Annotated in this window: 108 protein-coding genes and 1 riboswitch (2 of these 109 only partly in view); of the genes, 55 read left to right on the forward strand and 53 right to left on the reverse strand. The window is 69.9% G+C overall.

The genetic code is table 11. The annotated features are described in order from the left end of the window. Nucleotides 1–108, reverse strand: the 5' portion of a protein-coding gene (locus MME74_RS00300) for a ribokinase (protein ID WP_267416631.1). 741 nt of this gene lie to the left of the window's left edge; 108 of the gene's 849 nt are visible here — the first part of the coding sequence; it begins with the start codon at nt 106–108; its stop codon lies beyond the left edge, outside the window. Between the two features lie 114 nt (nt 109–222). On the opposite strand from MME74_RS00300, the gene MME74_RS00305 reads away from it, so the two are divergent. After that, entirely contained in the window at nt 223–1,155 is a 933-nt protein-coding gene (locus MME74_RS00305) for a nucleoside hydrolase (protein ID WP_267416632.1), read from the forward strand. A gap of 3 nt (nt 1,156–1,158) precedes the next feature. Here the strand turns inward: MME74_RS00305 and MME74_RS00310 are convergent, their stop codons facing one another. Continuing rightward, nucleotides 1,159–2,169, reverse strand: a complete 1,011-nt coding sequence (locus tag MME74_RS00310) for a LacI family DNA-binding transcriptional regulator (RefSeq protein ID WP_267416633.1) — start codon at nt 2,167–2,169, stop codon at nt 1,159–1,161. Nucleotides 2,170–2,280: 111 nt separating this feature from the next. Between MME74_RS00310 and MME74_RS00315 the strand changes: the two genes are divergently transcribed. The 3 genes from MME74_RS00315 (at nt 2,281) to MME74_RS00325 (ending at nt 6,438) form a co-directional block, all read left to right on the forward strand. Continuing rightward, the gene (locus MME74_RS00315) at nt 2,281–3,699 is read left to right on the forward strand and encodes an MFS transporter (RefSeq protein ID WP_267416634.1); all 1,419 of its coding nucleotides are present in this window, start codon (nt 2,281–2,283) and stop codon (nt 3,697–3,699) included. Between the two features lie 158 nt (nt 3,700–3,857). Beyond that, nucleotides 3,858–5,402, forward strand: a complete 1,545-nt coding sequence (locus MME74_RS00320) for an FGGY-family carbohydrate kinase (RefSeq protein WP_267416635.1) — start codon at nt 3,858–3,860, stop codon at nt 5,400–5,402. Between the two features lie 25 nt (nt 5,403–5,427). Then, the gene (locus MME74_RS00325) at nt 5,428–6,438 is read left to right on the forward strand and encodes an NAD(P)-dependent oxidoreductase (protein WP_267416636.1); all 1,011 of its coding nucleotides are present in this window, start codon (nt 5,428–5,430) and stop codon (nt 6,436–6,438) included. Between the two features lie 57 nt (nt 6,439–6,495). Here MME74_RS00325 and MME74_RS00330 read toward each other — a convergent pair whose 3' ends face one another. After that, nucleotides 6,496–7,407 carry a sugar-binding transcriptional regulator gene (locus MME74_RS00330; protein ID WP_267416637.1) on the reverse strand — a complete coding sequence of 304 codons (912 nt, stop codon included), beginning with the start codon at nt 7,405–7,407 and terminating at the stop codon, nt 6,496–6,498. Nucleotides 7,408–7,564: 157 nt separating this feature from the next. Between MME74_RS00330 and MME74_RS00335 the strand changes: the two genes are divergently transcribed. The 4 genes from MME74_RS00335 to MME74_RS00350 all read left to right on the forward strand — a co-directional run bounded on the left by MME74_RS00335 (nt 7,565) and on the right by MME74_RS00350 (nt 11,828). Beyond that, on the forward strand, nt 7,565–8,860 hold the full coding sequence (locus MME74_RS00335) for an MFS transporter (protein ID WP_267416638.1): 1,296 nt from the start codon (nt 7,565–7,567) through the stop codon (nt 8,858–8,860). A 33-nt stretch (nt 8,861–8,893) separates the two neighbouring features. Continuing rightward, a complete protein-coding gene (locus MME74_RS00340; RefSeq protein WP_267416639.1) occupies nt 8,894–9,520 on the forward strand; it encodes a class II aldolase/adducin family protein in 627 nt (208 codons plus the stop codon). Nucleotides 9,521–9,533: 13 nt separating this feature from the next. Next, nucleotides 9,534–11,057 (forward strand): aldehyde dehydrogenase family protein, encoded by a 1,524-nt coding sequence (locus MME74_RS00345; protein ID WP_267416640.1) that lies wholly within the window; start codon nt 9,534–9,536, stop codon nt 11,055–11,057. A gap of 132 nt (nt 11,058–11,189) precedes the next feature. Next, the gene (locus MME74_RS00350; protein ID WP_267416641.1) at nt 11,190–11,828 is read left to right on the forward strand and encodes a hypothetical protein; all 639 of its coding nucleotides are present in this window, start codon (nt 11,190–11,192) and stop codon (nt 11,826–11,828) included. Nucleotides 11,829–11,852: 24 nt separating this feature from the next. On the opposite strand, the gene MME74_RS00355 is transcribed toward MME74_RS00350, so the two are convergent. The 3 genes from MME74_RS00355 to MME74_RS00365 all read right to left on the reverse strand — a co-directional run bounded on the left by MME74_RS00355 (nt 11,853) and on the right by MME74_RS00365 (nt 13,304). After that, the gene (locus MME74_RS00355) at nt 11,853–12,155 is read right to left on the reverse strand and encodes a hypothetical protein (RefSeq protein ID WP_267416642.1); all 303 of its coding nucleotides are present in this window, start codon (nt 12,153–12,155) and stop codon (nt 11,853–11,855) included. Further along, nucleotides 12,152–12,418: a hypothetical protein gene (locus tag MME74_RS00360; protein WP_267416643.1), complete on the reverse strand. Its 267-nt coding sequence runs from the start codon at nt 12,416–12,418 to the stop codon at nt 12,152–12,154. The genes MME74_RS00355 and MME74_RS00360 overlap by 4 nt, the downstream gene beginning before the upstream one ends. A 292-nt stretch (nt 12,419–12,710) precedes the next feature. Then, nucleotides 12,711–13,304 (reverse strand): isochorismatase family protein, encoded by a 594-nt coding sequence (locus MME74_RS00365; RefSeq protein WP_267416644.1) that lies wholly within the window; start codon nt 13,302–13,304, stop codon nt 12,711–12,713. A gap of 116 nt (nt 13,305–13,420) precedes the next feature. On the opposite strand from MME74_RS00365, the gene MME74_RS00370 reads away from it, so the two are divergent. Next, nucleotides 13,421–14,374, forward strand: a complete 954-nt coding sequence (locus tag MME74_RS00370) for a GlxA family transcriptional regulator (protein ID WP_267416646.1) — start codon at nt 13,421–13,423, stop codon at nt 14,372–14,374. A gap of 16 nt (nt 14,375–14,390) precedes the next feature. Here MME74_RS00370 and MME74_RS00375 read toward each other — a convergent pair whose 3' ends face one another. Both MME74_RS00375 and MME74_RS00380 read right to left on the reverse strand, forming a co-directional pair. Continuing rightward, the gene (locus tag MME74_RS00375; RefSeq protein WP_267416647.1) at nt 14,391–15,632 is read right to left on the reverse strand and encodes a Bcr/CflA family efflux MFS transporter; all 1,242 of its coding nucleotides are present in this window, start codon (nt 15,630–15,632) and stop codon (nt 14,391–14,393) included. Next, on the reverse strand, nt 15,629–16,876 hold the full coding sequence (locus MME74_RS00380) for an ROK family protein (RefSeq protein ID WP_267416648.1): 1,248 nt from the start codon (nt 16,874–16,876) through the stop codon (nt 15,629–15,631). The genes MME74_RS00375 and MME74_RS00380 overlap by 4 nt, the downstream gene beginning before the upstream one ends. 97 nt (nt 16,877–16,973) lie before the next feature. On the opposite strand from MME74_RS00380, the gene MME74_RS00385 reads away from it, so the two are divergent. The 5 genes from MME74_RS00385 to MME74_RS00405 are packed head-to-tail and all read left to right on the forward strand — an operon-like array spanning nt 16,974 to nt 21,898. Continuing rightward, entirely contained in the window at nt 16,974–17,648 is a 675-nt protein-coding gene (locus tag MME74_RS00385; protein ID WP_267416649.1) for a ThuA domain-containing protein, read from the forward strand. Nucleotides 17,649–17,703: 55 nt separating this feature from the next. After that, a complete protein-coding gene (locus tag MME74_RS00390; RefSeq protein WP_267416650.1) occupies nt 17,704–19,014 on the forward strand; it encodes an ABC transporter substrate-binding protein in 1,311 nt (436 codons plus the stop codon). Nucleotides 19,015–19,065: 51 nt separating this feature from the next. Beyond that, nucleotides 19,066–20,031: a carbohydrate ABC transporter permease gene (locus tag MME74_RS00395; protein WP_267416651.1), complete on the forward strand. Its 966-nt coding sequence runs from the start codon at nt 19,066–19,068 to the stop codon at nt 20,029–20,031. Beyond that, nucleotides 20,028–20,930 carry a carbohydrate ABC transporter permease gene (locus MME74_RS00400; RefSeq protein ID WP_267416652.1) on the forward strand — a complete coding sequence of 301 codons (903 nt, stop codon included), beginning with the start codon at nt 20,028–20,030 and terminating at the stop codon, nt 20,928–20,930. The genes MME74_RS00395 and MME74_RS00400 overlap by 4 nt, the downstream gene beginning before the upstream one ends. Then, on the forward strand, nt 20,927–21,898 hold the full coding sequence (locus tag MME74_RS00405; RefSeq protein WP_267416653.1) for an aldo/keto reductase: 972 nt from the start codon (nt 20,927–20,929) through the stop codon (nt 21,896–21,898). The genes MME74_RS00400 and MME74_RS00405 overlap by 4 nt, the downstream gene beginning before the upstream one ends. A gap of 62 nt (nt 21,899–21,960) precedes the next feature. On the opposite strand, the gene MME74_RS00410 is transcribed toward MME74_RS00405, so the two are convergent. The 5 genes from MME74_RS00410 to MME74_RS00430 form a co-directional block, all read right to left on the reverse strand. Continuing rightward, on the reverse strand, nt 21,961–22,764 hold the full coding sequence (locus MME74_RS00410) for an SDR family oxidoreductase (protein ID WP_267416654.1): 804 nt from the start codon (nt 22,762–22,764) through the stop codon (nt 21,961–21,963). After that, nucleotides 22,761–23,258 (reverse strand): MarR family winged helix-turn-helix transcriptional regulator, encoded by a 498-nt coding sequence (locus tag MME74_RS00415; protein WP_267416656.1) that lies wholly within the window; start codon nt 23,256–23,258, stop codon nt 22,761–22,763. Before MME74_RS00415 ends, MME74_RS00410 begins: the two co-directional genes overlap by 4 nt. A gap of 17 nt (nt 23,259–23,275) precedes the next feature. Further along, nucleotides 23,276–24,271: a methyltransferase family protein gene (locus MME74_RS00420; protein ID WP_267416657.1), complete on the reverse strand. Its 996-nt coding sequence runs from the start codon at nt 24,269–24,271 to the stop codon at nt 23,276–23,278. Nucleotides 24,272–24,321: 50 nt separating this feature from the next. Beyond that, nucleotides 24,322–25,473 carry a calcium:proton antiporter gene (locus tag MME74_RS00425; protein ID WP_267416658.1) on the reverse strand — a complete coding sequence of 384 codons (1,152 nt, stop codon included), beginning with the start codon at nt 25,471–25,473 and terminating at the stop codon, nt 24,322–24,324. 141 nt (nt 25,474–25,614) lie between these two features. After that, a complete protein-coding gene (locus MME74_RS00430; protein ID WP_267416659.1) occupies nt 25,615–25,899 on the reverse strand; it encodes a hypothetical protein in 285 nt (94 codons plus the stop codon). Nucleotides 25,900–26,048: 149 nt separating this feature from the next. Beyond that, nucleotides 26,049–26,114: riboswitch (guanidine-III (ykkC-III) riboswitch) on the forward strand. Between the two features lie 179 nt (nt 26,115–26,293). On the opposite strand from MME74_RS00430, the gene MME74_RS00435 reads away from it, so the two are divergent. From MME74_RS00435 to MME74_RS00445, 3 genes are all read left to right on the forward strand, one after another. Further along, nucleotides 26,294–28,006 carry a cytochrome b gene (locus tag MME74_RS00435; protein WP_267416660.1) on the forward strand — a complete coding sequence of 571 codons (1,713 nt, stop codon included), beginning with the start codon at nt 26,294–26,296 and terminating at the stop codon, nt 28,004–28,006. Nucleotides 28,007–28,040: 34 nt separating this feature from the next. After that, the gene (locus tag MME74_RS00440; protein WP_267416661.1) at nt 28,041–28,559 is read left to right on the forward strand and encodes a hypothetical protein; all 519 of its coding nucleotides are present in this window, start codon (nt 28,041–28,043) and stop codon (nt 28,557–28,559) included. A 167-nt stretch (nt 28,560–28,726) separates the two neighbouring features. Then, nucleotides 28,727–28,861, forward strand: coding sequence for a hypothetical protein (locus MME74_RS00445; RefSeq protein ID WP_267416662.1), 135 nt, complete (start codon nt 28,727–28,729; stop codon nt 28,859–28,861). Between the two features lie 61 nt (nt 28,862–28,922). Here MME74_RS00445 and MME74_RS00450 read toward each other — a convergent pair whose 3' ends face one another. From MME74_RS00450 to MME74_RS00460, 3 genes are all read right to left on the reverse strand, one after another. Then, on the reverse strand, nt 28,923–29,903 hold the full coding sequence (locus MME74_RS00450) for a Clp protease N-terminal domain-containing protein (protein WP_267416663.1): 981 nt from the start codon (nt 29,901–29,903) through the stop codon (nt 28,923–28,925). Beyond that, on the reverse strand, nt 29,900–30,145 hold the full coding sequence (locus MME74_RS00455; RefSeq protein ID WP_267416664.1) for a hypothetical protein: 246 nt from the start codon (nt 30,143–30,145) through the stop codon (nt 29,900–29,902). Before MME74_RS00455 ends, MME74_RS00450 begins: the two co-directional genes overlap by 4 nt. 86 nt (nt 30,146–30,231) lie before the next feature. Beyond that, nucleotides 30,232–31,056 (reverse strand): shikimate 5-dehydrogenase, encoded by an 825-nt coding sequence (locus tag MME74_RS00460; protein ID WP_267416665.1) that lies wholly within the window; start codon nt 31,054–31,056, stop codon nt 30,232–30,234. 127 nt (nt 31,057–31,183) lie between these two features. On the opposite strand from MME74_RS00460, the gene MME74_RS00465 reads away from it, so the two are divergent. After that, entirely contained in the window at nt 31,184–32,098 is a 915-nt protein-coding gene (locus MME74_RS00465; protein ID WP_267416667.1) for a DMT family transporter, read from the forward strand. Between the two features lie 631 nt (nt 32,099–32,729). Then, nucleotides 32,730–32,936: a cold-shock protein gene (locus tag MME74_RS00470; RefSeq protein ID WP_017203899.1), complete on the forward strand. Its 207-nt coding sequence runs from the start codon at nt 32,730–32,732 to the stop codon at nt 32,934–32,936. 143 nt (nt 32,937–33,079) lie between these two features. On the opposite strand, the gene MME74_RS00475 is transcribed toward MME74_RS00470, so the two are convergent. After that, nucleotides 33,080–33,745, reverse strand: coding sequence for an HAD hydrolase-like protein (locus tag MME74_RS00475; RefSeq protein ID WP_267416668.1), 666 nt, complete (start codon nt 33,743–33,745; stop codon nt 33,080–33,082). Nucleotides 33,746–33,943: 198 nt separating this feature from the next. Between MME74_RS00475 and MME74_RS00480 the strand changes: the two genes are divergently transcribed. Continuing rightward, complete coding sequence (locus MME74_RS00480; RefSeq protein ID WP_267416669.1) at nt 33,944–34,306, forward strand: response regulator; 363 nt, start codon at nt 33,944–33,946, stop codon at nt 34,304–34,306. Nucleotides 34,307–34,334: 28 nt separating this feature from the next. Here MME74_RS00480 and nucS read toward each other — a convergent pair whose 3' ends face one another. Together nucS and MME74_RS00490 are read right to left on the reverse strand one after the other, a co-directional pair. Further along, a complete protein-coding gene (nucS, locus tag MME74_RS00485) occupies nt 34,335–35,030 on the reverse strand; it encodes an endonuclease NucS (protein WP_267416670.1) in 696 nt (231 codons plus the stop codon). 124 nt (nt 35,031–35,154) lie between these two features. Further along, on the reverse strand, nt 35,155–36,393 hold the full coding sequence (locus MME74_RS00490; RefSeq protein WP_267416671.1) for an MFS transporter: 1,239 nt from the start codon (nt 36,391–36,393) through the stop codon (nt 35,155–35,157). A gap of 60 nt (nt 36,394–36,453) precedes the next feature. Between MME74_RS00490 and MME74_RS00495 the strand changes: the two genes are divergently transcribed. Then, entirely contained in the window at nt 36,454–37,515 is a 1,062-nt protein-coding gene (locus tag MME74_RS00495; protein WP_267416672.1) for a LacI family DNA-binding transcriptional regulator, read from the forward strand. Nucleotides 37,516–37,533: 18 nt separating this feature from the next. On the opposite strand, the gene MME74_RS00500 is transcribed toward MME74_RS00495, so the two are convergent. Next, a complete protein-coding gene (locus MME74_RS00500; protein WP_267416673.1) occupies nt 37,534–39,027 on the reverse strand; it encodes a hypothetical protein in 1,494 nt (497 codons plus the stop codon). Between the two features lie 120 nt (nt 39,028–39,147). Here MME74_RS00500 and MME74_RS00505 point away from each other — a divergent pair, with 120 nt between their 5' ends. From MME74_RS00505 to mnhG, 6 genes are read left to right on the forward strand one after another with little or no spacing between them, the layout of a single operon-like run. Beyond that, nucleotides 39,148–42,117 carry a Na+/H+ antiporter subunit A gene (locus MME74_RS00505; RefSeq protein ID WP_267416674.1) on the forward strand — a complete coding sequence of 990 codons (2,970 nt, stop codon included), beginning with the start codon at nt 39,148–39,150 and terminating at the stop codon, nt 42,115–42,117. Beyond that, nucleotides 42,117–42,713, forward strand: coding sequence for a Na(+)/H(+) antiporter subunit C (locus tag MME74_RS00510; RefSeq protein ID WP_267416675.1), 597 nt, complete (start codon nt 42,117–42,119; stop codon nt 42,711–42,713). Before MME74_RS00505 ends, MME74_RS00510 begins: the two co-directional genes overlap by 1 nt. Then, nucleotides 42,710–44,260: a Na+/H+ antiporter subunit D gene (locus tag MME74_RS00515; RefSeq protein WP_267416676.1), complete on the forward strand. Its 1,551-nt coding sequence runs from the start codon at nt 42,710–42,712 to the stop codon at nt 44,258–44,260. Before MME74_RS00510 ends, MME74_RS00515 begins: the two co-directional genes overlap by 4 nt. After that, on the forward strand, nt 44,260–44,850 hold the full coding sequence (locus MME74_RS00520; RefSeq protein ID WP_267416677.1) for a Na+/H+ antiporter subunit E: 591 nt from the start codon (nt 44,260–44,262) through the stop codon (nt 44,848–44,850). The genes MME74_RS00515 and MME74_RS00520 overlap by 1 nt, the downstream gene beginning before the upstream one ends. Next, the gene (locus MME74_RS00525) at nt 44,847–45,116 is read left to right on the forward strand and encodes a monovalent cation/H+ antiporter complex subunit F (RefSeq protein WP_267416678.1); all 270 of its coding nucleotides are present in this window, start codon (nt 44,847–44,849) and stop codon (nt 45,114–45,116) included. Before MME74_RS00520 ends, MME74_RS00525 begins: the two co-directional genes overlap by 4 nt. Next, on the forward strand, nt 45,113–45,502 hold the full coding sequence (mnhG, locus tag MME74_RS00530) for a monovalent cation/H(+) antiporter subunit G (protein ID WP_267416679.1): 390 nt from the start codon (nt 45,113–45,115) through the stop codon (nt 45,500–45,502). The genes MME74_RS00525 and mnhG overlap by 4 nt, the downstream gene beginning before the upstream one ends. 28 nt (nt 45,503–45,530) lie before the next feature. Here mnhG and MME74_RS00535 read toward each other — a convergent pair whose 3' ends face one another. From MME74_RS00535 to MME74_RS00555, 5 genes are all read right to left on the reverse strand, one after another. After that, nucleotides 45,531–46,292 (reverse strand): alpha/beta fold hydrolase, encoded by a 762-nt coding sequence (locus tag MME74_RS00535; protein ID WP_267416680.1) that lies wholly within the window; start codon nt 46,290–46,292, stop codon nt 45,531–45,533. Between the two features lie 52 nt (nt 46,293–46,344). After that, complete coding sequence (locus MME74_RS00540) at nt 46,345–48,996, reverse strand: penicillin acylase family protein (protein WP_267416681.1); 2,652 nt, start codon at nt 48,994–48,996, stop codon at nt 46,345–46,347. A 116-nt stretch (nt 48,997–49,112) separates the two neighbouring features. After that, complete coding sequence (locus MME74_RS00545; RefSeq protein ID WP_267416682.1) at nt 49,113–50,948, reverse strand: YhgE/Pip domain-containing protein; 1,836 nt, start codon at nt 50,946–50,948, stop codon at nt 49,113–49,115. Continuing rightward, nucleotides 50,945–51,823: a hypothetical protein gene (locus MME74_RS00550; RefSeq protein WP_267416683.1), complete on the reverse strand. Its 879-nt coding sequence runs from the start codon at nt 51,821–51,823 to the stop codon at nt 50,945–50,947. Before MME74_RS00550 ends, MME74_RS00545 begins: the two co-directional genes overlap by 4 nt. After that, nucleotides 51,820–52,473 carry a TetR/AcrR family transcriptional regulator gene (locus tag MME74_RS00555; protein WP_267416684.1) on the reverse strand — a complete coding sequence of 218 codons (654 nt, stop codon included), beginning with the start codon at nt 52,471–52,473 and terminating at the stop codon, nt 51,820–51,822. The genes MME74_RS00550 and MME74_RS00555 overlap by 4 nt, the downstream gene beginning before the upstream one ends. A gap of 222 nt (nt 52,474–52,695) precedes the next feature. On the opposite strand from MME74_RS00555, the gene MME74_RS00560 reads away from it, so the two are divergent. Beyond that, a complete protein-coding gene (locus MME74_RS00560; RefSeq protein ID WP_267416685.1) occupies nt 52,696–53,376 on the forward strand; it encodes a GntR family transcriptional regulator in 681 nt (226 codons plus the stop codon). Between the two features lie 63 nt (nt 53,377–53,439). Here the strand turns inward: MME74_RS00560 and argG are convergent, their stop codons facing one another. After that, the gene (gene argG / locus MME74_RS00565; protein ID WP_267416686.1) at nt 53,440–54,885 is read right to left on the reverse strand and encodes an argininosuccinate synthase; all 1,446 of its coding nucleotides are present in this window, start codon (nt 54,883–54,885) and stop codon (nt 53,440–53,442) included. Between the two features lie 308 nt (nt 54,886–55,193). Here argG and MME74_RS00570 point away from each other — a divergent pair, with 308 nt between their 5' ends. Then, complete coding sequence (locus MME74_RS00570; protein WP_267416687.1) at nt 55,194–55,679, forward strand: hypothetical protein; 486 nt, start codon at nt 55,194–55,196, stop codon at nt 55,677–55,679. Here the strand turns inward: MME74_RS00570 and MME74_RS00575 are convergent. Beyond that, the gene (locus MME74_RS00575; protein WP_267416688.1) at nt 55,667–56,932 is read right to left on the reverse strand and encodes an MFS transporter; all 1,266 of its coding nucleotides are present in this window, start codon (nt 56,930–56,932) and stop codon (nt 55,667–55,669) included. The genes MME74_RS00570 and MME74_RS00575 overlap by 13 nt on opposite strands. Nucleotides 56,933–57,053: 121 nt before the next feature. Between MME74_RS00575 and MME74_RS00580 the strand changes: the two genes are divergently transcribed. Then, nucleotides 57,054–57,761, forward strand: coding sequence for a ZIP family metal transporter (locus MME74_RS00580; protein WP_267416689.1), 708 nt, complete (start codon nt 57,054–57,056; stop codon nt 57,759–57,761). 38 nt (nt 57,762–57,799) lie between these two features. On the opposite strand, the gene MME74_RS00585 is transcribed toward MME74_RS00580, so the two are convergent. Then, nucleotides 57,800–58,207 carry a pyridoxamine 5'-phosphate oxidase family protein gene (locus MME74_RS00585; RefSeq protein ID WP_267416691.1) on the reverse strand — a complete coding sequence of 136 codons (408 nt, stop codon included), beginning with the start codon at nt 58,205–58,207 and terminating at the stop codon, nt 57,800–57,802. Between the two features lie 212 nt (nt 58,208–58,419). Here MME74_RS00585 and MME74_RS00590 point away from each other — a divergent pair, with 212 nt between their 5' ends. Both MME74_RS00590 and MME74_RS00595 read left to right on the forward strand, forming a co-directional pair. Next, entirely contained in the window at nt 58,420–59,391 is a 972-nt protein-coding gene (locus MME74_RS00590) for an alpha/beta hydrolase (RefSeq protein ID WP_267416692.1), read from the forward strand. Between the two features lie 68 nt (nt 59,392–59,459). After that, the gene (locus MME74_RS00595; RefSeq protein WP_267416693.1) at nt 59,460–60,455 is read left to right on the forward strand and encodes a hypothetical protein; all 996 of its coding nucleotides are present in this window, start codon (nt 59,460–59,462) and stop codon (nt 60,453–60,455) included. A 147-nt stretch (nt 60,456–60,602) separates the two neighbouring features. Here the strand turns inward: MME74_RS00595 and MME74_RS00600 are convergent, their stop codons facing one another. The 8 genes from MME74_RS00600 to MME74_RS00635 form a co-directional block, all read right to left on the reverse strand. Next, the gene (locus MME74_RS00600) at nt 60,603–61,703 is read right to left on the reverse strand and encodes a hypothetical protein (protein ID WP_267416694.1); all 1,101 of its coding nucleotides are present in this window, start codon (nt 61,701–61,703) and stop codon (nt 60,603–60,605) included. Further along, nucleotides 61,703–62,500 (reverse strand): hypothetical protein, encoded by a 798-nt coding sequence (locus MME74_RS00605; RefSeq protein ID WP_267416695.1) that lies wholly within the window; start codon nt 62,498–62,500, stop codon nt 61,703–61,705. The genes MME74_RS00600 and MME74_RS00605 overlap by 1 nt, the downstream gene beginning before the upstream one ends. Nucleotides 62,501–62,653: 153 nt before the next feature. Continuing rightward, nucleotides 62,654–65,197 carry an RICIN domain-containing protein gene (locus MME74_RS00610; RefSeq protein ID WP_267416696.1) on the reverse strand — a complete coding sequence of 848 codons (2,544 nt, stop codon included), beginning with the start codon at nt 65,195–65,197 and terminating at the stop codon, nt 62,654–62,656. 196 nt (nt 65,198–65,393) lie between these two features. Then, nucleotides 65,394–66,443 (reverse strand): vWA domain-containing protein, encoded by a 1,050-nt coding sequence (locus tag MME74_RS00615; protein WP_267416698.1) that lies wholly within the window; start codon nt 66,441–66,443, stop codon nt 65,394–65,396. After that, the gene (locus MME74_RS00620) at nt 66,440–67,426 is read right to left on the reverse strand and encodes a VWA domain-containing protein (protein WP_267416700.1); all 987 of its coding nucleotides are present in this window, start codon (nt 67,424–67,426) and stop codon (nt 66,440–66,442) included. The genes MME74_RS00615 and MME74_RS00620 overlap by 4 nt, the downstream gene beginning before the upstream one ends. Beyond that, a complete protein-coding gene (locus tag MME74_RS00625; RefSeq protein ID WP_267416701.1) occupies nt 67,417–67,908 on the reverse strand; it encodes a hypothetical protein in 492 nt (163 codons plus the stop codon). The genes MME74_RS00620 and MME74_RS00625 overlap by 10 nt, the downstream gene beginning before the upstream one ends. After that, a complete protein-coding gene (locus MME74_RS00630) occupies nt 67,895–68,782 on the reverse strand; it encodes a DUF58 domain-containing protein (protein ID WP_267416702.1) in 888 nt (295 codons plus the stop codon). Before MME74_RS00630 ends, MME74_RS00625 begins: the two co-directional genes overlap by 14 nt. 7 nt (nt 68,783–68,789) lie before the next feature. Further along, nucleotides 68,790–69,857: an AAA family ATPase gene (locus MME74_RS00635; protein ID WP_416383328.1), complete on the reverse strand. Its 1,068-nt coding sequence runs from the start codon at nt 69,855–69,857 to the stop codon at nt 68,790–68,792. A 201-nt stretch (nt 69,858–70,058) separates the two neighbouring features. Here MME74_RS00635 and MME74_RS00640 point away from each other — a divergent pair, with 201 nt between their 5' ends. Further along, entirely contained in the window at nt 70,059–71,483 is a 1,425-nt protein-coding gene (locus tag MME74_RS00640; RefSeq protein ID WP_267416703.1) for an NAD(P)-binding domain-containing protein, read from the forward strand. Nucleotides 71,484–71,548: 65 nt separating this feature from the next. Here MME74_RS00640 and MME74_RS00645 read toward each other — a convergent pair whose 3' ends face one another. Then, a complete protein-coding gene (locus MME74_RS00645) occupies nt 71,549–72,250 on the reverse strand; it encodes a Pr6Pr family membrane protein (protein ID WP_267416705.1) in 702 nt (233 codons plus the stop codon). A 104-nt stretch (nt 72,251–72,354) separates the two neighbouring features. On the opposite strand from MME74_RS00645, the gene MME74_RS00650 reads away from it, so the two are divergent. Together MME74_RS00650 and MME74_RS00655 are read left to right on the forward strand one after the other, a co-directional pair. Continuing rightward, the gene (locus tag MME74_RS00650) at nt 72,355–74,514 is read left to right on the forward strand and encodes an adenylate/guanylate cyclase domain-containing protein (RefSeq protein ID WP_267416706.1); all 2,160 of its coding nucleotides are present in this window, start codon (nt 72,355–72,357) and stop codon (nt 74,512–74,514) included. A 2-nt stretch (nt 74,515–74,516) separates the two neighbouring features. Continuing rightward, on the forward strand, nt 74,517–75,941 hold the full coding sequence (locus MME74_RS00655; RefSeq protein ID WP_267416707.1) for a mechanosensitive ion channel family protein: 1,425 nt from the start codon (nt 74,517–74,519) through the stop codon (nt 75,939–75,941). A 12-nt stretch (nt 75,942–75,953) separates the two neighbouring features. On the opposite strand, the gene MME74_RS00660 is transcribed toward MME74_RS00655, so the two are convergent. Next, nucleotides 75,954–76,904, reverse strand: coding sequence for a DMT family transporter (locus MME74_RS00660; protein WP_267416709.1), 951 nt, complete (start codon nt 76,902–76,904; stop codon nt 75,954–75,956). A gap of 184 nt (nt 76,905–77,088) precedes the next feature. On the opposite strand from MME74_RS00660, the gene MME74_RS00665 reads away from it, so the two are divergent. The 10 genes from MME74_RS00665 to MME74_RS00710 all read left to right on the forward strand — a co-directional run bounded on the left by MME74_RS00665 (nt 77,089) and on the right by MME74_RS00710 (nt 86,985). Continuing rightward, entirely contained in the window at nt 77,089–78,375 is a 1,287-nt protein-coding gene (locus MME74_RS00665; protein ID WP_267416710.1) for an adenylosuccinate synthase, read from the forward strand. A gap of 11 nt (nt 78,376–78,386) precedes the next feature. Further along, a complete protein-coding gene (locus tag MME74_RS00670; RefSeq protein WP_267416711.1) occupies nt 78,387–79,496 on the forward strand; it encodes a lactonase family protein in 1,110 nt (369 codons plus the stop codon). Nucleotides 79,497–79,597: 101 nt separating this feature from the next. Next, nucleotides 79,598–80,995, forward strand: a complete 1,398-nt coding sequence (locus MME74_RS00675; protein WP_267416712.1) for an MFS transporter — start codon at nt 79,598–79,600, stop codon at nt 80,993–80,995. Nucleotides 80,996–81,082: 87 nt separating this feature from the next. Next, on the forward strand, nt 81,083–81,676 hold the full coding sequence (locus MME74_RS00680) for a biotin transporter BioY (RefSeq protein ID WP_267416713.1): 594 nt from the start codon (nt 81,083–81,085) through the stop codon (nt 81,674–81,676). Nucleotides 81,677–81,805: 129 nt separating this feature from the next. Next, entirely contained in the window at nt 81,806–83,242 is a 1,437-nt protein-coding gene (locus MME74_RS00685) for a dihydrolipoyl dehydrogenase family protein (protein ID WP_267416714.1), read from the forward strand. A gap of 142 nt (nt 83,243–83,384) precedes the next feature. Beyond that, a complete protein-coding gene (locus MME74_RS00690; protein WP_267416715.1) occupies nt 83,385–83,687 on the forward strand; it encodes a DUF427 domain-containing protein in 303 nt (100 codons plus the stop codon). 60 nt (nt 83,688–83,747) lie between these two features. Next, nucleotides 83,748–84,620 (forward strand): ABC transporter ATP-binding protein, encoded by an 873-nt coding sequence (locus MME74_RS00695; RefSeq protein ID WP_267416716.1) that lies wholly within the window; start codon nt 83,748–83,750, stop codon nt 84,618–84,620. Next, entirely contained in the window at nt 84,617–85,300 is a 684-nt protein-coding gene (locus tag MME74_RS00700; RefSeq protein WP_267416717.1) for an ABC transporter permease, read from the forward strand. The genes MME74_RS00695 and MME74_RS00700 overlap by 4 nt, the downstream gene beginning before the upstream one ends. Then, the gene (locus tag MME74_RS00705) at nt 85,297–86,022 is read left to right on the forward strand and encodes an ABC transporter permease (RefSeq protein WP_267416718.1); all 726 of its coding nucleotides are present in this window, start codon (nt 85,297–85,299) and stop codon (nt 86,020–86,022) included. Before MME74_RS00700 ends, MME74_RS00705 begins: the two co-directional genes overlap by 4 nt. 48 nt (nt 86,023–86,070) lie before the next feature. Continuing rightward, complete coding sequence (locus MME74_RS00710; RefSeq protein ID WP_267416720.1) at nt 86,071–86,985, forward strand: ABC transporter substrate-binding protein; 915 nt, start codon at nt 86,071–86,073, stop codon at nt 86,983–86,985. Nucleotides 86,986–87,046: 61 nt separating this feature from the next. Here the strand turns inward: MME74_RS00710 and MME74_RS00715 are convergent, their stop codons facing one another. Continuing rightward, a complete protein-coding gene (locus MME74_RS00715) occupies nt 87,047–88,315 on the reverse strand; it encodes an AI-2E family transporter (protein ID WP_267416721.1) in 1,269 nt (422 codons plus the stop codon). 62 nt (nt 88,316–88,377) lie between these two features. On the opposite strand from MME74_RS00715, the gene MME74_RS00720 reads away from it, so the two are divergent. Next, a complete protein-coding gene (locus MME74_RS00720; RefSeq protein WP_124894490.1) occupies nt 88,378–88,677 on the forward strand; it encodes a chorismate mutase in 300 nt (99 codons plus the stop codon). A gap of 162 nt (nt 88,678–88,839) precedes the next feature. Continuing rightward, a complete protein-coding gene (locus MME74_RS00725; RefSeq protein ID WP_267416722.1) occupies nt 88,840–90,006 on the forward strand; it encodes an ROK family protein in 1,167 nt (388 codons plus the stop codon). Between the two features lie 90 nt (nt 90,007–90,096). Here MME74_RS00725 and MME74_RS00730 read toward each other — a convergent pair whose 3' ends face one another. From MME74_RS00730 to MME74_RS00740, 3 genes are read right to left on the reverse strand one after another with little or no spacing between them, the layout of a single operon-like run. Next, nucleotides 90,097–91,023 carry a carbohydrate ABC transporter permease gene (locus MME74_RS00730; RefSeq protein ID WP_267416723.1) on the reverse strand — a complete coding sequence of 309 codons (927 nt, stop codon included), beginning with the start codon at nt 91,021–91,023 and terminating at the stop codon, nt 90,097–90,099. 2 nt (nt 91,024–91,025) lie between these two features. Then, nucleotides 91,026–91,997 (reverse strand): carbohydrate ABC transporter permease, encoded by a 972-nt coding sequence (locus MME74_RS00735; RefSeq protein ID WP_267416724.1) that lies wholly within the window; start codon nt 91,995–91,997, stop codon nt 91,026–91,028. A 31-nt stretch (nt 91,998–92,028) separates the two neighbouring features. Beyond that, nucleotides 92,029–93,273 carry an extracellular solute-binding protein gene (locus tag MME74_RS00740; protein ID WP_267416725.1) on the reverse strand — a complete coding sequence of 415 codons (1,245 nt, stop codon included), beginning with the start codon at nt 93,271–93,273 and terminating at the stop codon, nt 92,029–92,031. A 324-nt stretch (nt 93,274–93,597) separates the two neighbouring features. On the opposite strand from MME74_RS00740, the gene MME74_RS00745 reads away from it, so the two are divergent. From MME74_RS00745 to MME74_RS00770, 6 genes are all read left to right on the forward strand, one after another. Continuing rightward, a complete protein-coding gene (locus tag MME74_RS00745; RefSeq protein ID WP_267416726.1) occupies nt 93,598–94,494 on the forward strand; it encodes an SIS domain-containing protein in 897 nt (298 codons plus the stop codon). A 24-nt stretch (nt 94,495–94,518) separates the two neighbouring features. Beyond that, the gene (locus MME74_RS00750; protein ID WP_267416727.1) at nt 94,519–95,511 is read left to right on the forward strand and encodes an ROK family protein; all 993 of its coding nucleotides are present in this window, start codon (nt 94,519–94,521) and stop codon (nt 95,509–95,511) included. Beyond that, nucleotides 95,508–96,452: a 1-phosphofructokinase family hexose kinase gene (locus tag MME74_RS00755; protein WP_267416728.1), complete on the forward strand. Its 945-nt coding sequence runs from the start codon at nt 95,508–95,510 to the stop codon at nt 96,450–96,452. Before MME74_RS00750 ends, MME74_RS00755 begins: the two co-directional genes overlap by 4 nt. Further along, nucleotides 96,449–97,303: a class II fructose-bisphosphate aldolase gene (locus MME74_RS00760; RefSeq protein ID WP_267416729.1), complete on the forward strand. Its 855-nt coding sequence runs from the start codon at nt 96,449–96,451 to the stop codon at nt 97,301–97,303. Before MME74_RS00755 ends, MME74_RS00760 begins: the two co-directional genes overlap by 4 nt. Beyond that, a complete protein-coding gene (locus MME74_RS00765) occupies nt 97,303–98,079 on the forward strand; it encodes a DeoR/GlpR family DNA-binding transcription regulator (RefSeq protein ID WP_267416730.1) in 777 nt (258 codons plus the stop codon). The genes MME74_RS00760 and MME74_RS00765 overlap by 1 nt, the downstream gene beginning before the upstream one ends. A gap of 63 nt (nt 98,080–98,142) precedes the next feature. After that, the gene (locus tag MME74_RS00770; RefSeq protein WP_267416731.1) at nt 98,143–98,928 is read left to right on the forward strand and encodes a nucleotidyltransferase domain-containing protein; all 786 of its coding nucleotides are present in this window, start codon (nt 98,143–98,145) and stop codon (nt 98,926–98,928) included. 256 nt (nt 98,929–99,184) lie between these two features. Here the strand turns inward: MME74_RS00770 and MME74_RS00775 are convergent, their stop codons facing one another. The 4 genes from MME74_RS00775 to MME74_RS00790 form a co-directional block, all read right to left on the reverse strand. Then, nucleotides 99,185–101,650: a CHAT domain-containing protein gene (locus MME74_RS00775; RefSeq protein ID WP_267416732.1), complete on the reverse strand. Its 2,466-nt coding sequence runs from the start codon at nt 101,648–101,650 to the stop codon at nt 99,185–99,187. Between the two features lie 111 nt (nt 101,651–101,761). After that, complete coding sequence (locus tag MME74_RS00780) at nt 101,762–103,333, reverse strand: S8 family peptidase (RefSeq protein WP_267416733.1); 1,572 nt, start codon at nt 103,331–103,333, stop codon at nt 101,762–101,764. Nucleotides 103,334–103,390: 57 nt separating this feature from the next. Next, complete coding sequence (locus MME74_RS00785; RefSeq protein WP_267416734.1) at nt 103,391–103,846, reverse strand: hypothetical protein; 456 nt, start codon at nt 103,844–103,846, stop codon at nt 103,391–103,393. Next, nucleotides 103,843–104,469: an RNA polymerase sigma factor gene (locus MME74_RS00790; protein ID WP_267416735.1), complete on the reverse strand. Its 627-nt coding sequence runs from the start codon at nt 104,467–104,469 to the stop codon at nt 103,843–103,845. The genes MME74_RS00785 and MME74_RS00790 overlap by 4 nt, the downstream gene beginning before the upstream one ends. Before the next feature lie 122 nt (nt 104,470–104,591). Between MME74_RS00790 and MME74_RS00795 the strand changes: the two genes are divergently transcribed. Then, nucleotides 104,592–104,810, forward strand: a complete 219-nt coding sequence (locus tag MME74_RS00795) for an SCO4848 family membrane protein (protein ID WP_267416736.1) — start codon at nt 104,592–104,594, stop codon at nt 104,808–104,810. 24 nt (nt 104,811–104,834) lie between these two features. On the opposite strand, the gene MME74_RS00800 is transcribed toward MME74_RS00795, so the two are convergent. Beyond that, nucleotides 104,835–106,208: an MFS transporter gene (locus MME74_RS00800; protein ID WP_267416737.1), complete on the reverse strand. Its 1,374-nt coding sequence runs from the start codon at nt 106,206–106,208 to the stop codon at nt 104,835–104,837. 74 nt (nt 106,209–106,282) lie between these two features. Between MME74_RS00800 and MME74_RS00805 the strand changes: the two genes are divergently transcribed. Further along, on the forward strand, nt 106,283–106,873 hold the full coding sequence (locus tag MME74_RS00805) for a winged helix-turn-helix domain-containing protein (RefSeq protein ID WP_267416738.1): 591 nt from the start codon (nt 106,283–106,285) through the stop codon (nt 106,871–106,873). Nucleotides 106,874–106,877: 4 nt separating this feature from the next. Here MME74_RS00805 and MME74_RS00810 read toward each other — a convergent pair whose 3' ends face one another. The 6 genes from MME74_RS00810 to MME74_RS00835 all read right to left on the reverse strand — a co-directional run. Beyond that, complete coding sequence (locus tag MME74_RS00810) at nt 106,878–107,987, reverse strand: FUSC family protein (RefSeq protein ID WP_267416739.1); 1,110 nt, start codon at nt 107,985–107,987, stop codon at nt 106,878–106,880. A 166-nt stretch (nt 107,988–108,153) separates the two neighbouring features. Then, complete coding sequence (locus tag MME74_RS00815) at nt 108,154–108,840, reverse strand: hypothetical protein (protein ID WP_267416740.1); 687 nt, start codon at nt 108,838–108,840, stop codon at nt 108,154–108,156. Then, nucleotides 108,840–109,754 carry an ABC transporter ATP-binding protein gene (locus MME74_RS00820; protein WP_267416741.1) on the reverse strand — a complete coding sequence of 305 codons (915 nt, stop codon included), beginning with the start codon at nt 109,752–109,754 and terminating at the stop codon, nt 108,840–108,842. Before MME74_RS00820 ends, MME74_RS00815 begins: the two co-directional genes overlap by 1 nt. After that, nucleotides 109,751–110,140 (reverse strand): GntR family transcriptional regulator, encoded by a 390-nt coding sequence (locus MME74_RS00825; protein ID WP_267416742.1) that lies wholly within the window; start codon nt 110,138–110,140, stop codon nt 109,751–109,753. Before MME74_RS00825 ends, MME74_RS00820 begins: the two co-directional genes overlap by 4 nt. A 177-nt stretch (nt 110,141–110,317) precedes the next feature. Next, nucleotides 110,318–110,827: a GbsR/MarR family transcriptional regulator gene (locus tag MME74_RS00830; protein WP_267416743.1), complete on the reverse strand. Its 510-nt coding sequence runs from the start codon at nt 110,825–110,827 to the stop codon at nt 110,318–110,320. 10 nt (nt 110,828–110,837) lie between these two features. Beyond that, a protein-coding gene (locus MME74_RS00835) for an ABC transporter permease (protein WP_267416744.1) crosses the window boundary here: on the reverse strand, nt 110,838–112,450 show its 3' portion. Its footprint extends 13 nt past the window's final position; 1,613 of the gene's 1,626 nt are visible here — the last part of the coding sequence; its start codon lies off the right edge, out of view — the gene reads right to left on this strand; its stop codon occupies nt 110,838–110,840.

The following is a 112,450-nucleotide window of genomic DNA, read 5'->3' on the forward strand; positions in this document are numbered from 1 at the left end:
TCCACCCGCCACGGTCTCGCCGGCGGTGGGGAGGCGATCGACGAACGCCGTGATGTCGACGTTCGCGCTTCCGACGACGACGACGGAAGGAAGGGGCGAGGGAGCCATGAGAGCTGCTTTCGAGTCGTGGCGGTCAGGGGTGGAACGCCGGCGCACCTGTCGACTTGACGTTCCTCAAAGAAAGTGTAAACGTTTACGCACACGCGAATGCAAAGGAGCACCATGACCATCCCCGTCCTTCTCGACTGCGATCCCGGCCACGACGACGTCTTCGCCATCTGGCTCGCGGCCGGAAACGACGCCATCGACCTCCGCGGTGTGACCACCGTCGGGGGCAACGGCTACCTCGAGCACACCACCCGCAACGCGCGCATCGCCCTCACCGTCGCGGGGGTCACGGACGTCCCCGTCGCAGCGGGCGCAGCGAAGCCGCTCACCCGCGAGCTGACCCCCGGTTCGTGGATCCACGGCGACAACGCTCTCGGCGGCCCGGTCCTGCCGGAGCCCACGGTCCCCCTGGACTCCCGTCCTGCCGTGCGGTTCCTGGCCGACACGCTCGCGGCGTCGTCCGAGCCGATCACCGTGATCCCCACGGGCCCGCTCACCAACATCGCACTCCTCCTCCAGGAGCACCCCGACGTGAAGGAGCAGATCAAGGAGATCATCTGGATGGGTGGCTCGACCGGTCGGGGGAACGTCGGCGCGTACCCGGAGTTCAACGCGTGGGCTGATCCGGAAGCTGCCGCGGTGGTGTTCGCCTCGGGCGTGCCCCTGACCATGGTGGGGCTCAACATCTCGCACCAGGCCCTGATCACCGAAGGCGTGATCCAGCGGATCGCCGCCGTCGGGAACACGACCTCGGCGTTCGGCATCGAGCTGCTGCGCTTCTTCTGCAGCACCTACGAGAAGGCGGAAGGCATGCCGGAGGGGCCGCTCCACGACCCCATCACCGTCGCGATCGCGATCGACCGTGCGGTCGCAACGGTTCAGCGCACCCACGTCGACATCGAGACGGCGGGCGAGTTCACCGCCGGAGCGACCTGCGTCGATCTCCACGACATGCTGGGAAAGGAGCCGAACGCCGACGTCGCGATCACTCTCGACGTGGAGCGGTTCTGGGACCTGGTGACCGATGCTGTCGGCGCACTGGCCTGACGCTCAGGGGGCGGGCGACGTGGACTCGGCCACTCTGAGGCTCGGCGCGAGGCGGCGGAGCACGTACGGCGAGTCGGGGTCGTCCATCCTCCGCACCAGCGCCTCGGTGGCTTCTCGCGCGAGGTCGTCGAAGGGCTGCACCACGGTCGTCAGCCTCGGCTCGCAGACATCCGCCAGCATGGTGCCGTCGAAGCCGGTCACCTGCACGTCTTCGGGCACGCGCGTGCCGGCGCGCTTCAGCGCGGCGATGACACCGGCGGCCACCAGGTCGTCTCCCGCCACGATCGCGTCGGGGAGGGGGCCGCGGGCCAACAGCGTCCGCACCGCGCTCTCACCGAACTCCAGCAGGTACTCCCCGAAGACGTTCACCTCCTGCGGCAGGGACCGCGTGCGCACGGTCGCCTCGAACGCCGCCCGTCGTTCGCGCCCGACCGAGGTCACGTCGTTGCCCGAGACCAGGACGACCCGCTCGGCCCCGCGGGAGACCACGTGCGCGACCGCGAGCTCGATGCCCTCGTCGTTGTCCACGCCGATGAAGTCGGCCGGGAGGTCGAGCACGTGACGGTCGAGCTGCACGAGGGGAACCCGGCGGGCGGTGTCGGCGACCGCGTCGAAGGAGAGCTCGGCATCCGACGGGACGACGAACACGCCTTCGACCCGTCTCTCGACCAGCATGCGCAGCCGGTCGCTCTCGCGCTCGACGTCGCCGTGGGAGTCGGCGATGACGAGGTCGAACCCGCGGCGCTGCAGATGGTCCTCGAGGCGGTGGATGAGCTCACCGTAGAAGGGGTTGCTGATGACGGGGACGACGACGCCGATGGTGGCCCCGGTGCCGGCCCGCAGGCCGCGCCCGATGAGGTTCACCCGGTATCCGAGTCGTTCGGCCACCTCGGCGACGTGCTCGGCCGTGCGTGACGAGACGCGGTCCTTGCCGTTCAGGGCCCGTGAGACCGTCGCGATGGACACTCCGGCAGCGGCGGCCACCTCGTGCAGCGTGACTGACGCTCTCTTCACAACGACCTCGATCTCCACCGGTGCCGTCGGCGACACCACGACTCAAAGATAGGGCGTGCGTAAAGGATTACGCACACCGCCAGCCAACGAATCAACACGAAGAAGTGAGTTATGACCAGACAAGCAGAAGCGGTCCGCACCCGATCGAGCGTGGTGCCCCTGATGATCGCGCTCCTCGCCGCGTGCCTCGCGTTCCAGCTGAACGCCAGCATGCTGAGCCCGGCTCTCGTGACGATGGAGCGGGAGCTCGCGGCGACGTCGACCGAGATCGCGGCGACCCAGACCGTCTTCTTCACGGCTGCTGCGCTGTTCACCCTGTTCCTCCCGCGCCTGGGAGATCTGATCGGTCGGCGGCGCGTGCTGGTCGGGATGCTGCTGGTGATGGCGGTGGGCTGTGTCGTCGCGGCGCTGGCGACCAACGTCCCCATGCTCTTCATCGGCCGTCTCATCCAGGGCGTGTCCGGCCCGGTGGTCCCGCTGTGCCTGATCATGCTGCGCGCACAAGTGAAGGACCCGAAGGCCTACGGCACGCTGCTGGGCGTCGTGACGGCGGTCAACGGGGGGATCGCCGGCGGTGACGCGCTGCTCGGCGGGTATCTTGCGACCAACCACGGATTCGCCTCGATCTTCTGGACGATGGCGGGCGTCGCCGTGGTCGCCGCCCTCGTGGTGCGCTCCCTCGCCCCCGAGACCATGGCCGACGACCGGCCGCGAATGGACTGGTGGGGCGCGCTCCTGCTGGTGGTGTCGGTGGGCTCGATGCTCGTCGCGGTGAACGAGCTGGGCCGGCTGGCGGATGCGGATGTGGTGCTCGTCGTCGTCCTCGCGGTCGTGGCGATCGTTTCCTTCCTCTCCTTCTGGAAGCTCCAGGGCACGATCCGCGATCCTCTCGTCTCGACGACGCAGCTGCGGCAGCGCTCGACCTGGGCGCTGGCTGCGACCTCGCTCCTCACCCTCTCGGGGATCTTCGCGGTCATGAACGGCGTGGTCCCGGCGCTGGCGCAGGACTCGGCGATGGGCCTCGCCATGAGCGCGGAAGAGGTGTCCCTCTGGATCCTGATGCCGTACGCGCTCGCCGGACTGCTCATGGGTCCCCTCAGCGGCCGACTCGCCGCCACCCTCGGGTACCGCACGATGCTGCGGATCGGCCTGGGTGGCACGGTCGTCGTGCTCGGGCTCATGGTGGCGAACGTCGACACCTCTTCGCGGCTCGTGCTGCTGCTGCTCTCGGTCGCCGTCGGCATCACCTACGCGGGCATCGGCAACATCATGCTCAACGGTCTCGGCGTCGTGCTGTCCCCGAAGGAGCGTCCCGGTTCGCTTCCCGGCTTGAACACGGGCGCCATCAATCTCGGCGCGGGGCTGAGCTTCGTCATCATCTATGCCGCACAGACGTCGTTCGCCGCGGCGTCGGGTGACGCGGCAGCGGGCTATGTCGCCGCCCTCATCACGGGTGCCGTCGTGCTCGTCGGAGCGCTGGTCTTCTCGCTCTTCATCCCGAAGCCCGTACACGCGGAGCTGTCGCGATAGCGTCCCCCGACGGGTGAGCGCCCTTCCGATCCGATCCGGGTCGGGAGGGCGTTCCTCGTCGTGGCCGCCCGACCCGGATGCCGTCTCGTTGCGCTCTCAGGTCAGCGAGCTATACTGAACAATAGATCACCAGCCCGCACTATTGTTCGGAGTTCAGTGTGCAGAGCCGCACTCGCATCATCCTCGGCGTCGACGCCGGGACCACCTCGGTGAAGACCGTCGCGTTCGACCTCGACGGCCGCATCGCGAGCGTGTCCCGCTCGAGCGTCCGCGTCCAGCGCTCGGACGACGGCCGCGCCGAAGCCGACATGGATCACATCTGGGATGCCGCGGCATCCACCATCACGGCGGTCGTCGAGGAGATCGGCGATGCCGAGATCGTGGCGCTCGGCGTGACCGGCCAGGGTGACGGCGCCTGGCTCGTCGACGCCGACGGACGGCCGGCAGGCCCCGCCGCGCTCTGGTTGGACGGACGCGCCCACGCGCGACTGGACGACTGGCTGGGCGACGGACGCGCCGACGCCGTGCACGAGGCCACCGGCTCGCCCCTGTTCGCCGGCGCGCTGCCGATCCTCGTCGACGAGCTGATGGCCGCCGACCCGAGCCTCCGCGACTGCGCCGCCACCCAGCTCAACTGCAAGGACTGGCTGCGCTTCAAGCTCACGGGTCGCCGCGCGACCGATCCGAGCGAGGCGTCTCGCACCTACCTCCACACCGGCACGGGAGCGTACGCCGACGGACTCTTCGCCGCGCTCGGACAGGAGCACGTGCGCGACCTGCTCCCCGAGGTGCTCGACCCGCAGCAGATCGCCGGACCGGTCGACCCCCACGTGGCGGCGGCTCTGGGCCTGCCCGAAGGTCTGCCCGTCGTCGTCGGCGTGGTGGACACCGCGGCTGCCGGTGTGGGACTCGGCGTCCTCGACGACGGCCGCGGCTACGCCATCCTCGGCACCACGAGCCTCGTCGGCATCAACCACGCGTCGCGTGCGGACGTGCGCACCGAGTCGAGCATCGTCCTGGCCACCGGTCGCGGCAGCCAGGTGCTGGAATCGATGGCGCCGATGACCGGAACCCCCAACCTCGACTGGGTGCGCGCCACGCTGGGCCTCGACGACGAGGACTGGGTCGTCGTCGAGAAGCAGGCCGTCGCCGTGCCTCCCGGGAGCGGTGGGGTCATCTACCTCCCCTACGGCGCGCCGAGCGGGGAACGGGCGCCCTTCTTCGCGCCCGATGCCTCGGCCTCCTGGCTCGGCATGAGCGTGACCACGACCTCGGGTCAGCTGCTGCGCAGCGTGTACGAGGGCCTCGCCTTCAGCCTGCGCGAATCGACCGAGGCGCTGGGTCTCGACGGCCCCCTCCTCGTGTGCGGCGGAGGCTCGGACTCCGACCTCCTCTGCGCGATCCTCGCCGACGTCACGGCGCGCGACATCGTCCGCCAGGACGAGCCCGAGGTCGGTGCCCGGGGAGTCGCGACGCTCGCGATGGCGGCGGTCGGCCTGGCGGACGACCTCCACGACGCCTCGCGACGCCTGACGCCGTCGACCACCACCTTCCGCCCGGACTCCGCACGCGTCGCCCTGTATGACGAGGCGTACTCCCTCTTCATCGCCACGCGCGACGCGCTGCGGCCGCACTGGCCCGGACTCCGTCACCTGCGCGAGAGCGCGGGCCACGCGGATCCTTCGGCGTCCCACGCTCACTGACCATCTCCTCCTCGAAAGAAGACACATGACTGAACAGTCCCGCCCGAAGGTGCTCATCACCGCTCCGTTCGACGCCGCGATCGCCGACTCCCTCGCCGACGCCTTCGACGTCACGCTGGTCGACCCGACCATGGACGGCGGATCGCTCGCGGACCGCGGGGTCGACGAGTCGCTCGCTGCGGCGGACGTCGTGATCGCCGAGCTCGACGTCGTCGACGAGGCGGCCCTCGCCAAGGCGCCCGACCTCAAGGCCGTCGTGTCGTGCCGCGCCAAGCCGGCGAACGTCGACCTCGACGCCTGCACGGCGCGCGGCATCCCCGTCTTCACCACTCCCGGTCGCAACGCCGGCGTCACGGCCGACCTGAGCTTCGCACTGCTCCTGGCCACCGTGCGCAAGGTGAGCGAGTCCGAGCGCTGGCTGCGCGCGGGCAACTGGAGCGAGCGCGACGTGTTCGAGCCGTACGAGATCTTCCGCTCCATCGGCCTCGACGGCCGCACCCTCGGCGTCCTCGGCGGCGGGGCCGTCGGCCGCCGCATGGTCTCCCGCGCCCGGGGCTTCGGCATGACCGTCAAGGTGTACGACCCCTTCCTCGCCCCGGATGCGTTCGGCGACGAGGCCAGCGTGGTCTCCCTCGACGAGGTGCTCTCCACGTCTGACATCGTCACGGTCCACGTGCCCCTGATGCCGGAGACCGAGGGCCTGCTGGGTGAGCGCGAGCTCGCGCTGCTGCGCCCCGACGCGTTCCTGATCAACGCCGGCCGCGCGGCCATCATCGACGAGCAGGCCCTGATGACCGTGCTGCGCGAGCACCGGATCGCCGGCGCCGGATTCGACGTCTTCTACGAGGAGCCGCTCCCCCGCGACCACGAGCTGTTCACCTTCGACGACGTCACGATGACGCCGCACATCGCGGGGGCATCCGACGACGTCATCGTCGAGCACTCGCGCATCGCCGCCGCCGCTCTGCGCGCCTGGCTCGCCGGTCAGCGGGTCCCCGGCACCGCGAACGAGAAGGCGCTCGCCGCCGCGGGCTAGGACGTCCTCCGGGAGGCGGATCGCGCGCGCCGGCGCGCGGTCCGCTCCCGCGTGCCGTCAGCTGAGCAGGGCGGTGACGGTGTTCGAGTCGGTGACGAGCATGTTGACCATGCCGCTGGCGAGGGCCGCCCGCACCGCCTCCACCTTCGCCGCGCCCGCGGCGATCGCCAGGCGGTGCGGGATGGCGCGGAGCTGGTCGAGGTCGAGTCCGACGACGCGTGCATCGAGCTCTCCGCGCACCGGAGCTCCGGAGGCGTCGAAGAACCGACCCCCGATGTCGCCGATCGCGCCGGCTTCGAGGAGTGCGGTGCGCTCGTTCTCGCTCAGCGACCCGAACAGGAGTCCGCGGGTGTCGTGGGTGCTGCCGATGCCCGCGATCAGAGTGGTCGCCTCCGCGGCGCGCGCCAGCACATCGCGCACGCCCGGATCGGCGTAGGCGCTCTCGGCGGCCTGCGGTGTCGCGGCGACGAGCGGGGCCGGCAGGTGGAACGCCGAGCCGTCCGTCCGCTGTGCGAGCGCGATGGTCAGCTCGTGCGGGTTGGCGCCGTGGGCGAGTCCGCTGCTCGACCCGGTGAGCGGCACGAAACGGGCGCCCAGCGCGCGGGCCGGGAACGCCTCCACCACGGCGGCCACCGCGGTGGAGAGACCCATCGCGACGGTGGTGTCCTTCTCGATGACGCTCGCGAGCGCCTCGGCGCCCACCGTGGCCATCGCCCTCGACGCCTTCGCGGGGTCGTCGACGCTCGGGGCGATCCAAGCCTGACGCAGCCCGAAGCGGTTGAGGAGGGCCTGCTCCTCGGCGGCGAAGAGCGATTCCTCCACGTGCACGATGATCTCGACCATGCCGGAGTCGCGGGCCTCGGCGAGGAGCCTCGTCACCCGGACACGGGACAGACCGAGCGCGTCGGCGATTTCCTGGTGCGTGAGCCCCAGCTCGTAGTACATGCGCGCCACGCGACCCATCAGCATGCTGAACATCCTCCCATGCCGCCTCGTCCGGCCGCCGTCCGCCCTGCTTGACAATTGCGCGACTCATGCCCAAGATGGCCATGGGCATTCGTTCACGTCGCTGCACAAATGTACACCACTACCCCGAAATCTCTACGCGCTCAACGAGGAGACACCCATGGTCACCCCCGCAACACCTCCCGTCGAAGGACGTTTCGCGCGCCTTCTCAGTTCGCAGGGCATCTCCCGCCCCATCGCCTGGGGCTTCGTCGCCCTGACGATCTTCATGATCGGAGACGGCATCGAGGCCGGCTTCCTCTCCCCGTACCTCGACGAGCGCGGGTTCGACGGCAGCCAGATCGCCCTGCTGTGGTCGGTGTACGGCATCGTCGTCGCGGTCGCCGCCTGGCTGAGCGGTGCGCTCGCCGAGGCGTGGGGCCCCAAGCGCGTCATGATGCTCGGCTTCGGCATCTGGGTCGTCTTCGAGGTGCTCTTCCTCGTCTTCGGCGTGATGGGCGGCAACTTCGAGATCATGCTCCTCGCCTTCGGCATCCGCGGGCTCGGCTACCCGATGTTCGCCTACGGATTCCTGGTGTGGGTCACGATCGACACCGACGAGAACGTGATGGGTCGCGCCGTCGGCTGGTACTGGTTCTTCTCCACGCTTGGCCTCGGCGTGCTCAGCTCCTACTTTGCCGGCGCGGTCATCCCGATCATCGGAGAGCTGGCCACGCTGTGGATGGCGCTCGCGTTCGTGGTGGTCGGCGGACTGATGGTCCTGGTGCTGCTGCGCAACCCGGTCACGAAGAAGGTAACCGTCGCGAACAGCGTCAAGGGCGTCGTCAGCTCCCTCACCATCGTCGCGACCAACCCGAAGGTCGGCGTCGGCGGCGTGGTCCGCATCATCAACACCCTCTCCTTCTACGCGTTCGTCGTCTTCCTCACCACGTACATGGTCCGTGACGTGGGCTTCGACCTCGCCCAGTGGCAGATCATCTGGGGCACGATGCTCGCCGCGAACGTCGCCGCGAACCTCCTCTCCGGCTACCTCGCCGACTGGATCGGCCGCGTCAACGTCGTGGCCTGGGCCGGCGGCATTGGCTGCTTCGTCACCGTCCTCGCGCTCTTCTACGTCCCCACGCTGATCGGTCCGAACTTCTGGATCACGATCGCGATCGCCATCGTCTACGGCCTCGCGCTGGGCATGTTCGTGCCGCTGTCCGCGATCGTCCCGCTGCTCGCACCGAAGAACAAGGCCGCCGCGGTCGCGATCCTGAACCTCGGCGCCGGCCTCAGCCAGTTCATCGGCCCGGTCATCGCCGGTCTCGCCGCACCCGTCGGCATCGAGGGCACGGTCTGGATCATCGCCTCGCTCTACCTGGTCGGCTTCGCCCTGACGTTCCTGCTGAAGGCGCCGAAGGACGCGGGTGACGTCGTGACGGCGAACCCCGCTCCGTCCGCCGTCAGCGCCTGACATCCCCTCACCCCACCCCGAAAAGGAGTCGCCATGACCACGCGTGTGGAATCCCTCGTCGAAGAACTGATGGCCGTCGGCGCCGACATCGTCGCCCGCGGACTCGCCCTCGCCTCCGGAGGCAACATCTCCGCCCGCATCGACGAGGACACTTTCGTGGTCACCGGCTCCGGCACCTGGCTCGACAGGCTCACGCCCGAGGACTTCTCGGTCATGAGCCTGTCGGGCGAGGTCATCAGCGGCTCCGCGAGCCCCTCCAGCGAGTGGAAGCTGCACCAGCGCAGCTATGCGACCCGCGCCGACGTGAACGCGGTGGTGCACGTGCACCCCCAGCACGCCGTGCTGCTCAACGCGCTCGGACACGACGTGCGCCTGATCACGCTCGACCATGCGTACTACGTCCGCTCGGTCGGGACCACGCCGTACTACCCGAACGGCTCCGACGAGCTCGCCGACTCCGCCGCGGAGCAGGCCGCGCATCACGACTGCATCATCATGGGCCACCACGGCTGCTCCGCACTGGGCGACTCGGTGAGCATGGCGTTCCGTCGGGCGCTCAACCTCGAAGAGGCCGCCACCGCGACCTACCGCGCCCTCCTCCTCGGCGACACCGAGACCGCCTTCCCCGCCGAGGCGCTCGCCACCCTGCACCACGCCTGAACAAGGAGCTGTGATGACGACCGCCCCCACGCACATCACCATCGATCCCGACATCAGCGAGGCGACCAAGCGCTTCCTCGCCCAGCCGCCACGGCTGCTCATCGACGGCGAGCTCGTCGAGGCGCACTCCGGTCGCACCATCGACATCGTCGACCCGGGCACGGGTGCGGTCATCGCCCGTTCGGCAGCCGCGGACGCGGTGGACGCCGACCGCGCGGTGCAGGCCGCCCGCCGCGCCTTCGCCCCCGACGCGCCCTGGCGACGCATGAGCGCCCTCGACCGCGGCCGGATCATCCTGCGGCTCGCCCGCCTCCTGGAGGAGCGCGCCGACGAGTTCGTCGAGCTCGAGGTGCTCGACGGGGGCAAGCTCAAGGGGGCGGCGGCATCCGTCGATCTGCCCCTCGCGATCAACCACTTCGAGTACTTCGGCGGATGGCCGTCGAAGATCGAGGGCAACACGATCCCTGTGTCGATCACCGACGCGATGGTGCGCACCGAGCGCGTTCCGGTCGGCGTCGTGGCCCAGATCGTGCCGTGGAACTACCCGCTCCTCATGGGTGTGTGGAAGATCGCGCCGGCACTCGCCGCCGGCTGCACCATCGTCATGAAGCCCGCGGAGAACACGCCGCTCTCGCTCCTGCGCCTGGGCCAGCTCGCGCTCGAGGCGGGCATGCCGAAGGGCGTGCTGAACATCCTCACCGGTTACGGCGCCGAGGCCGGCGAGGCACTCGTCGACCACCCCGACGTCGACAAGGTCGCCTTCACCGGCTCCACCGCGGTCGGCACCCGCATCGCCCAGCGCGCGGCCCCCATGGTCAAGCGCGTGACGCTCGAGCTCGGCGGCAAGAGCCCGAACATCATCTTCGACGACAGCCCCGTCGAGGAGGCCGCGGCGGCCGCGGCCAGCGCGATCTTCTTCAACGCGGGCCAGGCCTGCGCCGCCGGGTCGCGCCTCTACGTGCAGAAGCGCTCGTACGACGACGTCGTGGGCCGCCTGGCCGACATCGCCTCGTCCATGACGGTCGGCCACGGCTTCGACCCGTCCGCGCAGATCGGTCCGGTCATCTCCACCCGTCAGCACGAGCGGGTGCTCGGCTACATCGACGGCGCCCAGGAGCAGGGCGCGACGGTCGCCGCCGGCGGGTCCGCGTTCCCCGATGCCGCGATCCCGGGCGGGTACTACATCCGCCCCACGGTCCTGACGGATGTGGACGACACCTTCGCCGCCGTGCGGGAGGAGATCTTCGGACCCGTCGTCGTGGCGCAGCCGTTCGACGACATCGATGAGATCGCCCGCCGTGCGAACGACTCCCCCTACGGTCTCGCGGCGGGCATCTGGACGCGCGACATCACGAAGGCGAACCGCCTGGCCGGGCTCCTGCAGGCGGGCACGGTCTACATCAACATGTACGGCGCGACCGATGCGGCGGCTCCGTTCGGCGGGTTCAAGATGTCGGGCTACGGCCGCGACATGGGCCATGCCAACCTGGAGTCGTACCTGGAGACGCGCACCGTCTGGACGAACCTCGGGCACTGACCCCGCCTCGACCCGCCGGGCTCGACCCGGCGGGTCTTCGACCTGCGGTGTGCGACCGCGTTCTGGCGTGGCTCGGCGGCGTCTGCGAGGGTGGATCGCAGGATCTGACCCCGACCGACGGAGCGATGAGTGATGAGTGGACCGGAATCGCCGGCGATCGCGGTGGAAGGTGCTGCGCCCCGCTGGTCGCGCTGGTGGCTGGCATCCGGGTCGCTCTTCCTCGTCTCCGCCCTCCTCGCCGTCTTCCGCAGCCTTCCCGGTGCGCTCGACGGCGGAGCGCTCAGCCTGCTCGCGACGACGACGACCGCGGCGTTCAGCCTCGCGCTCGCCAGTGCGGGAATCGCCGCAGCCCGTCGGCAGGATGCGCTGCGGCTGTCGAGGGGCACGGTCGTCGCACTGTTCCTCCTCGCGATCTGGGTCTTCGTGGGTCAGCCGCTCCTGACCGCGGTGTTCGACGTCACCTCCGCCGCACCGCTCTTCGTGGACCCGCTCGTGAAGCTGGGTCTGAGCGGAGTGGTGGTCGCCGGAGTGCTGCGCAGCCCGATGCCCACGCCGTGGCGCTACATCCCCGCCATCGCTCTCGCCGCCGTGGTGGCGGGCTCCCTGATGGAGTTCGCGGCGCTGTCGGGGAGCATGTCGGAGATGAACACGATGTTCCTCGTCTCCAACATCGTGCTCCTCGTCCGCATCCTCGCCGCGGGGGCCCTGGGCGCTGTCGCGCTGCGGGCGGCGCGTTCCCGCTCGAGCTCCGTCGTCGTGTTCGGCGGATGACCGGAGCGGGCGCGCCGGCCGTCCTCAGGCGATCGTGACGTAACCGCTCGACGAGTCGTCCTCCACGAGGACATAGGAGAGGACGTCGTCCGCGTGTGACGGCACCTGGCGCCACACGCGCTCGCGGCCCTCGGCGGCGTAGTCGAGCACGATCCACTCGGGCGCCGTCCCTTCGCGCCGGGCGACCACGTAGGACGTGCATCCGAGGCCGCCGGATCCGAGCCGGGCGACGAACTCATCGGCAGCCACCCGAGGCGGCGGTGTGAGGGACAGCTCGGCGGATCGGATCCGCAGGGTCACGTCCCCGCGCGCCTCCCGCCTCTTCATGCGGATCTCCCGGCGCGGACGCCGAGCTCGCTGGTGCTCTGCAGCCCGTGGGCGTCGAGGTACGCACGGATCACGTCGTGGACGAGGCGGATCTGCGCCTCGTTCCCCATGGCCGCCTGCATCGCGCCCATGGACGGTGCCGGCTTGCCGTCGACGCGTTCGAGCGCTTCCCAGACGATGTCCTCGCGCGAGCCGCGGCCCATCGAGTGCGGCATCGAGCTGAACACCGGGCTGGGCTTCCAGCCGGATCGGGTCTCCTCCATCAGCGATTCCTCTCTTCTCTCGCCGGTGGCAGTCGGATGCGGGGTGCACACGATCCTGCGCGATGGCGCGCAGAACACCGCTCTGGGGCGACAAGCCCCCGATGAACGGCGCGCCATCTGCCGGCCGGATGCCTCCCGTGCGGATGCCGTCTGCGACGAGCGGGGGAGGGATGATCCGGCCGTCCGGTTCCCTCCGACCGTACCACGTTATTTTGAGTCATTCAAAATAACGGGCGAGTGGATGGCGCGGAGAAGGCCCGGCCCTCCAGGAGCCGGGCCTCGTGCGGCGACGTCAGGAGAGGTCGGCGGCGGTCGGGACGACGGTGGCGTAGAGGTCGGCGATGCCCGCGAGGGCCGCGCGATGCAGCTGCTCGGCCGGCACGTCGCCGGCGACGGAGGGGAGCGCTCGCGTCGCGGTGGCCGCGGCGACGACGGTGGGTCGGTTGCCGCGGAGGAACGCGCCCTCCGTCGTGTACGTCACGCACATGTGGGTCATGAATCCGGCGATGACGACGTCCTCGTGCCCGGCCGCGTCGACCAGGTCGCCGAGCTCGGTGCCGACGAAGGAGTTCGGCGCCTTCTTGACGACCACCGCTTCCCCGTCGACCGGTGCGACGCGCTCATGGATCGCACCGATGTCCTCGCGGATGTCGTACGCCGATCCGGCACCGCCGTCGTGCTGCACGTGGATCACGGTCGCGCCGGCCGTGCGGGCTCGCGTGAGGAGGTCGGCGGCGGCGTTGAGCGCAGCGTCCCACCCCTCGAGCTCCATCTCGCCCCGGGTGTACGTGTTCTGGAAGTCGACGAGCACGACGGTCGAGGCCGTGAGCGTCGCGGGGGTGTCGACGACGCCGCTGAGCGTGCGGAGTGTGGCTGAGGTGGTCATTCCGGGTGTCCTCTCTCGGGGGTCGTCAGTAGTCTGGTTGACCCGAAGACATCTGAACAGGTGGTTTCGGGTCACGACCCGTCGAGATCGGCTCGGAGGGTCAGGAAGGAAGGCGCATGGCCGCTCCGCGTGTGACCGTGATCGCGGTGGAGGGAATCAGCCCGTTCCATCTCTCCGTCCCCTCGCTGGTGTGGGGCGGGGAGACGCCCGTCGGCGAGATCGACCCGTGGCCGATCCGGGTCGCGGCGCTCCGGGCGGGCACCCTGCGCACCTCGGCCGACTTCGACATCGATGTCCGCCACGGGCTGGAGGCCGTCCGTGGGGCCGACGTGGTGGTCGTCCCGTGGTGGGGCGAGCCGGGGAGCGCAGCGCCGGACGAGTTGTCCCTCGCCCTGCGGGACGCACGCGACGAGGGCGCCGAACTGGTCGGACTCTGCCTGGGCGCGTTCCCTCTCGCCGACAGCGGGGTGCTCGACGGCCGCACGGCGACCACGCACTGGAAGTGGGCCGACGTCTTCCGGCAGCGCTTCCCCCGCGTGGCCCTGGAGCCGGAGGAGCTGTACATCGACGGGGGGCGCATCATCACGGGCGCCGGCGCCACCGCGGGCATCGACGCCTGCCTGCACCTGCTCGCCCGCAGAGAGGGTCAGCACGTCGCGAACCGTGTCGCCCGGAGGATCGTCGCACCGCCGCACCGTGCCGGCGGGCAGGCGCAGTTCATCGAGCGGCCGATCCCCGAGAGCGGAGGAGACCCGGCCGCCGACGCGATGCGCTGGGCGGCGGCGAACCTCGAGACCGACCTCTCCATCGACGTCCTCGCCGCACGCGCGCACCTGAGCCGCAGCTCCTTCACCCGCGCCTTCCGCGCCCGTACGGGATCGACGGTCGCGAAGTGGGTGCTCGCGCAGCGGCTCGCCGCGGCCAGGGAACTGCTCGAGACCACCGCGCTGCCGATCGACGCCGTGGCCGCGACGACCGGGTTCGGCGGTGCCGCGCTCTTCCGCCAGCACTTCGGGCGGGCGTTCGGCGCGACTCCGAGTCAGTACCGGTCGGCCTTCCGCGCGCCCTGAGCGCCGGAGCGTGCGGTCAGTGCCCGCCCGGCGCCCGCGGGGAGCGCAGCACGAAAGCCCACAGCGCGACTAGGGCGAGCGCCTGGCCGGTGAACATGATGATCGCGACCGGCAACCCGGACGTGATCCCCACGAGTCCGGCGAGGGGCGACGCGATCGCACCCAACAGCTGCCGGGAGGCGCCGACTCCGGATGCCGCGGCCCCGGCCACCACGCCTTCGTGGCGCGACATCGCGGCGGCCTGGATCGACGGCGTCGACAGGCCGAGGAAGAACGTGAACGCCCACAGGGGTCCGAGCACGCCGAAGATGCCGGCGTCGGGCGTCGCGAGCTGGATCGCCGCCATGACCGCGGTGGACATGACCGTGCCGACGACGCCGATCAGGAGCAGCGCATGGAAGCCGAGTCGACGGGACACGCGTCCGCTGAGCTGATTGCCCGCGAGCATGAACAGCGCGTGCGTCGCGAACACGAGGCCGTACCCGGTGGGTGTCAGGCCGAAGACCTGCTGGAACAGGAAGGATGAGGCGGCGAGGTAGCTGAACATGCCGCCCCACATGAACGCGCTCGTGAGGGCGAGGCCGCGGTACGTGCGGTCGTGGAACACCTCGACCAGGCCGCGGAATCGGCGCACGACGCCGTCGCGATGACGGGCGCGCAGCGGCAGGGTCTCCGTGAGGACCGAGCCGCACAGCAGGGCGACGATCACTCCGTAGCACGCGAGCGTGACGAAGACGAGACGCCAGGGCATGATCTGCAGGAGCGTCGAGCCGAGCAGCGGTCCGACAGCCACGGCCAGGCCCGAGATCAGCGCCATGTTCGACAGCATCCGCACCATCGCGTGACCCGAGTACAAGTCCCGCACGATCGAGAGCGCGATGACCCCGGTGGCCGCCGCAGCGAGACCGAGGACGAACCGTGCGCCGGCGAGCATCTCGGCGGATGGTGCCACGGCGCACAGGAGGGACGCGACGATATGCAGGCCGCATGCCGCGAGCAGCGGCGCCTTTCGTCCCACCATGTCGCTGAGCGGCCCGGCGAGGAGCTGGCCGAAGAGGCTGCCGATCATCGCGCCGGTGAAGGTGAACTGCACGGCGGCTTGGCTCGCGGCGAACTCGGCGGCGATCTGTGGGAAAGCGGGGAGGTAGATGTCGATCGTCAAGGTCGAGATCGTCTGCAGGATGCCGAGTGTCACGGCATAGAGGACCCGCCGTCGACGGATCGGGTCATCCGCCGCGGCTGCTGCACCCGCCGTCATGCGGGAGAGGCTTCGCGATCGACGTCCAGCAGGAAGTCAGCCGGATCGTCGAGCAGGCCGCGGAACGCGAGTGCTCCGGCTCCGACGAGGAGCTGGTCGGCGCCGAACTGGGTGGGCTGGAGCAGGGGCGGACGTGAGATCGCCGTCAGGGTCGCGGCGGCCACCGCGCGTTCGAGCTCAGCGCGACGCTGTTCCAGCACCCCGGTCAGGAATCCGCCGAGCATGATCATCTCGGGGTCGTACACGAGGACGATCGAGCGCAGCACACGCCCGAGGTACTCGGCGTCGCGATCGAGGAGTGCCGACACCTCAGGGCGCCGAGTCGCGCGCAGGGCGGCGCCGAAGTCGGCGAAGCTGCTCAGGTCGTCCCCGAGGGCTGCCTCGTAATGTCGGAACGCGACGGTCGGCTCGAAGCACCCGCGCGAGCCGCAGGCGCATTCGACGCCGTCCATGTCCACGGTGAGGTGGCCCAGGCGAGACGCGAGGTTGTTCCCGCCGACGAGGATGCGATCCGCGACGATCGCGGAGCCGCCGATGCCGCCCGGGCCGCCGTAGATGTAGGTCGTGTTCCTGCTTCCCCTGGCGGCTCCCCACATCGTCTCGGTCGTGACGGCCAGCTCGGCGTCGTAACCCAGACGGGTGGGAAGGCCCGTGCGGTCTTCGAGGGCCTGCGCGAACGGTTCCTGCTCCCACTCCAGGTACGGCGCCCAGGTCACGAGGCGTGCGGTCGGGTCCACTCGGCCGGGGATGGCTGCGCCGATGCCGACGAGCCGCTCGCCGGGGAACTTCTCGCGGTGCGCGGTGATCGCTGCCGCTACGGTCTCCGCGGCGGTCCTGGGCGTCGGCCGGCCGGACAGGGGGATCATCCGCGACTCGTGGACGCTGCCGTCCAGACGGCTGAAGCCCACCCGCACTCCCCGCACGTCGGCGTTGACGGCGACGCCGACGAGGTCGTCGCGCGTGGAGTAGTTCGCCGACGGTCGCCCGGCCTTCTCGGTGGGAAGCGGGTCGGTCTGGGTGAGGATGCCGTGTTCCACGAGCTCGCCGAGGAGCGCACCGACCGCCGTTCGACTGAGGCCGGTGAGGTGGGTCACGCGTGATCTCGTCAGTGAGCCGTGACGGTGCACCAGGGTGAGCACGCGGCTGAGGTTCTCGCGGCGGAGCCCGTCGGCCGTGCTGGGCACGGCGCGCGTCTCGGATCTCGGCGACGGTCGCGTGGCTTCCGTGCGGCTGGACTCGGTCATCGGCGACCACTCCTTGCTTCCACTGGCTCGTCCATGGTAGGAAATATGTCATTCAGTATTACATATCCCTCATAGATGAGGAAGTAGGGAACTCTCAATGGCGAATGTCCTCATTCTCTCCGGAAACGGTCGATATGCCGACCCCTGGCACCCGTTCGATGCCACGAGCGCCATCGTCGCCGATCTCCTCCGCGACGTCGGCCATAACGTGGAGGTGAGTGGAGACGTCGAGGAGCGCCTCGCCGATCTCGATGGTGTGGACCTGCTCGTCGTGAACGCGGGGAACCCCACCCGGCACGGTCTGCAGTCGCCCGCCGCGGCGGCCGCGCGCGACGGACTGCACGCGTACCGGGTCCGCGGCGGAGGCGTGCTCTCCCTTCACGTCTCGGCGGGAAGCCTGCCCGAGGTGCCGGAATGGCGCGAGATCATGGGCGGGCACTGGGAACAGGGGGTGACGATGCACCCCGACAACTCCCTCACCACGCTGCAGGTCGCCGCCTCGGAGCACCCGGTGGTCGCCGGACTCGACGACTTCCAGACCTTCGACGAACGGTACAGCTGGCTCGTGGTCGCCGACGACGTCGAGCCGCTGCTCTTCCACGAGCACGACGGGGTCCGTCATCCGATCCTGTGGACCCGCACCGACGAACACGGCGGACGGGTCGTCTACGACGCGCTCGGCCACGATCCCCGTGCCTACGAGAGCGCGGGAACCCGTTCCCTCATCACCAGGTCAGCCGCCTGGATCCTCGATCAGCCTCACCCCGAATAAGTCATCTCGCAGACAAAATCCCCCGCATCTCGCCGTTCATCAACAAGGAGGTCGTATGAAGAAGATGCTCACCGCGGTCGGCTCCGTCGCCGTGCTCGCCCTTGCTCTCACCAGCTGCACTGGAGGAGACACCCCGTCCGACGAACCCGACTCCTCATCGCAGGAGCACGTCGACCTCACCTGGTGGACATGGTGGGGCACGGCGCAGGACATGGCCGACAAGTACAACGCCTCGCAGGACCGTGTCACCGTCACGGTGGAGAACGTCGGCGGAGGCACCGAGCAGTTCACCAAGCTCAACCAGGCCGTCCGTGCCGGTGAAGGTCCCGACCTCGCGCTCGCCGAATACCAGTGGCTGCCGTCCTACCTGACCGCGGGCGTCGCCGAGGACATCTCGGAATACGTCGACGGCGTCAAGGGCGAGTACAACCCGGCCATCTGGAACCTCGTGCAGCTCGGTGATGGCGTCTACGGCGTGCCGCTGGATCAGGCACCGATGCTGTACATCTACCGCGCGGACCTGTTCGAGAAGTACGGTCTCGACGTGCCCACCACGTGGGACGAGTTCGCGGATCTCGCCGCGAAGGTCCGGACGATCGATCCGGAGATGTACCTGTCCACGATGCCGGCGCAGGATGCCGGATGGTTCGCGGGGCTGAGCGCGCAGGCCGGTGCGCAGTGGTTCGCGCAGAAGGACGGCGTGTGGGACGTCACGATCGCGGGCGGCAAGGCCGACGAGGTCGCGGACTACTGGGATGGACTGGTGAAGGACGATCTCGTCCTGACCGACCAGTATCAGACCACCGAGTTCAACACGCGCATGGCCAGCGGGCAACTGCTCTCCCTGCCCACCGGCTCGTGGTTCGCAACGGGGATGAGCGTGTTCAACGGTGCCCCCGACACCGTCGGCACCTGGGCCATCGCGCCCCTGCCCACCTGGGAGAAGGGCGACAAGGTGTCGTTCCAGGGCGGTTCCGCTGCTCTCGTGACCACCGTGTCGGAGCACCCGAAGGAGGCGGCCGAGTTCCTCACCTGGCTCGGCTCGCAGGAGGACGGCCAGCGCGCCATGATCGAGGCCGGCGGGAACTTCCCCGCGTCGAACCCCGGTCTCGACGTCTACGCATCCATCCCGCTGAGCGACCAGCGGGCGGCGTACAAGCAGGAGGACTTCCACGAGATCCTCACGGAGATCGCCGGGAACACCCTCGAGATCACCTGGGCGCCGAACACGACCATCGCGTTCAGCAACTACGTCGATGAGATCGGGCGGGCGATCACCGCGGGCACCTCGTTCCGCGATGCCCTGTCGAAGACCCAGGACGCCGTGATCGCCGACCTGGAATCCAGCGGGTTCGACGTCAAGTAGCCCCGTGGGGCGGCGCCGGTGTGCGCCGCCCCACAACGGAAGGAATCCCTCATGTCCGTTCTCTCAGACGAGAAGCTCGCCCCGGCCGCTGTCGCGCCGTCGCGGGCCGCAGGACGACGGCCCTCACGTCGTCCCCGCGCGCCCTACGCGTTCGTCCTCCCCGCGGCGCTCCTGTTCCTCGCGTTCTATCTGATCCCCCTCGGGTACGCGATCTACCTCAGCTTCCGCGGCGCCAAGGTCAGCGGCGGCGGCGGATACGGTACCCGCGAGGAGACGTGGGTCGGCCTCGAGAACTACGCCAATGTGCTCACCGACCCCGAGCTCCTCGCAAGCCTGGTGCGCCTCCTGCAATACGGCCTCATCACCGTGCCCATCACCCTGGGGGGTGCGCTCCTGATCGCCCTCCTCCTGGACGCGCCCCGTGCGCGCTTCGTGACGGCATCCCGCACCGCGATCTTCGCGCCCTATGCGGTGCCGGGGATCATCGCCTCCATCATGTGGGGCTTCCTCTTCCTGCCGTCGACCAGCCCGCTCAACGCGATCCTGAAGAGCCTCGGGCTGCCGACGCTCAACCTGCTGGACAGTTCCTGGGTGATCGGCTCGCTCGCCAACATCGCGATCTGGGGCGCGCTCGGATTCAACATGATCATCCTCTACACCGCGCTCCGTTCGGTCCCGATGGAGATCTACGATTCGGCGCGCGTGGACGGCTGCAGCGAGTGGCAGATCGCCTGGCGGATCAAGATCCCGCTGATCGCTCCGTCGCTGGTGCTGACCTCGCTGTTCTCGCTGATCGCCACACTCCAGGTGTACAGCGAGCCGACCACGCTTCGCCCGCTGACGAGCGCGATCACGTCCACCTTCTTCCCCCTCATGAAGGTGTATCGCGACGCGTTCACCAATGATCAGATCAATGCTGCTGCCGCCATGGCCGTGGTCATCACCGTGGGCACGCTGGTCGCCTCCCTCGGGTTGCTGCGCCTCGTGCAGGGCAAGACGAACGGAGACGAGCGATGACCACCGCCACGCAGATCGTCGGTCGGCGCCTCACCCGCGTGCCCGTGACCGACGCCCCCGTCGGGCGCTCGCACAAGGGCGCCTTCTGGCCCACGTTCGCGCTGATCGCGGGCGCCCTGTACTGCCTCTTCCCGCTGGTGTGGGTCGTGATCGCCTCCACGAAGAGCTCGCGCGAGCTGTTCACCACGTCGACGCTGCTTCCCGGCACCGGGCTGTGGGACAACCTCACCACCCTGTTCGCCTACAACGACGGCGTCTACGTGAAGTGGGCGCTGAACACGGTGCTGTTCGCCGGCGTCGGCGGGCTCGCCTCGATGGTCGTCAGCGGACTGGCCGGATACGCATTCGCAAAGTTCGAGTTCCGCGGCAAGGGACTGCTGTTCAAGCTCCTGCTCGCCGGTGTGCTGGTGCCCGGGATCACCCTCGCCATCCCGCAGTACTTCATCATGGCGGGGCTCGGTCTGACCAACACGTACTGGTCGGTGCTGCTGCCGATGCTGATCAGCCCGTTCGGGATCTTCCTCGCGCGGATCTACGCCGCGTCCTCCGTGCCCGACGAGACGCTGGAGGCCGCGCGGCTCGATGGTGCCAGCGAGTTCGCGATCCTGCGCAAGATCACCTTCCCGATCATGCTGCCCGGACTCGTCACGGTGTTCATGCTGCAGTTCGTCGCGATCTGGAACAACTTCCTGCTCCCGTACCTGATGCTCTCGGGCGAGGACAAGTACCCGCTCACCGTCGGCCTGTTCACCCTGGTCAGCCGCGGCACCAATGAGCCCGCGCTCCATACCGCGGTGATCACGGGTTCCGCGCTCGCCGTGATTCCGCTCGTGCTGCTGATGCTCTGGCTCTCCCGGTACTGGCGTCTCGATCTGATCAGCGGAGGGCTGAAGGGATGACGTCGTTCACGGCCCCGCGCGCACTCGGCCGGACCGGGACGGAGATATCGAGCATCACGGTGGGTGCCGCCGGATGGCAGCGACGGGCCGACGGCAGCGGCCCGACGCCCGAGGAGACCTCAGCGCTCGCGCGGGAGATCCTCGCCCACCCCTGGATCACAGCGCTCGACACCTCCAACAACTACGGCGGCGGGCAGAGCGAGCGCCGCGTGGGAGTCGCCCTCGACGACGCGGGCGGGATCCCTCCGGGGTTCGTGCTCAGCACGAAGGCGGATCGACACGGCCGGACCGGCGACTTCTCGGGCGAGCGCATGCGACGCTCGCTGGAGGAGAGCCTGGCGCGGCTGGGCATCGATCGTTTCCCTCTTCTCTTCCTCCACGACCCGGAGAACACCACCTGGTCGGCCGCCACAGCCCATGACGGGCCCGTCGCCGCGCTCGTGCAGGCGCGGGACGAGGGCTTGATCGCGCACCTGGGCGTCTCGGGTGGGAACTGCACGATGCTGGAGGAGTTCGTGCGCCTCGGCGAGTTCGAGGCCGTCATCAGCCACAACCGGTACACGCTCGTGGATCGTTCGGCCGAGTCGCTCCTGGAGGCGGCGGGGGAAGTCGGTGTCGGCGTGTTCAACGCGGCCCCCTACGGAGGCGGCCTGCTGACCGCGTATCCGTTCTGGACCGCTCGGTACGCGTACGGTGATGCCGAGCCCGATGTGCTCCGTGCGGCGACGGAATTCGGCGAGATCGCGGCGCGTCACGGCGTGGATCTCGGAGCGGTCTCCCTGCAGTTCTCGCTGCGCGATCCGCGGATCACCTCGACGATCGTGGGCATGCGGACCCGAGAGGACCTGCGTCGCACCGAAGCGCTTGTCGCTGCGCCGGTTCCGGAGGCACTCTGGGAGGAGATCGCGTCCGTGCGGCTGGATCCCGGCACCTGGCAGGACGCCCTGATCCCCTGGGTGCGGGAGTGACCTCGCACCCAGCATGACGAAGGCCCGGTCCTCAGCGACCGGGCCTTCGTCGCCATCCTGCGTCAGCCGCGCGGTGCGTCGTTCCAGGACCAGATGTCGTCGCCGCGCAGGACCGCGTCGGCGCCGCCGTCGCAGTAGATGGTCTGACCGGCCATGTGCGTGTTCGCCGGGCTCGTCAGCCACACCAGGAGCTCGGCGATGGACGAGGCCGGCTGGTGGTAGTTCAGCGGCATCGGGACCGCCGCGTCGACCTGCGCGAGACCTTCGGGGCTCGCGAGCAGACCCGCGGTCATCGCCGTGGTGACCGTGCCCGGGGCGACGGCGTTGAGCGGGATGCCGGCGCCGGCCCAGGCCGGGGTGACGGATTCGCGGCGCACCCAGCGCGACAGCGCGCGCTTGCTCGACGAGTAGTTGAGGAATCCGGCCTCGGGGGTGGTCGCGAGCTGGTCGCCGATCGACAGCGCCAGCGTCTCATCGCCGCTCAGGGCGGCGTCGACGAGCTCGGGCGAGACCGGCTGCAGCGACGCCATGGACGACACCACGGCGGCGCGCGGCTGGTCGGCGAGGCTCAGCGTCGGCAGAAGCGCCTCCAGGAACTCGGTCACGCCGAAGTAGTTGATGGCCATCGTCTTGGAGATCGGCGCGGCGATGCCGGCGCACGCGACGACCGCGTCGACCGTGCCGCCGGCGGCCGCGACGGCGGCATCCGCAGCCGCCTTGCGGCCGTCCGGGGTCGACAGGTCGCCTTCGACCTCGGTGCCGGCGAGGTCGACTCCGATCACCGTGTGGCCCTGCGTGCGCAGCAGCTCGGTGGTGGCTGCACCGATGCCGGAGGCGGCGCCGGTGACGATGTACGTGCGTGTCATGTTTCCTCCTTGGGGGTGGCGACGTCGGTGGAGACGCCATGAGACGGCTGCGTGCTCGTGCGGGAAAGGGCGGCGACGAATCGCGTGAGCTGCGCCTGGAACTGCTCGACCTCACGCGCATCCCAACCGTCCAGCGCGTCGTCGACCATCCGATGTCCGGCGGCGACCAGGCGTGCGTAGGCCTGGTCGCCGGCATCCGTCAACCGCACCTCGACCGTGCGTCCGGAGCGGACCCGATCGACGATGCCCTGCGCCTCCAGCCGGGAGACCAGCTTGGACGTGGTCGGGCGCGACATCGATCCGCGCTCGGCGAGCTGTCCGAATCCCATCGCCCCGCCGTTGAGGCCGAGGAGGTACACCGCGCGGATGCCGGTGGGGTCGAGCGCGACGCCGACGCCTTCCGCGACCAGCGCCTGCACGTCGCTCTCGGTCCATTCGGATACGACCCGGACGAGCGCGACGTGGATGCCTGCGACACCGTCTGCGACCGTCATACCGCCAGTCTACGCCTTTAGTTGCCTGAGGCAACTGTGCGTGGCGGGGTCGCCGATTCGGCCGCGGCTGCCGGACGCCGGGGGATCCAGCAGGAGACGGTCGCGCGGTAGGCGCGGAACTCCGGCCCGAACCGTTCCTCCAGGTCTGCTTCCTCGAGCGGCCGCACCAGCGTGTTCCAGACCAGGGAGCCGGCGAGGGCGTAGACGACCACGAGCCACGAGCCCGCGATCAGGCCGATCGCCACGCCCTGTCCGATCCCGCCGACCGCCATCGGGTTGCGGACGAACCGGTACGGGCCGGAGATCACGAGCCGGCGCGGCATCTCCGAGGGCAGCGGGGTCCCGGCGCCGCGCACGGACATCGCCGCCGACGACCACAGCGACAGGGCGAGTGCTGCGGCGAACAGGACCACTCCGCCGACGCGAAGGACGGCCGGGAAGTCCAGGTGCAGCCCCCAGCGCAGCTCCAGCGCCAGGATGATGCCGGGGATCACGATGAGGAAGATCCCCGAGAACACGAGGGTCTGCAGCGCGGCCTTCGTGACGAGGGCTCCGGTCGTGGTCGGCGCTGCCGGCCGGAAGCGGAACGGACCGATCAGCAGCCACTCCGAGGGCAATCGCCCCACGAGCACGACGATCCCGGCGGCCGTCGAGCCGGCCGCTGCCGCCACCATCAGCAGAGCGCCCCACCCCGTGGTCGCCGTCACCGTGGCGTACAGGACCATGCCGGCCGCGACGAGCATCGTCCAGGGCGCCACGATCCAGGCGACGAACCGGAGCCCGCAGGCGACCAGTGCGGAGGCGATCACGAACAGTGGGATGTCCAGCGCGGCCAGGAGTCCGACGTCGAGCGTGCCCAGCGTCGCGGATCGCACCCAGGGAAGAGTGAACACCCCGACCCACCAGGCCGCACCCGCGAGCGCCTGGGCGGCGAAGTACACGCGTTCCCACATCACGGCGCGTGTCCCGGCATCCGTCCCGGCCGAGTCCGCCGGTCGCCGGGTCGCCTCCATGCGGCCAGTCTAGGTCGGCCGCCCGCTCCCCCGAACAGGCGGCCGCACCCTCAGTTGAACAGGACGACCAGGTACACGGCGAACGTCACCAGGTGGGCCGCGCCGTGCATCGCGGTGACCCGCTTGGCGGCGAAGGTCGTCACCGAGAGCAGCAGCGTGACCCCGAGCATGAGAAGGTTCGCCGGCGACTCCGCGAGCACCACGGTCTGACCCGTGAACATCCCGATGATCAGCACCGCGGGGATCGTGAGGCCGACCGTCGAGACGAGCGCACCGTGGCAGAGGTTGTTGACCCGCTGGGCCTCTCCCCCGAGCGCGGCGCGCACAGCCGTGATCGACTCCGGAAGGAACACGATGCCCGCGATGAGCACACCCGCGAGGGCGACCGGGGCGCCGAGGCGACCCAGGCCGTCGTCGAGCAGCGCCGCCATGTCGTGCGACAGCAGCACGATCGGGATGACCGTGACCACCAGCAGCGCGAGGCGGACGAGGACCTCCGTGCGGTGCTCGGCCAGCACCTGGCGGATCCCGCCGGTGGACTCCGCCTTCTCCTGACGCTGTGCGCTCTGCAGCAGACGCGGGTCGACCTCGGTGAAGTCGCTCGCCTGCGCACCCATCTGCCGGTAGAGGAAGAACGCGTAGAGCACCAGCGTCAGGATGATGATCGGGATCTCCTGCGCGGTCGTGTACGAGCCGTCCGTGCCGATGAGGGCGGGGAGGCCGAACGCGAGGGCGACGAGCACCACCAGCATCGACAGGTACGCCGAGGTGCCGGTCCGGTTGTGCGCCATGCCGCGATGACGCAGTCCGCCGAGCAGCAGAGCGAGTCCGATGACGAGGTTCAGGATGATCATGGCGACGGCCATGACCGAGTCGCGCGCGATGGTCGCATGCTCGCCCGGGCCGAGCATGACCGCCGAGATCAGGATGACCTCGATCAGCACGATCGACAGCGTCAGGACCAGTGAGCCGTAGGGGTCGCCGAGCCGGTGCGCGAGGGCTTCGGCCTGCTTCACGACGCCGAACGCGCACACGAGGATCACGGCGATGATGACGCCGAGCGCGATGATGAGGACCGGGGCGGGCACAGGGGGCTCGAGCACCGGGTGGAGAAGGAGGAGCGCCGCGAAGGCACCCCATCCCAGGAGGACGCGGACGACGTCGGTGACGCCGATCAGCTGCTTCAGTTCCGTGCGTGACATCGCCGGACTCCTTCGAGGTGGGGCCGTCCCCGAATGAAAACGACGTCCGGGTCGTCCCGGACGCAGCGCTGTGTCAGCGCACTGCATCTGATGGTACGCGGTCGATGCCGATGGGTGACCTCGGCTTCGACGGCGGTGACGTCACTCCTGGGCGGAGGAGTGGGAGAGCGCGTGGATGTAGCGTTCCACGTCGCGGCGGAAGGCCGTCTCGCGGTGTCGACGACGCTCGACGCAGGCCCACTGCGCGGTGGCCCAGACGAGGAAGCCCGCGGAGAGCACGAGCTCGAGCCAGATCCCTCGAGCTCCGACGGAGAGCGCCGCAGCGCTGACCATCGTGAACGCGACGATGCACAGCGCGAGTGTGGCGCGGGCGGCCCGAGGTTCACGGGAGACGACCCAGAAGGGCCAGGCGGACGGGTGGTTCACGGGAGACTCCCCTCGGGGTCGTCCCCGGTCTGTCTCGCCGCCGGAGGTCGTCCTCCGTCGTCATTCCACCATCCAGGGTAGCAAATCGGCGCCGTTCCGTCTCGGGCCCCCCACCTCGCGCAGGCCGTCACGTTCTCTGGTAGCTTGGCGGCAGGTTCACCTCACGAACCTGCGGACGAGGGCGCAGTACCCGCAAAGCGACAAGACTGACCAGAAGGTCGTCTCGTGTTGCCCTGTGCGTGTGGAATCGCCCCGCATCCTCCTCGCCGTCCCTCGCGGACGCCTCCTCTTCGCGCGTCGCGACCGCCGCTCCCCCGGTGCCGTCCGACGATGCGCTCCCTGCTGCCTGCCGTCCGTGAACTCCCTGGCCCCCACGACCGAAGAGGATCGCACCATGTCCCGTGAGTCCCCGACTCTCGACCAGACGGCCCCGAAGAAGTCACCGCCCCTCGGCGGACGCTTCGTCGGCGCCGCCTCGAACTACATCGACGAGCGCACCAGCGTCTCCGGCCTTCTCAAGGAGCTGAGCCGGAAGGTCTTCCCCGACCACTGGTCGTTCATGCTCGGCGAGATCGCGCTGTGGGCGTTCGTGGTGGTGTTCATCTCCGGCACGTTCCTCACCTTCTTCTTCCAGGCCTCGATGGTGCCGACGCACTACACCGGTGCCTACGCCCCGATGCGCGGGATGGAGATGACCGCGGCCTTCGACTCGGCGTTGCGGATCTCGTTCGACATCCGCGGCGGGCTCCTGGTTCGCCAGATCCACCACTGGGCGGCGCTCGTGTTCGTGGCCGGCATCGGCCTCCACATGCTGCGGGTGTTCTTCACGGGCGCGTTCCGCAAGCCTCGCGAGCTCAACTGGGTGATCGGGTTCATCCTGTTCATCCTGGCGATGGCCGAGGGCTTCACCGGGTACTCGCTCCCGGACGACCTGCTCTCCGGCAACGGTCTGCGCATCATCGATGGGATGATCAAGGGTCTCCCGCTGATCGGCACCTGGACCTCGTTCATGCTGTTCGGCGGCGAGTTCCCCGGAACCGACATCATCGGGCGCCTGTACACGCTGCACATCCTCATCCTGCCGATGCTCGTCATCGCGCTGATCGTCGTGCATCTGATGCTGATGATCATCAACAAGCACACGCAGTTCGCGGGACCGGGCCGCACGAACGACAACGTCGTGGGCTACCCGATGATGCCGGTGTACGCGGCGAAGATGGGCGGGTTCTTCTTCATCGTCTTCGGTGTGATCGTGGTGCTCGGCACGTTCTTCCAGATCCTGCCGTTCTGGATCTACGGGCCGTACGACCCCTCGCCGATCTCGGCGGGAACCCAGCCGGACTGGTACATCGGCTTCGCGGACGGTGCCCTGCGACTGGCGCCTCCCAACTGGGACGTCGTGATGTTCGACCGCACCTGGTCGTTCGGCATCATCGTGCCGGTGGTGGTGATGGGCCTGTTCATCGTGACGGTCGCGATCTACCCGTTCCTCGAGGCGTGGATCACGGGCGACAAGCGCGAGCACCACATCGCAGAGCGCCCGCGCAACGCCGCCACCCGTACGGCGATCGGCGTCGCCGGCATGATCTTCTATGCCGTGCTGTGGGCCGCGGCTTCCTCCGACCTCATCGCGACGCACTTCATGCTCACGATGGAGGGCGTCATCCACTCCCTGCAGGCGCTGCTTCTGATCGGCCCGCTGAGCGGCTACTTCGTCACGAAGCGCATCTGCATCGCGCTGCAGAAGAAAGACCGTGAGATCGTGCTGCACGGCTTCGAGTCCGGCCGCATCGTGCGTCTCCCCGGCGGCGAGTTCGTGGAGGTGCACCAGCCGGTCGACGAGTACGACCGGTGGAAGCTCATCGACGTCGAGAGCTACGAGCCCCTCGTGGTGCGTCCGAACGCGAAGGGCCGCATCCCGTGGACGGAGAACGTGCGCTCCGCCGTCTCCCGCTGGTTCTTCGAAGACCGCCTCGTCCCTCTCACGCAGGCCGACATCGATGCGGCCGACGCGCACGGCGGCCACGGGCACCAGGAAGAACTGGCGGAGGGCGGACCCACGGCCGAGGTGGCGGGCAGCGGGAATGCTGAAGGTCGACAGGACTGATCGGTGGCGCCCGAGTGCGGCGTTCGGACTGTGCGTGTCCGGCGTCGCGCTCGGGTTCCTCCTCGGTGGCTTCCAGGGCGCATTCGGGGTCTTCCTCGTCGCCGTCGGCATCATGGCGGTCCGCGGATCCCGGACGCGGAGGGCTTCCATTCCGCGAGCGGCATGCGACTTCGTCCTGCGGGGGACGGACGAGCAGCCGATCGCCACGATGCTGTTCCGGCTGCGCGATGACACCGACGGGATGAGGGAGCACCTCCGGACGCACGGCTGGAGCCTCCTCGAACCTCCCCACGACGGACCGCTGACTCCCGTGCGCGGGGTCGGAGTCGAGTTCCGCGGCGACCGGAGTCTGGTGGTTCATGATGTGCGCGGCATCCGTCCTCACGAGACCCTCATCGCCGATCAGCTGAGTGGGCTTCCCGCGAACTGGGGGCGCGCCGCCGAGGAATCGGGCTACGTCCTGCTCCTCGTCGACGACGGCGGAACCGCGTCCGCGACGGCGTCCGGTGTCGGGGCGTATGCGCTCCTGCAGGGTGCCCACCTGTCTGCCTGAGGGGCGTGCGGACGTGGGTGCGCTCGGGGTTTCCGAGGGATCCTCGACCGCCCTTCGGTGGCCTTTCCGGACGCAAATAATTTCCCGGTCACAGAGAAATTTGACTTCCCCGGGGTTCTCGCTATGGTCGGAGGTTACGCCAGCCACCGAAGGGGAAGCGAGTAACCATGTCCGGAAAGTCCATCCAGGGTCGCGACAGCAAGAAGGCGCCGCAGCTCACGCTCAAGGAGAAGCGAGCAGCGAAGCGCGAGAAGAACGCACCAGACGAGTTCCTCAAGCCCCGCAAGGGCGCGAAGGGCTGAGCGGACTCGGCCCCGGCGGGTGCATCGCTGCGCGCTGCGCACCGCACCCGCCGGCGCGGCCTCAGCGGAAGACGCGCGTGATGCCGCTCTCGATCTGCGCCAGCTGGATGAAGATGACGAAGCGGTGGAGCGGCTTCAACGCGAACCGAAGGAATCGGCGGCCCCGACGGGGCCGTGCGGTCTCCCAGGTGAGGGTCACACCGAGCTGCATGCCGCCGGCGGCATGTTCGAGACTGAATCCCACGAGTCGCGGGTTCGATCGTGCCGCGTCGGGGCGGGTGAATCGCCACTGGACGCCGACCCGCTCCTCGCGGTTCACGAGGTGGACCCGCTGGCGCAGGAACTCCGCCTTGACCAGGATCGGCTTGCCGTCGGGTGTCGTGGTCGCCGTCGTCGCATTCCAGGTATCCGTCGTCGAGTCGTCCCCGTCGATCGCCGCGATCCCCTGATCCCACTCCGGGATGCGGGCCGCCGACGAGAGCAGAGCCCAGACGTCGTCCAGCGTCGCCGGGACGAAGATCGAGCGCGAACCGGTCAGTGCCGCCGCATCGGGTGAGTCCCGCTGCGGCAGGCGGAGTCGCTGCACCTCATCCAGCCGCGATGTCAGGGCCTCAGGATCGACGTCGAGCCGGTGCAGGATCTCGGCGATGAGCCCGCTCGGCTCGAAGGTCAGCGAGCGCAGCACGGCCGCGGAGTCACCGACACGATCCCCGGTCGACGCGTCCTTCAGGACCGCGAGTGCGCGATCGGTCCACTCGTAGCCCGCGGTCTCGTGGAAGACGATGCGCCCGGGCCCGTCGGCGCCGGATGTCACTCCGACGAGGTCGAGCTGCGCGGAGTGCTGCGCCGCCACGGCCGCGCGCGCCGCCTCCAGGCCGACACCCATGCTGCGCAGCACCTGCCCGCCGGTGTCGGGATCGATCGTCAGCGCGAGCAGGAGGTGATCGATGTCGGCGTCGCGGACGCCGAACCGGGACGCCTCCTCCATGGATGCCAGGGAGAGCGTGTGCATCGTGGCGGCCGCCCGGGTGAATCGGCTCATGAGTTCCGCCGGGGCACGACGATGGTCGGATCGATGCGCTTCGCGTGCTTCTTGTGCACGGCCTGACGCGACACTCCCAGAGCGTCGGCGATGGACTGCCAGCTCATTCCGGCCCGCAGTCCGGCCTCGACCTGCCGGAGCTCGAGCCTGTCAGCGAGGGTGCGAAGGGAGGCCACGGCACGGAGCCCCGCTCGCGGATCTGTCGTGTCCGCGGCGATCTGCGCGACGTCGAGGGATTCCATGCTGTCAACCTAGGTTGCTCGACCGATCCTTGTCAACCTGGGTTGCTCATTTCGGGGCCTCTCTCCCGGTGCTGCAGACGTCCCGGTCAGGCGGTTCCCGCGCGCATGAAGTCCTCGGCCTCCCGCACCTGCTGGTCCGACGGACGGATGCCGGTGTAGAGGACGAACTGCTCGAGCGCCTGCAGCGTGGCGACCTCGGCGCCCGTGATCACCGTCTTGCCGGCCGCGCGCCCCGCGGCGATCAGGGGTGTCTCGGCAGGGAGCGCGACGACGTCGAACACCACGCGGGCAGCGTCGATGGCCTTCTCCGAGAACGACAGCGCATGCTCCTCCGCCCCGCCGGCCATGCCGATCGGGGTGACGTTCACGATGATGTCGGCGCTCGCGTCCCCGACGTCGGCTCGCCAGGCGTAGCCGTACAGATCGGCCAGGGCGCGGCCGCCGGTCTCGTTCCGGGCGACGATCGTGACGCGCGTGAAGCCGGCGTCGCGGAACGCGGCCGCGGTGGCCTTCGCCATGCCGCCCGAGCCGCGCAGCAGCACGGACGCCGCCGGGTCGAGGCCGGCACGCTCGATCAGCTGCGCGATGGCGGAGTAGTCGGTGTTGTACGCCGTGAGCACGCCGTCGTCGTTCACGATGGTGTTGACCGAGTCGATCGCACTCGCAGACGCGTCCATCCGGTCGACCAGCGCGATCACGTCCTCCTTGTACGGCATCGAGATCGCGCAGCCGCGAATGCCGAGTCCGCGCACGCCCGCGATCGCCAATCCCAGGTCGGTCGGCGCGAACGCCTTGTAGATCCAGTTCAGTCCGAGCGCCTCGTAGAGGAAGTTGTGGAAGCGGGTGCCGTTGTTGCTCGGCCGTGCCGACAGCGAGATGCACAGCGTCATGTCCTTGTTGAGCAGCGTCACGGCAACAGGTTACTCGGGAGTCTGTCGGGATACCTCGACGAGATGGCCGAAACCCGCCGGTGCGCGGGCAGACGTCCCGCCAGCATGGGAACCGAACATCTCACCGACGAACCCGGAGGGGGCGGGCATGACCCGAGTGACCGAGAAGCCCACGCCGACCAGGGGAGGCGGAGTGCTGGTGCAGTTCGTCCTGCTCGCCCTCACCTGGGGAGCGAGCTTCCTGTTCGTCGCCATCGCGCTGGAGGGGCTGTCGCCGGCGCAGGTCGTGCTCGGAAGGCTGGTGACCGGAGCCGTGGCCCTCGCGGTGATCTGCCTCGTCGGGCGTCATCGCCTGCCGCCGTTCGGCCGGATCTGGGGGCACCTGCTCGTCGTCGGGCTGCTCCTCTGCGTCGTCCCGTTCCTGCTCTTCGCCTGGGCGCAGCAGGACATCTCGTCCGGGCTGGCGAGCATCTACAACGCCACGACGCCGCTCATGACGATGCTGGTGTCGCTGCTGGCGCTTCGGGAAGAGCGCCCGACGCGGGATCGCACCCTCGGCATCATCGTCGGATTCCTCGGCGTGCTGATCGTGCTGGGGCCGTGGAACGGGCTCGGCGGCGGAACGGCGCTCGCACAGCTGGCCTGCCTCGGCGCGACCGCCAGCTATGGAGCGGCCTTCGTGTATCTGCGCCGGTTCGTCTCGCCGCGCGGTCTCGCCGCGATCCCGGTCGCGACGGTGCAGGTGGGGCTCGGGGCGGTGGTGATGCTGGCCATCGCGCCGGCGGTCGCGATCACGCCGGTGTCGCTGTCGGTGCCGGTCGTGCTGGCCGTCCTCGCCCTCGGAGCGCTCGGAACGGGACTCGCCTACGTCTGGAACACGAACATCGTGGGCGCCTGGGGTGCGACGAACGCCTCGACCGTCACCTACCTGACCCCTGTCGTCGGCGTGGTCCTCGGCGTGATCGTGCTCGCGGAGCAGGTCTCCTGGAACGAGCCCGTCGGCGCCCTGATCGTGGTCCTCGGCATCGCGATCACGCAGGGGCGGCTGCACCGCCGGGTCTGAGCGGGGCCGATCGGTCGCGGATTCGGGGGAGAGGGGCACCGGAGTCGCCTCCGGGCTGTGTGCCCTGTCTCCACCCGAAACCTGCGATCCTCGCGGGATCAGTCCCCGACCTTCGCCGAATCCACCCCGTGGACCATGGTCCGTGGCGGGATCGTTCATCCTCCCCTATGGTGAAGGTGCATGCACAAGGGGATCGATCGTCCCCGTCTCTCCCCAGGAGACGGCAGCCTTCCCCAGAGGCAAGACGATCCGTGCATGCGATTGGGCCCTCTCGAGTAGTTCAGTCCCCAATGGGCTACTCGAGGGGGCCGCTCTCGTCATTCTCCCACCGATTTTCGGATTTGTCCCCCAAAAGGGGGACAAGCGCTCCGAAAAGGAGCTAGGCTGTTTCTGACGCACCCTCCGGTCGTCTTCGGCCCTCATCGCTCCCCCCGCGGTGAGGGCCACACCATTTTCCGGGCGCTTCGTCCGCCGGCCCGCGCGAATCCCGCTGTATGACGGCCGTGTGCCGCTCATGCAACATTTGGATTACCTTCTGCCCGCGGCTATTCCCCTCGGGGCCTCCTCCACTAGCGTTAGCGATGTCGGGGCATCCCTGCGTCGGCTTTTTACCCAGCAGAACAGGCAGTACATGAGCACCCAGGGCACGGTTAAGTGGTTCAACTCGGAGAAGGGCTTCGGCTTCATCTCCCCCGACGACGGAGGCGCTGACGTCTTCGCGCACTACTCCGCCATCCAGTCATCCGGCTACCGGTCTCTCGAAGAGAACCAGCGAGTCGAGTTCGATGTGGCGCAGGGCCCCAAGGGCCTGCAGGCTGAGAACATTCGCCCCGTCTGAGACGGGCGAGACACAGGACTCCCCGACCGGATCGCGTCGTCGACGCGCCATCCGGCGGGGAGTTCTGTGCTTTCGGCGGTCTTCGGCGCGGGAGCGCGCTGATCATCGTGGTCCGTCGACGCGGACGATCATGCGCCCGGGCGTCAGCCGAGCAGTAGTGCGCGCAGGTCGTCGACGGACGCGACGCGGAACGCCGCCTCGTCTCCTTCGTGCGAGTCGCTGAAGCCCCATTCGACGAAGATCACGGGCACGCCGTTCGCATTGCCGCCCTCGACGTCGTGGTGTCGATCCCCCACGAGCACCGGTCGGGAGACATCGGCGCCGAGCTCGCGGAGGCGGCGGAGCGCCTCGGCCACGATGTCGGTCTTCGACGCGAGCGTGGACTCGTCCGGCGTCGCGCCGACGGTCGTCAGGAATGCGGGGCGGAGACCGAAGTGATCGACGAGGGCGTCGACCTGGTTCTCCGGCTTAGAGCTGGCCGTCGCCTGCGGCACCCCGGCGGCGTGGAGGTCGTGGATGAGCTCGGTCACTCCGGGGTAGGTCGCGACGTCGGTGGTGTACCCGTCGGCCTTGCCGAGGGTGCGGTAGAACGCCACCGCCTCCGCGGACTCCTCCGGGGTCATGCCCGCCTGGTCCTGGAAGGACTGGAACATGGGCGGTCCGATCCAGTGAACCAGCTCCTCGCGCGTGGGTGCCGGGTGGCCGAAGTGGGTCAGCGCGACGTCCAGCCGACGGAGGATGCCGACGGATGCATCGATGATGGTGCCGTCGACGTCCCACAGCACGCAGGAGTAAGGGGAGTGGGGCATGCCTCCAGCCTATGGGGCCGATCGAGGGTGACCGCTCTTCCTGCACAGGTGTGCACGGGAGAACGTTCTGCACACCTCATGTGACCACCCCCTGTCCACATATAAGGTCGTGACAATGACGGATCTGCGGGCGAGAATGGGGGCATGTACGTGTCGGTGGAAGTCATCACGATGCTGGCGACAGCGGTGACGCTGCTCGTGGCGATCATCGGCGGATTCGGCTGGATGATCAATCGGATGGACGCGCGTTTCGATGCGCAAGACGTGAAGAACGAGGCGCGCTTCGCCCGCGTGGATGAGCGATTCGCCCGGGTGGATGAGCGATTCGACCGGGTGGACGAGCGATTCGAGCGGGTGGATAAGCGATTCGCGCGGGTGGACGAGCGATTCGGGAGGATGGAGGAGCGATCCGAGAGGATGGAGGAGCGATTCGACCGGATGGATGAGCGATTCGAGCGACTGACCGAGGCGGTCGATGGCTGCCGGCTCGAGATCACCGAGGTGAAGATCGCGGTCGCACGCCTCGAGGGGCCGATCCCGCGGCTGATGACCGTGCGCTGACCGGCGTCTGCGTCTGACCGGTAGAGGCTCAGAACAGCCGGGGGATCCCCGACTCGATGCCCTTCATGTCGTCGTAGTCGAGCACCAGGCAGCGGATGCCGCGATCCTCGGCGAGAACACGCGCCTGGGGCTTGATCTCCTGGGCGGCGAAGACACCCTGCACGGGGGAGAGGTGCGGGTCGCGGCCCAGCAGCTCGAGGTAGCGGGTGAGCTGCTCGACGCCGTCGATGTCGCCGCGGCGCTTGATCTCGACCGCGATGGCGGCGCCGTCCGCATCGCGCACCAGCAGGTCGACCGGACCGATCGCGGTCGGATACTCGCGGCGCACGAGGGTCGCGCCCTCCGAGATGCGGTCCACCTGCTCGGCGAGCAGGCGCTGCAGGTCGGCCTCGACGCCATCCTTCTGCAGTCCGGGGTCGACGCCCAGCTCGTGGGAGGTGTCGTGGATGATCTCGTAGATCTGCACGCGCAGGGCGTCACCGGTCTTCTTGTGCGTGACGCGCCAGACCTCGACGACGCCGGCGCTCGCCTCCTCCTCGCCGGGCTCCTCGCTCGACAGGGTGCACGGCGGGCTCATCCAGTTCAACGGCTTGTAGCTGCCGCCGTCGGAGTGCACGAGCAGACTCCCGTCTCCCTTGTGCACGAGCAGACGCGTGGCGAGCGGGAGATGGGCATTGAGCCGACCGGTGTAGTCGACCGAGCAGCGGGCGATGACGAGACGCACCCGTCGAGCCTACTTCGTCACGGTGCGGCTCCGACGCACACGACCCATCGCGTGCCGTCACCGGTCGGGAAAGAGCCGAGGGTCTCGCAGAGCGATGCGCGTCCGGGGCCGGGGCGACGGAGCCTCAGCTCTCCTGGCCTCCGCGCACCGGCGTCTTCTCGTCCTCGCGCAGGGGACGGGCGGCGCCGGAGAACAGTCCGGAGAGCACCACGAGTCCGACCAGGATGAACAGGGTGTTCAGCAGGCCGATGTGCTCGCTGATGACTCCGAGCACCGGAGGGCCGCCGAGGAACGAGATGTAGCCGATCGTCGCCGCGGCGCTGACGCGGGCGGCGGCCTTGACGGGGTCATCGGCCGCTGCCGACATACCGAGCGGGAACCCGAGCGAGGCGCCGACACCCCACAGGGCCGCTCCGACGAGCACGAGGGGGAACGTCGGCGCGAGGATGAAGAGCAGGATGCCGGAGGCCGCCGCGACGGCGAGGATGCGCAGCACCAGGACGCGTCCGAACCGGTCGACCAGCGGACCGCCGAACAGTCGCACCACCGTCATGCCGACGGAGAACACCGCGAGGGAGACCGCTCCGGTGCCCTCGCCGAAGCCGTGGCCCTGCTCGGTGCCGAGAGCGATCCAGTCGTTCGCGCCGCCCTCCGCGAAGGACATCCCGAGCATCACCGTGCCGAGCAGATAGGTGCGCGGCTCACGCCAGGCCTCGAGTGCCGTGTGCATCCGCGCACGGAACGGCGGCTTCTCGTGATCGGCGGGGTCGAGTGCCGCCTCGCGCGTGGGCACCTGGAAGAAGCAGACCACCGCGATCACGGCGATCAGTGCGCCCATGAACGCCGCATGCGTGGCGACGTCGATCGAGAGGTGGGCGGCGAGGGCGCCGACGCCCGCGCCGATGACCGTGCCGAAGCTGAAGAACGCGTGGAAGACGGGAAGGATCGTGCGGCCCATCTGCTGCTCGATCGCGGTGGCCTCGACGTTCATCATCACGTCCACGCAGCCGTTGCCGAAGCCGAAGAGCACCATGCCGACGAGCACGACGGCGACGGAGCCGAACACGGTCGCCCCGAGACCGACGAGGGTGATGCCGGTCGCGAACATCAGCATCGTCAGCAACATGCCGCGGCGCGCACCCGTCCGCGCCATGACGGCGGGGCTCGTCGAGATGCCGAGGATCGACGACACTCCCATGCCGAGGAGGATCAGTCCCACCTGCGCATTGTCGAGGTCGAGCGCCAGCTTGATCCCGGGCACGCGCGATGCCCAGGTCGCGATCGAGAGTCCGCTCGCCAGGAAGATGGCGAAGATCGCGGCACGCCAGCGGACGAACTGCGAACGGGTGAGGGCTGCATCCATGCCGGATAGCCTATCGAATCGATTCGATCCACCGGAACGGGAGGGAGCTATCCTCGAAGTATGAGCAGTCAGGAGACGCCGCGTCGGCCCACGATCGCCGACGTCGCGCGCGAGGCGGGAGTGGCGACCTCCACGGCCTCGGTGGTCTTCAGCGGCAAGGCGAAGGTGGCGGCGGCCACCAGGGAGCGCGTGCTCGCCGCTGCGGCCGAACTCGGCTACGCCGGACCCGATCCGCGTGCGGCATCCCTGCGCCGCGGACGCAGCGGCATCGTCGCGGTCGTGCTCGAGGGGCACCTGCGGGCGGCCTTCCTCGACCCCGTGACGACGGCCATGATGGACGGCCTCACCGACGGACTCGCCGAGCTCAGCGCCGGCATCCTGCTCATGCGCGACGAGCCGGGGGAGGACGGCTCGGCCATCGCGAACGCCCCCGTCGATGCGGTCGTGCTGATCGGATGCTCCGGACGCACGCGGGCATCGCTCGAGGTGGTCGTCGGTCGCGGACTCCCGGTGGTCGTGATCGAAGGCGATGCCGGCGACGCCATCCCACGCATCACTCTCGACAACGCCGAGGCCTCCGCCGAGATCGCCCGCCATGTGCGAGACCTCGGTCACCGCGACGTCGCCCTCGTCACGCTCCCGCTCGACAGCGATCGGGAACGCGGGCCCGTCACGCCCGACCGGGTCGCGAACGCGACCGTCGACGTCACGGTCCACCGGCTCGCGGGGACGCGTGAGGTGTTCCCCGACGCTCCGGCCATCTCGGCCGCGGGCAGCCTGATCGACGAGGGCGTCGTGGTGGGGCGGATGCTGCTGACCGACCCCGACACGCGGCCGACCGCCGTGCTCGCGCAGAGCGACCTGCTGGCCGTCGGCGTCATCCGTGCCGCGGAGGAGCTGGGGCTGCGCGTTCCGGAAGACCTCTCGGTCGCCGGATTCGACGGCATCGCGCTGGACGGTCTCGGCGACCTCACGCTCACGACCAGCGTGCAGCCGGCCGTCGAGAAGGGCCGGGCGGCCGGAGAGCAGGTGGCGCGCATGCTGCGGGGCGAGCCCGGTCTCACGCAGCACCTCACCTGCCGGTTCCGCGCCGGCACCACGACCGCCCGCGCCGCCCGCTGAGCGGCACCCGACCACGCCTCAGCTGCGCTGCGGGCCGAGCGGCAGCAGGGTGTCCCCGAAGTCCAGGATGCGGTAGCGACCGCAGTCGACCACCTCGTCGGGGACGGCGGGTACGGGGAGGCTCCACGGAACGGTCTGCGCATCCTCGACCAGGAACGACACCTCGCCGACGTCGAAGTCGTGCCGGTTCACCAGCCACGCGTAGCCGTTGAGCTCATGGTCGACCTGCACCAGCCGGGCGGGGTCGTCGAGATGCAGCTTGGGCAGCCGCACCGTCCAGAACTGCCCGCCGCCGGTGCGGCCGGACGCGTTCACCCAGTCGGTTACGCAGACGAGGTCGGGGTCCTCGGCGCCCGCGGCGGTGGCGAGCCGCGGGATGCTCAGGGCGCCGGCGACGACGAGCAGGACGGCGGCGGCGCTCGCGACGACCGAGCGGAACGGCATCCGCCACGCGTGCGGAGCCGCGACGAGCGCGAGCACGGGCGCGAAAGCGAGGGGCTGCAGGTAGCGTGCGGCGTGCGTCCCGAGCGCGATCGCCCCGATCCCCACCAGGACGGGCGCCAGCCAGGCCATCACCGCCACGAGCCGGGCTCCGTCCTCCCGGACGCGAACCGAGCGCACGACCGCGAGCGCGAGGAGCGCGAGCACGATCAGGCAGCCGACCACTCCGCCGGGCGAGGAGAGACGTTCCGCGAGAAGGCCGGCGTAGTACTCCAGCGACTCCCTCCACAGCCCGGGCTGCACGTATCCCGCCCCCGTGTTGGCGATCCATGCCTGCAGCGGAATGCGACCCACGAAGCCGATCATGGTGCCGGCGAGAAGCGTCACCAGGAGCATCGCGATCCGCGGCTTCCGTGGGGAGCGGATCATCGTCACGGCGAGGACGAGCGCGAGCGGAACCGTCGCCCAGGCCGCGTACAGCGGATTCGACAGCGTCGACACGGCAGCCGTCGCGAGGAGGGCGATGAACAATCCGAGGCCGCCGCCGTCGCGATCGATGAGGCGTCGGGCCAGGCCGACCGACAGCACGACCGCGACCACCGTCGCGGCGTAGTAGGTGGTCGTCAGCTGCAGGGACGCGAGCTCGAGGGCATCCCGCGACGCCGATGTCTCCGTCACGGCGAGGACCGCGAACACGGTGAGCCCCAGGAGCGGCCACGCCACGGGCGCCGACCCGTCGCGACGCCGACCCGCGACGAGTCGGAGAGCCCCGTAGAGCGCGATCAGGTTCACCACGGCGCTCGTCGCGAGCAGACCGTCCACATCCAGAGGCAGGGCGGAATCGAGGCCGGCGAACACCGCGGACTCGGGCAGGAACAGCACGCTCGACATCGCCCAGTCCAGCGGCTGGCCGGAGAGGAGGGACCGCGCGAACATGGCCACGATCAGGGAATCCCCGTCGCGGAACAGCAGCTCCGAGCGGGCGGAGGAGGCAACCTGCGCGGTGGTGATCACGGCCAGGGCCAGAGCCCCGAGCCACCCGGAAAGCTCCCGCAACCAGACCCCCCGCATGCGACAACTCTTGCACGATCGTGCAAGACGCGGACCGCGGGACCTTCTCGCCCCGGTAAACTGACAGGGACACCCCCCGCCTGAGCCGTGAGGCCGACGACCCCCGAGGGAGCCGCGTATATGCTGTTGCTCCTCGCCGTGTTCCTGCTCGGGTCGCTGTTGATGCCCGTTCTGGTGCGTTGGCTCGGGGCCCAGGCATTCGCGATCGCGGCCCTCGTGCCGGCGGCCGCCTTCGTGCACGCGCTCGTCATGACGCCGCAGGTGCTCGACGGACCGGTGCCGTTCGAGACCTACGAGTGGATTCCGCAGCTGGGGATCAGCCTGTCCATGAACATGGATGTGCTCGGCTGGGTGCTCACGCTGATCGTCACCGGTGTCGGCGCCCTGGTGCTGCTCTACTGCCGCTGGTACTTCTACGAGGACACCGTGGGGATCGGGCAGTTCGCCGGCGTCCTCCTCGGCTTCGCGGGAGCCATGTACGGACTCGTGCTCACCGACGACCTGGTGATGCTCGTCATGTTCTGGGAGGTGACGAGCATCCTCTCGTACCTCCTGATCGGCCACTACCGCCGCCGTGCGGCCAGCCGTCGTGCCGCTCTGCAGGCCCTGCTGGTTACCACACTCGGCGGCCTCGTGATGTTCGTCGGCGTCGTGCTGCTGGTCGTCGATGCCGGCACGTCCAGCATCCGCGAGATCCTCGAGATCGCACCCACCGGGCCGATCGTCGAGGCGGCGATCGTCATGCTCCTCGTCGGCGCGATCAGCAAGTCGGCGCTGTTCCCGTTCCACTTCTGGCTCCCCGGCGCGATGGCTGCGCCGACACCGGTGAGCGCGTATCTGCACGCGGCCGCCATGGTGAAGGCCGGCATCTACCTCATCGCCCGCTTCGCCCCGATCTTCGCGTTCAGTGCTACCTGGCGGCCCATCGTCATCACGCTCGGCATCCTCACGATGCTGCTCGGCGGCATCCAGGCGCTGCGCGAGACCGACCTCAAGCGCATCCTCGCGTTCGGCACGGTCAGCCAGCTGGGCTTCTTCGCCGTGGTCGTCGGATACGGCACGCAGGCGACGGCGCTCGCCGGTCTCGCCCTGGTCATCGGGCACGCGCTGTTCAAGTCCGCGCTGTTCCTCATCGTCGGCGTCATCGACCGCCAACTGTCCACCCGTGACATCAACGAGCTGTCCGGCGTGGGGCGGCAGGCACCGGTCATGGCCACGGCGGCATTCATCTCCGTCGCCTCCATGGCGGGTATCGCTCCGACCATCGGCTTCGTGGCGAAGGAGTCGACCCTCACGGCCCTCCTCGACGACGCGATCGGCGGCTCCCCGTGGGGCCTCGTCGCGCTCATCGGCATCATCCTCGGATCCATGCTCACTGCGGCATATGGCGTCCGCTTCCTCTGGGGCGCGTTCTGGAAGAAGCGCGACGAGTCGGGGCAGCAGCTCCCCGACACCGCGTGGCCCGACCCGCCCGTCGGCTTCCTGTCCGCGCCGATCATCCTCGCCGGCGTCACACTCGCCGCCGGCATCGGAGCTCCCGCGCTCGACGTCGCCCTGCACGGCTACGCGGTCACGGCGACGCCGGGGCTCGACCACGCGGGCGCCGCCGTCGAGGGCCCGGGGCACCTCGCGCTCTGGCACGGCTTCGAGCCCGCGCTCGGCATCTCGATCCTCTCGATCCTCCTCGGCATCGGGCTCTTCCTCCTCACCCGTCGCACCGGCTGGGACCGCAAGGCCCGCATGCTGCGCTTCACCGCGGCCGACGTGTACTACCTGGTGATGCGCGGCGTCGACCGGCTTTCGGTCCTCAGCACGACCCTCACGCAGCGCGGTTCGCTGCCGGTCTACGTGGGCACGATCTTCGTCGTGTTCGTCGCCGCCGAGGTCACGGCCCTGATCGCGAGCGACATCGACCGGTACAACCTCTCCCTCTGGCACACCCCTGCCCAGATCGTCGTGGCGCCGATCATGGCGGCGGCCGGCATCTTCGCCATCCGCGCGCAGAAGCGGTACACCGGCGTGGTGCTGGTCTCGGTCACCGGCCTCGGCATGGTGGTGCTGTTCGCGACCAGCGGCGCCCCCGACCTCGCGCTCACCCAGATCCTGGTCGAGACGGTCACCATGGTCACCTTCGCACTCGTGCTGCGGCGGCTTCCCGCGCGCATGGGCGAGCACAACGCCTCGGTGGGCCGGATCCCCCGTGCCCTGCTGGCGATCGGCGTGGGTGTGACCATGGCCTTCGTCGCGGTCGTCGCCACCCAGTCCCGCATCGCCGATCCGATCTCCGAGGCGTTCCCGACGCTCGCGTACGAGATCGGTCACGGCAAGAACGTCGTCAACGTCGCGCTGGTCGATCTGCGTGGCTGGGACACCATGGGCGAGCTCTCCGTGCTCGTGCTCGCCGCGACCGGCGTGGCCTCCCTCGTGTTCGTCACCCACCGCGCCGACCTGCTCGCCGCCACCAAGAACCTGCCGCGGGCGACGCGCAAGGCCGCCCGCAGCCGTCCGCTGGTCGAGACCACCGAGGGCATCCGCTTCCAGACCACCGAGAACGAGAGCAGCCCGCGCGCCTGGCTCGTCGGCGGTCAGAAGATGAAACCGGAGAACCGGTCGATCCTGCTCGAGGTCATCGTCCGCATCCTGTTCCACACGATCATCGTGGTGTCGATCTTCCTGCTGTTCTCCGGCCACAACCTCCCCGGCGGCGGCTTCGCGGGCGGGCTCGTCGCGGGCATGGCCCTGGTCATGCGCTACATCGCGGGCGGTCGCTGGGAGCTGGGCGCCGCCGCGCCGACGGATGCCGGTCGACTGCTCGGCACCGGCCTCATCCTCGCCGTGGGCACCGCGGTCGTCCCGCTGCTGTTCGGTCTCGCGCCGCTGACCAGCTCGTTCTGGGAGTGGGAGATCCCCGGCATCGGGCACATGGAGTTCGTCACCTCGACCATCTTCGACGTGGGCGTGTACCTCGTCGTCATCGGCCTGGTCCTCGACGTGCTGCGCAGCCTCGGCGCCGAGGTCGACCGTCAGGCCGCCCTGCGCACGACGCCGGGTCCTGAGGGCTTCCTCTCGCGGGGCGGAGGGAACAGCTGATGGACGTCTCCCTCACCCTGATCGTCATCATGGCCGTGCTCTTCGCGTGCGGCGTGTACGCGATGCTGGAGCGCAGCCTGACCCGCGTGCTGATCGGCTTCCTGCTGCTCGGTAACGCCACGAACCTGCTGCTGCTGATCGTGATGGGCGTGCCGGGCAACGCGCCGTTCTTCGGCACCGAGGGCGAGATGAGCGACCCGCTCCCGCAGGCTCTCACGCTCACCGCGATCGTGATCACCTTCGCGGTCTCGGCGTTCCTCCTCGCGCTGATCTACCGCTCCTGGCAGCTGGGCCAGGCCGACACCGTCGAGGACGACGAGGCCGACATCGCGCTCCGCGAGCGCACCGACGCCGACGAAGACCTCATGGACGACGAGTCCGAGACCGACGACGACGAGGCGACCACCGACTTCGTCGGGGTGCAGACGGCGCCGATCACGGTGCTGCACATGCGCGACCACCCCGCCATCCACGACGACGCTCCGTTCGACGCCCCCACCGGCTGGGGGAGCGAACCCACCTCGCGCTCAGCCGAGGGCGACCAGGCGCGCCCCGATGAACCCCACGACCGTGACGAAGAGGAGGACAGGCCATGACCGCCCTCGTCCCCCTCCTCGTCGGACTGCCGCTCCTCGGTGCCGCGATCACCCTCGTCTTCGGACGCAACCCGCGGCTCCAGGTCGTCGTCACGGTGGCCACCCTCGCCGCGGTCTCGGTCATCGCCGCCATCCTGCTGGTCGTCGTGGACTCCGGCGATCCGCTGGCCGTCTCGGTCGGCGGATGGCCCGTCCCGTTCGGCATCGTGCTGTACGTCGACAGGCTCGCCGCGCTCCTGGTGCTCGTATCGAGCATCGTGCTGCTCGCCGTCCTCCTCTTCTCGATCGGTCAGGGCGCCGCGGACGGCACGGACGAGACCCCGATCTCGATCTTCAACCCCTCGTACCTGATCCTCGCGGCCGGCATCTTCAACGCCTTCATCGCGGGCGACCTCTTCAACCTCTACGTCGGGTTCGAGATCCTGCTCGTCGCGTCCTACGTGCTGATCACGCTGGGCAGCACCGAGTCGCGCATCCGCACCGGCGCGGTGTACATCGTCGTCTCGCTCGTCTCGTCGATCCTGTTCCTCGCGTCGATCGCGATGATCTACGGCGCGCTCGGCACGGTCAACATGGCGCAGATCGCCGAGCGCATGTCCGAGCTCCCGCAGGAGACGCAGCTGGTGCTGCACCTGATGCTCGTGGTCGCCTTCGGCATCAAGGCGGCCATCTTCCCGGTGTCGTTCTGGCTGCCCGACTCGTACCCGACCGCGCCGGCCCCGGTCACCGCGGTGTTCGCCGGGTTGCTGACCAAGGTCGGCGTCTACGCGCTGATCCGCACCGAGACGCAGCTCTTCGCATCGAACAGCATCGACACGCTGCTGCTGATCATCGCGCTCGCGACCATGATCGTCGGGGTGCTCGGCGCGGTCGCGCAGGCGGAGCTCAAACGAATCCTGTCGTTCACCCTGGTCAGCCATGTCGGCTACATGATCTTCGGTCTCGCGATAGCGACCCCCGCGGCCATCGGCGCGACGGTGTACTACATCGTCCACCACATCGTCGTGCAGACGACGCTGTTCCTCGCCGTCGGGCTCGTGGAACGTCGAGCGGGCAGCACCTCGATCCTGCGTGTGAAGGGCCTGCTGAAGGTCGCGCCCGTCATCGCCGTCCTCTACTTCGTTCCGGCGATCAACCTCGGTGGCCTGCCGCCGTTCTCGGGGTTCATCGGCAAGTTCGCGCTGTTCGAGGCCGCGGCGTCCGTGGGCACCCCGCTCATGATCGTGCTGATCTTCGGCGGCATCATCACCTCGCTGCTCACGCTCTACGCCCTCATGCGCGCCTGGAACCTCGCGTTCTGGCGTGAGGAGGAGGACTCGACCGAGACCGAGGGTCGCATCTCCTACCTCGGCAACGCTCCGGCCGCCGACGAGCAGCAGGAGACCCGCCGCATCCCGAAGATCATGACGGTCGCGACCGGCGGGATGGTCGCGGTCACGCTGGCGCTGACGATCTTCGCCGGCCCGCTCTACGCGCTCTGCGACCGCATCGGCGCCGCCCTGCTGCAGCCCGTGAGCCTGGTGCAGCTGGAAGAGGAGGTGGGCTGATGGGTCGCGACACCAAGCGCCACCTCTGGCGGGACATCCGGGTGCAGCTGCCGTTCCTCGCATGGCTCGTCGTGCTCTGGATGCTGCTGTGGGCGCAGTTCACCGTGCTGTCGTTCCTCACCGGTCTCGTCGTCGCGATCTTCGTGACCCGCGTCTTCCGCCTGCCGACGGTCGCGCTCTCCGGTCGCGTGAACCTCTGGTACGCCGCGCTCTTCGTCGTGCAGTTCCTGTGGGCGGTGCTCAGCGGTGCGCTCTCGGTCACCGTGCAGGTCTTCGACTTCCGCCGGCAGCCGGGCACGGCCATCATCGCGGTGCCGCTGCGCTACGCCGATGACCTGGTGATGACGCACGTCGCCGTCGTGTCGTCACTGATCCCCGGGTCGCTCGTCGTCGAGACCGATCGAGACCGACGCATCCTGTACCTGCACGTGATCGGGGTAAGGAACCGGGCCGATGTCGAGAAGCAGCGCGCCGGGGTGCTCACGTGGGAGCGCCGAGTCGTGCGTGCGCTGGGCGACCCCGCGCAGTACCGTGCCCTCAAGGCCGACCAGCGCGCCGGACTCGGATCGATGAAGGGCGGTGCCCGATGAACATCCTGCTCCTGCTGATCATGGTGGTGTTCGGCATCGCCGCCATCCTCGCGCTCATCCGCATCGTGCGCGGTCCGTCGATCCTCGACCGTGCCGTCGCCTCCGACGTGCTCCTCACCGAGGTGATGTGCGTGCTCGGTGCGGAGATGGCCATCAACGGTCACACCCGCAACATCCCCGTGCTCCTCATCATCGCCGCGATCGGGGTGTTCGGCTCCATCGCCGTCGCCCGCTTCGTCGCGAGAAGGGACAACACGACCTCATGAACGTCTTCGGTCTCATGATCCCGGATGCCGTCATCGACGTGGCCGTCCTGGTGCTGATCCTGCTCGGAGCCGTGCTCTGCCTGTCGGCTGCGGTGGGACTGCTGCACTTCCGCGACGTGCCGTCGCGGCTGCACGCGGCCACCAAGCCTCAGGTGCTCGGCCTGCTGCTCATCTGCATCGCCATCGCCCTGTCGCAGCGCTCGATCGGCGGCATCCTGCTCGGGTTCGTGCTGGTGGCCCCCGTGGTGCTGATGCAGTTCGCGACCGCCCCGCTCTCGGCGCACATGGTCGGCCGGCAGGCGTACCGCAACGGCACGATCGAGCAGCGCGGTCTCGTCGCGGACGAGCTGGCCGAGTCGAAGCAGACCCCGCCCGCCGCCGGCTGAACCCGTCGCCGAGGAGCCCGAACCGGGCTCAGAGGCGTGCGGCGAACTCGTGGATGAGGCGCGCGGCGGGCTCGGAGTCGCTGATCAGGGTGCCGTGACCGTGGTCGGGGATGACCTCGAGCTCGGCCCCGGGGATCGCGTCGAGGATCTCACGGCACCAGCTCATCGGGGCGAGGGGATCGCTCTCCCCGCGCAGCACCAGCACCGGGCACTCGATGCGCACGAAGGCGTCTTCCGGCTCGTGCACGATGGTCGCGCGCATCTTGCGGATCAGGTGCGGACCGCCGCGCAGGTACTCCCGGGCTCCGCGCCAGATCACGAGCGGCCGCTCGCCGACCAGGTCGGTCAGCAGATACCGCGCCTGGGCGCCGATGTTGCGGGCCGCCTTGTTCACGGTGGGGCCCGCCAGCACCACGCCCTCGACGAGCTCGGGATGCCGGGCTGCGAGCTCCGCGGCGATCTGGCTGCCCATCGAGTGGCCGATCACGACGACCGGGTCCGCGTCCACGTGGCGCAGATAGGCCGCGACGAGATCGGCGTGCCGCTCCATGGTGAGTGTGCGGGTCGGCTCGGGCGCCTCGCCGAAACCCGGCAGGTCGAGCGCGATCACGCGACCCTTCAGGCGCTGTACGACGTCGAGGTAGACGCTGCGGCCCATCCCGATGCCGTGCAGCAGCAGGTAGGTGTGCGGTCCCTCGCCGAAGCTCTCGGCGATGAGCGTCGCACCGCCGTGCTCGAATTCCAGGAGGGTGGCGATGGTGCCCTTCGGGGCGAGGTAACTGGATGGCACCCCTCAACGCTAGCCGAGCATCCTGCGCCTCTTTCTCAGGGGCGTCCCGCTCTCAGCCGGCGGGCGCCAGCACCAGCGTGTCCGCCGTCGCGCCATCCACGGCATGGGATGACCAGGCCCACGGCGTCTGCACGCCGACCGCCCAGTCCGCGGTCTGGTCGATGTAGTGCTCGTGGAAGGCATGGCCGGATGCGCCGGTGAGATGGTTCCAGGTGGACGCGTCGAAGTCGGACAGGTCGATCACCATGCGCATGGACGGCACGGTGGTCGTGGCGTAGGAGGTGCCCAGATCCCACCCGGTCGCGTTCACCACCGAGGCGCCGCCGCTCACCGGGAAGGGTCCGCGGTTGAACAGGGCCTCGATGGGGGCGATGCCGGAGGAGCCGAGCGTGTCGCTGGTCAGGGTGATGGCGTGCAGGTCGCCCCAGTTCCAGCGCGAGACGATCGTGCCCTGCAGTGCGGAGAGCTCGTCGTACGCCTCTTCGGCCGAGAGGGCGAGCATGGCATCCATCCCGTCCACGTCGATCTGCGGGTTGACCCACAGCGGATCCGCCGGGTCCTCGAGCATGTCGGCGACCACGGTGAACAGTCGTCCCTGGCCGTCGATGGGCAGGGGCTGCTCGCGCTTCCCGAAGATGTTCTGCACGAGGTTCGACCACAGCACGTTCGCGTACGCGGCCGCCGCGGAGGACGCGGTGTTCTGGGCGTCCCAGGAGAGCAGCAGCTCGACCGCCTCCGTGGGCCCGGCACCGGACACCGAGACGTCGCTCATCGCCGTCGCCAGATGCTTGCCGATCCACATCTCGTCGTCCATCTGGATGTCGCGCATGTCCTGCGCGGTCAGCGGTGCCGTGGCGGCACGTCGCTCGATGAGGTGGGCGATCCGCGCCGCGCGGTAGCCGTAGTCCCAGTCGCGCGAGAGGAAGTAGGAGTAGTCGTCGGTCACGATGGCGTTGTTCGCGGTGACGATGTACCCGGAGCCCGGGTTGTAGGACACCGGCAGCTTCTCGAACGGGATGAAGCCCGTCCAGTCGTAGCTGCTGTCCCAACCCGGCTGTGGCATCCATCCATCGCCGGCCCCGCGGATCGGGAGTCGACCCGGCGTCTGGTAGCCGATGTTTCCGTCGGTGTCGGCGTAGATGAGGTTCTGCGCCGGCACGTCGAAGAGGGATGCGGCGTAGCGGAAGTCCTCGAAGTCCTGGGCGGTGGAGAGGGCGAAGATCGCCGTCGCCGTCGTGCCGGGATCGAGCGCGGTCCAGCGCAGGCTGACGGCGTACTCGGTGTCGTCGGCCGGGGCGGGGAGCGCGGTGGGGGCGTCGGTGCCCTCCTCGAGCGCCGGCTCCGGATCGTCGGCGATGGCGGTGAAGTCATCGGTGAGCCCCGAGATGATGGGGCCGTGCACGGTCGAGCGGATCGTCAGCTCGATGTCGTCGCCCCCGGCGACCTTGATCGTCTCGGTGCTCTGCTCGAGCGGGACGAGCGCGCCGTCGCGCCAGTACTCGTCGCCCTGGATGCGCTCGACGTACAGGTCGGTCACGTCGGTGGTGAGGTTCGTGAACCCCCACGCGACCTGCTGGTTGTGGCCGATCACGATGCCGGGGAGACCCGAGAAGGAGAAGCCGCCCACGTCGAACGGGCAGTCGTCGTCGACGGTCGAGCACTTCAGCTGCACCTGGTACCAGACCGAGGGCAGGGACGCGCCGAGGTGCGGGTCGTTCGCGAGCAGGGGCATGCCGCTCTCCGTGAGGTTGCCGGAGACGACCCAGGAGTTCGAGCCGATGCCTTCGCCGACATCGCCGACGAGCTCGCTCGCCGCCTCGATGACGTTCGCCGTCTCCTTCCACTCCACGGTGGTGGTCGCCTGCTGGACCTCGTCATCCGACGGGGACGGCGCGAAGGCCGCGGGCTCGGCATCGGTCCCGAGCGCGGGTACCGTCGAGATCTTCGGCACGATGACCGGGTTCTCATCGAACGGGTAGTCGGGATAGAGCTTCGCGAGGACGTCGGCGGTGGCGGCCGTATCCGTGCCGTCGCTCAGATCGGCGGCCAGCAGCGACCGCTCCGTCTCGTCCTCGATGTTGCCGCGGAGGTCCCAGGCCATGGCCTTCAGCCAGGCGACCGAGTCGGCGGGCTGCCAGGGCTCGGGGGCGTAGTCGGGGTTCTGTATGCCGAGGACGGCATACTCGAGCGACAGCTCTGCTCCCGAGCGCGAGGCGAGGTAGGCGTTGACCCCGTCGGCGTAGGCCTCGTAGTAGCCGCGCGTGGTGTCGTCCATCGCCTCGACCTCCGCCTCGGCGACCTTGCGCCAGCCGAGCGTCCGCAGGAAAGCGTCCGTCGCGGCCTGGGACTCGCCGAACATCTCGGCGACGCGGCCGGCGGTGACGTGCCGGCGGAAGTCCATCTCGAAGAAGCGGTCCTGCGCGTGCACGAACCCCTCGGCGTAGAACAGGTCGTCCGTCGAGTCGGCGGTGATGGTCGGGATGCCGAGGTCGTCGCGCTGCACGGTGACCTCGGATCGGAGGCCCTCGAGCTTCACCGTGCCGGTGGTCTGCGGGAACGAGCGCTGGATCGTCCAGGTCACGAAGAACGCCGCCGCCACCGCGATGACGACGAGCCCGGCCACGACGAGGAAGGCGATCCGGCCGATGCGGACGCCCAGGGAAGGGCGCGTGGGTACGGTGGACTCCTGCGAATCGGTCGTCATCGTCGAGAACTCTTTCGGGTAGACAGGTGGAACTCAGTCCCACCGAGCCCCAGTGCGCGTTTCAGGGTCGCGCTCTCGCATCATATCCGTCCGGCGGGCCGGGCGCCCCGGTCCGCTCACCCGATCAGGCTCGGCTGCAGATCGCGCAGGGTGCGACGGTGCGTCATCCGCGTCACGCCGACCATCGCCAGCAGCAGCGCGCCCACGAGCCAGGCTCCGAGCACCGCGAGGTCCCAACCGGCGCGGGCGTAGTCGCCGCCGTACATGAGCTGTCGCATCGCATCCACGACATAGCCCAGGGGCAGGACGTGGTGCAGGGCGGCCAGTGGCGCGGGGAGCGTCTGCCAGGGGAAGGTGCCGCCGGCGGTGACCAGCTGCAGCACCATGAGCACGAGGCCGAGGAACTGCCCGACGGACCCGAGCCAGACGTTCAGGGCCAGGATGATCGCCGCGAACGTCGCCGACGCGAACACCATGACGCCGAGCGTGCCGAGCGGATGGTCGAAGGTGAAGCCGAGTGTGAGCGCGAGGATCCCCATGAGCCCGAGCATCTGCACCGCGCCGAGCATGGCCGGTGTCAGCCAGCCCGCGAGCGTGATGCGGACGGGGGAGTGGAGCGCGGTGATGGCTCGGCGGGAGATCGGCTTCACGATCAGGAACAGGGCGTAGATGCCGATCCACGCCGACAGCGCGGCGAAGAACGGGGCCAGGCCGGCGCCGTAGTCCTCGGCGGAGGCGACCTTGTCGCTGGACACCTTCACAGGGTCGGCGATCGTGTCGGCCTGCAGGGAGCGCAGCTCGGGAGTGGATGCCGGGATCGCCTCGACGCCGTCGGACAGCCCGTCGCGGAGGTCCGCCGTGCCGGATGCCAGGGTGGCGAGTCCGTCACGCAGCTGCACGGCGCCGTCGTTCGCGGCGGAGGCACCCGTGGCGACCGTGCCGGCGCCGTTCGCCAGGTCCGAGGCCCCGGAGGCCAGCGAGGCCGCGCCGGTGGCGAGCTGGTCGACCTTGCCGACAGCGCTCTGCACCTGCGTGTTGCCCTCCTGCAGGCGTGCGCCGAGCGGATCGAGCTTCGCGAGGACCTGGTCGATCTCCTCCGGGGTCAGACCCTGTTCCGCCAGGGCGTCGGCGATGTCGGTGCGCACCTGGGGCAGGGCGTTCGCCGCCTGCTGGACGGCCGCGCCGGCACGATCGGCCACGTCGGCGAGCTGCCGATTGCCCGCGCTCACCTGCTGTGCGCCGTTCGCGAGCGTCTGCGCACCGGCGGCCAGCTTGGCCGTGCCGTCGGCGAGCTGCGCGGTCCCGTCGGCGAGAGTCGAGCTGCCTGAGGCGGCCGTGCCGGCGCCGTCGGCGAGCTTGGTCGCGCCGTCCGTCGCCGTGATCAGGTTGTCGCGCACGTCGCTCAGGCCGGTGAGCAGACGTTCCGCGGCCTGACTGCCGACCATCTCGGCGACGGAGCTGCGGATCTTCTCTACGGCCTGCGTGCCCATCGACGACGCGAGGTAGTTGTTCGCATCGTTCGTCTCGAGTTCGATGCGGGCCTGGTGGGGATCGTCGCCGGCCGCGGACGTCAGCGCGGTCGAGAAGTCCGCGGGGATCGTCACGGTGAAGTCCACGTTCCCGTGCTGCAGCGCGTCGGCCGCCTCGTCCGTCGTCATGCGCTGCCAGTCGAAGGCATTGCCCTCGATCAGGTTCTCGGCGACGTCCTCGCCGTAGTTCACGATCTCGCCGGTGGCCGGCTCCGTTCCCGTCGTGGGCGCGGGGGCGCCCTCGTCGTCGACCACGAGCGCCACCGGGACCTCGGGGAACTTGGCGTAGGGATCCTGGTTCGCCCACAGGTAGAGACCGCCGTACAGGATCGGCACGCAGACCAGCGCGATCAGGGCGATGATGCCCATCTTGCTCGCGGTGAGACGCCGGAGCTCGGCGGCGATCATGGCGGGAACCTTCATCGCACATCTCCGTTCTCGTTCGCGGCGGGCGCCTCGGGGTCTTCGTCGGACTCTTCCGGGGCTTCCGGTTCTTCCGGGTCTTCTGCTTCTTCGAGACCTTCCGGCTCCTCGAGATCCGGAGCGGCCTCGGCCTCGGCCGCCGAGCCGGTTCCGATCTCGGCCTCGACCTCGTCCGCGGGACCGGTCTCGATCTCGCCTTCGGTGCCGGCTCCGGAGTCGGGTTCGGCCGCTGCATCGAGCACCAGGGGCTCGACCGGGCCGGAGGCGTTGATCGCCTCGAACTCGTGCATCCGCTCGAGAGCGACGGCCGCCGAGCCGCCGATGATCACCAGCATCGCGTAGCCGCGGTCGGCGAACTCGCCGGCGATGCGCCACCACCCGTCCGGGCTCCCGCCGTGACGGTCCGGGGAGACGAGGACGACGCCCTCCACACCCTTGCGCAGGACGGCGAGTTCGCACAGGATGCGGACGCGCGCGGCGGGGTCGATGTTGCCGATGGGCACCGAGGCGAGCTCCGCGAAGCCCAGCTGCGAGAGCCAGCGCCGTGCGTGCAGCGGGGTGGCTCCGAGGCCCGCGAACATCAGCTCCTCGCCCACCACGCCGGCGAGGGCGATGTCGGGATGCGGATCGCTGACGCCGGGGGCGTCGACCAGGGCGACCCGTCGCCGCAGCGCCTTCGGATCGGTGGTGCCGTCGATGCTCACCTGCCCGGACTCCGGTCGCATGCGTCCGCTGGCGATCAGCCCCAGCACCGTCGGGCGCTGCTCGGTCTCGGCGAGGGCGAAGCGCACGGCTCCGGTGTGGAACTCCAGCGACATCGTGGGGAGGGCCTGCCCGCCCCGCCCCTTGCTCACATCCTGCAGGGAGATCTTCATGCGCTGACCTTCTGGTCGTGAACGGAGGCGGTGGGGTCGGGGGTGGAGGCGGTGATGTCGGGATGCGCGGCCAGCAGCTCGTCCGACTCGCGCCAGGACAGCCCGGCGATGCTCAGCACCGTGCGTACCGCGAGGTCGGCGGCTGCGGAGCTGGAGGCATCCGTCCGGGACACGACGGTGCGTGCCATCTCCTCGATCAGGCGGGCGAGGGTGGGGGCGCTGAGGTCCGTGCGGAAGCTCCCGTCGTCCTGGCCGCGGCGCACGAGTGCGGCCACGGTGCGCCGGAGCGGGGCGAGGGCGGCCGCGGTGTGCTCCACGTGCGTCTCGTCGAGGGCCAGTGCGGCGGCCACCTGCACGTGCGCGGCCTCCTGCCAGAGGAGGGCGGCGAGGCGGGCCAGGGCGAGGCGGGCGTCGGTGTCCTCGACAGATGCGGCGATGGCGTTGAAGCGCTGGGCTCCGCTCGAGATCAGCTCGCGGATGAGGGCGTCGCGGTCGTCGAAATGCCCGTACAGCGTGCGGCGCGAGAGCCCGGCGCTGCGGGCGATGACGTCGATGGAGGCGTGCGGGTCGACGGCCAGGGTCGAACGCGCGGCGGACAGGATGCCGGCGCGGTTCTCGACGGCGTCGCGGCGAGGTGCACGAGTTGTCATTCCTCCATGATAAGAATCATGCACACATCTGTGCAAGATAATTCGGAGTACTCACAGAATTCGATCGAACGGGGCCCTCCCGGCTTCATGCGAGGGCGATTGTGTTATGTTACGCGTTGCGCGCTGGCGCAGAAGCGATGCCGGATCGACGCGGAAACGCGGGGTCGGATGGTGTCGGACGAATCGAGCGGGGGGACCGCTGTGTTCGAAGGAGGGTGTGACGTGGCAGGCATCGATGGTGCGCTGGAGCACAGGACGATGAGCGAAGACGTGTACCGGAGGATTCGGGACGCGATCGTGAACGGTGAGCTGAGGCCCGGCGAGACGATCCGCGACTACGAGCTCGCGGAGGATCTGGGGACGTCGAGGACACCGGTCCGGCATGCGTTGGCCCGTCTCACCGAAGCGGGACTCGTCGAGATGCAGCGCAACCGCTTCACGCGGGTCGCGCCGCTCAAGCTCGACCGTATCCGTGACGCCGTCGCCCTGTTCGGAGACATCTGGATCGGCTCGGTGCGTCATGCGATGCCGCTGATCCGGCCCGACGACGTCACCTATCTGGTCGAGCTGACCGAGGACATGTCCGTCGCGGTCCGCGAGCACGACGTCCCGGCTTTCGGCCAGGCGCTGCGCACCATCGCCATGGGCTTCGCGCGGATCGAGGGCAACACCACGCGGGTGAGCGTGATCGAGTTCCTCGGCCCCCAGATCCGTCGTTTCACCCAGCATGCGCGTGGTCTGTTCGACTGGGAGGCGTCCGAGGAATCGACGGTCGCGATCCGTGAGGCCATCCGTCAGCGCGATGCAGCCTCGACGCGGGCGGCGATCGTGACCCTCTTCGACGTCGTGCTCCCCCACATCATCGACCGTGCCGAAGGGCAGGCCGAGGCGCCGCAGGCGTAGAAGCAGTTCGCGCCGACGCCCGTGTTCCGGGCGTCGGCGCGATGGTTCGGTCGGAGCCGAGAGTCAGTCGGTGCCGGAGTCGAAGGCCGCACCCTCGGATGCCGTGTCGACGGCATCCGCCAGGGTCTCGTCGGCCTCGGAGACCGAGCCGTGCACGGACTCGGTGATCTCGGCGGACTCGCCGGCGGTCACGCGGCCGACGAGCTCGCCCGTCGCGCCGCCGACGAGGCCGAGGCCCGCGTACTGCTCGAGGCGTGCACGCGAATCGGCGATGTCGAGGTTGCGCATGGTGAGCTGGCCGATGCGGTCGACCGGGCCGAAGGCCGCGTCGCCGACGCGCTCCATCGACAGCTTCTCGGGGCCGTAGGAAAGGTTCGGCGAGACGGTGTCGAGGATGGTCCAGTCGTCGCCGCGGCGCAGGCGGATCGTCACGCTGCCGGTGATCGTGAGGCCGACCCAGCGCTGGATCGACTCGCGCAGCATGAGCGACTGCGGCTCGAGCCAGCGGCCCTCGTACATGAGGCGGCCGAGGCGGCGACCCTGCTCGTGGTACGTCGCGAGGGTGTCCTCGTTCAGGATGCCGTTGACGAGACGCTCGTAGGCGATGAACAGCAGCGCCATGCCCGGAGCCTCGTAGATGCCGCGCGACTTCGCCTCGATGATCCGGTTCTCGATCTGGTCGCTCATGCCCAGGCCGTGGCGTCCGCCGATCGTGTTCGCCTCCTGGACCAGCGCGACCGGGTCGGAGAACTCGACGCCGTTGATGGCGACGGGGCGGCCGGCCTCGAACGAGACCGTGACGTCTTCGGACTCGATCGCGACCGACGGGTCCCAGAACTTCACGCCCATGATCGGGTCGACGGTCTCGAGCGACACGTCGAGGTGCTCGAGGGTCTTCGCCTCGTGCGTCGCGCCCCAGATGTTCGCGTCGGTCGAGTACGCCTTCTCGGCGGAGTCGCGGTACGGGAAGTCGCGGGCGACGAGCCAGTCGCTCATCTCCTTGCGGCCGCCGAGCTCGGTGACGAAGTCGGCGTCGAGCCACGGCTTGTAGATGCGCAGCCGCGGGTTCGCGAGCAGGCCGTAGCGGTAGAACCGCTCGATGTCGTTGCCCTTGTAGGTGGAGCCGTCGCCCCAGATGTCGACGCCGTCCTCCTTCATCGCGCGAACCAGCAGCGTGCCGGTGACCGCGCGGCCGAGGGGCGTGGTGTTGAAGTAGGTCTTGCCGCCCGAGCGGATGTGGAAGGCGCCGCAGGAGAGGGCGACGAAGCCCTCCTCGACCAGGGCGGTCTTGCAGTCGATCAGGCGCGAGGCCTCGGCGCCGTACTCGAGCGCCCGGCCCGGGATCGACGCGATGTCGTCTTCGTCGTACTGGCCGAGGTCGCCGGTGTAGGTGAAGGGCACGGCGCCCTTCTCGCGCATCCACGCGACGGCGACGGAGGTGTCGAGTCCTCCGGAGAAGGCGATGCCGACGCGCTCGCCGACGGGCAGGGACTGGAGGACCTTGGACATGCCCTCCAGTCTATCGGCGGGCGGCGTGTCGCCCTGTCTCGCCTCAGACGACGTCCACGGTGACGCCGAGCGCCGCGTACGTGCCCATCGCGCGACGTGCGCCGTGTTGTCTTCGACGAGGAGAGCCACTGCGGCGCTCGTGTCGAGGAGGAGGTCAGCGCTGGTCGGCAAGGCGGAGCTCGCGGACGTCGTCAGGTGTGAGCGTGGTGCCGGAGGCTCTGATGACGAGCCGCGCGTCCTTCTCGATGAGGTTGTCCGGAGCGCTTCATACCCGGCATGCGCGCAGGGTCGATCGATACATTGCTCTCATGCAGAGAGCGCTGACCCGGAGATGGTGGTGGTTCATCGCAGGAGGCGCGGTTCTCGCCGTGCTCGTCGTCGTGGCGGTCCAGGCCTTCCGGGGGTCGACGCTCGCGCGGCAGGACATGGCGGCGCACCTGGCGTTCCCCGCGACGTATCACGCCTTCGAAGAGGCCTCGGAACTCGCCGGGTTCACACTCAACGAAGACGGCACCGCCGAGGTGTCGGCGTTGATGCTCGGGTCGGAGGAGCGCAAGCTCGATGACGGGCGCGTATGTCTCGACGGCGACGTGATCCCGGTCAGGGGGGACGCCACCTGGCGGACGGACGATGGGGGCTGGGTCGTCATCGAAGCGGGTGAACGGCGTACGCGGTTCAGTCAGGACGATCCGTTGTCCATGGGCTGGGGCTGGGGGAAGGTGTACGTCCTGACTCCCTGCACCGAGGAGTACACGGCGACGTTCGTCACCCCGGACGCCGACTACTCCGACTGAGCGACATCCTCGTGACGCGCCACGCGCAGCGGCGAGAAGAGGACGATCGCCGCCGCCGCCACGAACACGACCACGCTCACCCCGATCGTCACGCGGTAGCCGAAGACGGTCGCGAGACCTCCGGCGATCAGGGCACCGACGAGGAAGGCGACGCGGTTCACGGTGCGGATCGAAGCGTTCACCCGGCCCTGCATCTGGTCGGGCGCGACGGCCTGGCGGTATCCCATCTCGTTCGGGTCCTCTAGCCCCATCCCGAGACCGAACAGGAACTGCCCCACGCCGAGGGGGATCGCCACGACGAGGAGAGTCGAGTCTTCGGCGTGCGGGATGACGAGGACCGCCGTCCACGCGAGCGCTGAGAGGAGTCGCCCTCCGAGGACCGCCCCGCCCACACCGAATCGTCGACCCGCGGCCGGCGCGAGGAGCGCACCGAGCGGGCCCCCGACGCCGCCCATCGCGAGCACGGCGCCGAACATCAGCGCGCCGAGGTCCAGTTCCCTCAGCGCATACGGGGCGAAGGCGGTCAGCGCGATGCTGTTGCCGAGGAACCAGACGTTGATCGAGGCGGCCATCGGGGCGAGCGTGCGGTGGGAGTAGGTCCAGCGCAGGCCTTCCATGATGTCGTGGCCGATATGGCGGCCGTCCGTCCGGCGTGCCGCTTTCGCCTCCTCGACGCGGATCCGGCTCAGGAGGACCGCGCTCACGAGGTACGCGACGGCATCGATCAGGATGGCGAACGGTGCTCCCAGCCAGCCGACGAGCGCGCCGCCGAGCGCCGGTCCCGTCGTCTGGGCGACGGTGCCCGCCTGCCCGAGCCGAGCGTTCGCGGCGACCAGCTGATCGCGAGGGACGAGGCGCGGGAGCATCGGCTGCGCGGCGGAATCGGCGATCAGGGTGAGCGCGCCGAACAGCAGGAACAGGGCACCGAACGACCACACCGTCAACGTGCCCGTGAGCCACAGCACCGGCACGAGCGCGAGCGTGAGAGCGCGGCCGATGCTCGCCAGGACCAGTGCCGGCTTTCGCCGCCAGCGGTCCATCAGGGCGCCGACGATGAGGCCGAACAGCAGGTAGGGCACGACGTTCGCCGCGTTGAGCAAGCCGATCTCGAACGGGGAGGCGTTCAGAGTCGTGACGATCAGCACCTGGAAGGCGACGGCGGTCACCGCGCCGGTGAAGGCGCCGAGCGTCGAGGAGGACCAGAAGAGGGCGAATGCCGGAACGCGCAGCACCTCGGCCGGTCTGTCGCTCATCCCCGCTCCGCTCCGTCCGCCCGTGGCTTCTGTCGTCGTCGTCATCCTATTCACCGGCTCCCCGCGGCCGGGTGCGGCGAGAGGCACGTGCAGGTGGGAGAGTGGCCCCACGGAGGTAGACATGGGCGGAGCAGTGCTGTGGGGTGCGGTCGCGGCGGCGCCGCTGTTCGTGGGCGCCGTGCTGGCCCTGCTGCGGAAGTGGCCGCCGCGCTGGCTCGGCATCGTCCTGGGCTTCGGCGCCGGTGCGCTGATGGCCTCCATCGCCTTCGAGCTGTGGGAGGAAGGGCTCGACCTCGCCGGCCCGATCCCGCTCGTGGTCGGTGTCGCGGCCGGGGCGCTCAGCTACTACATCGCCGACCGCATCCTCGATGCCCGTGCCGCCAAGAAGAAGCAGCAGGCGGGCGGCGGCCAGCTCGCGGTCGGCGCCCTGCTCGACGGCATCCCGGAGCAGCTCGTGCTCGGCATCGGACTCGCGTCCGGAGAGCCCGTGAGCATCGCGCTGGTGGTGGCCATCCTCGTCTCGAACCTGCCGGAGTCGATCGGCTCGGCGGCCGACCTGCTCGAGGGCGGCATGGCGAAGTCGCGGGTGCTGCTGCTGTGGGCCGGCGTCGCCGTGATCTGCGCGGCGGCGACCGTCGCGGGCTTCGGTCTCGCCAGCATCACCGGCGACGAGTTCCGGTCGGCCGCGAGCGGATTCGCCGCGGGGGCGCTGCTCGTGATGCTCGTCGACTCGATGATCCCCGAGGCGCAGTCCAAGGCCAAGGAGTCGACCGGCCTCGCGACCGTGCTCGGCTTCGCGCTCGCCGCGGGGCTCGCCCTCGCCTCCTGAGCGACGGCGCTCGACGACGACGGGGCGACGCCGGCGCGTCAGATCTTCCCGCGGGAGGAGTCCCGTCGCACGCTCCGGCCGGAGATGCTCTCCACGCTGAGCGTCAGCGGGAGAACCCGATCCTCGCCCGCCCACGGATGCACGCGCGCGACGATGGCGGCGGCCTCGTCCTCCGCTGCGCGGGAGAGGGTGCCGTGCGCCAGCACGCTCCATCCGGTGCTTCCGAGCGGATCGTGATAGTCCACCTCGAAGGAGACCTCCGCCGGCTCTCTCGTCAGCTCGGCCAGCAGGCCGTCCGGCGAGGTCCGCAGCAGCAGCTCGTGTCCGGAGACGGCGAAGTTCACCGGAAGGATCTGCACCCGCCCGCCGTGGACGAAGCCGATCCGCCCGATCGTCGTCGTGGTCAGCAGCTCATAGGACTGCTGCTCGTCGAGTTCTCGGATCATGCGCGCACCCCTTCCCTCCGGCGTCAGGCTATCCGGCGGGGGACGCACCATCAAGGGAGTCGCCGGATGCCGGGAGCGGCGGCCCCGCCACCCGGCGGACCGGCGGCATCGGATCGGCCCCGGCTGGCGGGTTATCCTCGGGTGCGGCGTGGGGAAGGCTGGCTGGACGCTGCCGCGCAGGCGGCCGGACAACCGCGAACAAAGGAGTTCCGATGACTGACACGAACCTGGGCCGACCGCCCTTCGACCCCGAACTCGAAGCCGCACTCGTGCTCGCCGGCGCAGAAGTGCCCACCACGCTCACGCTGGAGATGATCCCGCTCATGCGTCAGTCGGTCGTCGGCGGCGAGAACGAGATGGCCGACCTCCTCGCCGCACGCGGATTCGTCTCGCGCGACGTCACCATCGAGGGGCACGACGGCGATGCGATCATCGTCTCCGTGGTCGAGAAGGAGGGGCGGACGGGCACGGGCCCCGGGTTCTTCCACACGCACGGCGGCGGGATGATCGTCGGTGACCGCTGGCTCGGCGTCGAGGGGCTCCTCGGCTGGGCGGAGCGCTTCAACGGCGTCATCGTGGCCGTGGAGTACCGACTGGCCCCCGAGTTCCCCGATCCCTACCCCGTCGAGGACTGCTACGCCGGTCTGCGCTGGACGGCCGACCACGCCGAGGAGCTCGGCATCGACCTCGACCGCCTCCTGATCACGGGCGGCAGTGCCGGGGGAGGGCTGGCCGCCGGCACGGCACTGCTGGCGCGTGATCGCCGCGGGCCCGCCCTGGTCGGGCAGCTCCTCCTCTACCCGATGCTCGACGATCGCGATGAGAGCGTGTCGACCAAGCAGATCGACGGCGTCGGCCTCTGGGACCGCGCGTCGAACGTGATGGGCTGGACGGCGCTGCTGGGCGACCGCAAGGGCACCGACGACGTCTCGATCTACGCCGCCCCCGCACGCGCGACCGATCTGTCCGGTCTGCCGCCCGCGTTCATCGACTGCGGCAGCGCCGAGGTGTTCCGTGACGAAGACGTCGCGTATGCCTCGAAGCTCTGGGAAGCCGGCGTCCAGGCCGAGCTCCACGTCTGGGCCGGAGGCTTCCACGCCTTCGAGGCCTTCGCCCCGCAGAGCGCCGTCGCGCAGGCCATGCTCGCCGCCCGCGACAGCTGGGTGAACCGCCTCCTCGGCTGAGTCCGCTCCACCCTCCGGGGTCGTCCGTCGACCCCGTAGGGTGGAATTCCCGCGCGATGGAGCCCGACATGCAAGATCTGCTGGGGCGGCTCACCGCCCTCGACCCGGATGCCAGCGAGACGCTCAAAGTCGTCTCGTACTTCGACGCCCTCGTCGCGCGCTCCGTCGGCATCGAGAGCATGCTGCGGGGCGCGGCCGTGCTCAGCGGGGCGACCGTCGGCCAGCGCGACGGTCGCCAGATCGTGCGGGTGCGCGCCGACGGAGTGCGCATCGATCCGGTCGAGCCCTCCTCGGCCTGGCCGATCCGGGAGAGCGGTCCGGATTCGGTCGCCTGGATCGAGCGCGAGGGCGAGCCGCACACCAACGACGCGATGATCCTCGAGAGGCTGGCCCTCGCGCTCGGCATCATCCGCGCCCGGCGTGCGGTCGGCCCGGAGAGCGCGGTCGAGCTCGCCATCAGCTCCTACGCCGGTGCGGATGAGCGCGCCGCCGCGCTGCCCCGCCTCCGGATCGCCGCCGACGCCCTCCGGCTGGTCGCGTCCCCGCCGGATCCGGCGCCGCTGCCGCAGCATCCGTCGGCCGTGGTCGCCACCCGGCACGGACTCACACGCGCGACGATCCTGGACGCTCGGACGGATGCCGTGCAGGCGTGGCCGGAAGGATCGGCGCTGCGCCTGGGGCTCGGCACCGCCGGGCCGGGCGAGCGCCTCCCGCAGTCGTGGTCGTCCGCGCTCGTGGCCGTGCGCCTGACCGGTCCCGCGGAGCCGGTGGTCGACGCCGCCGACCTCGGAGCACTGCTGCTCGTCGCGGAGACCGCCGACCAGGGTCCCCTCCATCCGGATGCCGTCGCGCTGGGCGGCCTCGACGAGCGCGGCCGGGAGCTGCTCGACGCCGTCGCCGAGGAGCAGAGCGTGCGAGCCGCGGCGCTGCGTCTCGGGCGGCACCACTCCAGCGTGCAGGAGCGCCTGACCGCGCTCGTGGAGACCCTGGGCTACGACCCGCGGACCCCGCGCGGACACGCACGCTACGTCCTCGCCCGGATGCTGCTCACGCTCGGCTCGTGAGCTGCCGTCGGGTCGGGGTCGGGGTCGGGGTCGGGGCCGGGGCCGGGGCCGAAACGGAGAGGGTCCGCGCGCGCGATGGCGTGTCGTCGTCCGACCCGCCGAAGGACGCGAGGTCGTTCCGGGTTCTCGCCCCGAGACCCCCGGCGCTCACTCGAAGCCCGGGTACTCCTGCAGCTTCGCCTCGAACTCCGCGCGGTCGGCCTCGCTGAGCACGCCGCTTGCGATCACCACGAGCTGCAGGCCCTCGAGCGGCTCTCCGGTGCGCGCGTTCTGCGCCTCGCGGGCGGCCCGGAAGCCGCCGTCCCGATCGTTGGAGAGGTCGTAGATGTTGGCGTAGAAGCGCAGCGGATCGGGGTAGTTCTCGGTGTAGTACTCCCAGGTGGTCTGCGTGCGCGGGTCGTCGCTGCCGTAGAGCTTCGCGATCATCGCCGAGTCGATGCCCGACCCCGCCGGATCGTTGAACGAGTAGAGGTCCCACAGCCCGTGCTGGACGACGACCTCGTTGATGACGGCCATCACCTCGAGCTTGCGGTCGTAGTCCTGGATCGGCTCGGTGGTCGCCCAGCCCGACGAGGTGAACTCGACGAGCATCGACTCGCCGCCGTAGCCATTGCGCTCGGGCCGCAGGTCTTCGTCGCCCACCGGCGTCCAGGTGTAGCCGAACTCCTCGGTGAGCCGCGTGCGGATCTCGGCGAACAGCGCCTCGGACTGCGCGCGCACCTCCTCCAGCGACTGCTGCGAGAGCGTCTGCTGCGGATCGGTCCCCTTGATGCCCGGATACGCCTCCGCGTGCTTCTGCTCGGCGGTCTTGGTGCCCTGGTAGTTCCCGGAGGCCGAGGTCTGCAGGGCACTCATGCCGCCGACCGTGGCGACGTTGAACAGGATCGTCACGACGAGCGCGATCGCCCCCAGCATCCGCCCCCGAGGCGAGAACAGGGCGGCGATGACCGTGGCGACCACGACCAGCTGCAGGGTGAGCATCGTGATGCCGTAGAGCAGGTCGGTGCCGCCGGCGATCAGGGTGCCGAGCAGGATCAGTGCGAACAGGATGGCGGCGGTGAGGGCGATCCAGCCGAGCGCGTTCGCCGGCTTCTTCGGCTCCTGCGCCGGTGCCGCGACCGGAACGGCCGGAGGCGGGGTGGGGCCGTTCGCCTGGCGCCGCGCACCGCGGTAGCCGCCGGGAGGGGGCACCGGTGGTGCACCCTCGGTGTGGGACACGTAGCGCGCCCGCTGCTTCTCGGGGTCCATCACCACGGCTTGTCCGTCCCCGAACCACCCGGGTCGTCGCCCTGCCGCTGGTCGCGCTCCTGCGTGCCCTGCTCGAGCTTGTCCTGGAGGCCCTTCAGCTTGTCCTCGGAGGGCTGCTCGTCCTCACCGGGCTGCGGTGGGGGCTGGGGCTGCTGTTCCTGCTCCTGCTCCTGCTGCTGTTGCTTCTGCTTCAGCCGGTCCTCGGTGCTGTCGAGGGAATCGGACATGTCGCGCTGCGGATCGGAGGACTGCTGCTGCGCCTCCTCGGTGTGGCACTCCTCGGGGGTCTCGACCGTGACGGTCAGGGCCTCGCCGTAGAGCTGGGTCGCTGTCGCGCCGTCGCCGTCGGCGCGCGCGGCGTCGCCCATCCGCTCGATGACCAGGGCGAGGTTGATGCGCACGCCGCACACCTCCAGTCCCGTCGCGAGGTCGAGCGCCTCCTCGAGTTCCGCCCTCGCCTCGGGCAGCTCCTCGGCCGCCCCGAGTGCCGTGCCGATGTTGAACGGCGCCTTGTACGGCTCGAACCAGTTCAGGAAGTCCAGGCCCCGTGCCGACGCCTCCGAGCCCGCGAAGTCGTCCACCACATAGGCCGTGATCGCCTGATGGGCGAATGCGTACATGCTCAGCAGCTTGCCGACGAAGAGCAGTGCGGCGAGGGTGAGCGGGAGCGTCCCGATCGCGACCCAGCGGCGGACACTGCGGCGGCGACGGTTGGACCGCAGGAGCGCGGCCGCCCGGTCATCCGGAGCCGATGCTCCGACGGGCCCGAGATCGGGGCGTGTCGAAGAGCCCGTCACACCCCACCCCCTCACCGTTCGACGGCCGCGGTGCTGGAGAAGAGCGGTCCTCGGAGCGGCACGACGAAGCGCTGAACATCCTATCCGCGGAACCTCACGGACTCATCCAGCCGGCCCCGGGTCCACCCCGGAGCCGGCCGGATGCCGTCGGGCCTACTTCGACATCCGCAGGGTGAACTGGGACGCGGTGGTCGGCGCGGTCGTGCAGGTGTTCTGGATGAACTCCGCACCGTCGGCGTTGCTGCCGCCGGCGACGAAGAGGCACTTGCCGGAGTGGGAGGCGAGGAGCTGGCTGTAGCCGCTGCCCGCATCCTTCAGACTCCACAGCAAGTGCGGCTCATTGGCGCACGTCCACTGCAGCACCTTCGCGGCGTCGGCCTGGCTCTGGCCGGAGACGGCGAGGCAGGCTCCGGTCGCGGCGTTCTTCAGCTGGAACCGGCCGTCGGCCCGCGGAACCATCGTCCAGCGCTGCGAGGAGGCCCCCGAGATCGTCTGCTGGACGGTCTGGGCGGCGGTGCCGGACACCCCGAGCGCCTTGCCGCTGCCGCGGGCGACGATCGTGGCCTGGCCGGCCGCGCGCAGCGTGAACTGCGAGGAGGTCGCGGGCTGGGCCGCGCAGTCGTACTGGACGAACGGGGTGCCGTCTGCGGTGTTGCCGGCCCTGAGCGTGAGGCACTTGCCGGAGTGCGAGGCGACGAGCTGGCTGTAGCCGTTCCCCGCATCCTTCAGGCTCCACAGGAAGTGCGGCTGGTCGGCACAGGCCCATTGGAGCACCGGAGTGCTGTCGGCCTGGCTCTGACCGGAGACCGCGAGGCAGGCTCCGGTCGCGGCGTTCTTCAGCTGGAAGCGACCCTCCGCCTTCGGGATGACGGTCCAGCGCTGCGACGGCGAGTCCGTGATCGTCTGCTGGACGGTCGCGGATGCCGTGCCGGACACGCCGACCGCCTTGCCGCTGACGGGGGCGATGATCGCGATCTGTCCGGAGGGGAGCGCGGCCGCCTTCTGCACGGCGAGGACCGCACTCGTCGCGGTGTTGCCGTCGCCGTCCCGCGCGACGACCGTGTACTGCAGTGCGCCCGCGGGCGCCGCCGTGTCGACGAGGTTCACGGCCGGACGGTTCCACCAGGTCGCATCGGCCGTGGCGGTCGCGACGGGAGCGCTCGTGTCGGAGCGGTGGAGCTCGTAGGTGAGCGTCAGGTCGTCCCGGTCCCAGTTGGCGGGGATGGAGACGCTCACGCGGCGGGCGTCGTCGGCGCTCTGCGTCGCGGTGCCCGTCCAGGTGTCGCCCGCGAGGCGCGGTTTGTCCTTCGCGCCTCCCGGAGGAGCGGTCGAGAAGCGCACGAGCCCTTCGAACTGGCCGTTGTTGACCGAGCGGAACTCCCCGCCGACGGAGATCATGTCGCCGGTGCCCGTGATCGACAGCCCGGCCTGTCCCATTCCGGTGGTGACGCCGACGGCCCAGTCCGGAGTCCAGGCGTACGGCGACGGTGCGGGCGTTCCCGCCCAGTCCTTGTACGCGGGGGCTGCCGGCTGGTGCCCCAGGGTTCCCCGGGCGTCGGCCGTGTACGCCTCGGAGTAGCGGTGCGTGCGCGGATTCTGCTCCGGGTGGAGGCCCATGGTGCTGCAGGCATGGGTGTGGCTCGTCGTGTAGACGACCTTCCCCGTGGAGTACACGCCGTAGTGATCGCCGAGGCAGTCCGCGATCCAGCGGACCTTGCCGGTGCCCGCCTCGGCCGCGAACGTGCCCTCGAGGTTGCCCACGTCGGCGTTGGCGTACACCCAGCCCGTTCCGTAGACACCGGCGGAGTCGGCCGCGAGGCCGAAGATCCCCGCCTGGCCGGCGTTGGCGCCCGTGTTCGATCCGTTCTTGACGGTCTTGGGCAGCTCCCACCCGGTGTCGACCGCGCCCGTCGCCCGGTCCACGGCGCCTATCCCGCGCAGGGAGGTGTTGCCGCTGATCTGCGAGAAGCGGCCGGCGATGACGACGTCCTTGCCGGCCGGGTCCATCACCATGGCGTCCACCTGCAGGTCGGTCTGCGGCGTCCACGGCAGCAGAGCGCCGTTCGAGGCATCGAACGCGGTGAGGTTCTTCCTCGCCGTGCCGTTGGCCTGCGTGAACTGTCCGCCCGCGAAGACGCTCGAGCCGGACGTGGAGAGGGCGTACACGCCGGAGCCGCCGATGGACGGGATGAATCCGGGCACCAGCTCGCCCGTCGTCGCGTCGAGGGCGGCGATGTTCCACCGGTCCTTGCCGTTGACCGAGTTGAACGATCCGCCGATGTAGATGCGGCTTCCGTCGGGTGAGGCCGTGACGGCCTTGATGACGCCGTTGACCTTGGGGGCGAACGGCAGCAGCGTCCCGGTGCCGATGTCGTAGGCGAGCACGTTGGAGCGCGCCGTCAGGGCGGTGCCGGGTGCGGCCTTCGGCTCCCGCGCGTTGTCGAACTTGCCGACGGCGTACACGGTGGACCCGATGGTCGTCTGCGCCCACACGTACCCGTTGTCGATCTGCACGGTCGGGATCGGATCGGACGTGACGACGCCGTCGTCGCGTTGCAGCAGGGGAGGTGGTGCCGGCGTCACCGCCGCCGTCGCTGCTCCCCCTCCGAACGAGACCAGACCGGCCGTGACGAGGACGCCGATGACGGCCCCGACGACTCCCTTGCGAGCGCGCTTCAGCGCGATTCTCTTCCCCATGATGTGCTTCCCCAGTCATCTGACGCCGACGCTCCGTCGGCGCGACATCGCAGCGCGATCCGAACCGTGAGAGCTTCCCCGAGAATGCTCATCTGAACCGGCCGGCGCGCGACTGCGAACCCCATGCAGCACGATAGCGCGCAATGCGTAACACAATACCATGGGTCCGGCGCCGCCGTCACAGTGGGGCGGAGGCCTACTCGCCGGGCCGGGAGGCGCCGGGCTGGCGTGGCGCCCGCAGGTTCCGGAGCTTGGCGATCAGCATCGCGGCGCGCGTCAGCTCCACGCCGAGGATCGCCAGGATGACGAGCGCCGCGATCCAGTACAGCTCGGTGACGTTGCCGACCTCGCCGGACTCGGCGTAGCTGGTCGTGGTCGAGGGGGCCTCCGGGAGCGCGGGCGCGGCGTCCGCGGTGCGGTGCTGGTACTCCACGCCGAGCTGCTCCGCGATCGCCTGCAGGTTGGCCTCGTCGATGACGGACAGGGCGTCGGCGCCCTCGTACCGGATGTAGCCGGCCCCGTCCTCGGAGACGCTGCCGGTCGTGATCCGCATCGGTCCGCCCTCGGTGGTGCCGTAGCCGAACACCCCGCCCGCGTCGGTGTACTTCGCGCTCGCGTCGAACGACTCCGGCTCCGTGTCGACCGTCTGCTCGCCGTCACCGAAGTAGAAGACCATGCGTGAGCGGTCGGGGGACGACGAGGCCGCCGAGGCGAGGGTCTCCGACAGCAGCGGAGCCGCGACGCCGATCGAGCTCCCGCGGGACTGGCTCGTGACCTCGGGGCGCAGCACCTCGAGCGAGCCCATCAGTGCGGTGGTGTCGGTGGTGAGGGGCATCCGCAGTTCGGCCGCCGCATCCGAGGTGATGAGGGCGAACCTCGCGCCCGGGTACTCCTCGACCAGCGCCCGCACGTCTTCGCGGATGCCGTCGAGTCGCGGTTCGTCGTCGCCCCAGTCCTCGGCCACGATGCTCGCCGTGGTGTCGACGACGAGCACGATGTCGGTGTCGGTCGCGAGCGTCTGGGTGGCGCCGCCGGGGATGCCGGGACGCAGCAGCAGCACGGCGCACGCGAGCACCAGCACCACGCGCATCGCCCACAGGGCGCGTTGCCCCGCGAGCGCGCGCGGATCGGCGGTGGCGACGCCGGCGGACTTCGGCGGTCGCACCAGCATCCAGACCGCCAGGGCGAGGACGGGGACGCACAGCAGGGCGATCAGCAGGGGGTGGAGGACGGGCTGGAAGATCACAGTCGCACCCTCCAGAGCACCACGACGAGGCCGAGCAGGCCGACCGAGAGCAGAACGATCCAGAGGTTCGGCGTGTCCGTCCAGACCACCTGCGCCTCGCCGCGCAGCTCCGTCGCCTCCTGCTCCTGCACCTGGGCGACGATGTCCGCGACCGTCGTCGTATCGCGAAGACCGAAGGCGGCCCCGCCGGTGGCCTCGGCCGCTGCGGAGAGCTCCGCGCTGACATCGGCGTCCTTGCCCTGCACCGGGTTCAGCGCGAAGACGCGCACGTCCTTCGATGCGGCATAGGCGGCGGCCTCTTCGAGGGTCACGATCGAGGCGCCGTTCACCTCGTTGTCGGTCGCGAAGATCACGGAGCGCGAGCGCTCGTCGTCCGGGCGGTCGAAGCCCATCGTGCAGGCGGCCAGGCCGTCGCCGATCAGGGACGCGCCGTCTCCGTTGAGCGTCCCGACCCAGTGCTCGGGGATCTGGTCGACGTAGTCGAAGCTCTCCGTCATGCTCGCCAGGTGCTCGCGGATGAAGTCGTAGTCGTCGGTCAGCGGGAAGATCTGCACCGGGGAGCTGTTGAAGATCGTCAGTCCGATCCGCTCGCCCTCGAACCCGTCCAGCAGCTCGTCGAACACCGTCAGCACCTCGACGTCGACCTCGGTCATCGACCCCGAGACGTCGAGGCACAGCATGATGTCGCGGCTCGTGTTCACGGGCTGGATGGTCTGCGCCGACATCGGCCGGGCGGCCACCACACCGGCGACGACGGCCGTCAGCGCGCCCAGCGCGAGGATGCCGGAGAGCGCGACGGCTCGACGGGCGAGCGCGCGGCGGAACGTCGGGAGGGCGCGCAGCCGCTCGGCGCGGGCGACCCGGGCCGCGTCGCCGCCGCGGACGCGATCGCCCTTCCGCAGTCCGAGGATGAGGCCGACCGTGAGCGCGATCAGCACCACGGCGACCGCGGCCACCAGCATCCACACGTTCGCTAGTGCCATGTGCGCACCACCGTCCGCGCGGCCTCGGCGCCGGCGACCGGATCGATCGCGGGCCCCTGGCGGAAGATGCTGGGGTAGTAGTGCCGGCCCATCGCGTCGATGAGCGCGGGGTGCACACCCCGGGCCACCAGGTCGTCGAGCGCGAGCACCGGGGCCTCCAGGCCGCTGTACTCGTTCACGAACGTGCGGACCACCCGGCTCAGCTCGAGGTTCGCCTGCCGGGCGGACATCCGGCGTTCGCGGTAGTCGGTCTCGATCTGCTGGATGCGGGCGAGGTACTCGGTGCGCAGCTGCGAGAGCACGTCGATGATCAGCGGAGGGTTCCCCGAGTTGTCGTCGGCGGGCGGGAGGGTGCGGCGCGGACGCGTGAGCACGATGAGCAGCCAGGCACCCAGCACCAGGAGGGCGAGGATGCCGATCGCGAGCAGCATCCATCCCCACCCGTACTGCGCCGGAGGGTAGAGCTCGTCAGAGCCGGGCATTCGACCTCCGATTCAGCAGCTGCAGCAGCTGCGTGACGGCGTCGTCCTGCCCGTCCAGGGCGGAGTGGCTGATCTCCATGCGCGTGAGGATCTCGGCGAGGTGCGCGGCATCCGCCTCGCGCTGTGCGGTCAGCTCCTGCACGATGCCGTGGTCGCCCTGCACGAAGTCCGGCACCTGCCAGCGGCTGTCGACGTCGCTGCGGATGCGGCCGGTGGCGTGGTCGAGCACGGGCTCGGCGTCGCGCAGCGTGAGCCACAGCACGTCGTGCTGCACGCGCAGACGGCGCAGCATCCGCTCGGTCTCGCTCGTGACCGGGGCCTCGTCGGTGATGACCACGACGATCATGCGGCGGGCGATGGTACGGGTGACGAAGGAGAGCAGGGCGTCGCGGTCGCTCGGTGCGGAGCTCTCGTCGATGGCGCGATCGATCGTGCGGAGCGCGTGCTCCAGGGCGCCCTCGCTGCGGCCCGGGGCCAGGCGGCGCACCTTCGCGGCGTCGCCGTAGACCGTGGTGAAGTCGTCGCCGTGGCGCAGCGTCAGCACGCCGAGCACGCCCGTGGCGAGGATCGCCAGCTCCTTCTTCGACTTCTCGTCCGCCGCGAGGGCCGACATGGAGCGGCCGGTGTCGACCACGAACATCACGGTGTGCATGCGGGTCGCGCGGGAGCGCTTCACCAGAGGTGTTCCCAGCCGGGCGGTCGCCCGCCAGTCGATGTCGCGCACCTGATCGCCGTACTCGTACTTGCGCAGGTCCTCGAAGTCGAGGCTCCGACCGCGCAGCAGCGACGCGTAGGCGCCGTCGAGCGCGTGCAGCGACTTGCGCGTCGAGTGGATGAAGAGCTTGCTCTTCACCTGCGTGATCAGGCTGGCCATGGACGGATCAGGGCGTGGGGACCGACGCGAAGATCTGGTCGATGATCTCCTCGCTGCGGATGCCCTCGGCGTCGGCCTCGAACGTGAGCAGCACGCGGTGGCGGAGCACGAGGTGGCGGAGTTCGCGGATGTCTTCGGGCAGCACGTGGGAGCGGCCCTTCAGCAGCGCCAGCGCCCGCGAGGCCTGCAGGAACGCGATGCTCGCCCGGGGGCTCGCGCCGTACTTGATGAACCGGGCGCGCTCCTCGCCGATGTACGGCGCGGGGTTCCGGGTGACGTAGGCGATCGACACGATGTAGTTGCGGATCGCGGGGTCGACGTAGATGCGGCTCGCGACGTCCTGCAGCAGGTGCACGTCGTCGAGGCTGACGGCGCTGGCCACGTGCCGGTCGGGGTCGAGCACGCCGGAGTCGATGCGGCTCAGGACCTCGAGCTCCTCGGCCGGGCTCGGGTACTCCACGATCTCCTTGAGCAGGAAGCGGTCCATCTGCGCCTCGGGCAGCTCGTACGTGCCCTCCTGCTCGATCGGGTTCTGCGTCGCGATCACGAGGAACGGCTTCGGCAGGTGGTGGATCTCGCCGCCGATCGTGGTCTGGTGCTCCTGCATCGCCTCGAGCATCGCGCTCTGCGTCTTCGCGCTGGAGCGGTTGATCTCGTCGAGCAGCACGAAGTTCGCGTGCACCGGGCCGAGCACGGTGCGGAACGAGCCGGTCGCCGTGTCGTAGATCTGGTTGCCGGTGATGTCGCTCGGCAGCAGGTCAGGGGTGCACTGGATGCGCTTGAACTGCGCCTTCACGGTGTCGGCGAGCGTGCTGGCGGCGGTGGTCTTGGCGAGGCCCGGGACGCTCTCCAGCAGGATGTGGCCGCCGGCGATGAGGGACACCAGCAGGCTCGTGCGCAGCCGGTCCTGGCCGACCATCTTCGCCGAGTACGAGGCGGAGATGATCCGCAGCACCTCGGTGGCTCTGGCCATCTCGGCACCGGTCGGCGCGCCGTTCGCGGCGACCGCGGCCGGGGCGGGCGGGGGAGGAGGAGCGGGGGTCGTCCGCTGGTCAGGCGTGGAGTACTCGGTCATCTGGTTGCTCCCTCGTTCCGGGACGCACGTCACGGCCATCCCCCGCGGACCAGCGTAATCGCATCCGCTCCACCCCCTGCTAACGTCGAAGAGCAGCCGCGTTCCGGGCAGGTCGAGCATTCCGCTCCCGCCGGGACAGAACTGTTCCTCGCTCGGATGCGGCCGCGCCCGATACATGACTGAAGAGTATGAGGACAATACGTGACGAGTAGAGAACGAGTAGCGATCATCGGCGCCGGCCCCTCGGGCATGGCGCAGCTGCGGGCCTTCGAATCCGCAGCCCGCGCGGGGGCGGAGATCCCCGAGCTGGTCTGCTTCGAGAAGCAGGCCGACTGGGGCGGCCAGTGGAACTTCACCTGGCGGACCGGACTCGACGAGTTCGGGGAGCCGGTGCACTCCAGCATGTACCGCAACCTGTGGTCGAACGGCCCGAAGGAGGCGTTGGAGTTCGCGGACTACAGCTTCGACGAGCACTTCGGTCGCCCGATCTCCTCCTATCCGCCGCGTCCGGTGCTGTGGGACTACATCGCCGGGCGTGTGGAGAAGACCGACGTCCGCGACCTGATCCGCTTCCAGACCGTGGTGCGCTGGATCGAGTTCGACAGCGAGCGCGAGGTGTTCACGCTCACCAGTGAAGACCTGCCGACCGGGCAGTCGGTCACGGAGGAGTTCGACCGCGTGATCATCGCGAGCGGGCACTTCTCCTTCCCGAACGTGCCCGACTTCGCGGGCATCGAGACGTTCCCCGGCTACATCAGCCACGCGCACGACTTCCGCGGCGCGGAGGCGTTCGAGGACAAGGACGTGCTCGTGATCGGCGCGAGCTACTCCGCGGAGGACATCGGCAGCCAGGCGTTCAAGATGGGCGCCCGCTCGGTGACCGCGAGCTTCCGCTCGGCCCCGATGGGTTACGACTGGCCCGAGGGCATCGAGGAGCGCCCGGTGATCGAGCGCTTCGAGGGCAGCACCGCCTTCTTCGCCGACGGCACCTCGAAGCACATCGACGCGGTCATCCTGTGCACCGGATACCTGCACAAGTACCCGTTCCTCCCCGACGACCTCGCGCTGTCCTCGCCGAACAACGTCTACCCCGACGGCCTGTACCGCGGCGTGGTGTGGCAGGGCAATCCGCGTCTGACCTACCTCGGTGCGCAGGACCAGTGGTTCACCTTCAACATGTTCGACGCGCAGGCCTGGTACGTGCGCGACCTGATCCTCGGCCGCCTCGCGCTGCCCGACGAGCAGGAGCGCGCCGCATCCATCGCCGAGTGGCGCACACGATTCGGGCAGATCGACTCGGCCGCCGCGGAGATCCGCTTCCAGGCCGACTACATCCGCGATCTGCTGGAGCTCACCGACTACCCGGAGTTCGACATCGACCGGGTCGTCGAGATCTTCCTCGCGTGGAAGCGCGACAAGAAGGACGACATCATGGGCTACCGCGACCGCGTGTACGAGTCGGTCATGACGGGCACCATCGCCGTCGTGCACCACACGCCCTGGCTCGAGGAGCTCGACGACTCCCTGGAGCGCTACCTCGACGTGGATCCGGATGCCGTGGAGCCGACCCGGAGCATCGGCGGACTGCCGCACGACGACGACCGCGAGGTCCTCGCCACGGCCTGACCGCCCGGCGGATCGACGACGCCCCTCCACCCTTCCGGGTGCGAGGGGCGTCGTCGTGCGTGGGGTCAGGCGGGGGCGACGGTCTTCGCTCCGCGGGCGCGGCCCACCCAGACGACGCCCGCGGCCACGCCGATGATCGCGATCGCGATACCGACGATGTACCCCGAGACGCCGAGGTAGCCGCCGGGCACCTGGTGCGGGTCGAGGAACGGGTACGGGTACCACCAGGCGTTGCCGGTGAGGGGAGCGGTGATGAGGTTCGCGCGGATCAGCGTGTACCCCGCCCACGCGAGCGGGAAGATCGCGGCGATGAAGATCGTCGACCACGGCAGCGCCCGCCGGCGCGGCGCGAACAGCACGTCGAGGAGCATGGCGAGCGGGAGGATGACGTGCATGCTCTCGTTGGTCCACACCTCCGAGACGCCGTCGAGGGGGATGTTGCGCAGCAGCAGGTTGTACACGATGCCGGTGACGATCATGTAGGTGCTCACGCACGCGAACAGCGTGGCCAGCCAGCGCGGCTCCGGATCGTTCCGTCCGCGGGTGCGCAGCATCCACACCGCGCCGATCACGAACGTCACGACGGCACCGATGTTCGAGAGCACGGTGAAGTAGCTGAAGAAGTTCGTCACGACCGTGGGGAGGTGACTTCCCCACTCCGTCGTGGACGCCTGAGCGTTGCCGACGCTCTGCGCCAGCTGGCGGATCAGTGCCGCCGTGCCGAGAAGGGCTGCGGCGATGCGCAGATAGGGACACCAGGTCGTCATTTCGCCTCCGTCGGCAACTGTAGTGGCAGGTTTCGATAGACCGCGGCACCGATATATCGATATCGTCGGACCGTTCACGCAGAACGCGCATGGCGGAGGGGCATATGAGCGAAGGCGGAAGCAGCACGATCGACGCGACCGGAGCGAAGAAGCGACGGTTCCGTCGCGCCGGTCTCAGCATCCAGTCCAAACTCCTCATCATGCTGCTGGGGGTGAGCCTCGTCTCCTCGGTCATCGTCGGTGCGATCGGATTCGTGAACGGGCGGCAGTCGCTGCACGAATCCGCGGTCGACCAGCTGACCACCATCCGCTCGATGCGTGCGGCGGAGATCACGACCTTCATCGAGAGTGTGCGGCGAGATGCCTCTCTGAACAGCCGCAACCTCAGCGCGCAGAGCATGTCGACGGCGATCAACGGCGGATTCGCCGAGCTGTCCGACGTCGAGGTCGACGAGGCGCAGCGGACCGAGCTCGAGGCGTACTACGCCGACACGTTCATCCCCGAGCTCGAGTCGCGTTCGGGCGAGGAGTACGGCGACACGGCCTTCATCCCCGACTCCGCGGCCGGGCAGTACGTGCAGCTCCAGTACGCGCTGGGCAACAAGGACTTCGACGCCGATTACGACGCCCAGCTGCTGCTCAACGACAGCGGCGACGGCACCAGCTACTCGACGGCGACGGAACGCTACGGCGACTACTTCACCCGCTTGATCCAACAGGCCGGCTATGAGGATGCCCTGCTGCTCAACCTCGACGGCGACGTCACCTTCTCCGCTTACAAGGGCGTCGAGCTGGGAACGAACCTCCTCACCGGGCCGTACCGGGACTCCGCGCTGTCGAAGGCGTATGCCGAGGCGATCGCCACGAACTCGGTGAACAGCGTCGTGCTCACCGACTTCGATCGCTGGATCCCCTCGCTGAACGTCCCGACGATGTGGGTCGTCTCCCCTGTCGGCAACGACAGCGGCATCACGGGGGCGATGGCGTTCCAGATCTCGGTCGACACGATCAACGGCGTGATGACCGGTGACGAGCAGTGGAAGGCGCAGGGGCTCGGCGACACCGGCGAGGTCTACCTGGTCGGACGCGACGACCTCATGCGCTCCACGGCGCGCCGGCTCGTGGAAGATCCTGCCGACTACATCAAGCGACTCATCAGCGGAGGCATGGCGCCGACCGTCGTCGAGCGGATCAAGCAGGTCGAGGGCACCGTCCTGCTGCAGCCCGTCGACACGAAGGCCGTGCAGGAGGCGCAGGCGGGACGCACCGGCACCGTCGTGGGGCGCGACTTCATCGGCGGGGAGAGCGTCACGACCTACGCACCCCTCGACATCGAGGGTCTCGACTGGGTCGTGATCGCCCGCATCGACACGGCCGAGGCATTCGAGCCCGTGAACGTCTTCACCCGCAACGTGCTGCTCTCGCTGCTCGGCATCCTCCTCGGGGTCTCGCTGCTGTCGCTGCTGCTCGCCCAGGTGTTCACCCGTCCGATCCATCGCCTCGTGGGCGCCGTGCACCGCGTGGCGGAGGGTGACCTCGACGTGCAGGTGCCGCAGGGCTCGCGGGACGAGTTCGGCGATCTCGGCAGCGCGTTCAACGACATGGCGTCGAGCCTGCGGATCAAGCAGGACCTGATCGAGGAGCAGCAGAAGGAGAACGAGAAGCTGCTGCACACGCTCATGCCCGAGAGCGTCGCGACCAAGTACAAGCAGGGCGAGGAGGCGATCACCGAGGCGCACGAGAACGTGTCGGTCGTGTTCGCCGAGCTCGTCGGCTTCGACGACCTCGCCCGCGGCATGAGCGCGGAGGAGGAGATCGGGCTGCTGAACACCCTGATGCGCGGCTTCGACGAGGCGGCGGAGAAGGCCGGTGTCGAGAAGGTGCGCACCCTGCGCGGCGGCTACCTCGCCTCCTCGGGACTCATCGTGCCGCGGGTCGACAACATCCGGCGCACGGTCGACTTCGCGCGCAGCCTGGTCGGCGTGCTGGAGCGATTCAACGCGCAGAACGGCACCCAGATCGGACTGCGGGCCGGTGTCGACACCGGCACGGTCACGAGCGGTCTCGTCGCGCGGACCAGCCTCGCGTACGACCTCTGGGGCGACGCCGTGAACCTCGCCTACCGGGTGCGCTCGGTCACGGGCGAGCCCGGCATCTACGTGAGCCAGACCGTCCGCGACCGCACGCAGGAGATCGTCACCTACGTCGAGGCCGGGACGGTGGAGACGCAGGGCAGGACCGAGACCGTGTGGAAGGTGGTCTGATCATGGGCGACGTGTTCACGGACGGCTGGGGCTGGTGGCTCATCGGTCTCGCGGTCGGTGTGCCCGTGGTCCTCGTCGTCCTCACCGAGCTCATCGGCACGCTGACGCGACGGAACAACCCGGTCGCGAAGCCGCTGCGGATGCTGCGCAACTGGGTCATCCCGGTGGGTGCGCTGTTCGCGCTGCTGGTGTTCGCGATCCAGTCGCCCGCCGATCAGGTGTGGACGCGCGTCGTGGCGACCGTGTTCGGCTTCCTCGTGATCCTGCTCGTGCTGTCGGCGTTCAATGTCGCGCTGTTCGCCAACGCGAAGCCGGGTTCGTGGCGCGAGCGCATCCCCTCGATCTTCGTGGAGATCGGCCGCCTCGTCCTGGTGGGCGTCGGCCTCGCGCTGCTGTTCTCCTGGGTGTGGGATGCCGATGTCGGCGGACTCTTCACGGCACTCGGCGTCGGATCGATCGTGATCGGCCTCGCCCTGCAGAACGCGGTGGGCGGGGTCATCTCCGGTCTCCTGCTGCTGTTCGAGCAGCCCTTCAAGATCGGCGACTGGCTCGACACCGGCGGGGTGAAGGGCCGGGTCGTCGAGGTGAACTGGCGGGCTGTGCACATCGACACCGGTTCGGGCATCCAGATCGTGCCGAACTCCACGCTCTCCGGGGCCTCGTTCACGAACATGAGCGAGCCCGAAGGGCCCTACTACTCCGAGACGGCCGTGAAGTTCTCGACGGATGACCCGCCGCACGAGGTGATCGCGCTCCTGGTCGAGGTGGCCGACTCCCTGCCGATGCGGCTGCAGCGTGAGCGCGCGACGGTCGACTACTCCGGCGCCGGGGCGTACTCGGTGTCGATCCCGGTGGCCGGCCCGGCGGATGCCTCCCGCGCCCTTTCCATGTACCTGTCCTGGCTCTGGTACGCGTCGCGGCGCCGTGGGTTCGCACTCGACGGCGACTCCACCGATCCGCTCGCCGAGCCGCAGCGGCTGGTCGAGGCCATCCAGGAGATCGCCCCCACGCTGCACCTGCGCGACGGCGACTTCGACGAGGTGCTCGCCGCGGCGAGGCTGGAGCGCTACGGCGTCGGCGAGATCGTGATGCCCAGCGGCGTCGTCCCCGACGAGGTCCGGGTCGTGCTGTCCGGCCGGGCGGTGCTGGCGCTCGAGGTCGACGACGGGCGCGTCGAGTTCGCCCACGCCGAGAAGGGCGACCTGATCGGGCAGACCGCTCTCACCCGCGAGCGCACGCAGGCCGTGACCGTCGCCGGCGAGATCCTCACCGTGGTCGTGCTGCCCCTCGACACGATCGACGCCCTGATCCGCACCCGCCCGCGTCTGGCGGTCGAGATCGGCGAATCGCTCGAGCTGAAGCGGAGCCTCGCCGCGACCCGGCTGGCCGACCTCGGCCTCGCCCGGGGGATCATCACCGGACGCTGAACGACCCGCGTCTCAGGTCCGTCGGCGCCACCGCAGGCGGGTGATGAGCACGCCGAGCAGGCAGAGCGCTCCGCCGAAAAACATCAGCGGCGTCGGCACCTCGCCGAGGATCGCCCACGACATGAGGATCGCGATCGCCGGCACGACGTAGGTGGTCGCCGAGGTCTGCCCGGCGGTGCTGCGCTGGAGCACATAGGCCCAGGTGGTGAAGGCGATCGCGGTCGGGAAGATGCCGAGGTAGACGACCCACAGCGTCGCATCCAGCGGTGCCGTCTGGAGCGACCCGATGAGGGTGCCGATCCAGGGCAGCAGCGCGATCGTGCCGACGCCCGCGCCCAGCCAGGTCAGGGTGGTGGGGTCGACACCCGAGGTGAGCAGGCGCTTCTGCACGAGCGTGCACCCGGCGTACATGACCGCGGCGAGGAGCGCGAGCAGCAGGCCCGTGATGTCGGGGCCCGCGCTGGTCGACGAGTTCATGCCGATCAGCACGACGCCGAGGAACGCGATCGGGGCCCCGATGACGAGCGGCTTGGGGAACCCCTCGCGCAGGAACAGTCCGCTGAAGACGACGACCATGAGCGGAGCGAGATTCACGACCATCGCCGCGGTGCCGGCGTCGAGCGTCAGCTCCGCGCTGTTGAGGGCCAGGTTGTAGACGCAGAACCAGCCGATGCCCCACACCGCGATGAGCAGCCAGTGGCGGCGCTCGGGCAGACGGATGCCGTGCCGCACGGCGATGATCGTCAGCACGGCGGTGCCGACCGCCATCCGCAGCAGCGCCATCGCGCCGGGGTCGAAGTGCGGACCGGCGCCGCGGATGCCGATGAACGCGGATGCCCACAGCACCACCGTCACCAGGGCGGCGAGGAGCACGAGCGCACCCTGTTTCTTCGGTGCGTCGGTGCTGGTGGATTCGGTGGTGCTCGTGCGGATCCCGGGATCGCCGGATGCGGCTTCTGCCATCCTTCGATCCTCCCAGGGGCGTCCGACATCGGTCGACCCCGCGAACCGCCATCCGCCATCGCTTTCCCGCCGACCGCGGGCCGTCGGCCGAAAGGGCCCCGAGCCCCCTTCGCTAAGATGGAGTCGCCCGAAGAGGGCCAGCTCATCGGCCGGTGCAAACCCGGCGAAAGCAGGGGGGACACCCATGCCAGGAATCGTTATCGTCGGCGTGCAGTGGGGCGACGAAGGAAAGGGCAAGGCCACCGATCTTCTCGGTGAGCGCACCGACTGGGTGGTGAAGTTCAACGGCGGCAACAACGCCGGGCACACCGTCGTGGTGGGCGACGAGAAGTACGCGCTGCACCTGCTGCCCTCCGGCATCCTCTCTCCCGGGGTCAACCCGGTCATCGGCAACGGCGTCGTCATCGACCTCGAGGTGCTGTTCTCCGAGCTGGAGGCCCTGTCCGCCCGCGGCATCGACGTGTCGCGGCTCAAGGTCAGCGCCAACGCGCACATCATCACGCAGTACCACCGCACGCTCGACAAGGTCACCGAGCGCTTCCTCGGCAAGCGCAACATCGGCACCACGGGCCGCGGCATCGGCCCGGCGTACGCCGACAAGATCAACCGCGTCGGCATCCGTGTGCAGGACCTGTTCGACGAGAACATCCTGCGTCAGAAGGTCGAGGGTGCGCTCGATCAGAAGAACCACCTGCTGGTGAAGGTGTTCAACCGCCGCGCGGTGACCTGCGACGAGATCGTCGAAGACCTCCTGTCGTACGCCGAGCGCCTGCGGCCGATGGTCGCCGACACCGGCTACCTGATCGCCGAGGCCCTGGACCGCGGCGAGGTCGTCGTGTTCGAGGGCGGCCAGGCGACCATGCTCGACATCGATCACGGCACCTACCCGTTCGTGACCTCGTCGTCCGCCACCGCGGGCGGAGCCTCGACCGGTGCCGGCGTCGGCCCCGGTGCGCTCGACCGCATCGTCGGCATCGTCAAGGCGTACACGACCCGCGTCGGCTCGGGTCCGTTCCCGACCGAGCTCTTCGACGAGCAGGGTGAGTGGCTGCGCAAGCAGGGCTTCGAGTTCGGCACCACCACCGGCCGTCCGCGCCGGGTGGGCTGGTACGACGCCCCGATCACGCGCTACGCGACGCGCATCAACGGCATCACGGACCTGGTGCTCACCAAGCTCGACATCCTCACCGGACTCGAGCAGATCCCCGTGTGCGTCGCCTACGACGTCGACGGCGAGCGCTTCGACGAGGTGCCGGTGAACCAGACCGACTTCCACCACGCGAAGCCGATCCTGGAGTACTTCCCCGGCTGGAACGAGGACATCTCGGTCGCGCGCACCTTCGAGGACCTGCCGCAGAACGCGCAGGACTACGTGCTCGCGCTCGAGAAGATGAGCAACACCCGCATCTCGGTGATCGGCGTCGGCCCCGAGCGCGACCAGGTCATCGTCCGCCACGATCTGCTCGACTGATCCGGCCCGCCATGACGCGATTCTGGCTCGGCGGCTACGGTGCCGCGATGGATGGTTCGGCCGACGGCGTCGGCCTGCTCGCGGGTGACGAGGGTCGTGAGGCCAGCACGCTCGCCTACCGCGGCGCGGTCGTGCAGACGCCGTCGCCGTCGTGGTTGGCGCAGCATCCGTCCCTCGACGTCGTCTACGCGGCGCTCGAGGGCGACGCGGCCGTGCAGGCCTTCGCGCGCACGGGGGAGTCCGCCCTCACCCCGCTGGGTCCGCCCGCCGCGGTGGGCCAGTACGTCTGCCATGTCGCCGTCGCGCCGAACGGCTCGTCCCTGGTCGCCAGCTGCTACGGCGACGGACGTGTGGTGCGCTTCGGCCTCGACGCGGACGGCCGTATCGTGCCCGCGAAGCCGGATGCCGCGGCCGCACTCCGCGCGGCGCTGTTCGGCGACGACGTGGATCCGGATGCTCCGGCCGCGACTCCTCCCGGAGACGGCGTCGCCGCGGTCGATCCGTACGCGGTCGGCGGGGAGCGCACCTCGCACGCGCACGCCGCCGCCTACCTGCCGGACGGCCGTGTCGCGACCACCGACCTCGGCTTCGACCTGGTGCGGATCTGGCGTCAGAGCGGCAGCGGGCTCGTCCTCGACCACGAGGTCGTGCTCCCGCTCGGCACAGGCCCGCGGCACATGGTCCTCCACCCCAGCGGGCACCTGCACATCGTCACCGAGTACTCGTGCGAGGTGTTCACGCTGGCAGCCGCGCCGGACGGCACCTGGAGCGTCGTGTCGTCGACCCTGTCGAGCCCGATCGCCCAGGTCGGCACCGATTTCCCGGCCGAGCTCGCCCGCTCGCGCGACGGACAGTTCCTCTACACGGCCCTGCGCGGCAGCAACACGATCGCGGCGCTGCGCGTGCGCGGCGGAGGCGAAGCGCTGGAGTCCGTGGCGCTCGCCGATTCGGGCGTCGACTGGCCGCGGCACCACCTGGTGCACGAGGGCAAGATGCTCGTCGCCGGACAGCGCTCCGACACCATCACGCTGCTCGACCTCGACGAGCGTACGGGCGCGCCGCTCGGCATCCGCCACGAGGCGCAGGTGCCCACGCCGACGCACTTCCTCCCCGTCCGCTGACGGCGGTCGGGCGGCGCGGCGGAGGCAGCCCTCCATTCAGAGCGGTGACTCCGCGCCATCCGCTTGACCTCAACCTCACTTGAGGTTCTAGCGTCGTCTCCATGACCTCGGAGACCGGACAGGTGTCGACCCCGGATGCGGCCGCACCGCGCATCGTGAGCAGTGAGTACCTCTGGATCACGATCGGCGCGTGCGCGCTTGTGTTCCTGGGGGCGTTCGAGTCCCTGGCGGTGACGACCGTGATGCCGACGGTGAGCGCCGACCTCGGGGGCGACCGGTTGTACGCGCTCGCGTTCGCCGGGCCGCTGGCCACCGGGGTCATCGGCATGGTGATCGCGGGGAACTGGGCCGACCGGCGCGGTCCCGTCGCCCCGCTGTACACGGCTGTCGCGATGTTCATCGTGGGGCTGCTGATCGCGGGTCTCGCGCCGAACATGGAGGTGCTCGTCGCCGGGCGCTTCGCCCAGGGGCTCGGCAGCGGTGGGCTGATGGTGGCGCTCTACGTGGTGGTCGCCCGCGTCTACCCGCAGGCGCTCCATCCGGCGATCTTCGCGGGGTTCGCGGCCGCCTGGGTCATCCCCTCGCTCATCGGTCCGACGGTCGCGGGGCTCGTGACCGAGCTCTGGAGCTGGCACTGGGTCTTCCTCGGCGTCGTGATCCTGGTGCTCGTCGCGCTGCTGATGGTGATCCCCGCGCTCCGCGGTCTCGCGAACGAGGGGGATCCCGCCACCCCGTGGGCGTTCGGGCGCCTCGGCTGGTCGGTGCTCGCCGCCGTCGCCGTGCTCGCGCTGAACCTCGTCGGCGACATCCCCGGTGTCGGACCCGTGCTCGCCACCGTCGCCGTGGTGGTCGCGCTGATCGCCGTGCGGCCGCTGGTGCCCCGGGGCACCCTTCGCGCGCGACGGGGTCTGCCCTCCGTGATCCTCGTCCGCGGCGTCGCGGCGGCAGGGTTCTTCGGGGCGCAGGTCTACCTGCCCTATCTCCTCACCGATCGCTACGAGCTCACGCCGACGCTCGCAGGCCTCGCCCTCACCGGGGGTGCCCTCGCCTGGTCCGCGGCTGCGACGGTGCAGGGACGGATGGGCGCTCGTCTCTCCAGCGTGGCCGCGGTGCGTCTCGGCACGGTCCTCGTACTGCTCGGGATCCTGCTGACTCTCGCGACCGCCGGCTTCGGCTGGGACGCTCTGGTCGTGGCCGTCGCCTGGGCGATCTCCGGGATGGGGATGGGACTGATGAGCCCGCGCACCAGCGCCCTCACGCTCGCGATGTCCACGCCGGAGACCCAGGGGTTCAACAGCGGCGCCATGACCGTCGCCGACTCGTTCGGGAGCGCCCTCGCGCTCGCCGTCACCGGAACGCTGTTCACCGCGCTGGCCGCTGCCGATCCGTTCCTCGGGGTGTTCGCGCTCGCCGCAGTGGTCGCCTTCGCCGCGGCGGTCCTCGCTCCACGGATCCGCGTCGCCTCCGACGCGACGGACGCCGCGGCCGAGGAGCACTGAGCGTCGCGCGCTGATTTGCGCGGCTGGGGCCGCATCCGTACTCTGATGAACGGTGTTCAGGTGAACACCGTTCAGGAAGGAATCCCGATGACCGCTTCACCCCGCGACACCAGTGCGACCCTCGGCCGCGTGGCCGTGTTCGCCGCCCTCATCATCGTGCTCGGGACCGTCGTCGTCCCCCTCCCCAGCGGCGTCCCGATCACGGGGCAGACCCTCGGCGTGATGCTCGCGGGTCTCATCCTCGGCCCGCGCATCGCGCCGTTGTCCATCGCGCTGGTGCTCGCCCTCGCCGCCGTCGGTCTCCCCGTGCTGGCGGGTGGACGCGGCGGGCTCGGCGTCTTCGTCGGACCGACCGTGGGGTACATGATCGGCTGGATCGCCGCCGTCGTCGTGATCGGTCTCATCATGCGCACCGGGCGCTTCACCTGGTGGCGTTCGGCGCTTGCGGCGCTGGTCGGCGGCGTGCTCGTAGTGTACGCGTTCGGCATCCCCGTCCAGGCGCTCGTGACGGGCGTCCCGCTCGACCTCACGGCGCTGTCGAGCCTCGCCTTCCTCCCCGGCGACCTGATCAAGGTGACGGCGGCGACGCTCGTCGTCGTGGCCCTGCGCCGCGCCTACCCGCGTGCTTTCGCCGACCGTCGCCCGGTCGCCGCCGCCACTCCGGGACCCGCCGCGGCCTGACCCTCCGACGGCCGGTTCCGACCGTCCGCTCCGTTCCGCCACGCCGGGTCGGGAACAAGTCGCCCGTGACTCGGCGTTGGGCTTGAGCGAGACTGGACGACGGAACCGGCCGACGGAGAGGTGCCAGGCATGACTGCTGCGGAGAAGACCGACGAGTACGACCTGATCGTCCTGGGCGGAGGGCCGGTGGGCGAGAACGTCGCCGACCGGGCCGTGCAGGGCGGACTCAGCGCGATCATCGTGGAGAGCGAGCTGGTCGGAGGTGAATGCTCCTACTGGGCGTGCATGCCCTCGAAGGCGCTGCTCCGCTCGGTGCAGGCGCTCCGGGCCGCGCAGCACGTGGCCGGTTCGTCGCAGGCGGTGACCGGGAAGCTCGACGTGCGGGCGGTGTTCGACCGCCGCGACTCGTTCACGAGCAACTGGTCCGACGACGGCCAGGTGAAGTGGCTCGACTCGGCCGGCATCGACCTGGCCCGGGGTCACGGCCGGATCACGGGCGAGCGCGAGGTGACCGTGACGGATGCCGACGGGGCCGAGCGCGTGCTCCGCGCTCGGCATGCGGTCGCGATCAGCACCGGCTCGGATGCCGTGATCCCCCCGATCGACGGGCTCCGTGAGGCCTCCCCGTGGACCAGCCGGGAGGCGACCAGCGCCGAAGAGCTGCCGGAGAGCCTGGCGGTGATCGGCGGAGGTGTCGTCGCGGTCGAGATGGCCACGGCCTACGCGGCGCTCGGCTCGAAGGTCACCGTGATCGCCCGCAGCGGTCTGCTCGGCGGGATGGAGCCGTTCGCGGGCGAGCGTGTGGCCGCGGGGCTGAAGGAGCTCGGGGTGGACGTGCGCACCGGCACGGAGACGACATCCGTGCGCCGCGGTGCCGACGGCGTGACGATCACCCTCGGGGACGGCGAGGAGATCACCGCGACGGAGGTGCTCGCCGCGACGGGACGGTCCGCCCGCAGCGGAGACATCGGACTCGACGTGGTCGGCCTGGAACCCGGCCGCTGGATCGAGACGGACGACACCCTGCGCGTCCCCGGCAACGACTGGCTGTACGCGGTCGGCGACGTGAACGGACGCGTGCTGCTCACGCACCAGGGGAAGTACCAGGCGCGTGCCGCCGGCGACGTGATCGTCGCGCGGGCGAAGGGCGCGGACGTGGACGACGCCCCGTGGGGCCGTCATGTCGCGACGGCCGACCAGGCCGCGGTGCCGCAGGTCACGTTCTCGATCCCCGAGGTCGCCTCGGTCGGACTCACCGAGGCCGCCGCGCGCGACGCCGGCCGGGAGATCCAGGTCGTCGACTACGACCTGGGCTGGGTCGCGGGAGCGAGTCTCTATGAAGACGGATTCGAGGGACAGGCGCGGCTCGTGATCGACACGGCGCGCGACGTCGTGATCGGCGCCACGTTCGTCGGTCCCGAGGTGGCCGAGCTCGTGCACGCCGCCACGGTGGCGATCGTGGGCGAGGTGCCCATCGCCCGGCTGTGGCACGCGGTGCCCTCGTATCCCACGATCAGCGAGATCTGGCTCCGGCTGCTGGAAGGGTACGGTCGCGACTCCGCGTGACCCCGCATCGGGGCAATCCGATCACGGGATCGTGCCGAACAGGATCCGGATTGTTTCTCATATTGACGGCCGGGACGCAACCCTCGCCCCTGATGTCACAGCCGTCTTATACGCTCGAACCCACATCCGAGGAGGCAGGACCATGAAGGCTGTACTCGCAGGAACCGTCATCGCCGAAGCCGACGAGAGCGAACTCGTCCGCATCGAGGGGAACTGGTACTTCCCACCCGCATCCGTCGCACCCGGCGCGCTCGTCGAGAGCCCCACCCCGTACACCTGTCCGTGGAAGGGAGCGGCCCAGTACTTCTCGGTGCAGACCGACGGCGAACTCCACACCGACTACGCGTGGTCGTACCCGCACCCCTATCCCTCCGCGTTCGACCGTGTGGGCAAGGACTTCTCCGGGTACGTGGCCTTCGACCCCCGCGTCGAGGTCGGCCCGTAGCCGTCTGAAGAGCCAAGACTCGCCCGCTCTCGCATCGATCGACCGACTGGAGACCAGCCCATGATCGAGTTCCGCAACGTCACGAAGCGGTTCCCCGACGGCACCCTCGCCGTCGACGACTTCAGCCTCGTGCTGCCCTCTCGCAAGACCACCGTGTTCGTCGGCTCCTCCGGCTGCGGCAAGACCACCCTGCTGCGCATGATCAACCGCATGGTCGAGCCCACCTCCGGCGAGGTCGAGATCGACGGCGAGAGCGTGCTCGGCGGCGACCCGGTGGCTCTCCGTCGGCGCATCGGCTACGTCATGCAGAACTCCGGCCTGATGCCGCACTTCACCGTCATCGACAACGTGGCCACCGTGCTGCGACTCACCGGGGTGAAGAAGGCTGCGGCCCACCAGCGCGCGCGGGAGCTGCTCGACACGGTGGGCCTCGACCAGGCCCTCGCGGAGCGCTATCCCAGCCAGCTCTCCGGCGGTCAGCAGCAGCGTGTCGGCGTCGCGCGCGGCCTCGCCGCCGACCCGAACATCCTGCTCATGGACGAGCCCTTCGGCGCCGTCGACCCCATCGTGCGGGCCGACCTGCAGCAGGAGACCATCCGTCTGCAGCACGAGCTCGACAAGACGGTCGTGTTCGTCACGCACGACATCGACGAGGCCTTCCTGCTCGGCGACCAGGTCGTCATCCTCGACAAGGGCGCGCGCATCGTGCAGGTGGGCAGCCCGAGCGAGATCATCGAGAACCCGGCCGACGACTTCGTGGCCGCGTTCATCGGCGCCGACCGCGGCCGCCGCGCCCTGCACCTCAAGCAGACCCCGCGCGGCACGGTGGTCGTCGACTCCGAGGGGCGCACGCAGGGCTCGGTCGTCGACGTGCCGGATGCCGTGACCGAGGCACTCCTCGACGAAGAGGGCGTCGCGGAGGGCGCTCCGTGAACTGGGTCGTCGACAACCTCGGACTCATCCTCGAGCTGACGGTCGTCCACCTGCAGCAGAGCGCGATCGCGATCGTGCTCGGCTTCGTGCTGTCGCTGCCGCTGGGGTGGCTCGCCTGGCGCTACCAGCTGGTGAAGGGCCCGGTCATCGTCCTGACGGGCCTGTTGTACACGATCCCGTCCCTGGCGCTGCTGATCCTGCTGCCCGCCGTTGCCGGCTATCCGGCCCGCAGCCCCGTGAACCTCGTGATCGGCCTGACGATCTACGCGATCGCGATCCTGGTCCGCGCCGTGTCCGACGGTCTGGATTCGGTCGACCCCGCGATCCGGCAGTCCGCGACCGCGATGGGCTACGGCGGGTTCCGTCGATTCTGGACGGTCGATTTCCCGCTCGCGGGCCCCGTGGTCCTCGCGGGACTCCGGGTGGCGGCCGTCAGCACGATCTCGCTCGCCACGGTCGGCATCCTGGTCGGCGTCACCAACCTCGGCTACCTGTTCGAGAACGGCCTGCAGCGCCGCATCCTCGCCGAGGTGTTCGCCGGAGTGATCGCGGTCGTGGTGATCGCTCTCATCATCGACCTGCTGCTCCTGCTGCTGGGGCGCGCGCTGATGCCGTGGACCCGGGCGACGAAGCTCCCGTCGGCAAGCCGGCGGGCCCTGAGCGTGGAGGCCACCGCATGAACGTCTTCACCGAGGCCCTCGCCTGGCTCTTCTCCCCCGACCGGTGGCAGGGCTCGTACTCGCTGCCCACCCTGTTCGGCCAGCACATGTACTACACCCTGGTCTCGGTGCTGATCGCCGCGGTCATCGCCGTCCCCATCGGCTGGCTCATCGGGCATACCGGCCGCGGACGCGAGGTCGCGGTCGCGGTCTCCGGTGCGGCGCGCGCGATCCCCTCGTTCGGACTGCTCGTGCTGCTCGTCCTGCTGCTGGGCGTCCTCCGTGTTCCCGAGGCCGCGATCATCACGTTCGTCCTGCTCGCGATCCCCTCGCTCCTCGCGGGCGCGTACACCGGGTTCGAGGCCATCGACCGGCGCGTGCTCGACTCGGCGCGCGCGATGGGGATGACCGAGTGGCAGGTGTTCTGGAAGGTCGAGGTCCCCCTCGGCCTGCCGCTCCTCGTCGGCGGCATCCGCTCCGCGCTCCTCCAGGTGATCGCCACCGTGACGATCGCCGCGTGGGTCAACCTCGGCGGACTCGGCCAGCCGATCATCCAGGGCATCCCGCTGCGCAAGTTCGACCAGGTGCTCGGCGGGGCCATCCTCGTCGCCGTCCTGGCGCTCGTCGTCGACCTGATCTTCGCGCTCCTCCAGCGCGCCGCGGTTCCCGCCGGTGTGCGCGCCGCGCCGCGGAAGCGTCGATCGCGTACCGCTCTCAAGGCGACGGCCGCGGCCACCGCCTGACACCGACCCACAGCATCCATCCCGTTGTCCCAGAGAAGAGGAAGTCCCATGTTCACAGCACGTAAGTCACGACTCGCCCTCGCCGGTGGTGCCGCGCTCGCCGCAGCGCTCGTCCTCGGCGGCTGCGCCAGCAGCAACCCGCTCGACACTCCGAGCGAAGGCTCGAGCTCCGGCGACGAGACGATCGTCATCGGCTCGCAGGCCTACTACTCGAACGAGATCATCGCCACGATCTACTCGCAGGCTCTCCAGGCCGCGGGCTTCAAGGTCGACGAGCAGTTCAACATCGGCCAGCGCGACGCGTACATGCCCGACGTGGAGTCCGGCGCGATCGACCTGTTCCCGGAGTACACGGGCAACCTGCTCGAGTACCTTGACGACAGCTCGACCGCCACCAGTCCGGACGACGTCTACGCCGCGCTGAAAGAGGCGCTGCCCAAGGGCCTGACCGCCCTCGACTACGCCGACGCCTCGGACCAGGACACCTACACGGTCCTGAAGAGCTTCGCCGAGGAGAACGACCTCACCTCGATCGCCGACCTCGCGAAGGTCAGCAGCAAGGTCACGATCGGTGCGGCGCCGGAGTTCGAGCAGCGCCCGTACGGCCCGGCCAAGGCCAAGGAGGTCTACGGAGTGGACCTCGCGTTCTCGGCCACCGGTCCGACCACGCTGGAGTCGCTGCTCGCCGGGGAGATCCAGGTCGCCGACATCTACTCGGCCGACCCGGCGTTCCAGACGGAGGACATCGTCGCGCTGGAAGACCCGAAGAACATCATCCTGGCGTCGAACGTCGTGCCGATCGTCTCGAGCGACGTGGCGGACGAGGTCGCCGACGTCATCAACGCGATCAGCGCCAAGCTGACCGCGGAGGAGCTCGTGGCTCTGAACGTGCAGAGCACGGTCGACCAGAAGTCGCCGGCCGACATCGCCAAGAAGTGGCTGGCGGACAACGACCTCGACTGAGTCGTCATCACGCAGAAGCGCCCGGACCCTCTCAGGGTCCGGGCGCTTCCGCGTTCTCGGGTCAGATCCTGGCGTCCTGCTTGGGGACCAGCACCTGCTTGATGATGATGAGGATGGATGCCGTCACGGGGACTGCGACCAGTGCTCCCAGGAGTCCGAGGAGCGTGCCGCCGGCGAGAGCGCCGATCACGACGAGGGACCCCGGCACCGACACGGCCCGGTTCATCACGCGCGGAGTGATCACGTACGCCTCGATCTGCATGTAGACGAGGTAGATCGCCGCGAAGATCAGCGCGGCGATCGGGTTGCTGAACAGCGCGAGGCAGGTGCCCAGGATCCAGAACAGCACCGAACCCACGAGCGGGATGAGGGTGACGCAGAACGCGATCGCGGCCATCAGCGGCGGGAACGGGAGCCCGAGGAAGAGGTAGAGGAGGAACGCGAGCGTCGCGTTGCAGAACGCGAGCACCACCATCCCCATCACGTAGCCGCCGACCGAGTCGGTGATCTGGTCGGTGATGTCCCCGGCGCGAGCGCGGTCGCGGGCCGGGGCGAGACGCAGCAGGCCCTGCTTCATCGACGGGAGCGACGCGAGGAAGTACAGCGTGAGCACGAGCACGACGATCGCACCCGAGATGCTGGTGGCGATCGATGCGCCGACGGCCAGTGCGCCTCCGCCGATGGTCGCGAGGTTGCCGAAGTCGGTCAGGAACGACTGCACCTCGGCGACGAGATCCTGGAACTGGTCGCCGAACTGCGCCTCGAGGGATGCGTAGATGTCGCTCTGCGTGAACTCCTTGATCATGCCGGGGACGGAGTTCACGAAGCTGACGATCTGGTCGATCACCACGGGGATGATCATCCACAGCACGAGCGCGAACACCACGATGAGTCCGAGGATCGTGATGATCACGGACACCACCCGGGAGATGCCGCGTCGTTCCAGGAACCGCACGGCGGGGTCGAGGCCGAGGGCGCCGAACAGGGCGAGGGCGATGTAGATGAGCACCGTCGACAGGTTCGACAGCGCGAGGCCGATCACGATCGCGCCGAGTCCGCCCAGCGTCACCAGGAAGCCGAAGACGAACGGCCGGTCGATGCGCGTCCAGAACGAGCGGCTCGGCGTCATCGGCTCGATCACGACGGTGTGCGGGGTGCCGGTGGCGGACGGCTCGAGCACCGAGGCGGCGGTGGCCGAGGCCGACCTGCGGCGGGCGGCCGCGGGCGGTGCGACGTCGGAGTCGCTCGGGGCCGTGGAGGCGTTGTCGTCGGCGCTGCGCGGTGCGGCGTCGTCGAGGGGCGCGGATGCCGGCGACTCTTCGTTGCTCATGTGCTCACGATAGCGGTGACCCGAGTCGAAACCGGGGCGTTCTGCGGCTCTAGAGTAGGGGCATGACCGCCGCCGAGGACCCGAAGGCCGAACTGCTCCGACTTCGCGCCACCATCGACAACATCGACGCCGCACTGATCTTCATGCTGGCCGAGCGCTTCCGCGCCACCCAGCAGGTCGGGCATCTCAAGGCCGAGCACCAGATGCCGGCCTCCGACCCGAATCGGGAGGAGCAGCAGGTCGCACGACTGCGCGCGCTGGCCGAGGAGGCTCATCTCGACCCGGAGTTCGCGGAGAAGTGGTTCAACTTCGTGGTGGCGGAGGTCATCCGCCACCACACCGAAGCGGCCGAGAGCCGCTGAGGAAGGTGCCGGACGGGCGACGGTGTGTGCAGCACTCGCCCGTCCGGAGCTCTGAGAGGTCGATTGACCAACTAAGTTCAATGAATAAACTTAGGGAGAGACTACGGATCGCACCACGATCTGTCAACAGCTCGCGACCGACGAGCTCCGGAACGGGAACACATGCTCACCACGGATGACGGCCTCGACACGCAGGCGTCGGTTCGGCGTGCGAACCTGCGCCGGGCGCTGCAGCTGGTCTTCCGCAGCCCGGGCACCCAGACGCGGGCGGGCATCGCGCGCGCGACGGGACTGACGGCGGCGACCGCCTCGTCCCTCGTGGCCGAGCTCATCGAGAGCCGGCTGATCGTCGAGGGAGAGCAGGCCGCGAGCACGGGCGGCAAGCGCGCGACGACCCTCAGCATCGATGCGAGCCACCATCTGATCCTGGTGCTGGTGATCCAGCCCCTCCACGCGCAGATCGCTCTGGTGGCGCTCGACGGCACCGAGGTCGACACCCGCCGCGTGGACTACACGGTGGAGACCCGCGACCGGACTCTCGACGCAGCGGTGACGGAGGTGGCCGCGGAGTTCGGGAAGAGACTCCTCGCCGCGGGCGTCCAGCTCCCCGGGACCACGGACGGCCGCGCGGTGCTGGAGAGCGTGCAGCTCAAGTGGCAGAACGTTCCTCTCGCCGAGCGCTTCGAACGGATCCTCGGCACGCCCGTGCTGCTCGTCAACGACGTCGACGCGGAGGCGATCGGCGAAGCGGGCAGGGAGGCGTCGCCGTCGGGATATCGACTCTTCATCCACCTCGGCGGCGGTGTCGGTGCGGCCGTCACGCTCGACGGCGAGCTCGCCCCGGGTCCGCGCGACCGTGCCGGCGAGATCGGCCACGTGCAGGTCGTGTTCGGCGATGCCGCGCGGCCGTGCCGGTGCGGACAGCGCGGATGCCTGGAGTCGGCGGCGGCTCTGGGACCGATGCTCGGAGACGAGTTCTCCGACGCCATGGACGCCTCCGAGATCCGTGCGCTCGTCGCCGGCGCCGCGGAGGAGCACCTCGATGAGGGGGCCCGTGCCCTCGCGCGGGCCATCAAGCTCATCAGTGCTCTCCTCGACCCGACCGAGGTCGTGATCGGCGGTCCGGCGACCGAGCTCGGACCTCGTTTCCTCGACAGGGTCCGCCGCGAGACCGAGTATCCCGCCCGCGGCACCGCGCAGGTGCCCGTGCGCTACGCCGATCCGCGGGTGTCGCTCTCGGCCGGCGCCGCCCAGGCCGCTCTCACCTCGGCGCTCGGCGTCCGGTGGAGTCCGGAGCAGCTGCGCGCAGCATCCACGCCCCGCCCCTGAGCCCGGAGTGCGTCGGCGGCTCAGGCCTGCAGACACGCATCCGCCCGACAGGGGTGCTGTCGGGCGGATGCGGAGAGCGAGAACGGCGGGTTACTTCACGCTGCCCGCGGTCAGGCCGCCGACGAGGCGCTTCTCGATCAGCATGAACAGGATGACCACCGGCAGGATCGCGACGATCGAGACGCCGAACACGTACTGCCAGCTCGTCTCGTACTGGCCGACGAACTTGGTCAGCGCCACCGACAGCGGCTGGTTCTTGTCGGTCGACAGGATCACGAGCGAGGCCGCGAACTCGTTCCAGCAGGCCACGAACGTGAACACGATCGCGGTGACGATGCCCGGCCAGACCAGCGGCAGGTTGATCTTGAACAGCACCGTGAAGCGTCCGGCGCCGTCGATCTGCGCGGCCTCGTCGACCTCCTTCGGGATTCCGGCGAAGAAGGAGTGCATGATCCACACCGCGAACGACAGGTTGAACGCGGCGTTGATGAAGATCATGGCCGCCCACGTGTCGCCGAGCCCGAGGGTCGTGAACTGGCGGAACAGGCCGGAGGTCAGCACCGCGGGCTGCAGCATCTGGGTGACGATCACCAGGAACAGGAAGACCATGCGCCCGGGGAACTTGAACCGGGCCGTGTAGTACGCGGCAGGCAGCGACACGAGCAGCACGAGCAGCGTCGCGAACACGGCGATGATGATCGTCGAGATGAGGTTGTACGGTAGCGGCGTCTCCGGGGTGGACCACATCGAGATGTAGTTCTCCCAGTGCCACTCGATCGGGAAGTAGGTCGGGTCCACGGAGCGGATCTGCGACTTGGTCTTGACCGAGCCGAAGAACATGATCAGGTACGGCAGCACGAAGATCGCCAGCACCAGGAACCCGGCGACGGTGCGCAGGATCACGCGGGGCAGCGTCACCTGGTCCTCGGTGTAGCGGCGCTTGCGGCCGGGGATCGGCGGGGTGCGCCGACCGCGGCCTCCGGCGGTGGTGACGAGGGCGGTCTCGGTCACGGTCATGATCAGACCTCCTTCATGGGCTTGACGATCTTCACGTAGGCCGCGACGATCACGATGACGATGAGGAAGGCGACCACCGACAGGGCGCTCGCGACGTCGACCTTCTTCTGCAGCTCGATGTACTTGAAGATCAGGGTCATGATCGTGTCGGCGCCGTAGCCGGGGATCGACCCGGTCATCACCTTCAGGATCGGCAGCGAGTTGAACACGTTGATGATGTTGATGAGGATCGCCACCGCCAGGGCGCTGCGCAGCTGCGGCAGGATGATCGACCAGTAGGTGCGGGTGGGGCCGGCGCCGTCCATCTTCGCGGCCTCGATCGCATCGGCCGGCACCGACTGCAGGCCGGCGAGGATCGTGTACGTCGTGAAGGGGAGCGAGACGAAGATCGCGATCACGATCGACCAGATGAAGGCCGTCGTCGGGTTCTTGGTCCAGCCGTAGCCGACCGCGTCATCGGAGAGCCCGATGTCGAACAGGAACTTGTTGAAGATGCCGAAGTACGGCTCGAGGCTGTAGTAGAACACCATCGTCGTCATGACGACCGACGCGGCCCACGGCACGATCACGGCCATGCGCACGAGCTGACGCCCGGGGAAAGCCTTGTTCAGGATCTGTGCGAGACCGAGCGAGATCACGACCGTCAGCGCGACGACCGAGACGACCCAGACGATCGTGCGGAAGAAGATCGGCCAGAACTCGGCGAAGGTGAAGACGGTGACGAAGTTGTCGAAGCCGACCGACCCCTTGTCGAGGCCCGACAGCGAGATGTCGCGTGTCGAGTTGAAGAACATCACCCCGGCGGGGAACAGCACCACGCCGATGATGAGGAGGAGGGCGGGCGCGATCCAGGGCAGCGCCTGGAGGAGATCCTTCCCACCCGGCCTGCCGCGCGAGGCATCCGGGGTCTTCCGGGTGCGGGGGCGGCCGGTCGCCGCCCCCGCGAGGTTCGAGGACTCTGTCTTCTGGCTCATTCGGGTACCCGAACCTCTCCGTTCAGCGGGCTCAGCCCGCGTCGACCTGCGCCTGGATCTCGGTCAGCACGTCCTGTGCCGGCTTCGACTGCAGCTGGCCGAACAGCGACTTGAAGGCGCCGTCGGCGGCGGACCACTTCGGGTTCGTCGACGGGTAGAACTGGGCGTCGGGCAGCACGTCGAGGAACGGCTTGAGAGCCTCCTCGCCGGAAAGCTGCTCGGCACCGGACTTGGTGACGGGCAGGAAGCCCTCGGCCTGCACCCACGGCACGTACACGTCGGCCGAGTAGTAGTAGTCGAAGAACTTCTTGATCGCGTCCTGCTTGTCGTCGTCGTTCTTGAACGCCATCAGCTGGTCCATGACGCCGAGCGTGAACGGCGAGCCGTCCTTGGTCGGGATCGGGACGATGGAGTAGTCCAGGTCGGGGTTGCCTTCCTTGATCTGGCCGACCGTCGGCGGCAGGCCGACCTGCATGCCGATCTTGCCCTGGATGAAGATGTCCATCAGCGGGGAGCGCTGCGTGGAACCCGGGTCGGCCTGAGTCGCACCGGCGTCGATCATCTTCTTGATCTGCTCGGCGCCCACGAGGTTCTCCGGGGTGTCGATCGTGATCTCGGATGCGTCGCCGAACGATCCGCCGCCGCCCCACAGCCACACGGCCGCCTCGGCCTGCGCCTCTTCCGAGCCGAGCGGCATGCCGTAGCCGGCGACGCCGCCGCCGAGCTTGGACACCTTGGTCGCGGCGTCCAGCAGCTCGTCCCAGTTGGTCGGCGCCTCGACGCCGGCCTGGTCGAGCAGCGCGTTGTTGACGAACAGCGCACGGGCCGACGCGATCAGCGGCAGGGCGTACGCGGTGCCGTCGACCTCGGCGTTCTTGAGGAACGAGTCCTGGAAGTCGGAGTACACGTCATCGGAGACGACGTCCTTCGTCGGGTACAGCAGCTCGTCGCCGACGAAGCCGGCGAACGGCCCGCCGTTGTAGATGTCCGGGGCCTCGTTCGCCTGGATCTTGGTGGAGACGACCTTCTCGAGGTTGTCCCAGGACTGCACCTCGAGCTTGACCTTGATGTCGGGGTTGGCCTTCTCGAACCCCTTGATCACCGTCTCCCAGTTCGCCTTGGTGCCGTCGGAGTAGCTGGGGACGAGGAGGTCGAGCGTGGTCGATCCCTCCGCGCCTCCGCCGTCGCCGGACGATCCGCCGAACCCGCACGAAGCGAGCGAGAGCGTGGCGACGGCCGCAATGGCGGCGGCGCCGAACCGCAGTGACTTCTTCATGTGTATTGCATTCCTCACTGTGATGTCCGCTCCGTGGCGGCGGGGCCGCTTCGGGAGTGGGAGTGGTGCACAGTCGCAAGCACATCACGCGACGGTGCGTGGTGATCGTTTCGCCGGATGGCAGCCGCGATCGTTCAAGCCGGGGGCTCGGATTCTCGGCGACGATCAGATCGACGTCGAGGCGGTAGAACTTGTCCGATTATTTGTCAGGGGAACAAACAAATCAAGCAGAACTTGGGGTTGCTGTTCTCTGGCGCCATACTATGATCGAATTCAGCCTCAAACAATCACAAGTATGCAACTTCTTGCTCGAAAGGCACTTCGATGACGCACACGCTGCCCGGCGCACACATGCGCGAGGAGCTCCACTCCCAGCCTCAGACCTGGGCCACGGCCGTCGAGCTGAAGGCCGAGCAGGCGCTTCTGCCCGCGAAGGGCGCACGCGTCGCGGTGGTCGGATGCGGCACTTCGTGGTTCATGGCGCAGTCGTACGCGGCACTGCGCGAAGCGTCCGGACAGGGCGAGACCGACGCGTTCGCCGCCTCCGAGGCCTTCATGGACCGCGGGTACGACGCCGTCGTCGCCCTCACCCGATCCGGCACGACCACCGAGGTGCTCGAGCTCGTCGAGCAGGTCAAGGGGCGCATCACGACGATCGGCGTCATCGGCGACCCGGACTCGCCCCTCGTCTCCCTCGTCGACGAGGCGGTGCTGCTGCCCTTCGCCGACGAGCAGTCGGTGGTGCAGACGCGCTTCGCGACCACGGCTCTCGCGCTGTTCCGCGCGTCCCTCGGCGAAGACCTCACCGGTGCGATCGCCGACGCCACCGCGGTGCTCGCCGAACCCGGCGACGACGAGCTGCGCGATGCGGAGCAGTACACGTTCCTCGGGCGCGGGTGGACGATCGGTCTCGCCCACGAGGCGGCGCTCAAGCTGCGCGAATCCTCGCAGTCGTGGACCGAGGCGTACCCGTCGATGGACTACCGCCACGGCCCGATCGCGATCGCGGCCCCCGGTCGCGTGACCTGGCAGTTCGGCCAGGCTCCCGAGGGGCTCGCCGGCCAGGTCGAGGCCACCGGCGCCCGCTTCGAACAGCGTGCGATCGACCCGCTCGCCGACCTCGTGCGCCTGCACCGCACCGCGCTCGACCGCGCCGTCGCGCGGGGTCTCGACCCGGACCAGCCGCGCAACCTCACGCGATCCGTCATCCTGGATGCATGACCCGACGCACGGCCGGAGCCGACCATGATCGACCCTGACGCGGCAGCGGCCGTTCCCGACGTCGAGCGCGACGCCGCGGGGGAGAAGCTCGCCGCCGTGCGCACCCTCGGGACCGGCGCCCCCGTGCTGGCGTTCGACGTCGGCGGCACCGACATCAAGTCGGCGCTGTTCGACGCCGACGGTGCAGCGCTCGGGCTCCGTCGCACGCCCACACCGGTCGTCGACGGTGACCGGACGCAGGCGCTCCTCGAGCGTCTCGAGGTGCTGGCGGCGGAGCTCCGTGCCGCGCACCCCGACGTGGTGCCGCAGGCCGTGGGGCTCGTCGTCCCGGGGATCGTGGATGCGGATGCCGGGCTCGGGGTCTTCGCGAGCAACCTCGGCTGGCACGACTCCCCGCTGCGCGACCTCGCCTCCGAGCGCCTCGGGCTGCCGGTGGCGTTCGACCACGACGTCCGCGCCGCGAGCTGGGCCGAGCGTCGACTCGGTGGCGCCCGCGACTACGCCGACTCCGTCGTGCTCGTGATCGGCACCGGCATCGCCGGGGCCCTGCTGGTCGGCGGCGTCCCGTACACCGCCGGTGGATACGCGGGCGAGATCGGGCACTCCCCGATCGCGGACGGGCCGATCTGCGCGTGCGGTGCGCGCGGCTGCCTGGAGGCGGTCGCCTCGGCCGGCGCGATCGCCCGTCGCTACCGCGAAGCGACCGGAGTCGCCCCGGACGGTGCGAAGGACGTGATCGCCCGCGCGGCCGCCGGCGACGAGATCGCCGCGGAGATCTGGAACTCGGCGCTCGACGCGCTCACGATGTCCCTGGCGCAGCTCACCGCCGTCGTGGCGCCGGAAGCCGTGGTCATCGGCGGGGGCCTCTCGCGCGCGGGCGGTGCCCTGTTCGACGAGCTGCGCACGCGTCTCGCCGCGCGGCTCAGCTTCCACCGGATCCCGGCGCTCGTCCCGGCGGAGCTCTCGGGGAACGCCGGCCTGCTCGGCGCAGCACTGCGCGCGCGGGAGCTCACGTGATCCTCACCGTCACCCCGAACCCCGCTCTCGACCTCACCTGGCACGTCGACCGGCTGACCGAGGGCGGCACGCACCGGGCGGATGCCGGAGTGGCGAGGGCCGGCGGCAAGGGCCTCAACGTCGCGCGCGTGGCGCACGCCGAGGGCGCGGAGGTGCTCGCCGTCACCACCGCGGGCGGCCGCGTCGGCGAGGAGTTCTCCGCGGAGCTGCGGGCCAGCAGCGTGCCGCACGTCCTGGTGCCGGTCGCGGCGGACACCCGTCGCAGCATCGCCGTGGTCGACGAGACCCTCGGCGACACCACGATCATCAACGAGCGGGGCGTGAACCCCACGGACGAGGAGTGGGCGGCGGTGCTCGCCGAGGTGGTCGAGCGGCTGCCCTCCGCGAGCGTGCTCGTGGTCTCCGGCAGTGTGCCTCCCGGGGCGCCGGAGCCGCTGATCCCCATGCTCATCGCGGTGGGGAGGGACGCCGGGGTCCCGGTCATCGTCGACACCTCCGGTCCCGCCCTGCTGCGTGCGGCGGAGGCCGGTGCCACCGTGCTCAAACCCAACGCCGCCGAGCTGGTCGAGGCCACCGGCATCACGGACCCCGTCGAGGGCGCACGCTCTCTGATCGCTCGCGGCACCGAGCTCGTGCTGCTCTCGCTCGGCGCCGACGGCATGCTCGCGGTCACGGCATCCGATCTCGTGCACGCCCGTCTCGACGAACCCCTCGCCGGGAACCCCACGGGTGCCGGCGACGCGGGCGTCGCGGCCTGCGCCGTGCTCTACGCCGACGGGGTGCGCGACCCCGAGCCGATCCTCCGCCGTGCCACGGCCTGGTCCGCCGCCGCGGTGCTCACCCCGCTCGCCGGCGACATCTCTCCGCGCTGGACCGAGCTCGAACAGCAGCTGCGCGTCTCGCGACCCGACCCCGCTTCGTTCCGGAAGGACCCTTCGTGACCCTCGTCTCCGCCCGCGACCTCATCTCCGCGGCCGCCACCGCCCGCACCGGCATCGGCGCCTTCAACGTGATCCACCTCGAGACCGCCGAGGGTCTGGTGCGGGCCGCCGCCCTCGCGCAGCTGCCGGTCATCCTGCAGATCTCGCAGAACTGCGCCGACTACCACGGCGGGCTGGAGCCGATCGCGCTCGCCACGCTCGCGGTGGCGCGGCGGGCCCAGACGCCCGTTGCCGTGCACCTCGATCACGCCGAGCGTCCCGAGCTCGTCGACGAGGCCATCGCCCTGGGCTTCGGCTCGGTGATGTTCGACGGCGGCGCGCTGCCCTATGACGACAACGTGGCCCTCACCGCAGCGGTCGCGGCCCGTGCGCATGAGGCCGGCGTCTCCGTCGAGGGCGAGCTCGGCGAGGTGGGCGGCAAGGACGGAGCGCACGCGCCCGGCGTCCGCACCGACCCCGACGAGGCGCGGGCTTTCGTGGCCGCGACCGGCGTCGACGCACTCGCGGTCGCCGTCGGGTCCTCGCATGCGATGACCGACCGCACGGCGTCGCTCGACCTCGACCTGATCGCCCGGCTGCACGCGGCGCTGCCCGTCCCGCTGGTCCTGCACGGCTCCTCGGGCGTCGCGGATGCGGTGATCGCCGACGCCGTGCGCGCGGGGATGACGAAGATCAACGTGTCCACGCACCTGAACGGCTTCTTCACACGTGCCGTCCGCGAGAAGCTCGACGCCGATGAGCGCCTGGTGGACTCCCGCAAGTATCTGGCTCCCGCCCGCGACGCCTTGGCGGACGAAGCCGCCCGCATGCTCCGGCTGTTCGCCCTGCAGCCCGCCGGATCGGCCGCCTGATGAAGCGGGCCGCGCGTCTGAACGCGATCCTCGACCTCCTGGCCGCGAACGGCGAGGTCACCGTCGACGAGCTCGTGGAGCAGTTCGGCGCCTCGTCGGCCACGACCCGCCGCGACCTCGACACCCTCGCCGAGCAGCGGCTGCTCACCCGCACCCATGGCGGTGCGGTGGCGCAGACCGTCGCCTACGAGCTGCCCATCCGCTACAAGAGCCACCTGCGCACGCACGAGAAGGCCAGCATCGCGCAGGTCGCCGCCGGGCTCGTCGCACCCGGCATGGTGGTCGGGCTCTCCGGCGGCACCACCACGACGGCCATCGCCGCTGCCCTCGCGGCCCGCGACGACCTCGCGGGGAGCGGCGGCATCACCGTGGTCACGAACGCCGTGAACATCGCCGCCCAGCTCGCCACGCGGCCGGACATCAAGGTGGTCGTCACCGGCGGGGTGATCCACTCGCGCACCTACGAGCTCGTCGGACCGTTCGTGGAGCAGCTGCTGCGCGGGGTGCGGCTCGACATCGCGTTCATCGGCGTGAACGGGATGGATGCGGTGGCCGGCGCCACCACGCAGGACGAGCGCGAGGCCGCCGTGAACCGGATGATGGCCGAGCGGGCCCGCCGGGCGGTCGTGGTCACCGACGGCAGCAAGCTCGGCGTCGAGGCGTTCTCGACCGTCGGCGGCGTCGAGCTGTTCCCGACGCTCATCACGGACGGCGGGGCGGACCCCGAGGTGCTCTCGGCCCTCCGCGCCGCCGGCTACGCGGTCCTCGTCGCCTGACCGCGGCCGCTGGCGGATCGCGGTCCGGCACGAGCCGAACCGCGTTCCGGGTATCTTCGAGCAATGCGTGCGATTCCCTCCTCCCTCGATCCGCTGGTGGTCTCCGAGATCGACCGGCGGCTCGATGGCGTCGCCGCGGAACACGGTGTGCGCATCCCCTGGGCGATCGAGAGCGGCAGCCGTGCCTGGGGTTTTCCGTCGCCGGACAGCGACTACGACTGCCGATTCATCTTCGTGCGCGGGCGTCAGGACTACCTCTCGCTCTGGCCCGCCCGCGACGTGATCGAGACGCCCCTCGACAAGACGTTCGACGTGAACGGCTGGGACCTGGCGAAGGCCGTGAAGCTGCTGGTGAGAGGGAACGCCACGGTGATCGAATGGCTCCGTTCGCCCATCGTCTACGCCGGTGAGAGCGCTTTTCGAGAGGGCCTGCTGACGCTCGCGACCGACGTCGTCGAACGCGGGTCGATCGCACGTCACTATCTGCACGTCGCGCGCCAGCAGCAGACCGCGACCACGACGCTCAAGCGCTTCTTCTACACGCTGCGGCCGGCTGCCGCGTTGCGGTGGCTCGCGGATCACCCGGAGGAGTCGGTTCCGCCCATGGACCTTCCCACGCTGCTGGCGGAGAGCTCGGTTCCGCAGGAGGTGACGGATGCCGCGACGGAGCTCATCGCGGCGAAGGCGGTGACCCGGGAGCTCGGCTCCGGCACCCCACCTGCGATCCTCACGAGGTTCGTGGTGGACGAGCTCGACCGCGCCGAGCACTTCGAGACCGTGGCGCCTCAGCGCGATCCTGCGGTCGTCCGTGACATCGCCGATCGCTACTTCCGCGCCCAGCTCGGCTGAGATCTCCGAGCCCGGACACCCCGAGGGCCCCGACGTCCCCAGAACGTCGAGGCCCTCTGAGGGTGCCGCGGCTGCACGCCGCGCCGCCCCCGAGCAGATGGTGTCCGTGTCGTACTCACGCTCCCCAGCGCGCGCGATATCCCCAGATCCGACTGCGCCTCCCTCGCGCCTCTCCCTTCGAGGCCCTTCGCATGGCACCTTCCGAAGAACAGGAGCACGGAGTGCGCGTTCTGATACAACGAATGGAGAAAAAAGTTCAGAACCCCTCCCCGTGGCATTGGAACGGGGCGCTCAGACCGGTCTCGACAGCGGCCTCGGCGAGGGCGACCGCCGGGGACGCGCCCGCGGAAAGGCCCGTGTGCACGGCGCTCAGCAGCTCACCGGCCACATCGTCGGGGACCGCGACGGGGGCGGCGATCACGCAGTCCGCGCCGGCGTGCAGCCAGACCCGGGTCATCCCGAGCGCTTCCTCGCCCCAGCGCACGGAGGAGCGGCCGAGCTCGCAGGCCGACAGGATCACGGTCGCCGGGACTCGCGGGATGAGGTCGACGTCGTAGCCGAAGAGGATGCCGTCGGCGAGCTCGAATCCGGAGAACAGGGGATTGTCCACGGCATGTCGGCCGTGCGCGGCGATGTGCAGCACATCGGTGTCGGCGGCGAGTTCGGTGACCGCCGAGACCGTCGCATCCGTGGCGTCCAGGATGCGCGGCGACCGACCCGCGCCGCGCCAGGCGGTGGCCGCCCGCTCGACCTCCTCGCCCGCCCTGGCGACGCGGGGGCCGGCCGCGAAGCCGATCCTCGTCGGCCCGGTGGCCGCTGCGTGGGCGGTGGCGCGCGACGGGTCGCCGAGCAGGCGCGACACCGACGTCGCGAGGGTGAACGGCAAGCCGGTCATCCCCGGGAGCATCGCCCAGGGCACCCCCGCGAGGGCGCCGGGCACCGTGATCGCCAGGCGGGACGCGTCCGGCGCCGCCCGCAGCAGCGGCGCGAGGAGCTCGGTGTCGAGCAGCGCCAGCCGTGATGCCAGCGCCCGTTCCGTCACCGCGCCCATCAGGCCGCCGCGCGTCATCGCGGCCATGTCGAGGTCTGCGCGGAGGCCGTCCAGCGCCGCCTGCGCCCGCGCCCACGACAGGTCGACCACCGTCGCTCCCGACGAGGTGACCACGATGCCGTGCAGGGCGGATCCGGTGAACACGTAGGAGAGCACGGCGGTGCCCGGCTCCAGCAGGTCCGTGGCCTGGGCGAGTCCCAGCCGCTCGCGGGTGCCGCCCGAACCGGTGGTCGCCCACTGCCGCTCCCGCACCCGGTCGCGCAGTGCGCGCACCCGGGCGTCCGTGGTCCAGTCGGCGCCGGCGAGCTCGGCGCGCAGCATCCGCAGCTCGGCCAGGTCCGCCGCCAGCGACTCGTCGTGCGGGGGACGCACCGGGGCGACCTGCTGGCTGAGGTGGCGTGCCCGTTCCGACCACTCGAACAGCGTCGCGGGGTCGCGCAGCCGTGCGGCGGCGGAGAGACCGGCGAACATCAGCTCGGACCCGTGCATCGCGACGGAGGCCTGCAGGTCGAGCGCCCCGAAGGACTGCTGCCAGGCCGTGAGCAGCTCGAGCCCGTCGGCGGCCGCGCGCAGGGCGTCGCGATCGCGCCCGGCAGCGGCTGCGCGGGCGGAGCGCACCTCGTGGGCGCGCAGACGGAGCGGAGTCGGCGCGGCGTCGTCGAGTCGCGGCAACCGTCCGCTGCCTTCGCGGCGGGCGCTGAGGCGCAGACCCGTCGCCTCGGTGTGGAAGCCGCCGCGGTCGAGGGCTCTCGCCGTGCGGGCGAACTCCGCGGTGTCGATGGGGCGCTGCGGTCGCGCGCGCTGCTGCGCCTCCAGCCGCACGGCATCCGCTCGGGCCGCCCATCCGTCGTTCGCCAGCGCGGAGAAGCGACGAGCGGCGGTGCGGGCCGCGCGTTCGGCGGCGGCCGGGTCGTGGCGCAGGAGGGAGCGCGCCAGATGGAACTCCGCCTCGCCCCTCGCCTGTCGCATCCGCTGCGCGCCGAACTGCGTGGCCACCCGCCCGAGCAGAGCTTCCGCCTCGGTGGTGAGGCCCGCGTCGCGGAGCACCTCGGCGCGGTCCAGGTCGCTGATCGCGGCGGCGAGGTCGCTGATCGCCGCCAGCTGCGGACGGGAGCGGGTCATGAGGCTGAGGGCGGTGACGAGGTCTCCCTCCAGCAGCGCCGCGTAGCCGAGGTTGTGTCGGGCCTCCGCGAGCGGCTCGTCGTCGTCGTTCGCCTCGTAGACGGCGACCGCTCGCCGGAGGTCCTCCACGCAGGACTCGAGCTCGCGCTGCTGCATCCGCACGACGGAACGGTTCATCAGACAGTTCGCGAGCTCGGTGGTCTCGTCGCCGATCGCGGTGAGGGTGTCGATCGCGCGCGTGAGCTCGACCTCCGCCTCGGCCAGTCGGCCCCCGTGCATGAGCAGCGTGCCGAGCTGCCCGCTGAGCACCGTGACCGTCTCGGCCCTGAGCCCGGAGCGGCCGAGCGCCTCGCGACACAGCTGCTCGGCGGCCGCCGGCTCCCCCGTCTGCGCGAGGACGTACGCCACCGTGCCGTCGATGCGCGCACGCAGGTCGGGGTCGTCGGTGCGGGCGGATGCGGCGTCGAGAGCGCGCCGCGCCTGCGTGAACCGTCTCGCGTTCGCCGCTTCGACGCCGCGCCGGTGCAGCTCGGTCGCAGTCAGGGGCATCCCCCCAGAATGCCGTGCGCCGGGCCCGCGGGGAAGAGCGCGAGCGCTGTCCTGTCGCGCGGGCGCCCAGGACGGGCCGTCCGCATCGGTACGGACGGTCCGTCCCGGGGGTCAGACCGGGTCGATGGGCGTGGGCAGCGTCTTCAGGACCGCGGCGACGGCCTTCGCCGCGGCCGCCGGCTTCACCCCTGCGATCGGCACGGAACCGAGCTGCGCCGCGATGCGCCCCGCGACGTACGGTGCCGAGAACGACGTGCCGCTCCACACCGCGAACCCGCCGCGATAGTCGTCGGGGTCGATCGTCTCGCGGCGCATGCCGTCGACATCCGCCCGCGTCGATGCCTGCATGCCCCCGACGAACGCGGGTGAGGTGCTGACCACGGCCGCACCCGGCGCATAGGCCTGCACCCAGGGGCCGATGTTCGAGAAGAGGGCGACCGATCGGGCCGAGGGGTTCAGCGCCCCGACCGAGACGAGCGGTGCATCCCGGTCGGGGCGGATGCCGTTGTCCGATCCGGGCCACGGCCACAGCGATGCCGGGAACGACGGACGGTCGATCGCGTCGTTGCCGGCCGAGCACACGACCACGCACCCGAGCTCGCGCGCCTTCGCGAGCAGCTGGTGCAGCGTGAGGCTGAACAGGCCGTCGGTCGGGGTCTCGTGGTAGTAGCTGAGGGACAGGTTCAGCACGTCGATCGGGAAGCCGGTCTTCGGATCCTCGCGGTGCCGGGCCAGCAGAGTGACGACCTGCGCGATCGTCTCCAACAGCGTGCTCTCGTCGATCACACCGAGGGCGCCGGCCACCCGGATCGAGAGGATGTCGGCACCCGGAGCCGCCTGCCGGATGAGCCCGGCGATGAACGTGCCGTGCCCGGCGACCGCGTCGATCTCCCCGTCGAGCTGCCCGTACAGGTCGGGGTAGCGCTCCGGATCCGCGTCGTCGGTCAGTCCGACGGGCACGCCGTCGAGGTCGATCTTCCGCGTGACGATGTCGGCGGGCAGCCAGGAGTGCTCCCCGCATCCGGTGTCGAGCACCGCGACGACCGGTCGCCGCCCGCGCTTCGGAGCAGGTCCGCGCACGGGAGCAGGCCCCAGCCAGGTCACCGGCTGCCGGGCACCGCGCCCGGGCTCGAGGTAGTCGTCGCTGCCGCCCGCGCCCCCGCCGGCACCGCGCACCGGGTTGGTGCGGGTGAACGGGTTGGTGCGGGTGAAGGGGTTGGTGCGCGTGAACGGATTCAGCCCCACGGGGTCGATCGACAGCACGTGGTCGAGGCTCGTCCGCGGCATCGTCGAGCGGGACATGCGCCGCGCGCGCTGCAGCACGCGCCAGGCGTCCGGCGCGACGGGGGACTCGCCGCGGACCGGCTCATCGGGAGTGCGCAGTCGGGCGCGCAGGAAGCCGGGAACCCCCGGGACCAGCTCGCCGTCGGCCGCCGCCCGCGTCCCGTCCTCCACCTCGAGCTGCCAGCCGAAGGTGTCGGCTGCGTCGCGCAGCGTCCGCACCTCGCGGTCGTAGGCCTCCTCGTCGCCGAGGGCTCGGGTGATCAGCAGCCGTTCCGGCAGATACGCGGTCGGGAAGGCGCGGATGCCGTCCACCGGCTCCGTGCTCGGATCGAGCGCCGTGCCTCGCCGGATCGATCCCTCCGCGCGATCCTGCCAGCTCCATCCCTTGGGCTGATCCATGGGTCATCCTCTCCCTGCGGGTCGCCCCGCGGCCTCATCGACGGGCGGCGCCCGCGGTCACAGCTCGAACTGCGGGGTCGAGAGCGTGCGGGCCTCGTCCCCGATCACGGTCGTCAGGTGCACACGGGTGAGACCCGGCGGCACATCGTCGAACACGAAGCGGCCCGTCTCCTCGGGCGAGGTCGAGCGCGTGCGCTCGCCCTGGGTCAGCACGATCTCCGCGGCGGCGGCGTCAGCCCATCCGTCGACCCGGCGTCGGCCGGACGCGGTGCTCGTCACGTGCAGCAGGATGCTCGTGGATCCGTCGCTGAACTGCAGCGTGAGCGCATCGGCCTCGCCCCGCACCGCACCGAGCTGCCCCTCGACCAGGGTGAGCAGCGCGTACTCCCGGTTCAGCCCCTCGGCAGCGACTGCGGCGACCATGCGGTCGATCAGGCCGGCGGGCATGGGGTCGACCTCGCCCCACAGCGAGCGGAGTCGGGCGAACATCCGGGCATCTTCCTGCTCGGTCATGCGAAACCCCCTGCCTGTGCGGTCGGTGGTGCGTCCAGCAGGGCCCGCAGCTTGGCGAGGCACCGATTCCTGGTCGGGCCGATGCTCCCGATCGGCATCGCGAGGTCGGCCGCGATCCGCGCGTAGTCCGGGCGGTCCTCGAACGCGATCACGCGGAGCAGCTTCTGGCAGCGCTCGTTCAGACGGCGCACGGCCATCCACAGGCGCCGGTTCTCGTCGCCGAGTGTCGCGTGCTCCTCGGCGGAGGCCTGCTCGGGGAGCAGGGTGTCGAGGTCGTCCGCATCGGTGGTGTCGACCTTCCCGTGTGTCTTCGCGACCTTCCACGCCTCCCGGCGGGCGGTGGTCGTGAGCCAGGCGGACACGGCACGCGGGTCGCTGATCGATCCATGGCCGCGCACGAGCTGCAGCCAGGTGGTCTGCACGACGTCCTCGGCGAGCGTGCGCTCCAGCCCGTACGCCCGCACGACGTGCCAGAGCACGGGGGTCATCAGCCGTACCAGCTCGTCCATCGCGCGCGAGTCGCCCTCGCGCCATGCGTCGAAGAGGTCCGCCGCGCGCTCCCAGCGTGCGCGCCCGTCGTCCGAGGCAGGATCGAGAGCGGCGCCGGGTGCACCGTCGATCATGAAGCCCATTGTGATCACATCTACCAGGAGCGCGGCAAGAGCTTTCTGATACATGTCGCGGTGCAGGAGATCCGTCGTGGTCCCCGGTCGGGTGCCGTGGCGGATGTCGGTAGCGTTGAGGGGTGATCGTCCTCGCCGTCCTCCTCTTCCTCAACGCCGCCTTCAACGCCCTCGTCTGGCCGCGGTTCTACAAGCGTGTGGCCGACGATCCGCGTGCGCGCGACGAGCACGGCAAGGCCACCGCGTTCCTGAAGGTGCACGCGATCCTCATCGCCATCGCCCTGGTGCTCGCGCTGGTCTCGGCGCTCGCCGGCATCGCCGCGCTGACCGGCGCGCTCTAGCGCCGGACCGCTCCGGGACGCGGGTCAGGCCGACTCGAACTGCTTCGCGTGCGCGGCCCAGCCCGCCTCCACGGGCAGCGCCCGCAGCGCCCGGTTGCTCACGGCGAGCACCACGGCGACGAGGCAGAGCACGGCGCAGAACAGGATCGTCCACTCGCGGCCGACCCAGGCGAGACCGAACCCGGCGATGAGCGGGGCGAGCGGCATCGCACCCATGCCGAGCACTCCCGCGGCACTGTTGGCCCGGCCGAGCAGGTGGCTGGGCGTGGCGACCATGAAGTAGCCCATCATCCCCGCGTTGAGGGCGGGCACCAGGAGCACGGACGCTCCGAGGACGATCCCGATCGCCCACGGTGACGTCACCATCGACAGCACGATCACGCCGACCGACGCCACCGAGAGTCCGGCGATGGTCAGCACGCCGGCCTTGATCCGCGGGACCAGCAGCGGGGAGAACACGGCTCCGACCAGCATCACGGCCCCGATCGCGGCGCTCAGGGTGCCGATCAGCAGCGTGGAGTACCCGGCCTGCTGCAGGGCGTAGATCGCGGTCGTGATGGCGGCGTTGAAGCCGAGATTGATGACCGTGGTGATGAGCAGCACGCCGCCGAGGTCGGGCCGGGACAGCAGCCAGCGGAATCCCTCACGCAGCTCCGCCCAGGCATTCGGCTTCGTCGCCGGGGCCGTCGGGGCGCCGGAGCCCAGGTCATCCGCCCCGCCGACGGCGCGTCCGCCCTCGACACGCGGCGCCTCGTCCGGATCGTCTGCGTTCTCGTCCGCGGCTCCCGTGTCGACCAGCCCCGCGCGCCGGGCCTGGCGGCCCAGCATCCACGCGGTGAGGGCGGCGATCGCGTGGCACAGCGTCATCACCGCGCCGACCAGCCAGCCGCCGACACCCAGAAGGAGGCCGCCGAGCGGTCCGCCCGCGAGCTGGAGGGCGGCATCCCGCCCCTGGTTCGCGGCCTGCGCCCGCCCCATCGCATCGTCGGGGACGATCTCCTTGATCGCGCTCTCACCGGCGACGTCGAACAGTCCGCTGCGGGCGGCGAGGAGCACGTCGATCACGAGCAGAGAGCCGAACGTCATGGCGTCGCCGAGGGCGAGGAGGGTGAAGCCGCCCGCGAGCACGATGCCGATGAGCGACCCGAGGAGCATCAGCGCGATGCGTCGGTGGCGGTCGGCCAGGACTCCTCCGGCGAGAGTCATCAGGAGCCGCGCCACCATCCCGGCGCCGCCGATGATGCCGGCCTGTGCGGGATCGTTCGTCACGATCAGCGCGAGCAGCGGGATCGCAAAGCCGAACAGGGCGCCCGCGAGGCCCTTGCTCGTGTCGCTCACCAGCCACGTGAGGTAGCGGGGGTTGCGCCAGAGGCGGTGGGGCTCGGTCGCGGTGGTCATGCGTCGAGAGTAGATGCGCAAGAACAATTGCGCAAGTTCTATTGCGCAATTTCAGGTGCGGGTAGGATCGGCACATGACGGAGGACACCGCGAAAGGCACGAGCGAGGATCCCGTCTGGATGACCTCGGCCATGCTCAAGGCTTATTCGCACCCCCTGCGGCGACAGATGATCCGCCTGTTCTCGCGGCGGGATTTCCTCCGCGCGGCCGACATCGCCGCCGAACTCGGTGTGCCGGCCAACAGCGCGAGCTTCCATCTGCGCGCGCTCGCCGATGCCGGTCTCATCGAGGAAGCGCCCGAGAAGGCCCGCGACCGCCGCGACCGCGTCTGGACCGGGCACAAAGGGCCACTGAACGTGGGCGGCCCGGAGAGCCCGGTCGCCGACGAGGAGCTCGGCAGCGCCGTGATCGCCGCGCTGGTGGAAGACCACCAGGATCTGCTGCGTCGGGTGACCGCCTGGACCCCCGAGTACGTCGCGGGACGCACGACCGAGGTGCACGCCGCCTTCACCCAGCGCACGATCCGGCTGACCGAGTCCGAGTTCGACGATGCGATGGTGAAGTTCAACGACATCCTGACCGCCGCCGAAGAGGCGCACGACAGCGCCGACCCCGACGGCCGCTACTGGCAGGTCGACGTGATCGCCGCCGACGACACGATCTGACGGACTACTCCTCGCGCCGCGCCGGCGTGCCGCTCAGGATCAGGATGCGGCGCAGATGCATGGCGGTCAGCACGCCGGGGCCCATCGAGCGGCGGACGTCGATCGTGCGGTCGTCGACGGTCTCGAGGAGGAGGCGGATGGCGCGCGCGGCCTCGCCCCGGGCGCGATGCTCCGCACTCGACGAGGCGTCACCCTGCGCGATCACGTCGGCGACGGCATGACATGCGGCGGACAGCGGGTCCGGGAGGGCAGGGTCGAGCTCCAGGGCGCCCGTCCTCTCCCAGATGGTGTCCGCGATCTCGTCGGGGATGTCGCGGATGAGGTGGGCGATCCGGTCCAGGGCGGCGAGCTCGTCGTGGTTCTGCTGCATCCGAGGCCGGTGCCCCTTCGCGCGAGGATTGCCGCGCCGGCTCTCGTCCGCCTCCGCCAGGGCCGCCCGGAGCGAGGCCGCGGTGTCGGCGAGCGAGGCCGCATCGTCCGCCCACTGCTCGTGCTCGGGAGGCCACGACTCCGACACCGCCGATCCGATGTCGTGCAGGTGCTGGGCCAGCTGCGCGCGGAACGCCGCCACCCGCCCGGCCGCCGCCATGGTGAGCGGAGCGGGCGCGATCACCAGGTTCACGACGAGGCCCACGGCCACCCCGACCGCGGTCTGCGTCAGGTAGCCGAGCGAGTAGTCGTCGGCGTTCTGCCCGCCGATGATCAGCACGAACAGTGCCGCCATCGGCACGTACTCGCGCCCCACCCCGAACCAGCCGGTGCCGGACAGCAGCACTCCCACGCCGACGACGGCCGGGATCGTCCACCACGTGGGTCCGACCGTCAGCACCACGATCGTGGCGAGACCGATGCCGGTCGCGAGCCCGAGCAGCGTCTGCAGGCTCGACTTCGCCGATCCCATCAGCGTGGGATACATGCTCACGAGTGCACCCAGCGGCGCGTAGTAGGGGTAGTCGTCGGTGACGCCGGGCATGTGCGGGGCGATCATCCACGCCAGCCCGACGGCGAGGGTCGTCTTCGCGACGAGCAGGAGGCGCGCGGGGCGGACGGCGTCGTGGACGGCACGGGCGATGCCCGCGCGTCGTGCCCGGAGCGGGGTGCGGCTCTGCGTCACGGCATCCTCTCTGTCGGTGGCTCTGTCGGTGGCAGGTGATTCCGCGAGAGTAGGTGTCCGGCCCGCGCCTGGCGAGCGGGTTGCTTCCGCGGCGGGGTACCGGTAGCGCGCACGCGACGACGCCGGCCACCCCGAGGGGTGACCGGCGTCGTGGATCGATGCTCGCCTACGGGATGGCCCGCCGGAAGGCGAGGAACGAGACACCCATGAGGGCCGCGGTGACGACGAGGCCCCACAGCGCGAGGCCGAGTGCGCCGAGATCGCCGATGCCTGTCCAGACCTGGCCCCACAGTTCGAGCCGGGTCACGAGGTACACGAGTCCGACGAGGATCAATGCCAGCGCGATCCACGCGATCGTGAGGACCGTCAGCCCCCAGCTCTTGTAGATCGTGGCGCCGGTGAAGCCGACCACGAAGAAGAAGAGCGCGAGGGTGAAGTAGACGACGAAGGCGCCGCCGGGGCCGGCCTCCCACAGCCACGGGAGGTAGAAGACCCAGCCGTTCACCCCGTAGCCGTTCGTGGCGACCTCGATGCCGCCGCCGATCAGGAACAGAGCGCCCATGAACGCGCTGGCGAGGACCGCGGTGAGCATCGTTCCGAAGAAGAACGCGCGACGCGTGATGCTCATCGCCTGGGAGAACGGGAACGTGAGCGTCATCGCCGACAGGCCGATGGCGAAGAAGTACCAGAGGGGCGCCTGGCCGCCGCCGCCGTACTTGGGGGCGTCGCCCGGGATCATCGCGTAGATCAGCACCGAGATCAGGGTCGCTCCGGCGAGGATGATCAGCGGCACCCAGATGAAGGTCTGCCGGTTGATCATCTGCAGGCGGATGACGTTGAGTGTGCGTCGCATCAGCGCACCTCCTCCTTCGTGGCGGACGCTCTCGTGGAGTCGGCCTCGGCCTTCTGCGTGAGTCGGACGATCAGCTGCTGCAGCGAGACCGGCGCGAGGTCGAGCCCGGATGCGGTGATCTGCGTGCGCTCCTCCGGTGACACGGCCCCGAGCACCGTGACGGATGCCACGCGGCCGAGCGACTCGCGGTGCAGCACCTCACGGGTGCCGACCCAGGCGTCGACCTTGGCGGCATCGCCCACCACCGTCACGGCGCGGTCGCGGACCGCATCCGTGTCCTCATTCAGGCGGATCTGACCGTTGTCGATGACGATGACCTTCTCGATGAGGTTCGAGACCTCGTCGATCAGGTGGGACGAGAGGATGACGGTGCGCGGGTGCTCCGCGTAGTCCTCGACCAGACGGTCGTAGAAGATCTGCCGGGCGACCGCGTCGAGTCCGAGGTACGGCTCGTCGAAGAAGGTGATCTCGGCACGGGAGGCGAGTCCGATGATCACGCCGACCGCGGAGAGCTGACCGCGCGAGAGCTTCTTGATCGTCTGCTTCATCGGCAGCTGGAACTCGGCGATGAGCTCGTCGGCGAGGGCCTGGTCCCAGTTCGGGAAGAACAGGCTCGCGGCCTTGAAGGCGTGCTTGGGGTAGGCGTCGTCCGGGTACTTCTGGCTCTCGCGGACGAAGCAGATCCGGCTGAGCACGTGCGCGTTCTCGTACGGGTGCTCGCCGAACACCTTCACGGTGCCGGACGACTCGAAGTTCTGGGCCGTGAGGATCGACATGAGTGTCGTCTTCCCTGCACCGTTGCGGCCGAGGAGGCCGTAGATCGCGCCTCCCTCGATGGCGAGCGACACGTTGTCGAGCGCTCGCTTCTCCTTGTAGCGCTTGCTGAGGTTCTGCACCTCGATGACGGCGGTCATGCGGGGGTCTTCCCTTCTGCGTCGGTGGTCAGTGCGGCGCGCTGCCGGAGCAGCGCCGCGAGGTCGTCGGCGCCGAGTCCGAGCGTGCGGGCCGCGGCGAGGAGCGGGTCGATGTAGCGGTCGGCGAAGGCGGTGCGGCGCTCGCCGAGGAGCGTCTCCCTGGCGCCGTCGGCGACGAACATGCCGATGCCTCGGCGCTTGTACAGCACTCCCTTGTCGGTGAGCACGGCGACTCCCTTCGCTGCGGTGGCGGGGTTGATCCGGTAGAACGCGGCCAGCTCGTTCGTGGAAGGGGCCTGAGCCTCCTCGGCGAGCGAGCCGTCGACGATCGAGTCCTCGATCTGCTCGGCGATCTGGAGGAAGAGCGGCTTGCCTTCTTCGATCACGAGTCCTCCGCTGGGTTGGTGGGTTACTTACTTGACTAAGTAACCATGTAACCCGGAAGGTGTCAACCCCTCTCCGTCCCGCGTGCCGAAACCCAGAACGTCGGGTCCGGGCGCGGCGCGTCGACGCGCGGCACGCCGGAGCGCGCGCGGATGGTCTCCGTTTCGGCCCGGGCGGGGTCAGTCGCGCCGCTGCTCGCGCCAGTCCTCGACGATCTGCAGCATCCGCACCGAGAGGAAGCGGAAGAACTCGGCGAGCTCGAGGGCCCGGTCGTGGGCGCCCTGGTCGTCGTCGTGCTCGGCGGCGATGTCGTCGATGTACTCCGAGAGGCGCGAGTACACGGGCATGTTGCCGACGATCGAGCTGTAGAACGGATCGTGCACGAACTCGTAGCGGTCGCGGCGGTCGCCGGGGCGGGAGCGGCGCTGGATGAAGTGCAGCTGCTGCAGGTAGCGCACCGCGCCGGAGACGGCGGCTGCGGAGACGCCGAGGCGCTCGCCGAGCTGGGCGGCCGTGTACCCGCCTTCGGGGGCGGCGACCAGTGCCATCATCACGCGTGCCGGCATCCGCGGCATCCCGGCGGCGGTCATCATGGCCGCCGCCTGCTCCGCGGGCTCGACCCCGCGGTGCGCGTCGGTGCTCTCAGCGCTCTCGGTGCTGTCGGAGTTCTCGGTGCTGTCGTCGGGCATCGGGCTCCTCCTAGGCGCCGGGCGCGAGCTCACGGCGTCGCATCAGGGTCAGGGCGGCGGCGCCACCCGCGGCCAGGGCGAGCACGAGCCACCACAGGCCGCGCACGTCCACGCCGCTTCCGTCGACCACGGGGGTCACGGCGAACGGGGAGAGGTTCGCGGTCCACTCCGGCAGCCCGAACAGGGGACCGAACATCCCGAGCAGGGCCGCCAGCAGCACGAGGCTCCACGCCACCGCGGTCGTCGCCCGGGGGAGCAGCACGAACACCAGGGCGGTCAGCACGGCGAAGATCGCGGCCGCGACCGCCTGCCCGAGCCCGGCCACGGCCACGATGCGGAACAGCGCGTCGTCGCCCCCGCGCGACCAGACCCCGATCCAGCCCGCGAGCACGGCGGCGGCGATCACGATCGCGACCGCGACGATGCCGACGATCACGAAGTCCGAGAGCCAGCGGACGCGTCCGACCGGTGTGGCGAGCACGGCCTCCGCGGTGCCGTGGGCCTCCTCCTGCCGCGCGCGCACGACCGTCTGCACGGCGCAGCAGGCCGCGAGGATGCCGAGCAGCGTGAAGAACACCGTCACCACGACCTCGTCGAGTCCGCCCGTCGCGCCGCCGATCTTCTTGAGGATCTCGGCCACCGCCGGGTTCTCTCCCGAGATCTGGTCGACGAGTCCGCTCAGGGTGGTGGCGAGGATGCCGGTGACCGCACCGCCGACCGCCCAACCCACGATCGAGCCCGAGGTCAGCCGCCAGACCAGTGCGTGCGGCGAGGCGAGAGCCGGCCGCGCCGAGACACGACCGCGACGCTCGGCGACGAAGCTGGCGTCGATGTCGCGCCGGGACTGCAGCGCGACCGAGGCGACCGCCAGCACGAGCCCGACCCCCAGTCCGAGGAGCATCGGCCAGACCAGGTCGGTGTCGTACGGGCGGGTCTGCTCCGTCCAGCCGAACGGCGAGAGCCATGCGGGCCAGGCGCTGGTCATGCTCGACAGGTCGTCGCTCGGCGTCCCGGCGGCGTTGCCGATGCCGCGGATCAGGAACGTCGCGACGAGGATCCAGATCGTGAGCGAGTTCGCCCCGCGGGAGGTGCGCATCAGCTGCGCGGCCAGCAGGGCGATGCCGAGGAAGGCGATGCCGCACGATCCGGCCGCCGCCCCCGCGAGCAGCGAGCCCGCCGCGGGGAGACCGGTGGCGATCAGGGCGAGGGCCGTGAGCACGGCGAGCACGACGTTCGCGAGGAGCCCGTGCACGACGGTGGCGATCGTCGGGAGGCGGCGCCCGGCCGGTGTCGCCCAGACGAGCTCGGCGCGTCCGGCCTCCTCGTCGCCGCGGGTGTGGCGGACGGCGAGGAACGTGCTCATCAGTGCGGCGAGGAGCGCCAGCCACGGCAGCACCTCGAAGGCCAGGAAGGCTCCCTCGGACGTGCCGGAGGGGAGTCCGCGGAACATCAGGATCACCGGGTTCGCGAGGGCCGCGGCCAGGATGTTCTGTCGGTCGGCCAGCGTCGCGTACGACTGGCTCACGCCGGCATACCCGGCGAAGGCCATCAGCGCGGTCCCGACGATCCACAGGGTCAGCTGCAGCCAGTCACGCCGCAACCGCTGCCGCAGCAGCACGCCGA

Origin of the sequence: Microbacterium oxydans (assembly GCF_026559675.1) — a bacterium.
Lineage (GTDB): Bacteria > Actinomycetota > Actinomycetes > Actinomycetales > Microbacteriaceae > Microbacterium > Microbacterium oxydans_D.

Coding starts and splice junctions, on each gene's coding strand:
- MME74_RS00555 (WP_267416684.1), bottom strand. CDS start 52,473: ATGACAACTCGTGCACCTCGCCGCGACGCCGTCGAGAACCGCGCCGGC.
- MME74_RS00435 (WP_267416660.1), top strand. CDS start 26,294: ATGTCCCGTGAGTCCCCGACTCTCGACCAGACGGCCCCGAAGAAGTCA.
- MME74_RS00805 (WP_267416738.1), top strand. CDS start 106,283: ATGACGGAGGACACCGCGAAAGGCACGAGCGAGGATCCCGTCTGGATG.
- MME74_RS00635 (WP_416383328.1), bottom strand. CDS start 69,857: ATGACCGAGTACTCCACGCCTGACCAGCGGACGACCCCCGCTCCTCCT.
- MME74_RS00695 (WP_267416716.1), top strand. CDS start 83,748: ATGATCGAGTTCCGCAACGTCACGAAGCGGTTCCCCGACGGCACCCTC.
- MME74_RS00665 (WP_267416710.1), top strand. CDS start 77,089: ATGCCAGGAATCGTTATCGTCGGCGTGCAGTGGGGCGACGAAGGAAAG.
- MME74_RS00385 (WP_267416649.1), top strand. CDS start 16,974: ATGGCGAATGTCCTCATTCTCTCCGGAAACGGTCGATATGCCGACCCC.
- MME74_RS00415 (WP_267416656.1), bottom strand. CDS start 23,258: ATGACGGTCGCAGACGGTGTCGCAGGCATCCACGTCGCGCTCGTCCGG.
- MME74_RS00600 (WP_267416694.1), bottom strand. CDS start 61,703: ATGGACCCCGAGAAGCAGCGGGCGCGCTACGTGTCCCACACCGAGGGT.
- MME74_RS00580 (WP_267416689.1), top strand. CDS start 57,054: ATGGGCGGAGCAGTGCTGTGGGGTGCGGTCGCGGCGGCGCCGCTGTTC.
- MME74_RS00405 (WP_267416653.1), top strand. CDS start 20,927: ATGACGTCGTTCACGGCCCCGCGCGCACTCGGCCGGACCGGGACGGAG.
- MME74_RS00375 (WP_267416647.1), bottom strand. CDS start 15,632: ATGACGGCGGGTGCAGCAGCCGCGGCGGATGACCCGATCCGTCGACGG.
- MME74_RS00735 (WP_267416724.1), bottom strand. CDS start 91,997: ATGAGCCAGAAGACAGAGTCCTCGAACCTCGCGGGGGCGGCGACCGGC.
- MME74_RS00355 (WP_267416642.1), bottom strand. CDS start 12,155: ATGAAGAGGCGGGAGGCGCGCGGGGACGTGACCCTGCGGATCCGATCC.
- MME74_RS00325 (WP_267416636.1), top strand. CDS start 5,428: ATGACTGAACAGTCCCGCCCGAAGGTGCTCATCACCGCTCCGTTCGAC.
- MME74_RS00705 (WP_267416718.1), top strand. CDS start 85,297: ATGAACGTCTTCACCGAGGCCCTCGCCTGGCTCTTCTCCCCCGACCGG.
- MME74_RS00315 (WP_267416634.1), top strand. CDS start 2,281: ATGACCAGACAAGCAGAAGCGGTCCGCACCCGATCGAGCGTGGTGCCC.
- MME74_RS00590 (WP_267416692.1), top strand. CDS start 58,420: ATGACTGACACGAACCTGGGCCGACCGCCCTTCGACCCCGAACTCGAA.
- MME74_RS00830 (WP_267416743.1), bottom strand. CDS start 110,827: ATGCCCGACGACAGCACCGAGAACTCCGACAGCACCGAGAGCGCTGAG.
- MME74_RS00335 (WP_267416638.1), top strand. CDS start 7,565: ATGGTCACCCCCGCAACACCTCCCGTCGAAGGACGTTTCGCGCGCCTT.
- MME74_RS00550 (WP_267416683.1), bottom strand. CDS start 51,823: ATGAAGATCTCCCTGCAGGATGTGAGCAAGGGGCGGGGCGGGCAGGCC.
- MME74_RS00630 (WP_267416702.1), bottom strand. CDS start 68,782: ATGGCCAGCCTGATCACGCAGGTGAAGAGCAAGCTCTTCATCCACTCG.
- MME74_RS00780 (WP_267416733.1), bottom strand. CDS start 103,333: ATGGATCAGCCCAAGGGATGGAGCTGGCAGGATCGCGCGGAGGGATCG.
- MME74_RS00720 (WP_124894490.1), top strand. CDS start 88,378: ATGACCGCCGCCGAGGACCCGAAGGCCGAACTGCTCCGACTTCGCGCC.
- MME74_RS00520 (WP_267416677.1), top strand. CDS start 44,260: ATGGGTCGCGACACCAAGCGCCACCTCTGGCGGGACATCCGGGTGCAG.
- MME74_RS00330 (WP_267416637.1), bottom strand. CDS start 7,407: ATGCTGATGGGTCGCGTGGCGCGCATGTACTACGAGCTGGGGCTCACG.
- MME74_RS00670 (WP_267416711.1), top strand. CDS start 78,387: ATGACGCGATTCTGGCTCGGCGGCTACGGTGCCGCGATGGATGGTTCG.
- MME74_RS00420 (WP_267416657.1), bottom strand. CDS start 24,271: ATGGAGGCGACCCGGCGACCGGCGGACTCGGCCGGGACGGATGCCGGG.
- MME74_RS00505 (WP_267416674.1), top strand. CDS start 39,148: ATGCTGTTGCTCCTCGCCGTGTTCCTGCTCGGGTCGCTGTTGATGCCC.
- mnhG (WP_267416679.1), top strand. CDS start 45,113: ATGAACGTCTTCGGTCTCATGATCCCGGATGCCGTCATCGACGTGGCC.
- MME74_RS00525 (WP_267416678.1), top strand. CDS start 44,847: ATGAACATCCTGCTCCTGCTGATCATGGTGGTGTTCGGCATCGCCGCC.
- MME74_RS00350 (WP_267416641.1), top strand. CDS start 11,190: ATGAGTGGACCGGAATCGCCGGCGATCGCGGTGGAAGGTGCTGCGCCC.
- MME74_RS00425 (WP_267416658.1), bottom strand. CDS start 25,473: ATGTCACGCACGGAACTGAAGCAGCTGATCGGCGTCACCGACGTCGTC.
- MME74_RS00475 (WP_267416668.1), bottom strand. CDS start 33,745: ATGCCCCACTCCCCTTACTCCTGCGTGCTGTGGGACGTCGACGGCACC.
- MME74_RS00495 (WP_267416672.1), top strand. CDS start 36,454: ATGAGCAGTCAGGAGACGCCGCGTCGGCCCACGATCGCCGACGTCGCG.
- MME74_RS00650 (WP_267416706.1), top strand. CDS start 72,355: ATGAGCGAAGGCGGAAGCAGCACGATCGACGCGACCGGAGCGAAGAAG.
- MME74_RS00750 (WP_267416727.1), top strand. CDS start 94,519: ATGATCGACCCTGACGCGGCAGCGGCCGTTCCCGACGTCGAGCGCGAC.
- MME74_RS00730 (WP_267416723.1), bottom strand. CDS start 91,023: ATGACCGTGACCGAGACCGCCCTCGTCACCACCGCCGGAGGCCGCGGT.
- MME74_RS00625 (WP_267416701.1), bottom strand. CDS start 67,908: ATGCCCGGCTCTGACGAGCTCTACCCTCCGGCGCAGTACGGGTGGGGA.
- MME74_RS00740 (WP_267416725.1), bottom strand. CDS start 93,273: ATGAAGAAGTCACTGCGGTTCGGCGCCGCCGCCATTGCGGCCGTCGCC.
- MME74_RS00815 (WP_267416740.1), bottom strand. CDS start 108,840: ATGCGACGCACACTCAACGTCATCCGCCTGCAGATGATCAACCGGCAG.
- MME74_RS00540 (WP_267416681.1), bottom strand. CDS start 48,996: ATGACGACCGATTCGCAGGAGTCCACCGTACCCACGCGCCCTTCCCTG.
- MME74_RS00800 (WP_267416737.1), bottom strand. CDS start 106,208: ATGACCACCGCGACCGAGCCCCACCGCCTCTGGCGCAACCCCCGCTAC.
- MME74_RS00490 (WP_267416671.1), bottom strand. CDS start 36,393: ATGGATGCAGCCCTCACCCGTTCGCAGTTCGTCCGCTGGCGTGCCGCG.
- MME74_RS00680 (WP_267416713.1), top strand. CDS start 81,083: ATGACCGCTTCACCCCGCGACACCAGTGCGACCCTCGGCCGCGTGGCC.
- MME74_RS00305 (WP_267416632.1), top strand. CDS start 223: ATGACCATCCCCGTCCTTCTCGACTGCGATCCCGGCCACGACGACGTC.
- MME74_RS00390 (WP_267416650.1), top strand. CDS start 17,704: ATGAAGAAGATGCTCACCGCGGTCGGCTCCGTCGCCGTGCTCGCCCTT.
- MME74_RS00345 (WP_267416640.1), top strand. CDS start 9,534: ATGACGACCGCCCCCACGCACATCACCATCGATCCCGACATCAGCGAG.
- MME74_RS00585 (WP_267416691.1), bottom strand. CDS start 58,207: ATGATCCGAGAACTCGACGAGCAGCAGTCCTATGAGCTGCTGACCACG.
- MME74_RS00370 (WP_267416646.1), top strand. CDS start 13,421: ATGGCCGCTCCGCGTGTGACCGTGATCGCGGTGGAGGGAATCAGCCCG.
- MME74_RS00645 (WP_267416705.1), bottom strand. CDS start 72,250: ATGACGACCTGGTGTCCCTATCTGCGCATCGCCGCAGCCCTTCTCGGC.
- MME74_RS00610 (WP_267416696.1), bottom strand. CDS start 65,197: ATGGGGAAGAGAATCGCGCTGAAGCGCGCTCGCAAGGGAGTCGTCGGG.
- MME74_RS00365 (WP_267416644.1), bottom strand. CDS start 13,304: ATGACCACCTCAGCCACACTCCGCACGCTCAGCGGCGTCGTCGACACC.
- MME74_RS00400 (WP_267416652.1), top strand. CDS start 20,028: ATGACCACCGCCACGCAGATCGTCGGTCGGCGCCTCACCCGCGTGCCC.
- MME74_RS00445 (WP_267416662.1), top strand. CDS start 28,727: ATGTCCGGAAAGTCCATCCAGGGTCGCGACAGCAAGAAGGCGCCGCAG.
- MME74_RS00725 (WP_267416722.1), top strand. CDS start 88,840: ATGCTCACCACGGATGACGGCCTCGACACGCAGGCGTCGGTTCGGCGT.
- MME74_RS00715 (WP_267416721.1), bottom strand. CDS start 88,315: ATGAGCAACGAAGAGTCGCCGGCATCCGCGCCCCTCGACGACGCCGCA.
- argG (WP_267416686.1), bottom strand. CDS start 54,885: ATGTCCAAGGTCCTCCAGTCCCTGCCCGTCGGCGAGCGCGTCGGCATC.
- MME74_RS00500 (WP_267416673.1), bottom strand. CDS start 39,027: ATGCGGGGGGTCTGGTTGCGGGAGCTTTCCGGGTGGCTCGGGGCTCTG.
- MME74_RS00510 (WP_267416675.1), top strand. CDS start 42,117: ATGGACGTCTCCCTCACCCTGATCGTCATCATGGCCGTGCTCTTCGCG.
- MME74_RS00765 (WP_267416730.1), top strand. CDS start 97,303: ATGAAGCGGGCCGCGCGTCTGAACGCGATCCTCGACCTCCTGGCCGCG.
- MME74_RS00470 (WP_017203899.1), top strand. CDS start 32,730: ATGAGCACCCAGGGCACGGTTAAGTGGTTCAACTCGGAGAAGGGCTTC.
- MME74_RS00410 (WP_267416654.1), bottom strand. CDS start 22,764: ATGACACGCACGTACATCGTCACCGGCGCCGCCTCCGGCATCGGTGCA.
- MME74_RS00790 (WP_267416735.1), bottom strand. CDS start 104,469: ATGATCGACGGTGCACCCGGCGCCGCTCTCGATCCTGCCTCGGACGAC.
- MME74_RS00770 (WP_267416731.1), top strand. CDS start 98,143: ATGCGTGCGATTCCCTCCTCCCTCGATCCGCTGGTGGTCTCCGAGATC.
- MME74_RS00360 (WP_267416643.1), bottom strand. CDS start 12,418: ATGGAGGAGACCCGATCCGGCTGGAAGCCCAGCCCGGTGTTCAGCTCG.
- MME74_RS00465 (WP_267416667.1), top strand. CDS start 31,184: ATGACCCGAGTGACCGAGAAGCCCACGCCGACCAGGGGAGGCGGAGTG.
- MME74_RS00545 (WP_267416682.1), bottom strand. CDS start 50,948: ATGAAGGTTCCCGCCATGATCGCCGCCGAGCTCCGGCGTCTCACCGCG.
- MME74_RS00685 (WP_267416714.1), top strand. CDS start 81,806: ATGACTGCTGCGGAGAAGACCGACGAGTACGACCTGATCGTCCTGGGC.
- MME74_RS00820 (WP_267416741.1), bottom strand. CDS start 109,754: ATGACCGCCGTCATCGAGGTGCAGAACCTCAGCAAGCGCTACAAGGAG.
- MME74_RS00575 (WP_267416688.1), bottom strand. CDS start 56,932: ATGAGCGACAGACCGGCCGAGGTGCTGCGCGTTCCGGCATTCGCCCTC.
- MME74_RS00455 (WP_267416664.1), bottom strand. CDS start 30,145: ATGGAATCCCTCGACGTCGCGCAGATCGCCGCGGACACGACAGATCCG.
- MME74_RS00340 (WP_267416639.1), top strand. CDS start 8,894: ATGACCACGCGTGTGGAATCCCTCGTCGAAGAACTGATGGCCGTCGGC.
- MME74_RS00620 (WP_267416700.1), bottom strand. CDS start 67,426: ATGGCACTAGCGAACGTGTGGATGCTGGTGGCCGCGGTCGCCGTGGTG.
- MME74_RS00745 (WP_267416726.1), top strand. CDS start 93,598: ATGACGCACACGCTGCCCGGCGCACACATGCGCGAGGAGCTCCACTCC.
- MME74_RS00710 (WP_267416720.1), top strand. CDS start 86,071: ATGTTCACAGCACGTAAGTCACGACTCGCCCTCGCCGGTGGTGCCGCG.
- MME74_RS00570 (WP_267416687.1), top strand. CDS start 55,194: ATGCAGAGAGCGCTGACCCGGAGATGGTGGTGGTTCATCGCAGGAGGC.
- MME74_RS00450 (WP_267416663.1), bottom strand. CDS start 29,903: ATGAGCCGATTCACCCGGGCGGCCGCCACGATGCACACGCTCTCCCTG.
- MME74_RS00395 (WP_267416651.1), top strand. CDS start 19,066: ATGTCCGTTCTCTCAGACGAGAAGCTCGCCCCGGCCGCTGTCGCGCCG.
- MME74_RS00690 (WP_267416715.1), top strand. CDS start 83,385: ATGAAGGCTGTACTCGCAGGAACCGTCATCGCCGAAGCCGACGAGAGC.
- MME74_RS00380 (WP_267416648.1), bottom strand. CDS start 16,876: ATGACCGAGTCCAGCCGCACGGAAGCCACGCGACCGTCGCCGAGATCC.
- MME74_RS00785 (WP_267416734.1), bottom strand. CDS start 103,846: ATGACCGAGCAGGAAGATGCCCGGATGTTCGCCCGACTCCGCTCGCTG.
- MME74_RS00515 (WP_267416676.1), top strand. CDS start 42,710: ATGACCGCCCTCGTCCCCCTCCTCGTCGGACTGCCGCTCCTCGGTGCC.
- MME74_RS00595 (WP_267416693.1), top strand. CDS start 59,460: ATGCAAGATCTGCTGGGGCGGCTCACCGCCCTCGACCCGGATGCCAGC.
- MME74_RS00775 (WP_267416732.1), bottom strand. CDS start 101,650: ATGCCCCTGACTGCGACCGAGCTGCACCGGCGCGGCGTCGAAGCGGCG.
- MME74_RS00655 (WP_267416707.1), top strand. CDS start 74,517: ATGGGCGACGTGTTCACGGACGGCTGGGGCTGGTGGCTCATCGGTCTC.
- MME74_RS00675 (WP_267416712.1), top strand. CDS start 79,598: ATGACCTCGGAGACCGGACAGGTGTCGACCCCGGATGCGGCCGCACCG.
- MME74_RS00660 (WP_267416709.1), bottom strand. CDS start 76,904: ATGGCAGAAGCCGCATCCGGCGATCCCGGGATCCGCACGAGCACCACC.